Origin of the sequence: Micromonospora mirobrigensis (assembly GCF_900091555.1) — a bacterium.
Classification (GTDB): domain Bacteria; phylum Actinomycetota; class Actinomycetes; order Mycobacteriales; family Micromonosporaceae; genus Micromonospora; species Micromonospora mirobrigensis.
In genome coordinates this window covers 54,526-167,479 of record NZ_FMCX01000004.1, presented here as the reverse complement: position 1 = coordinate 167,479, position 112,954 = coordinate 54,526, and the positions used below count along the sequence as shown (strand labels likewise).

The 112,954-nt window shown below is 73.5% G+C and carries 109 protein-coding genes and 2 pseudogenes (2 of these 111 running past the window's edge); 65 read left to right on the top strand and 46 right to left on the bottom strand.

Going from position 1 to position 112,954, the window contains the following annotated elements:
* The 8 genes from GA0070564_RS15340 to GA0070564_RS15305 form a co-directional block, all read left to right on the top strand.
* Positions 1 to 109 carry the end of an ABC transporter ATP-binding protein gene (locus GA0070564_RS15340; protein ID WP_091609328.1) on the top strand. It extends 608 nt beyond the left edge of the window, so 109 of the gene's 717 nt are visible here — the last part of the coding sequence; its start codon lies beyond the left edge, outside the window; it ends in the stop codon at positions 107 to 109.
* Positions 110 to 134: 25 nt separating this feature from the next.
* Complete coding sequence (locus GA0070564_RS15335; RefSeq protein ID WP_091609327.1) at positions 135 to 1,013, top strand: branched-chain amino acid ABC transporter permease; 879 nt, start codon at positions 135 to 137, stop codon at positions 1,011 to 1,013.
* A complete protein-coding gene (locus tag GA0070564_RS15330; protein WP_091609326.1) occupies positions 1,010 to 2,149 on the top strand; it encodes a branched-chain amino acid ABC transporter permease in 1,140 nt (379 codons plus the stop codon). The genes GA0070564_RS15335 and GA0070564_RS15330 overlap by 4 nt, the downstream gene beginning before the upstream one ends.
* Positions 2,150 to 2,195: 46 nt before the next feature.
* Positions 2,196 to 3,470 (top strand): ABC transporter substrate-binding protein, encoded by a 1,275-nt coding sequence (locus GA0070564_RS15325; RefSeq protein WP_091609325.1) that lies wholly within the window; start codon positions 2,196 to 2,198, stop codon positions 3,468 to 3,470.
* A 92-nt stretch (positions 3,471 to 3,562) separates the two neighbouring features.
* Positions 3,563 to 4,189 (top strand): TetR/AcrR family transcriptional regulator, encoded by a 627-nt coding sequence (locus tag GA0070564_RS15320; RefSeq protein ID WP_091609324.1) that lies wholly within the window; start codon positions 3,563 to 3,565, stop codon positions 4,187 to 4,189.
* Between the two features lie 73 nt (positions 4,190 to 4,262).
* Positions 4,263 to 5,006, top strand: coding sequence for an SAM-dependent methyltransferase (locus tag GA0070564_RS15315; RefSeq protein WP_091609655.1), 744 nt, complete (start codon positions 4,263 to 4,265; stop codon positions 5,004 to 5,006).
* A gap of 102 nt (positions 5,007 to 5,108) precedes the next feature.
* On the top strand, positions 5,109 to 5,861 hold the full coding sequence (locus GA0070564_RS15310; protein WP_091609323.1) for a dienelactone hydrolase family protein: 753 nt from the start codon (positions 5,109 to 5,111) through the stop codon (positions 5,859 to 5,861).
* 40 nt (positions 5,862 to 5,901) lie between these two features.
* Positions 5,902 to 6,636 (top strand): YqjF family protein, encoded by a 735-nt coding sequence (locus tag GA0070564_RS15305; RefSeq protein WP_091609322.1) that lies wholly within the window; start codon positions 5,902 to 5,904, stop codon positions 6,634 to 6,636.
* 64 nt (positions 6,637 to 6,700) lie between these two features.
* Here the strand turns inward: GA0070564_RS15305 and GA0070564_RS15300 are convergent, their stop codons facing one another.
* A complete protein-coding gene (locus GA0070564_RS15300) occupies positions 6,701 to 7,624 on the bottom strand; it encodes a 5'-3' exonuclease (protein ID WP_091609321.1) in 924 nt (307 codons plus the stop codon).
* A 54-nt stretch (positions 7,625 to 7,678) separates the two neighbouring features.
* Positions 7,679 to 7,906, bottom strand: a complete 228-nt coding sequence (locus GA0070564_RS15295; protein WP_091609320.1) for a hypothetical protein — start codon at positions 7,904 to 7,906, stop codon at positions 7,679 to 7,681.
* 101 nt (positions 7,907 to 8,007) lie between these two features.
* Between GA0070564_RS15295 and GA0070564_RS15290 the strand changes: the two genes are divergently transcribed.
* Complete coding sequence (locus tag GA0070564_RS15290; protein ID WP_091609319.1) at positions 8,008 to 9,093, top strand: DUF4037 domain-containing protein; 1,086 nt, start codon at positions 8,008 to 8,010, stop codon at positions 9,091 to 9,093.
* Positions 9,094 to 9,184: 91 nt separating this feature from the next.
* Here the strand turns inward: GA0070564_RS15290 and GA0070564_RS15285 are convergent, their stop codons facing one another.
* Positions 9,185 to 9,961, bottom strand: a complete 777-nt coding sequence (locus GA0070564_RS15285) for an SDR family NAD(P)-dependent oxidoreductase (protein WP_091609654.1) — start codon at positions 9,959 to 9,961, stop codon at positions 9,185 to 9,187.
* A 101-nt stretch (positions 9,962 to 10,062) separates the two neighbouring features.
* Between GA0070564_RS15285 and GA0070564_RS15280 the strand changes: the two genes are divergently transcribed.
* Positions 10,063 to 10,923 carry a helix-turn-helix transcriptional regulator gene (locus GA0070564_RS15280; protein ID WP_091609318.1) on the top strand — a complete coding sequence of 287 codons (861 nt, stop codon included), beginning with the start codon at positions 10,063 to 10,065 and terminating at the stop codon, positions 10,921 to 10,923.
* A gap of 104 nt (positions 10,924 to 11,027) precedes the next feature.
* Here GA0070564_RS15280 and GA0070564_RS15275 read toward each other — a convergent pair whose 3' ends face one another.
* Both GA0070564_RS15275 and GA0070564_RS15270 read right to left on the bottom strand, forming a co-directional pair.
* Positions 11,028 to 11,381 (bottom strand): YciI family protein, encoded by a 354-nt coding sequence (locus tag GA0070564_RS15275; protein WP_091609317.1) that lies wholly within the window; start codon positions 11,379 to 11,381, stop codon positions 11,028 to 11,030.
* A gap of 4 nt (positions 11,382 to 11,385) precedes the next feature.
* The gene (locus tag GA0070564_RS15270) at positions 11,386 to 12,618 is read right to left on the bottom strand and encodes a MalY/PatB family protein (protein WP_091609316.1); all 1,233 of its coding nucleotides are present in this window, start codon (positions 12,616 to 12,618) and stop codon (positions 11,386 to 11,388) included.
* A gap of 307 nt (positions 12,619 to 12,925) precedes the next feature.
* On the opposite strand from GA0070564_RS15270, the gene GA0070564_RS15265 reads away from it, so the two are divergent.
* Entirely contained in the window at positions 12,926 to 13,246 is a 321-nt protein-coding gene (locus GA0070564_RS15265; protein ID WP_091609315.1) for a TraR/DksA family transcriptional regulator, read from the top strand.
* 50 nt (positions 13,247 to 13,296) lie between these two features.
* Here the strand turns inward: GA0070564_RS15265 and GA0070564_RS15260 are convergent, their stop codons facing one another.
* The 4 genes from GA0070564_RS15260 to GA0070564_RS15245 all read right to left on the bottom strand — a co-directional run bounded on the left by GA0070564_RS15260 (position 13,297) and on the right by GA0070564_RS15245 (position 20,113).
* Entirely contained in the window at positions 13,297 to 14,748 is a 1,452-nt protein-coding gene (locus GA0070564_RS15260; RefSeq protein ID WP_091609314.1) for a cellulase family glycosylhydrolase, read from the bottom strand.
* A 165-nt stretch (positions 14,749 to 14,913) separates the two neighbouring features.
* On the bottom strand, positions 14,914 to 16,347 hold the full coding sequence (locus tag GA0070564_RS15255; RefSeq protein WP_091609313.1) for an ATP-binding protein: 1,434 nt from the start codon (positions 16,345 to 16,347) through the stop codon (positions 14,914 to 14,916).
* Positions 16,344 to 18,011, bottom strand: a complete 1,668-nt coding sequence (locus GA0070564_RS15250; protein WP_245670016.1) for an NAD(P)/FAD-dependent oxidoreductase — start codon at positions 18,009 to 18,011, stop codon at positions 16,344 to 16,346. Before GA0070564_RS15250 ends, GA0070564_RS15255 begins: the two co-directional genes overlap by 4 nt.
* A gap of 68 nt (positions 18,012 to 18,079) precedes the next feature.
* Positions 18,080 to 20,113: a glycosyl hydrolase family 28-related protein gene (locus tag GA0070564_RS15245; protein WP_091609312.1), complete on the bottom strand. Its 2,034-nt coding sequence runs from the start codon at positions 20,111 to 20,113 to the stop codon at positions 18,080 to 18,082.
* Between the two features lie 232 nt (positions 20,114 to 20,345).
* Here GA0070564_RS15245 and GA0070564_RS15240 point away from each other — a divergent pair, with 232 nt between their 5' ends.
* From GA0070564_RS15240 to GA0070564_RS15190, 11 genes and pseudogenes are all read left to right on the top strand, one after another.
* On the top strand, positions 20,346 to 21,347 hold the full coding sequence (locus GA0070564_RS15240) for a LacI family DNA-binding transcriptional regulator (protein WP_091609311.1): 1,002 nt from the start codon (positions 20,346 to 20,348) through the stop codon (positions 21,345 to 21,347).
* A gap of 284 nt (positions 21,348 to 21,631) precedes the next feature.
* Positions 21,632 to 23,011 carry an ABC transporter substrate-binding protein gene (locus tag GA0070564_RS15235; protein WP_091609310.1) on the top strand — a complete coding sequence of 460 codons (1,380 nt, stop codon included), beginning with the start codon at positions 21,632 to 21,634 and terminating at the stop codon, positions 23,009 to 23,011.
* A gap of 81 nt (positions 23,012 to 23,092) precedes the next feature.
* The gene (locus GA0070564_RS15230) at positions 23,093 to 24,049 is read left to right on the top strand and encodes a carbohydrate ABC transporter permease (protein ID WP_091609309.1); all 957 of its coding nucleotides are present in this window, start codon (positions 23,093 to 23,095) and stop codon (positions 24,047 to 24,049) included.
* An 11-nt stretch (positions 24,050 to 24,060) separates the two neighbouring features.
* Complete coding sequence (locus tag GA0070564_RS15225; protein ID WP_091609308.1) at positions 24,061 to 24,948, top strand: carbohydrate ABC transporter permease; 888 nt, start codon at positions 24,061 to 24,063, stop codon at positions 24,946 to 24,948.
* A 28-nt stretch (positions 24,949 to 24,976) separates the two neighbouring features.
* A complete protein-coding gene (locus GA0070564_RS15220) occupies positions 24,977 to 26,602 on the top strand; it encodes a glycoside hydrolase family 13 protein (RefSeq protein WP_091609307.1) in 1,626 nt (541 codons plus the stop codon).
* A 119-nt stretch (positions 26,603 to 26,721) separates the two neighbouring features.
* Positions 26,722 to 29,610, top strand: coding sequence for a galactose-binding domain-containing protein (locus GA0070564_RS15215; protein ID WP_091609306.1), 2,889 nt, complete (start codon positions 26,722 to 26,724; stop codon positions 29,608 to 29,610).
* 91 nt (positions 29,611 to 29,701) lie between these two features.
* A pseudogene (locus GA0070564_RS15210) lies at positions 29,702 to 33,981 on the top strand (discoidin domain-containing protein).
* 243 nt (positions 33,982 to 34,224) lie between these two features.
* Positions 34,225 to 36,810, top strand: a complete 2,586-nt coding sequence (locus GA0070564_RS15205; RefSeq protein ID WP_091609305.1) for a discoidin domain-containing protein — start codon at positions 34,225 to 34,227, stop codon at positions 36,808 to 36,810.
* Between the two features lie 156 nt (positions 36,811 to 36,966).
* Positions 36,967 to 37,089 (top strand): 50S ribosomal protein L36, encoded by a 123-nt coding sequence (locus GA0070564_RS15200; protein ID WP_091609304.1) that lies wholly within the window; start codon positions 36,967 to 36,969, stop codon positions 37,087 to 37,089.
* A 159-nt stretch (positions 37,090 to 37,248) separates the two neighbouring features.
* On the top strand, positions 37,249 to 37,698 hold the full coding sequence (locus tag GA0070564_RS15195) for a DUF5709 domain-containing protein (protein ID WP_091609303.1): 450 nt from the start codon (positions 37,249 to 37,251) through the stop codon (positions 37,696 to 37,698).
* Between the two features lie 128 nt (positions 37,699 to 37,826).
* Positions 37,827 to 39,092 (top strand): ROK family protein, encoded by a 1,266-nt coding sequence (locus GA0070564_RS15190; RefSeq protein WP_091609302.1) that lies wholly within the window; start codon positions 37,827 to 37,829, stop codon positions 39,090 to 39,092.
* A 37-nt stretch (positions 39,093 to 39,129) separates the two neighbouring features.
* Here the strand turns inward: GA0070564_RS15190 and GA0070564_RS15185 are convergent, their stop codons facing one another.
* The 8 genes from GA0070564_RS15185 to GA0070564_RS15150 form a co-directional block, all read right to left on the bottom strand.
* Positions 39,130 to 41,010, bottom strand: a complete 1,881-nt coding sequence (locus tag GA0070564_RS15185) for a ricin-type beta-trefoil lectin domain protein (protein WP_218104928.1) — start codon at positions 41,008 to 41,010, stop codon at positions 39,130 to 39,132.
* 165 nt (positions 41,011 to 41,175) lie between these two features.
* Entirely contained in the window at positions 41,176 to 42,585 is a 1,410-nt protein-coding gene (locus tag GA0070564_RS15180) for a GH1 family beta-glucosidase (protein WP_091609300.1), read from the bottom strand.
* A 17-nt stretch (positions 42,586 to 42,602) separates the two neighbouring features.
* Positions 42,603 to 43,646: an ABC transporter ATP-binding protein gene (locus GA0070564_RS15175; protein ID WP_218104927.1), complete on the bottom strand. Its 1,044-nt coding sequence runs from the start codon at positions 43,644 to 43,646 to the stop codon at positions 42,603 to 42,605.
* A gap of 114 nt (positions 43,647 to 43,760) precedes the next feature.
* Positions 43,761 to 44,807, bottom strand: a complete 1,047-nt coding sequence (locus GA0070564_RS15170; protein WP_091609298.1) for an ABC transporter permease — start codon at positions 44,805 to 44,807, stop codon at positions 43,761 to 43,763.
* Between the two features lie 3 nt (positions 44,808 to 44,810).
* Positions 44,811 to 45,788 (bottom strand): ABC transporter permease, encoded by a 978-nt coding sequence (locus GA0070564_RS15165; RefSeq protein ID WP_091609297.1) that lies wholly within the window; start codon positions 45,786 to 45,788, stop codon positions 44,811 to 44,813.
* On the bottom strand, positions 45,785 to 46,948 hold the full coding sequence (locus tag GA0070564_RS15160; protein WP_091609296.1) for an ABC transporter ATP-binding protein: 1,164 nt from the start codon (positions 46,946 to 46,948) through the stop codon (positions 45,785 to 45,787). The genes GA0070564_RS15165 and GA0070564_RS15160 overlap by 4 nt, the downstream gene beginning before the upstream one ends.
* 73 nt (positions 46,949 to 47,021) lie before the next feature.
* Entirely contained in the window at positions 47,022 to 48,698 is a 1,677-nt protein-coding gene (locus GA0070564_RS15155) for an ABC transporter substrate-binding protein (protein ID WP_091609295.1), read from the bottom strand.
* Positions 48,699 to 48,808: 110 nt separating this feature from the next.
* Positions 48,809 to 49,810 (bottom strand): LacI family DNA-binding transcriptional regulator, encoded by a 1,002-nt coding sequence (locus GA0070564_RS15150; RefSeq protein WP_091609294.1) that lies wholly within the window; start codon positions 49,808 to 49,810, stop codon positions 48,809 to 48,811.
* A 341-nt stretch (positions 49,811 to 50,151) separates the two neighbouring features.
* On the opposite strand from GA0070564_RS15150, the gene GA0070564_RS15145 reads away from it, so the two are divergent.
* Genes GA0070564_RS15145 through GA0070564_RS15130 form a run of 4 tightly spaced genes read left to right on the top strand, consistent with a single transcriptional unit; the run spans position 50,152 to position 53,186 of the window.
* Positions 50,152 to 51,267, top strand: a complete 1,116-nt coding sequence (locus tag GA0070564_RS15145; RefSeq protein WP_091609293.1) for a M24 family metallopeptidase — start codon at positions 50,152 to 50,154, stop codon at positions 51,265 to 51,267.
* Positions 51,264 to 52,406 carry an acyl-CoA dehydrogenase family protein gene (locus GA0070564_RS15140; protein WP_091609292.1) on the top strand — a complete coding sequence of 381 codons (1,143 nt, stop codon included), beginning with the start codon at positions 51,264 to 51,266 and terminating at the stop codon, positions 52,404 to 52,406. Before GA0070564_RS15145 ends, GA0070564_RS15140 begins: the two co-directional genes overlap by 4 nt.
* Positions 52,407 to 52,427: 21 nt before the next feature.
* Positions 52,428 to 52,649: a DUF433 domain-containing protein gene (locus GA0070564_RS15135; RefSeq protein ID WP_091609291.1), complete on the top strand. Its 222-nt coding sequence runs from the start codon at positions 52,428 to 52,430 to the stop codon at positions 52,647 to 52,649.
* A 54-nt stretch (positions 52,650 to 52,703) separates the two neighbouring features.
* On the top strand, positions 52,704 to 53,186 hold the full coding sequence (locus GA0070564_RS15130) for an Lrp/AsnC family transcriptional regulator (RefSeq protein ID WP_091609290.1): 483 nt from the start codon (positions 52,704 to 52,706) through the stop codon (positions 53,184 to 53,186).
* A gap of 6 nt (positions 53,187 to 53,192) precedes the next feature.
* Here the strand turns inward: GA0070564_RS15130 and GA0070564_RS15125 are convergent, their stop codons facing one another.
* On the bottom strand, positions 53,193 to 53,759 hold the full coding sequence (locus GA0070564_RS15125; RefSeq protein ID WP_091609289.1) for a histidine phosphatase family protein: 567 nt from the start codon (positions 53,757 to 53,759) through the stop codon (positions 53,193 to 53,195).
* A gap of 180 nt (positions 53,760 to 53,939) precedes the next feature.
* Here GA0070564_RS15125 and GA0070564_RS15120 point away from each other — a divergent pair, with 180 nt between their 5' ends.
* The gene (locus tag GA0070564_RS15120; RefSeq protein ID WP_091609288.1) at positions 53,940 to 54,134 is read left to right on the top strand and encodes a CsbD family protein; all 195 of its coding nucleotides are present in this window, start codon (positions 53,940 to 53,942) and stop codon (positions 54,132 to 54,134) included.
* Positions 54,135 to 54,266: 132 nt separating this feature from the next.
* Positions 54,267 to 54,602 (top strand): YnfA family protein, encoded by a 336-nt coding sequence (locus GA0070564_RS15115; protein WP_091609287.1) that lies wholly within the window; start codon positions 54,267 to 54,269, stop codon positions 54,600 to 54,602.
* Between the two features lie 54 nt (positions 54,603 to 54,656).
* Here the strand turns inward: GA0070564_RS15115 and GA0070564_RS15110 are convergent, their stop codons facing one another.
* Positions 54,657 to 56,063: a KamA family radical SAM protein gene (locus GA0070564_RS15110; protein WP_091609286.1), complete on the bottom strand. Its 1,407-nt coding sequence runs from the start codon at positions 56,061 to 56,063 to the stop codon at positions 54,657 to 54,659.
* A gap of 145 nt (positions 56,064 to 56,208) precedes the next feature.
* On the opposite strand from GA0070564_RS15110, the gene kdd reads away from it, so the two are divergent.
* The 10 genes from kdd to GA0070564_RS15060 all read left to right on the top strand — a co-directional run bounded on the left by kdd (position 56,209) and on the right by GA0070564_RS15060 (position 66,715).
* On the top strand, positions 56,209 to 57,270 hold the full coding sequence (gene kdd, locus GA0070564_RS15105) for an L-erythro-3,5-diaminohexanoate dehydrogenase (protein WP_091609285.1): 1,062 nt from the start codon (positions 56,209 to 56,211) through the stop codon (positions 57,268 to 57,270).
* Between the two features lie 5 nt (positions 57,271 to 57,275).
* Positions 57,276 to 58,862, top strand: a complete 1,587-nt coding sequence (locus GA0070564_RS15100; RefSeq protein ID WP_091609284.1) for an amidohydrolase — start codon at positions 57,276 to 57,278, stop codon at positions 58,860 to 58,862.
* Between the two features lie 25 nt (positions 58,863 to 58,887).
* Positions 58,888 to 60,453, top strand: coding sequence for a lysine 5,6-aminomutase subunit alpha (gene kamD, locus GA0070564_RS15095; protein WP_091609283.1), 1,566 nt, complete (start codon positions 58,888 to 58,890; stop codon positions 60,451 to 60,453).
* Positions 60,450 to 61,247, top strand: a complete 798-nt coding sequence (kamE, locus tag GA0070564_RS15090; protein WP_091609282.1) for a lysine 5,6-aminomutase subunit beta — start codon at positions 60,450 to 60,452, stop codon at positions 61,245 to 61,247. The genes kamD and kamE overlap by 4 nt, the downstream gene beginning before the upstream one ends.
* On the top strand, positions 61,244 to 61,642 hold the full coding sequence (gene kal, locus GA0070564_RS15085; protein WP_091609281.1) for a 3-aminobutyryl-CoA ammonia lyase: 399 nt from the start codon (positions 61,244 to 61,246) through the stop codon (positions 61,640 to 61,642). Before kamE ends, kal begins: the two co-directional genes overlap by 4 nt.
* Positions 61,643 to 61,683: 41 nt before the next feature.
* Positions 61,684 to 63,021, top strand: a complete 1,338-nt coding sequence (locus tag GA0070564_RS15080) for a glutamate mutase L (RefSeq protein WP_091609280.1) — start codon at positions 61,684 to 61,686, stop codon at positions 63,019 to 63,021.
* A 439-nt stretch (positions 63,022 to 63,460) separates the two neighbouring features.
* Positions 63,461 to 63,694, top strand: a complete 234-nt coding sequence (locus GA0070564_RS29880) for a hypothetical protein (RefSeq protein ID WP_091609279.1) — start codon at positions 63,461 to 63,463, stop codon at positions 63,692 to 63,694.
* A 25-nt stretch (positions 63,695 to 63,719) separates the two neighbouring features.
* Complete coding sequence (lnt, locus tag GA0070564_RS15070) at positions 63,720 to 65,309, top strand: apolipoprotein N-acyltransferase (protein WP_245670079.1); 1,590 nt, start codon at positions 63,720 to 63,722, stop codon at positions 65,307 to 65,309.
* Between the two features lie 26 nt (positions 65,310 to 65,335).
* On the top strand, positions 65,336 to 66,148 hold the full coding sequence (locus tag GA0070564_RS15065) for a polyprenol monophosphomannose synthase (RefSeq protein WP_091609278.1): 813 nt from the start codon (positions 65,336 to 65,338) through the stop codon (positions 66,146 to 66,148).
* A gap of 51 nt (positions 66,149 to 66,199) precedes the next feature.
* On the top strand, positions 66,200 to 66,715 hold the full coding sequence (locus GA0070564_RS15060; RefSeq protein WP_091609277.1) for an FxsA family protein: 516 nt from the start codon (positions 66,200 to 66,202) through the stop codon (positions 66,713 to 66,715).
* 55 nt (positions 66,716 to 66,770) lie between these two features.
* On the opposite strand, the gene GA0070564_RS15055 is transcribed toward GA0070564_RS15060, so the two are convergent.
* Positions 66,771 to 67,112, bottom strand: coding sequence for an RNA polymerase-binding protein RbpA (locus tag GA0070564_RS15055; RefSeq protein WP_007460094.1), 342 nt, complete (start codon positions 67,110 to 67,112; stop codon positions 66,771 to 66,773).
* Positions 67,113 to 67,333: 221 nt separating this feature from the next.
* On the opposite strand from GA0070564_RS15055, the gene GA0070564_RS15050 reads away from it, so the two are divergent.
* Complete coding sequence (locus tag GA0070564_RS15050) at positions 67,334 to 68,815, top strand: peptide MFS transporter (protein ID WP_091609276.1); 1,482 nt, start codon at positions 67,334 to 67,336, stop codon at positions 68,813 to 68,815.
* 13 nt (positions 68,816 to 68,828) lie between these two features.
* On the opposite strand, the gene GA0070564_RS15045 is transcribed toward GA0070564_RS15050, so the two are convergent.
* The gene (locus GA0070564_RS15045) at positions 68,829 to 69,938 is read right to left on the bottom strand and encodes a hypothetical protein (RefSeq protein ID WP_091609275.1); all 1,110 of its coding nucleotides are present in this window, start codon (positions 69,936 to 69,938) and stop codon (positions 68,829 to 68,831) included.
* 35 nt (positions 69,939 to 69,973) lie between these two features.
* Positions 69,974 to 71,305 carry an MFS transporter gene (locus tag GA0070564_RS15040; RefSeq protein WP_091609274.1) on the bottom strand — a complete coding sequence of 444 codons (1,332 nt, stop codon included), beginning with the start codon at positions 71,303 to 71,305 and terminating at the stop codon, positions 69,974 to 69,976.
* A gap of 70 nt (positions 71,306 to 71,375) precedes the next feature.
* On the opposite strand from GA0070564_RS15040, the gene GA0070564_RS15035 reads away from it, so the two are divergent.
* The 5 genes from GA0070564_RS15035 to GA0070564_RS15015 all read left to right on the top strand — a co-directional run bounded on the left by GA0070564_RS15035 (position 71,376) and on the right by GA0070564_RS15015 (position 75,399).
* Complete coding sequence (locus GA0070564_RS15035) at positions 71,376 to 72,026, top strand: TetR/AcrR family transcriptional regulator (RefSeq protein WP_425412479.1); 651 nt, start codon at positions 71,376 to 71,378, stop codon at positions 72,024 to 72,026.
* Positions 72,027 to 72,087: 61 nt separating this feature from the next.
* Entirely contained in the window at positions 72,088 to 73,425 is a 1,338-nt protein-coding gene (locus tag GA0070564_RS15030; protein WP_091609650.1) for a flavin-containing monooxygenase, read from the top strand.
* Positions 73,422 to 74,258, top strand: coding sequence for an SDR family NAD(P)-dependent oxidoreductase (locus tag GA0070564_RS15025; RefSeq protein WP_091609273.1), 837 nt, complete (start codon positions 73,422 to 73,424; stop codon positions 74,256 to 74,258). The genes GA0070564_RS15030 and GA0070564_RS15025 overlap by 4 nt, the downstream gene beginning before the upstream one ends.
* Positions 74,259 to 74,267: 9 nt before the next feature.
* Complete coding sequence (locus tag GA0070564_RS15020) at positions 74,268 to 74,777, top strand: NUDIX hydrolase (RefSeq protein ID WP_091609272.1); 510 nt, start codon at positions 74,268 to 74,270, stop codon at positions 74,775 to 74,777.
* 67 nt (positions 74,778 to 74,844) lie between these two features.
* A complete protein-coding gene (locus tag GA0070564_RS15015; RefSeq protein ID WP_091609271.1) occupies positions 74,845 to 75,399 on the top strand; it encodes a GNAT family N-acetyltransferase in 555 nt (184 codons plus the stop codon).
* Here the strand turns inward: GA0070564_RS15015 and GA0070564_RS15010 are convergent.
* Together GA0070564_RS15010 and GA0070564_RS15005 are read right to left on the bottom strand one after the other, a co-directional pair.
* On the bottom strand, positions 75,386 to 76,111 hold the full coding sequence (locus tag GA0070564_RS15010) for a sulfite exporter TauE/SafE family protein (protein ID WP_091609270.1): 726 nt from the start codon (positions 76,109 to 76,111) through the stop codon (positions 75,386 to 75,388). The genes GA0070564_RS15015 and GA0070564_RS15010 overlap by 14 nt on opposite strands.
* Positions 76,108 to 76,518, bottom strand: coding sequence for a YkvA family protein (locus tag GA0070564_RS15005; protein WP_088971425.1), 411 nt, complete (start codon positions 76,516 to 76,518; stop codon positions 76,108 to 76,110). Before GA0070564_RS15005 ends, GA0070564_RS15010 begins: the two co-directional genes overlap by 4 nt.
* A 141-nt stretch (positions 76,519 to 76,659) precedes the next feature.
* Here GA0070564_RS15005 and GA0070564_RS15000 point away from each other — a divergent pair, with 141 nt between their 5' ends.
* On the top strand, positions 76,660 to 77,148 hold the full coding sequence (locus GA0070564_RS15000) for a DnaJ family domain-containing protein (protein WP_091609269.1): 489 nt from the start codon (positions 76,660 to 76,662) through the stop codon (positions 77,146 to 77,148).
* 7 nt (positions 77,149 to 77,155) lie between these two features.
* On the opposite strand, the gene GA0070564_RS14995 is transcribed toward GA0070564_RS15000, so the two are convergent.
* The 4 genes and pseudogenes from GA0070564_RS14995 to GA0070564_RS14980 all read right to left on the bottom strand — a co-directional run bounded on the left by GA0070564_RS14995 (position 77,156) and on the right by GA0070564_RS14980 (position 80,745).
* A complete protein-coding gene (locus tag GA0070564_RS14995; RefSeq protein WP_091609268.1) occupies positions 77,156 to 77,935 on the bottom strand; it encodes a class I SAM-dependent methyltransferase in 780 nt (259 codons plus the stop codon).
* A gap of 178 nt (positions 77,936 to 78,113) precedes the next feature.
* The gene (locus GA0070564_RS14990) at positions 78,114 to 78,584 is read right to left on the bottom strand and encodes an HNH endonuclease (protein ID WP_091609267.1); all 471 of its coding nucleotides are present in this window, start codon (positions 78,582 to 78,584) and stop codon (positions 78,114 to 78,116) included.
* Positions 78,585 to 78,817: 233 nt separating this feature from the next.
* Positions 78,818 to 79,234: pseudogene (locus GA0070564_RS30480) on the bottom strand (hypothetical protein); the annotation flags it as partial.
* Positions 79,235 to 79,269: 35 nt separating this feature from the next.
* The gene (locus GA0070564_RS14980; protein WP_245670013.1) at positions 79,270 to 80,745 is read right to left on the bottom strand and encodes a hypothetical protein; all 1,476 of its coding nucleotides are present in this window, start codon (positions 80,743 to 80,745) and stop codon (positions 79,270 to 79,272) included.
* Between the two features lie 115 nt (positions 80,746 to 80,860).
* Between GA0070564_RS14980 and GA0070564_RS14975 the strand changes: the two genes are divergently transcribed.
* Together GA0070564_RS14975 and GA0070564_RS14970 are read left to right on the top strand one after the other, a co-directional pair.
* Complete coding sequence (locus tag GA0070564_RS14975) at positions 80,861 to 81,889, top strand: aldo/keto reductase (protein ID WP_091609264.1); 1,029 nt, start codon at positions 80,861 to 80,863, stop codon at positions 81,887 to 81,889.
* Positions 81,890 to 82,050: 161 nt separating this feature from the next.
* Entirely contained in the window at positions 82,051 to 83,529 is a 1,479-nt protein-coding gene (locus tag GA0070564_RS14970) for a vWA domain-containing protein (protein WP_218104926.1), read from the top strand.
* 10 nt (positions 83,530 to 83,539) lie between these two features.
* Here the strand turns inward: GA0070564_RS14970 and GA0070564_RS14965 are convergent, their stop codons facing one another.
* On the bottom strand, positions 83,540 to 84,358 hold the full coding sequence (locus tag GA0070564_RS14965; protein WP_091609263.1) for a TIGR04222 domain-containing membrane protein: 819 nt from the start codon (positions 84,356 to 84,358) through the stop codon (positions 83,540 to 83,542).
* A 65-nt stretch (positions 84,359 to 84,423) separates the two neighbouring features.
* On the opposite strand from GA0070564_RS14965, the gene GA0070564_RS14960 reads away from it, so the two are divergent.
* Positions 84,424 to 84,825: a cupin domain-containing protein gene (locus GA0070564_RS14960; protein ID WP_091609262.1), complete on the top strand. Its 402-nt coding sequence runs from the start codon at positions 84,424 to 84,426 to the stop codon at positions 84,823 to 84,825.
* Here GA0070564_RS14960 and GA0070564_RS14955 read toward each other — a convergent pair.
* A complete protein-coding gene (locus tag GA0070564_RS14955) occupies positions 84,822 to 86,057 on the bottom strand; it encodes an MFS transporter (RefSeq protein ID WP_091609261.1) in 1,236 nt (411 codons plus the stop codon). The genes GA0070564_RS14960 and GA0070564_RS14955 overlap by 4 nt on opposite strands.
* A gap of 68 nt (positions 86,058 to 86,125) precedes the next feature.
* Between GA0070564_RS14955 and GA0070564_RS14950 the strand changes: the two genes are divergently transcribed.
* From GA0070564_RS14950 to GA0070564_RS14925, 6 genes are all read left to right on the top strand, one after another.
* Positions 86,126 to 86,623, top strand: a complete 498-nt coding sequence (locus tag GA0070564_RS14950; RefSeq protein WP_091609260.1) for a MarR family winged helix-turn-helix transcriptional regulator — start codon at positions 86,126 to 86,128, stop codon at positions 86,621 to 86,623.
* Positions 86,624 to 86,668: 45 nt separating this feature from the next.
* Positions 86,669 to 87,184, top strand: coding sequence for a GNAT family N-acetyltransferase (locus GA0070564_RS14945; RefSeq protein WP_091609259.1), 516 nt, complete (start codon positions 86,669 to 86,671; stop codon positions 87,182 to 87,184).
* Between the two features lie 84 nt (positions 87,185 to 87,268).
* Complete coding sequence (locus GA0070564_RS14940; protein WP_091609258.1) at positions 87,269 to 87,697, top strand: Hsp20/alpha crystallin family protein; 429 nt, start codon at positions 87,269 to 87,271, stop codon at positions 87,695 to 87,697.
* An 88-nt stretch (positions 87,698 to 87,785) separates the two neighbouring features.
* Complete coding sequence (locus GA0070564_RS14935) at positions 87,786 to 88,781, top strand: tyrosine-type recombinase/integrase (protein ID WP_091609257.1); 996 nt, start codon at positions 87,786 to 87,788, stop codon at positions 88,779 to 88,781.
* Positions 88,782 to 89,041: 260 nt separating this feature from the next.
* Positions 89,042 to 89,581 (top strand): DUF1062 domain-containing protein, encoded by a 540-nt coding sequence (locus tag GA0070564_RS14930; RefSeq protein ID WP_245670011.1) that lies wholly within the window; start codon positions 89,042 to 89,044, stop codon positions 89,579 to 89,581.
* A gap of 274 nt (positions 89,582 to 89,855) precedes the next feature.
* A complete protein-coding gene (locus tag GA0070564_RS14925) occupies positions 89,856 to 90,380 on the top strand; it encodes a DUF5956 family protein (protein WP_091609255.1) in 525 nt (174 codons plus the stop codon).
* 54 nt (positions 90,381 to 90,434) lie between these two features.
* On the opposite strand, the gene GA0070564_RS14920 is transcribed toward GA0070564_RS14925, so the two are convergent.
* From GA0070564_RS14920 to GA0070564_RS14910, 3 genes are all read right to left on the bottom strand, one after another.
* Entirely contained in the window at positions 90,435 to 91,058 is a 624-nt protein-coding gene (locus GA0070564_RS14920; protein ID WP_091609254.1) for a hypothetical protein, read from the bottom strand.
* A gap of 392 nt (positions 91,059 to 91,450) precedes the next feature.
* Positions 91,451 to 91,885 carry a hypothetical protein gene (locus tag GA0070564_RS14915; protein ID WP_091609253.1) on the bottom strand — a complete coding sequence of 145 codons (435 nt, stop codon included), beginning with the start codon at positions 91,883 to 91,885 and terminating at the stop codon, positions 91,451 to 91,453.
* Complete coding sequence (locus GA0070564_RS14910) at positions 91,882 to 92,604, bottom strand: recombinase family protein (protein WP_245670009.1); 723 nt, start codon at positions 92,602 to 92,604, stop codon at positions 91,882 to 91,884. Before GA0070564_RS14910 ends, GA0070564_RS14915 begins: the two co-directional genes overlap by 4 nt.
* 115 nt (positions 92,605 to 92,719) lie before the next feature.
* On the opposite strand from GA0070564_RS14910, the gene GA0070564_RS14905 reads away from it, so the two are divergent.
* The gene (locus GA0070564_RS14905; RefSeq protein WP_091609648.1) at positions 92,720 to 93,565 is read left to right on the top strand and encodes an LLM class flavin-dependent oxidoreductase; all 846 of its coding nucleotides are present in this window, start codon (positions 92,720 to 92,722) and stop codon (positions 93,563 to 93,565) included.
* A gap of 47 nt (positions 93,566 to 93,612) precedes the next feature.
* On the opposite strand, the gene GA0070564_RS14900 is transcribed toward GA0070564_RS14905, so the two are convergent.
* Positions 93,613 to 93,984: a VOC family protein gene (locus tag GA0070564_RS14900; protein ID WP_091609647.1), complete on the bottom strand. Its 372-nt coding sequence runs from the start codon at positions 93,982 to 93,984 to the stop codon at positions 93,613 to 93,615.
* Between the two features lie 8 nt (positions 93,985 to 93,992).
* A complete protein-coding gene (locus GA0070564_RS14895; RefSeq protein ID WP_091609252.1) occupies positions 93,993 to 94,721 on the bottom strand; it encodes a helix-turn-helix domain-containing protein in 729 nt (242 codons plus the stop codon).
* A gap of 229 nt (positions 94,722 to 94,950) precedes the next feature.
* On the opposite strand from GA0070564_RS14895, the gene GA0070564_RS14890 reads away from it, so the two are divergent.
* Both GA0070564_RS14890 and GA0070564_RS14885 read left to right on the top strand, forming a co-directional pair.
* Positions 94,951 to 95,616: a DUF4097 family beta strand repeat-containing protein gene (locus tag GA0070564_RS14890; RefSeq protein ID WP_091609646.1), complete on the top strand. Its 666-nt coding sequence runs from the start codon at positions 94,951 to 94,953 to the stop codon at positions 95,614 to 95,616.
* Between the two features lie 16 nt (positions 95,617 to 95,632).
* The gene (locus tag GA0070564_RS14885) at positions 95,633 to 96,442 is read left to right on the top strand and encodes an alpha/beta fold hydrolase (RefSeq protein ID WP_091609251.1); all 810 of its coding nucleotides are present in this window, start codon (positions 95,633 to 95,635) and stop codon (positions 96,440 to 96,442) included.
* 4 nt (positions 96,443 to 96,446) lie between these two features.
* Here the strand turns inward: GA0070564_RS14885 and GA0070564_RS14880 are convergent, their stop codons facing one another.
* Positions 96,447 to 98,153, bottom strand: coding sequence for an acyl-CoA dehydrogenase family protein (locus tag GA0070564_RS14880; protein ID WP_091609250.1), 1,707 nt, complete (start codon positions 98,151 to 98,153; stop codon positions 96,447 to 96,449).
* 110 nt (positions 98,154 to 98,263) lie between these two features.
* Here GA0070564_RS14880 and GA0070564_RS14875 point away from each other — a divergent pair, with 110 nt between their 5' ends.
* Entirely contained in the window at positions 98,264 to 98,722 is a 459-nt protein-coding gene (locus GA0070564_RS14875; protein ID WP_091609249.1) for an Rv0361 family membrane protein, read from the top strand.
* 3 nt (positions 98,723 to 98,725) lie between these two features.
* Here GA0070564_RS14875 and GA0070564_RS14870 read toward each other — a convergent pair whose 3' ends face one another.
* From GA0070564_RS14870 to GA0070564_RS14860, 3 genes are read right to left on the bottom strand one after another with little or no spacing between them, the layout of a single operon-like run.
* Positions 98,726 to 99,445, bottom strand: a complete 720-nt coding sequence (locus GA0070564_RS14870; RefSeq protein WP_091609248.1) for a thymidine kinase — start codon at positions 99,443 to 99,445, stop codon at positions 98,726 to 98,728.
* A 45-nt stretch (positions 99,446 to 99,490) separates the two neighbouring features.
* Positions 99,491 to 100,882 (bottom strand): MFS transporter, encoded by a 1,392-nt coding sequence (locus GA0070564_RS14865; RefSeq protein ID WP_091609247.1) that lies wholly within the window; start codon positions 100,880 to 100,882, stop codon positions 99,491 to 99,493.
* Between the two features lie 19 nt (positions 100,883 to 100,901).
* Complete coding sequence (locus GA0070564_RS14860) at positions 100,902 to 101,669, bottom strand: glycerophosphodiester phosphodiesterase family protein (RefSeq protein WP_091609246.1); 768 nt, start codon at positions 101,667 to 101,669, stop codon at positions 100,902 to 100,904.
* Positions 101,670 to 101,775: 106 nt separating this feature from the next.
* Between GA0070564_RS14860 and GA0070564_RS14855 the strand changes: the two genes are divergently transcribed.
* On the top strand, positions 101,776 to 102,213 hold the full coding sequence (locus GA0070564_RS14855) for a helix-turn-helix domain-containing protein (protein WP_091609245.1): 438 nt from the start codon (positions 101,776 to 101,778) through the stop codon (positions 102,211 to 102,213).
* The gene (locus GA0070564_RS14850) at positions 102,206 to 102,574 is read left to right on the top strand and encodes a DUF4180 domain-containing protein (RefSeq protein WP_091609244.1); all 369 of its coding nucleotides are present in this window, start codon (positions 102,206 to 102,208) and stop codon (positions 102,572 to 102,574) included. The genes GA0070564_RS14855 and GA0070564_RS14850 overlap by 8 nt, the downstream gene beginning before the upstream one ends.
* Here the strand turns inward: GA0070564_RS14850 and GA0070564_RS14845 are convergent.
* Positions 102,571 to 103,416, bottom strand: a complete 846-nt coding sequence (locus GA0070564_RS14845; RefSeq protein ID WP_091609243.1) for an SDR family NAD(P)-dependent oxidoreductase — start codon at positions 103,414 to 103,416, stop codon at positions 102,571 to 102,573. The two genes, GA0070564_RS14850 and GA0070564_RS14845, sit on opposite strands and share 4 nt — an antisense overlap.
* Before the next feature lie 83 nt (positions 103,417 to 103,499).
* Positions 103,500 to 104,276 (bottom strand): lysophospholipid acyltransferase family protein, encoded by a 777-nt coding sequence (locus GA0070564_RS14840; protein ID WP_091609242.1) that lies wholly within the window; start codon positions 104,274 to 104,276, stop codon positions 103,500 to 103,502.
* 175 nt (positions 104,277 to 104,451) lie between these two features.
* On the opposite strand from GA0070564_RS14840, the gene GA0070564_RS14835 reads away from it, so the two are divergent.
* Positions 104,452 to 105,864 (top strand): cytochrome ubiquinol oxidase subunit I, encoded by a 1,413-nt coding sequence (locus GA0070564_RS14835; RefSeq protein ID WP_218104945.1) that lies wholly within the window; start codon positions 104,452 to 104,454, stop codon positions 105,862 to 105,864.
* Between the two features lie 16 nt (positions 105,865 to 105,880).
* Positions 105,881 to 106,879 carry a cytochrome d ubiquinol oxidase subunit II gene (gene cydB / locus GA0070564_RS14830; RefSeq protein ID WP_091609240.1) on the top strand — a complete coding sequence of 333 codons (999 nt, stop codon included), beginning with the start codon at positions 105,881 to 105,883 and terminating at the stop codon, positions 106,877 to 106,879.
* Between the two features lie 66 nt (positions 106,880 to 106,945).
* Here the strand turns inward: cydB and GA0070564_RS14825 are convergent, their stop codons facing one another.
* The gene (locus GA0070564_RS14825; protein WP_091609239.1) at positions 106,946 to 107,383 is read right to left on the bottom strand and encodes a hypothetical protein; all 438 of its coding nucleotides are present in this window, start codon (positions 107,381 to 107,383) and stop codon (positions 106,946 to 106,948) included.
* A 93-nt stretch (positions 107,384 to 107,476) separates the two neighbouring features.
* Here GA0070564_RS14825 and GA0070564_RS14820 point away from each other — a divergent pair, with 93 nt between their 5' ends.
* Positions 107,477 to 107,908 carry a MarR family winged helix-turn-helix transcriptional regulator gene (locus tag GA0070564_RS14820; protein WP_091609238.1) on the top strand — a complete coding sequence of 144 codons (432 nt, stop codon included), beginning with the start codon at positions 107,477 to 107,479 and terminating at the stop codon, positions 107,906 to 107,908.
* Positions 107,909 to 107,948: 40 nt separating this feature from the next.
* Entirely contained in the window at positions 107,949 to 109,151 is a 1,203-nt protein-coding gene (locus tag GA0070564_RS14815; RefSeq protein ID WP_091609645.1) for a GNAT family N-acetyltransferase, read from the top strand.
* On the opposite strand, the gene GA0070564_RS14810 is transcribed toward GA0070564_RS14815, so the two are convergent.
* From GA0070564_RS14810 to GA0070564_RS30220, 4 genes are all read right to left on the bottom strand, one after another.
* Positions 109,142 to 109,987, bottom strand: a complete 846-nt coding sequence (locus GA0070564_RS14810; protein WP_091609644.1) for an alpha/beta fold hydrolase — start codon at positions 109,985 to 109,987, stop codon at positions 109,142 to 109,144. The two genes, GA0070564_RS14815 and GA0070564_RS14810, sit on opposite strands and share 10 nt — an antisense overlap.
* Before the next feature lie 60 nt (positions 109,988 to 110,047).
* Complete coding sequence (locus GA0070564_RS14805) at positions 110,048 to 110,731, bottom strand: hypothetical protein (protein ID WP_091609237.1); 684 nt, start codon at positions 110,729 to 110,731, stop codon at positions 110,048 to 110,050.
* Positions 110,732 to 110,798: 67 nt separating this feature from the next.
* Positions 110,799 to 111,254 carry a peroxiredoxin gene (locus GA0070564_RS14800; RefSeq protein WP_176730683.1) on the bottom strand — a complete coding sequence of 152 codons (456 nt, stop codon included), beginning with the start codon at positions 111,252 to 111,254 and terminating at the stop codon, positions 110,799 to 110,801.
* A gap of 75 nt (positions 111,255 to 111,329) precedes the next feature.
* On the bottom strand, positions 111,330 to 112,169 hold the full coding sequence (locus GA0070564_RS30220) for a patatin-like phospholipase family protein (RefSeq protein WP_091609643.1): 840 nt from the start codon (positions 112,167 to 112,169) through the stop codon (positions 111,330 to 111,332).
* A gap of 76 nt (positions 112,170 to 112,245) precedes the next feature.
* Between GA0070564_RS30220 and GA0070564_RS14790 the strand changes: the two genes are divergently transcribed.
* Positions 112,246 to 112,954, top strand: the 5' portion of a protein-coding gene (locus GA0070564_RS14790) for an SDR family oxidoreductase (protein ID WP_091609235.1). 20 nt of this gene lie beyond the right edge of the window; 709 of the gene's 729 nt are visible here — the first part of the coding sequence; it begins with the start codon at positions 112,246 to 112,248; its stop codon lies off the right edge, out of view.

Genomic DNA, 112,954 nt, shown 5'->3' with positions numbered 1-112,954 from the left:
CATCGCCGACCAGGGCGTGGTCATGTCCCTCGGCCGGGTCGTCATGGCGACCCCGGCGGCGCAACTGCGCGACGACGAGCAGCTCCGCCACGCCTACCTCGGATTCTGACCGCACTCGTAGGAAGGATCCGCCGTTGGACCGGTTCCTGTTCCTCACCTTAGACGGAGTGTCCACCGGCGCCGTCTACGCCGCGTTCGCCCTCGCCCTGGTGCTCATCTGGCGGGCGGCCCGCCTGGTCAACTTCGCCCAGGGCGCCATGGCGGTCGCGACGGCGTACGTCGGTTACGCCGTCGTCTCCGCCACCGGCTCCTACTGGCTGGGGCTCGGCGCGGCCGTGCTGGCCGGCCTGGCGCTCGGCGCGCTGGTCGAACGGGTGCTGATGCGTTTCGTCGGCCACGCCAACCCCCTGGGCGACGTGATCGTCGCCCTCGGGCTGGTGCTGCTGATCCAGGCGGTGCTCGGCATGGTCTTCGGCAACGAGTACCGGCCCACGGCGGTGCCGTTCGACACCGACGCGCTCACCGTCGGCGGGATCGCCGCCATGTCCCCGTACGACCTGTGGGTCCTCGGCGCCGTCGTGGTGGTCGTGGCGCTGCTGGCGCTGCTGTTCACCCGCACCTCGCTCGGGCTGCGGATGCGGGCGTCGGCCTTCGCGCCCGAGGTGTCCCGGCTGCTCGGCGTCCAGGTCTCCCGGATGCTCACGGTGGGCTGGGCGTTGGCCGCGGCGGTCGGCGCCCTCGCCGGCATGCTGGTCGTGCCCACCGGGCTGGGACTGCACCCGCACGCGATGGACCTGGTCTTCGTGATCGCCTTCACCGCCGCCGTGGTCGGTGGCCTGGACAGCCCGGCCGGGGCGGTGGTCGGCGGCCTGCTGGTCGGCCTGATCCTGTCGTACGTCACCGGCTACCTGGGCCCCGACACCACACCGCTGGCCGTCCTCGTCCTGCTGCTGGCGGTGCTGCTGGTCCGTCCCGGCGGCCTCTTCTCCGGCCCGAGAGCGAGACACGTGTGACCGCGACCCGACCCTCCGAGGTCCCCACCGAACGGCCACCCGCCGCGCCGTCGGCGCTGCGGCGGTTGCTACCCGGCGCGCCCGGCAGCGGCACGGTGGGCGGCTCGACGCTGCTGCGCCACCTGATCGTCGCCGTCCTCGCCGGCACGGCCGTGGTGCTGCTGACCAACCAGCTGCCGCCGTACCAGAACCTGCAGGTCGCCCGGGTCGGCGCGTTCCTCTGCGTCACCGCCGGCTACACCGTCCTGGTCGGGCTCAACGGTCAGCTCTCCCTGGGACACGGCGCGCTGATGGCGACCGGCGCGTACACCGTCGCGCTGGTCCAGCAGGCGCTGGCGGACCGGGCCGTGCAGGGCCGCTGGATCCTGCCGCTGTCGCTGCTGCTCGCCGCCGGGGTGACCGCGGCGGTCGGCCTGGCCATCGGGCTGGCCGCGGCGCGGCTGCGCGGGCCGTACCTGGCCGGCGTCACGCTCGCCGTCGCCACCCTGGTTCCGGCGATCACCACGATCTTCACCGACGTCTTCAACGGTGAGCAGGGGCTGCGCTTCCCGGCGGAGACGCCCCCGGCGTCGCTCGGGGCGTACTTCCAGCCGGAGCGCTGGCTGGCCTGGGTCGCGTTGCTCGCCGCGCTGGTGACCATGGTGCTGATGGCGAACCTGGTGCGCAGCCGGTTCGGCCGGTCGCTGCGCGCGGTCCGCGACGACGAGGTGGCCGCCCGGCTGGCCGGCATCCCGGTCGCCCGCACGCAGGTGCTCGCCTTCGTGGTGAGCGCCGCCTGCGCCGGCCTGGGCGGCGGGGTGTACGCGGTGCTGACCGGCACGGTCGCCCCCGGCAAGTTCGCCCTCGAGCTGTCGCTGTTCCTGCTGATGGCGATCGTGATCGGCGGCCTGGGCAGCCTCGCCGGCGCGGTCTGGGGAGCCGTCCTGCTGGTGGCGCTGCAGGACCTGCCCAGCCTGCTCACCGAAACCTTCACCCTCCCGTCGGGGCTGGCCCGACGGCTGGAGGGCAACCTCGCCCTGGCCGTGTTCGGCCTGACCCTCGTCGTCGTCATGCTGGCCGCCCCCGGCGGCCTGCAGGGCGCCGCCCGTGACCTGCTCGCCCGACTCGGAGCACGCCGGCGGCACCCGAGCCGCTGACCCACCCCGGTTCCACCGTTCGCACCCGTCGCACCGGAGGAGAACCATGCCACCCATCACCCGCCGCGCTCTCGCCGCCGCCACCACCAGCCTGCTGCTGCTGATCGGCGCGTCGGCGTGCGCCAACGACGAGCAGCAGGCGACCGAGAACGTCCCGGGCGTCACCGACACCGAGGTCCTGATCGGCACCCACCAGCCGCTCACCGGCCCCGCCGCCCCCGGCTACTCCCGGATCTCCGCCGCCACCAGGGCCTACTTCGAGCACGTCAACAGCAAGGGCGGGGTGAACGGCCGGAAGATCGTCTACAAGGTCATGGACGACGGCTACAACCCCGCCAACACCGACAACGTGGTCCGCAAGCTCGTCCTGCAGGACAAGGTCTTCGCGCTCCTCGGTGGGCTGGGCACCCCCACCCACACCAACGTGCTGGAATTCGTCAAGACCCAGAAGGTGCCCGACCTGTTCGTCTCCTCCGGCAGCCGCAACTGGAACCAGCCCGACACGTACCCGACCACCTTCGGTTGGCAGCCCGACTACACCGTCGAGGGCAAGATCCTCGCCACCTTCGTGAAGCAGGAGTTCCCGGGCCGCAAGGTGTGTCACTTCGGGCAGAACGACGACTTCGGCCGGGACAGCCTCGTCGGGGTGGAGAAGATCCTCGGACCGGTGGCGGCCAAGCAGACATACACCACCACCAATCAGCAGGTCGGCCCGGCGATCGGCGCGCTGAAGGCGGCCGGCTGCCAGGTGGTCGTCTCGGCGACCATCCCCGGCTTCACCGCGCTCGCCATGGGACAGGCCGCCGCCCAGGGGTTCAAGGCCCAGTGGGTGGTGTCCAACGTGGGCGCCGACTACACCACGCTGGCCAAGCAGCTCGGCGACAAGAAGGTGATCCTGGAGGGGCTTCTCGCCGACAACTACCTGCCGATGGCGGGCGACGCGGACAACCCGTGGATCCAGGAGTTCACCAGGATCCATCAGCGGTACAACGCCGCCAACCCGATCGACGGCAACGCCGTCTACGGCTACTCGATGGCGTACACCTTCGTGCAGGCGCTGCTGGCCGCCGGCAAGGACCTCACCCGGGAGAAGCTGGTGCGGGCCGTCGAGAAGGGCGGCTTCACCGGGCCCGGCCTGACCCCGTTCCGGTACGCCGACGGCGTCCACGCCGGCTACAGCGGCGTACGGATGACCAGGGTCGCCAACGGAGTGCAGGACTACTTCGGTCCGACCTGGACCACCGACGACGCCGACGGCGAGGTCAAGGAGTTCACCGAGGCGCCGAGCACCCCGCCGGCGGACGCCATCCCGACCACCTGATCCGACCATCGCCGGCCGACCGCCCCGCCGGGTCGGCCGGCGCCGGGGTCGCCACCGGGGCGTGGCGGCCCGGACCGACAGGGGACCGTCAGATGATCGACGTGGACGCCGACGTGCCGGCGCGGCGGGACGGGCGGGCGGCGCGGGCGCAGCGCAGCCGCGCCGCCATCGTCGAGGCGCACCTCGCGCTGATCGACGAGGGCGACCTCAAACCCACCGGGGAGCGCATCGCCGAGCGGGCCGGGGTGTCGCTGCGTACCCTCTGGGCCAACTTCAAGGACATGGAGAGCCTCTTCGCCGCCACCGGACGGCTCGTCGCCGAGCGGCAGCGGGCGCTGGCCCGGCCCACCGCGCCAGAGCTGCCGCTGTCCCGGCGGATCGCGGACTTCTGTGCCCAGCGCGCCCGGATGCTGGAGGCACTGGCGCCCTCGGCGCGCGCCTCCGCGCTCCGCGAGCCCTTCTCGCCCCAGCTGCGCCGCAACCGTGAGGCCGGCATCGGCCGGGTACGCGCCGAGATCGGGCAGGTGTTCGCCCCGGAACTGGCGTACGCGGGGCCGGGGCGCGAGCAGCTGCTCGACGCGTTGACCGTGGCGAGTACCTGGTCGGCGTGGTCGATGATGCGCGACGCGATGGGCCTCGACGTCGACGCCGCCCGGGCCACCCTGGCCCGGACCGTCGGCGCACTGCTGGTGGACGCGATCGCCGCCGGGCTGCGCTGACGGCGCGGCCCCCGGCCGGGGCACCCGGAAAATGGCCGGGCGGTGGGCCGCCGCGCTCGTGTTCACTGTGCTGATGGATCGTCAGCGGCTCAGCAGCATCGCCCACACCCACCACCCGATCGCGGCGCCGATCTTCGGGGTCAACGTCAACCGGCTGCTGCGCCGGGCGGACCGGCGACCCAACGCCCGGATCCTCGACCTCGGCTGCGGCGAGGCCGCCTGGGCCCTCCAGGCGCTCGCCCACTACCCCGACGGGCACGCCGACGGCGTCGACACCAGCCCGTACGCCCTGGAACGCGCCGCGGCGGCCGCCGCCGTACGCGGCCTCGCCGACCGGCTCACCCTGCACGAACGCGACGCCCGCTCCTACGTCCCGGACGGCGACCACGACCTGGTGATGTGCGTCGGGTCGACGCACGCGTTCGGCGGGTTCACCGAGACGCTGGAGCTGGCCGGCCGGCACGTCAACCCCGACGGCGTGCTGCTGGTCGGGGAGGGCTACTGGCAGGCGCCGCCCACGACCGCGGCGCTGGCCGGGCTGGACGCCAAACCGGAGGATTTCACCGACCTCGCCGGCCTGGTCGACTCAGCCGAGCGGGCCGGCTGGACGCCGATCTTCGCTCACCTCAGCACCGGCGCCGAGTGGGACGACTACGAGTGGTCGTGGGTGGGTTCGCTCACCGAGTGGGCGCTGGACAACCCCGGCCACCCCGACGCCGCCGGGGCGCTCGCCGCGGCCCGGGAGCACCGGGAGCAGTGGCTGCGCGGCTACCGCGACGTGCTCGGCTTCGCCACGCTGGTGCTGCGCCGCGGCTGACGGCCGGGCGGGCGGGCGACCCGTGCCCCGGGCCCCCGGGCGGCCGGAACCGGCCGGGGGTAGCGTGCCAGACGACGACGATCACGTGGGAGAGGCCGGCGCATGCAGACGACGACGGTGGACGTACCGACCGGCGACGGGGTCGCCGACGCCTACCTGGTGCGGCCGGACGGCGACGGGCCGTTCCCGGCGGTCCTGGTCTTCATGGACGCCTTCGGCCTGCGGCCCCGGATCGCCGAGATGGCGCAGCGGATCGCCGAGCGAGGCTACCTGGTCCTGGTGCCCAACCTGTTCCACCGGGCCGGCCGGGCCCCGCTGGTGGACCTGACCGGTTTGGGCGACCCCGCGCAGCGGGGCGAGATCTTCGGGCGGGTGATGCCGTTCGTCACCGCGCTGACGCCGGAGCTGGTGCGCGCCGACGGCGGGGCGTACCTGGACTTCCTGGCCGCCCGCGACGACGTCGTGGCCGGGCCGGTGGCCATGGTGGGCTACTGCATGGGTGGCACCAACGCGCTGCGGGTGACCGAGGCCCACCCGGACCGGGTGGCCGCGCTGGCCACCTTCCACGCCGGACGGGTGGTCACCGACTCCCCGGACAGCCCGCACCTGGGGGTCGGGTCGGTCCGCGCCGAGCTGTACCTGGCCCACGCCGACCAGGACGGGTCGATGACGCCCGAGCAGATCGCCACCCTGGAGAAGGCCCTCGACGCTGCCGGCGTGCGCTACCGCTCGGAGCTCTATCCCGGCGCCCACCACGGCTTCACCATGGCCGACACCCCGGTCCACGACGAGCGGGCCACCGACCGGCACTGGGCCGCCCTGTTCGACCTGCTGGACCGCACCTTCGGCGGCTGAGGCCCGGGTGCGGCGGCCGCGTCCGGCGCACGATGGTCAGGTGCATCCCGAACCGGTCGACTCCGCCCCCACCCAGGCGTTCCGCCGCGCCACCCTGCGGCAGCGCTGGGAGGACCTCACCTTCGTGCACTGGGCGGTGCCGCCCGAGGTGGTCGCGCCCCTGCTGCCGGCCGGCACCCGTCCGGACACCCTCGACGGGCTGACCTACGTCGGCCTGATCGGCTTCCGGATGGTCGGGCTGGGACTCGGCGTCGGCCCCGGTGTGCCGTACCTCGGCAGCTTCGCCGAGACCAACGTCCGGCTCTACTCGGTCGACGGCACCGGTCGGCGGGCGGTGGTGTTCCGTTCACTGGACGCGTCCCGGCTGGTCCCGGTGCTGGTCGCCCGGGCCACGCTGCGGCTGCCGTACCTCTGGTCGGCGATGCGGGTGCAGCGCGACGGCGACCGGTACGCCTACCGGTGCCGGCGCCGCTGGCCCGGACCGCGCGGCGCGACCAGCCGGCTGGCGGTGCGGGTCGGCGTGCCGATCGCCGAGCCGACGCCGCTGGAGCACTTCGTCACGGCCCGCTGGGGGCTGCACACCCGGGCGTACGGGCGCACCCTGCACCTGCCGAACTGGCATCCGCGCTGGCCGCTGCGTCGGGCCGAGCTGCTGGAGCTCGACGACGAGCTGGTCACCGCCGCCGGGCTGCCCGCGCCGGCCGGTGCGCCGGCCAGCGTGCTCTTCTCACCGGGCGTGCCGGTCCGGTTCGGCCCGCCGGTCACGCTGCGCTGACCCGGCGCCGGAGCGTCGCCCGCCCCGGGCCGGCGAGGCCAGCCCCCGGTCCCGCGCGACGAGGTCAGCCGCGGTCGGCGGCCAAGGCGTCGACCAGACGGCGGCAGGAACCGGCCAGGTTCCACCGCTGGGCCAGCGTGAGCAGCCGGTCCGGGTCGGCCGGAGCGGTCGGCAGCGCGGTGGGCAGCGCCGGCAGCGGCACGTCCAGCGCCACCCGCACCACCTTCGGCGCGACGGCCAGGTAGTCCCGGGCGGCGTCGAGCTTGCCGCGCAGCCCGGGTGCGAAGCCGGAGGCGGGGTCGTCCAGGGCGGTCAGGATGCCGTCGAGGTCGCCGTAGCGGTCGATCAGCCGGGCGGCGGTCTTCTCACCCACCCCCGGCACACCGGGCAGGCCGTCGCTCGGGTCGCCGCGCAGCGCCGCGAAGTCGGCGTACCGGTCGGCGGGGACGCCGTAGCGGGCGCGCACCGCGGCGTCGTCGCAGTCGTCCAGCTTGGCCACGCCCCGCCCGACGTAGAGCAGCCGGGTCGGGTGGGTGTCGTCGACCAGCTGGAACAGGTCCCGGTCGCCGGAGACCACCTCCACCGGGCCGGGCTGGGTGACCGACAGGGTGCCCAGCACGTCGTCGGCCTCGTAGCCGTCGGCGCCGACGGCGGTGATGCCGATCGCGTCGAGGACCTCCAGGATCACCGGCACCTGCGGGGAGAGGGTGTCCGGCACCACCTCGCCGCCCTCGGGCGCCACCCGGTGCGCCTTGTACGACGGGAGCAGCTCCACCCGCCACCGCGGCCGCCAGTCGTGGTCCAACGCGCAGACCATCCGGTCGGGCCGGCGGGTGCGGACCAGTTGGGCGAGCATGTCGAGGAAGCCGCGGACGGCGTTGACCGGCTGGCCGTCCTCGGTCCGGGCGGCGGACTCGGGCACGCCGAAGTAGGCCCGGAAGTAGAGGCTGGGGGAGTCGATCAGCAGGATCGGGGAGCGCTGTGCCACGCCGACAGCCTGGCACAGCGGTACGACGACGTGGGGGAGGGTCGGCCCGGCCGGTCAGCGCCGGTCGCGCCGGTACAGGGTCTCCCGTCGGGCGACGTACTGCAGGGCGTAGCTGGCCACCAGCAGGATCACCGCCAACGCCACCTCGACCCCGGCGACCGTGCCCCGGGCCACGGTGAGGCCCAGCGTGAGCAGCGCCAGGCCCAGCACGGCCAGGATGCCCGCGATCAGCAGCCGGCGACGGCGTACGCCGCCACGGCCGTCGCGCTGTCCGGTCGCCATCGTCGGTGCCCCTCCCGTCCTGCCGCCCACGCTATCGGCGGCGACCGACGCGCGGGCGATAACCGCTCGGTCCCCGGCGCACCGACGGGCAGACTGCACCGATGGTGTTCGTACCCGGACTGGTCCTCGCCCGGCGTTTCCACGACGAGGCGGTCGCCCCCCTGCTGGCCCGCCGCCTGCCCGGGCTCGACCACGCCGCCGGCCTGCTCGACGGCGGCTCCGAGCTGCTCGGCCTGGACACCGAGCGGTCCACCGACCACGACTGGGGCCCGCGGGTGCAGCTCTTCGTCGCCGACGCCACCGACGCCGCCCGGGTACGCGCGGTGCTGGACGCCGCGCTGCCGGCGGAGTTCCTCGGCTGGCCCACCCGGTTCGCCGGCGGTCCGAGCACCCGCCTGGGGGTGGCGGACCCGGGCGGCGACCGGCACGGGGTGACCGTGGACGACCTCGGCGGTTGGCTGCGTGGCCGGCTCGGCTTCGACCCGCGCGACGGCATGGGCGGCGTCGACTGGCTCTCGGTGCCCACCCAGCGGCTGTCCGAGCTGACCGGCGGCGCGGTCTTCGCCGACGGGCTGGGCGGGGCGCTCACCGCCGTCCGGGACCGGCTGGCCTGGTATCCGGACGACGTGTGGCGCCACGTGCTGGCCGCCGCCTGGACCCGGGTCGGGCAGGCCGAGCACCTGCCCGGGCGGTGCGCCGAGGTGGGCGACGAGCTGGGCAGCCGGGTGGTGACCGCCGGGCTGGCTCGCGACCTGATGCGGCTGGGTCTGCTGCTGCACCGCCGCTGGCCCCCGTACGACAAGTGGCTCGGCAGCGTCTTCACCCGCCTGCCGGACGCGGCGCCGGTGGTCGACGCGCTGGCCCGGGCGCTCGGGCCGGGCGGCTGGGCCGACCGGCAGGCCGGCCTGGCCCGTGCCCTGGAGGTCGTCGCCGGCTGGACGAACGGCACCGGCCTGGCCGCGCCGGTGGAGCCGACCACCCGGCCCTTCCACGACCGGCCGTTCCTGGTCCTCGGCGGCGACCGGTTCGCCGCCGCGCTGCGGGCCGCGATCGTCGACCCCGGCCTGCGGGACCGGCCGCTCGTCGGCGCCGTCGACCAGTTCGTGGACAACGTGGATGTGCTCACCCACCCGGACCGGGTCCGCCGGGTGGCGGCGGCGCTCGCGTGGACCGACCCGCCGGGGTGAGCGACCCGGGGAGACCCCGAGGGGAGGCGGTCCGCTCGGCGTCAGGTGCGTGTTCGACAGAAGCGCTGCCGTCGGCGGGCCCGGGCCGAACTCAACCGGGACGGGCTGCCGTGATACCTCCGTCGACAGCGATCTCCGCACCGTGGAGGTAACCGGCGCGCTCCGAGAGCAACCAGGCCACCGCGTCGGCGATCTCCTCGGGGGTTCCGGGGCGTCCGGCGGGCGTGCCGGCGGTCATCCGAGCGACGACGTCGCCGTCGGATGCGTTGATCGGGGTACGCGTCGCACCGGGGGAGACGGTGTTGACCCGCACACCACGGGGACCGAACTCCGCGGCCCAACTGCGGGCGAGTTGGATCTCGGCGGCCTTGGTCGCGGAGTACAGCCCGACGAAGGGGTGCCCGATGTGGGCCATCCAGGAACCGATGACGACGATCGCGCCGTGGCCGCGTTCGGCCATGACCGGGGCCAGTGCGGCGGTCAGGACGTGGGGGGCGCGGACGTTCACCGCGAGCGTGGCTTCCAGGTCGGTGTCGGTCAGACCCACCGTGTCGACGGCCGGGCACACGGCGGCGTTGTGGACCAGGGCGTCCAGTCGTCCGCCGGCGGCCTCGGTGGCGGCGCGGGCGAAATCCCGCAGCACCTGGGGTGGGCCGGCCAGGTCGGAGGGGACGAACACCGCGTTTCCGCCGCTGCCCTCGATGTCGGCGACGACGGCGCCGCCGCGGGTCTGGTCGCGGCCGGTGACGATCACGCGCCATCCCTGCGCGGCAAGGGTCCGGGCGGTGGCGGCGCCGATGCCGCTGGTGGAGCCGGTGACCAGGACAGTGCGGGGATGCGCGGCGGGAGTCTCGGTGGAAGGGGTCATGGTCTCCACCCCACCGCAGGTCCGCGGCCCGCACCAGGGCGTGTCGTGCCTGGTCACGTCACGACCAGGTTCGCGTCGGGGTCTGCTCCTACACTCGATGGGTGCCTACTGACCGTGCTGCCCTGGGGGCGTTCCTGCGGTCTCGGCGAGACCGTCTGACTCCCGCCCAGGCCGGCATCGAGGCATTCCCCGGCCCACGGCGGGTGCCGGGTCTGCGCAAGGAGGAACTCGCCGTGCTCGCCGGGTTGAGCCCGGACCACTACAGCCGCCTGGAGCAGGGACGCCAGCACACCGTCACCGACGAGGTGGTGCAGGCGCTGTCGCGGGCGCTGCAGTTGGACGAGATCGAACGCGCCCACCTGCGGGATCTGGCTGCCCCGACCGCGCACCGGCGGTGGGCCGGGCCGGCGGTCGCTCAACGGCCCGACCCGGGGATGCTGCGCCTGATGGGGGTGCTGAGCCACGTCCCGGTGCTGCTGCTGGGGCGCCGCTCGCAGGTGCTGGCCCGCAACGGGCTGCTCAGCGCGGTGCTGGGGCACCCGATGGAGCCAGGGTCGTCGTTCGCGCGTTGGCTGTTCCTGGACCCCGACGCGCGGACGCGGATCGTGAACTGGGCCGACTTCGCCGCCGCCGCGGTCGGGGCGCTGCGCTACGAGACGGGACGCCACCCCGACGATCGTCGACTCGTCGAGCTGGTGCGGGAACTGCGCCGCGACGATCCCGACGTCGCCCGGTGGTGGGACGACCAGAGGGTCACCTTCCGGACCTCGGTGACCAAGCACGTGGCCCACCCGACGGCCGGACCGCTCAGCTTCGGCATCGAGTCCGTCGTGGGGCCGCACGATCCTGAGCAACGTCTGGTCGTCTACACCGTCGAAACCGACTCGCCGACGGCGCGGGTGCTGCCCCTGCTGGCCAGTTGGACGGACGCGTCTCGGGAGTCGAGCAGAGCGACGAGGTGAACGAGCCACCGCAGGTGGTGGCGGAGGCAGGCAGGACAGGGCTGACGGCGCGGGCCGCGCGGAAGCGGCTGGACTCCGGCCTCACCGTGCCGCGTCTCGTCGCCTCAAGCGGCGCCCGCTGCGTCCTCCGGCCCGTCGAGCAGCGGCCAGACCTCCACCACGCCGTGGGCCACCGCGCACGGGGTCCGGGCGGCCATCGCCACCGCCGCCTCCAGGCTGTCGGCCTCGATCACCGCGAAGCCGGCCAGCGGCAGGGCGGAGGTCAGGAAGGCCCCCTCCCGGGTGTCGGTCCCGGCGGCGTCGTGGTTGCGGACCTGGACCGGGGTGCCGGCCAGGCCCATCCGTACGCCCGCGGCGCGCAGTTGGTCGTCGTGGGCGTGCGCGGCGTCCCGGACGGCCGGGTCGGTGCGGTCGTAGCCGTTCCGGTCGCCGTAGCCGATGGTGATGAAGGTGGGCACGGTGCTACTCCTTTGCCTGGTACGCGGCGGCGGCCTGACCCATCCGGATGACGGCCTCGGTGAGCAGGTCCGGTGAGGTGGCGAAGTTGAGCCGGACGAAGCCGGTGCCCCCGGTGCCGAAGACGTGCCCGGAGCTGAGGGCGACCCGTGCCCGGTCGAGGAACATCCGGGCCGGACCGGCGAGGTCGCTGGCCACGCCGGGCCCGTCGCCGTGGGCCTCGGTGGGCACGCCCAGCGCCGTGCAGTCCAGCCAGGCGAGGTAGGTCCCCTCGGGAGGGCGGTGACCGACGGCGGGCAGGTGGCGGGCCAGCAGCTCGGCCAGCAGCGTGCGGTTGGCGGCCAGGCCGTCGAGGAGCAGGTCGAGCCAGGGCTCCCCGGCGCGCAACGCGGCGGTGTGCGCGAGGATCCCCAGATGGCTGGGGCCGTGGCCGACCTCCTCGGGCATCCGGCGCAGGTCGGCCGCGGCGCGCGGCCCGGCGACCGCGAGCGCCGCCTTCAGGCCGGCGAGGTTCCACGCCTTCGATGCCGAGGCCAGCGCGAACGCGTTCTCCGCGCCGGCGACCGTGAGGTACGGGACGAAGCGCGCCCCGGGCAGCGCCAGCGGGGCGTGGATCTCGTCGGAGATCACCCGCAGGCCGTGCCGGTCGGCCAGCTCGGCGACCATCTCGAGTTCGTCGCGGCGGTGCACGACCCCGGTCGGGTTGTGCGGGTTGCACAGCAGGAACGCCGGCCGCCGACCGTGTGCCCGGGCCGCGCGGAAAGCCTCGTCCAGCGCGGCCGGGTCCAGCCGCAGGTCGGGGCCGAGCGGCGCCTCGATCACCCGCCGGCCGGCGTGGCTGACGAAGGCGTAGAAGGGTGGGTAGACGGGGGAGCAGACCACCACCGCGTCCCCCGGCCCGGTCACCAGCCGCAGCACCTCCACGACGCCCAGCATCACGTCGGGCACCAGCGCGGTGTGCTCGACCCGGAAATCGGTCCACCCCCAGCGCCGGGCGGCGAATTCACCCAGCGCCTCGGCGTACGCCGTGCCGTGCGGATAGCCGGTGTCGCCGAGGTCGATCGCGCGGCGCAGCGCCTCGGCCACCGGCGGCGCCAGCGGCACGTCCATCTCGGCGACCCAGAGGGGGAGCACGTCCTCGGGGTGCAGCCGCCACTTGACGCTGGTGCGTCGCCGCAGCTGCGCCGGCGAGAGCTGGGTGAGCGGGTTCTCCCCCGGTCGCGTGCTGGAGCCTCCCATGCCGCCACCCTAGGCGTACCCGGGCGTGGCCGCCCGTGGTGATGGCGCGGAGAACGTGGTTGGTTTCCCGGCCGGCGCGGCCTATGGTGGGCCGCATGTGTGCGGCCGGTCTGCGTCTGCCCGCCGCCGTCCGCACGGCGGCGGCGGTCCCGGCTGCCCAGCGCCACGCCGTTCCCGCGATCCGACCGGTCTGCCCGACCGCCACCGGCCGCGGTCCCCCGGAAGATCCGATCTTTCTCCGCAACGGCCGTCCAGGGCGAAGCTCACGCAGCTTCGGCCCTTTTTTGTTTTTCCGGGAGGAATCGAGATGGGCACCGACCTGCACCGCACCGAGCCGCAGTGGCTCATCCAGGCGCGCGAGACGTTGACCGGTGAGTTCGCGGCGCAGACCGCCCGGTTGACCGAGTTGACCGCCGACACCGGCGATCCGGGCGAGGCGCACACCCGCTCCGCGCTGATCGCCGCCACCCGGCAGAGCCTGGCGCAGATCACCGACGCGCTACGCCGGATGGCCGACGGCAGCTACGGCGACTGCCGGCGGTGCGCCGGGCGGATCCCGCCGGAGCGGCTGGAGATCCTGCCGCACGCGACCTTCTGCGTGCCCTGCCAGCAGCGGCAGAACGGCTGACCCGACCGGTCCCCGGCGGCGTCCGCCGCCGGGGACCGGTCGGTTCCCGGTCAGCTCGTGGGGAAGCTGTCCGGGGTGCGGATCCGGTCCCGCAGGAAGGTCCCGGACTGGGTGAGCACCGAGGTGCCGGCGTACGTGCCGCCGGCGCAGGTGCCCGGCCGGAACGCGGCGCTGCCCTCGGCCGCGTCCGAGTAGGTCCAGTTCGCGTAGCTGATCTTCAGCCGGTCCAGCAGGTCCAGCCAGGCGGTGCTGCTGGCGGTGTCCACCGCGCCGTCACCGGTGTAGGTGACGGTGCCGAACTCGGTGACGAAGAGCGGGAGCCGGGACGCGGCGCGCTGCACCTCGTTGCGGTAGGCGTCCTTGTGCGACGCGGCGTAGAAGTGGAACGTGTACATGATGTTGTCGGCGCGGACCGGGTTGTTGACGATCTCGTCGGAGTTGCCGCCGTCGGAGACGCCCAGCGAGGACCAGCCGCGGGTGCCGACGATGACCACCGCGTCCGGGTCGTTGGCGCGGATCACCGGGATGACCTGTTCGGCGTAGTTCTTGATGGTCGACCAGCTCACGCCGTTGGGCTCGTTGGCGATCTCGTAGATCACGTTCTTCTTGGCGGCGTTGCGGGCGGCGACCGAGGCGAAGAAGGTCTTGGCCCGGTCCAGGTTGTACGTCGGGTCGCCGGGGGTCAGCGTGTGGAAGTCGATCAGGGCGTACATGCCCCGGGCCTCGGCCTTGTCGACCAGGGCGTTGACCTGGTTGGTGAAGCCGGTCGGGTTGGTCTCGTAGCCCTGTTCCTGCACGTACATGGCGATCCGCAGCAGGTCGGCCCGCCAGTCGTTGGCGAGGGCGTCCAGCGAGGCGTCGTTGTAGCACTGGGCGAACCACTGCAGGCCGTGGGTGCTCATCCCGCGCAGCTGGATCGGGCGGCCGTACTGGTTGCAGAGGTTCACCCCGCAGACCCGCAGCTGGCCGTTGATCGCCACGGGCGTGCTGCCGGTGGGCGGCGGCGGGGTGCTCGGTGACGAGGTCGGGGTGGGCGTGGGGGTGGTCGGCGTCGGGCTCGGTGAGCCGGTCGTGGTGCCGCCGGTGCAGGTCACCCCGTTGAGGGTGAACGTGGTCGGCTTCGGGTTGGCGCCGGTCCAGCTGCCGTTGAAGCCGATGGTGGTGCTCGCGCCGGTGCCCAGCGTCCCGTTGTAGTCGAGGTTGCGGGCGGTGACGGCGGTCCCGCTCTGCTGGTAGGTCGCCGACCAGCCCTGGGAGACCCGCTGGCCTGCGTCGGGGAAGGCGAAGCCGAGGGTCCACCCGGTGACCGGGTCGCCGAGGTTGCTGATGGTGACGGTGGCGGTGAATCCGCCCTGCCAGTCGCTGGTGGTGTAGGTGACGGCGCAGCCGGTGGCGGCCGAGGCCTGCACGGCCGGCAGGGCCACGGTCGCGCCGAGGGTCAGCGCGCCGACGGCGGCGGCCGCGAGGACGGTGCGCCGGGACGGGCGGGGGACAGGTGTCATCGGGATCGGTCCCTATCTCTGCTGCTGCTGGTGGTGGTGGCGTGACGGCCCGGCCGGAGGCCGAACTCGCCCGGAGAGTTCGGTGCCGGCGGGGCATCGCGGGAGCGCTCCCACGGGCAGCGTAGATCGGTCGTCGTCTCCGTGCAACACCATCGGCGGGGCGGCTCAGCCCGCCGGCGGCGCCTCCGCGGTCAGCGGCAGCAGCACCCGGAACACCGTCGCGCCGGGGGCCGACTCCACCCGGATGTCGCCGTGGTGCTTGTGCACCACGATCCGGTACGAGATGTCCAACCCCAGCCCGGTCCCGGAACCCACCGGCTTGGTGGTGAAGAACGGCTCGAAGATCCGCGGGCGGATCTCCGGCGGGATCCCCGGCCCGGTGTCGGCCACCTCCACCACCAGGTGGTCGTCGCTGCGCGAGGTACGCACGGTCAGCACCCCGCGCTCGCCCATCGCGGACAGCGCGTTGTCGATCAGGTTCGTCCAGACCTGGTTCAGCTCGGCGGCGTACGCCGGCACCGGCGGCAGGCTCCGGTCGTACTCGCGGACCAGCTCGACCCCCGCGGGCTTGCGCGCCTTGAGCATCACCAGGGTGGCGTCGAGCAGGTCGTGCACGTCGACGACCTGGAACGGCGCCCGGTCGAGCTGGGAGTACTGCTTGGCCGCGCCGACCAGCTTGGCGACCCGACCCACCGCGTCGTCGATCTCGCGCATCAGCAGCTCGGTGTCGACGGTGTAGACCAGCCAGCGCACCGCCGCCTCCAGGTCCGCCGGGCCCACCGCCGGCTCGACCTTGGCCAGCCAGTCGGCGTCCAGGCCCCCGCCGACCAGGATCGGCGCCAGGTCCCACCCCTCGCGTACGCCGTGCTCGTCGAGCCAGTCGGTCACCGCGTCCTCGGCGTCGGCGGCGGCCATCGGGGAGAGCCGGGGCGCCTTCGCCACCCGGGCCACCGCCTCCTCCTGCAACTCCACCAGCCGGTGCAGCGCCCGCCCGTCGAGGCGGCCGTCGGCGACCAGGGCGAGCTTGTGCCGCATCCCGGCGACCCGGTCGCGCAGCACCGAGGTGGCCCGCACGGCCGCCGCGGCCGGGTTGTTCAGCTCATGGGTGAGACCCGCGGACAGCGCGCCCAGCGCCAGCAGCCGTTCCCGCTCCCCGATGATGGTCTGCGAGTCCCGCATGCCGACGAACAGCCCCTCGAGCAGGTGCATGGCCATCGGGAACCAGGTCCGCACGGCGTGCGCGAAGTCCTCGGCGGGCAGGACGAACAGGTCCGCGTCGGTCACCGCCCGCATCGAGTTGCGGTAGATCTGCGGCTGCTGCTCGTCCAGGTACGCCTGGGTCGCACCGCCGTACACCCCGCGCTGGTCGGTGCGGCTGATCTCGACGTCGTCGTCGCGGACCCGCCGGTGCAGCGCCACCGTGCCTGCCAGCAGCACGAAGAAGCAGGTCGCCGGCTCGCCCTCGCCGTAGACCAGGGTGCCGGCGGCGCGCCGCTCGACCCGGCCCTGCTCGGCCAGCCAGCGCAGCTGCTCGTCGTCGAGCGACTCGAACAGGAACAGCCCGCGCAGTTCGGCCGCGGTAAACGATCCGGTGGTCACTGGGCCTCCAGGTAGCGGTGCACGAGGGAGACGGCCATCGCGCCCTCGCCGACGGCCGAGGCGACCCGCTTGACCGACTGGGCGCGTACGTCGCCGGCGGCGAAGACGCCGGGCAGGCTGGTCTCCAGGTGGTACGGGTCGCGCGGCAGCGACCAGCCGGCCGGGCGCCGGCCGTCGGCGAGCAGGTCCGGCCCGGTGACGATGAAGCCCTTGCGGTCGCGCACCAGCACCCCGTCCAGCCAGTCGGTACGCGGCTCGGCGCCGATGAAGATGAACAGCCAGGACGTGTCGACCGTGCGGGTGGCGCCGGTGCGCCCGTCGCAGAGGGTCAGCCGGCGCAGGTGGTCGTCGCCCTGGGCGCCGACCACGGTGGTGTGCGGGTGCACGGTGACGGTGTCGATCCGGTCCAGCTGGTCGATCAGGTAGCGGGACATCGAGGCGGTCAGGTCGGCGCCCCGGATCAGCAGGTGCACCCGCGAGGCGTACCGGGAGAAGTGCACCGCGGCCTGGCCGGCGGAGTTGGCCCCGCCGACGATGTAGACCTCCTGTTGCACGCAGCTGGGCGCCTCGGTGGCGGTGCTGCCGTAGAAGACCCCCCGCCCGGTGAGGTCGGAGAGCCCCGGCGCGTCCAGCAGCCGGTACGACACCCCGGTGGCCAGCACCACGGTGTGCGCGGCGATCTCGCTGCCGTCGTCGAAGCGCAGCACCCGGGCCGACCCGGCGTCGCCGAGCCCGACCACCTCGCGGGTGCTCAGCAGCTCCGCCCCGAACTTGGTGGCCTGCCGCCGGGCCCGGTCGGTGAGCTGTGCCCCGGACACCCCGTCGGGGAAGCCGAGGTAGTTCTCGATCCGGCTGCTCTGCCCGGCCTGCCCGCCGGTGGCCCGGCGCTCCACCAGCACGGTGCGCAGCCCCTCGGAGGCGCCGTAGACCGCCGAGCCGAGGCCGGCCGGCCCGCCGCCGACCACCACCAGGTCGTAGAAGTCGGTCGCCGGCACCACGGCCAGCCCGGCGAGGGTGGCCAGCTCCGCCTGGCTCGGCTGCACCATCGCCTTGCCCTCGGCGGTGACCACCAGGGGCAGCTCCGCCTCGGTCGCCCCGGCTGCGTCGAGCAGCCGGGCGCCCTCGGGCTCGTCGGCCAGCAGCCAGCGGTAGGGCACCAGGTTGCGGGCCAGGAAGTCGCGCACCTTGAACGAGGGCGCCGACCAGCGGTGGCCGACCACCCGGATCTCGGTGAGCGCGGCGTCCGGGCTGGCCGACCAGGCGTCCAGCAGCTGGTCGAGGACCGGATAGAGCTTCTCCTCCGGCGGGTGCCACGGCTTGAGCAGGTAGTGGTCCAGGTCGACCACGTTGATCGCCTCGATGGCGGCGTCGGTGTCCGCGTACGCGGTCAGCAGCACCCGGCGCGCGGCGGGGAAGATGTCCATCGCGGCCTCGAGGAACTCGATGCCGGTCATCTCCGGCATCCGGTGGTCGGCGACCAGCAGCGCCACCTGCTCGCCGCGGAGCTTCACCTCGCGCAGCGCGTCGAGGGCCTCCGGCCCGGAGGCGGCGCGGACCACGCGGTAGCGGTCGCCGTAGCGGCGGCGCACGTCGCGGGCCACCGCCCGGGACACCGCCGGGTCGTCGTCGACGGTCAGGATCACCGGGTTCGCCATGGCGCCCATGTAATCACCCCGACCGCGCCGGCCGCACCTGCCGCTGCCCCGCGCCGGCCACCGGCGCGGGAAGCCGGTCACCAGGGGGTCGGTGCCGGCGGTGCAACCACCGGTGGCCGGTCGTCGCAGGTGATCGTGTTCGGCAGCAGCCACGGGGCGAGCCATCCGCCGTCGTTGCCGCCCAGGTCGGTCAGGCCGAACTCCGACCCGGCCGGGGTGAAGTGGAACGAGCCGCAGTTGTTGACCCCCACCGCGCCGACGTTGCGGGCGTCGACGTCGGCGAAGGAGGCCGAACCCGCGGCCCGGGCGCTGACCACCGAGGTGCCGGTGCCGTCGATGCGGACGTCCCGGAAGTGCACGCCGGTGATCCGCACCCGGTCCTTCACCGGCCAGTCGCTGACCAGCATGATCGCGTTGTAGGTGTTGTCCAGGAAATGGTCCCCGACCACCTGGATGTCCGCGTCGATGTCGCGGTCCAGCGCGTAGAACCAGATCGCACCCAGGCCGATGTTCCAGTTCAGCTCGTACGTCCCGGCCCGGACGGTGGTGTTGTCGGTGATCCCCAGCCGTCCGGTGAACGGCTCGGCGCCGAACCGGGAGCCGACGTGGATGGCGCTGCCCTCGCGGACCGGGTCGGCGACCAGATTGTGCGACACCGTGTTGTCGGTGCCGCCGTAGACGGCGATGCCGTTGGCCAGGACGGGGGACTGCACGGTGTTGTGGTCGAACGTGTTGCGGGCGTTCCCGGTCCGCTCCGACCACATGGCGAGGCCGTCGTCGCCGGTGTTGCGCACGAAGGTGTGCGACACGGTCGAGTCGGTGACGCCGGTGTGGAAGTTGAGCCCGTCGGCGATCTGGTCGGCGATCACCGTGTTGCTGACCCGCAGGCCGGTCATCGGTCCGTCGAACCACATGCCGACCTTCGTGTGGTGCAGGTAGAGCCCGTCGACGGTGGAGTGGTCGAGCGCCCCGCCGACGCCGTTGACCTGGTCGGTGTCGATCCGCTCGCGGACGTCGCCCTCGACGGCGAAGCCGGACAGGTGCACGTTGTCGCTGCCGCCGTCGGCGGCGTCCCGGCCGTAGAAGCCGACCCCGGTGTGCCGCGAGCCGTCCGGGGCCGGTGTTTCCAGCGTGACCTCCCGGCCCTTGACCACGGTGTACCAGCTGCCGGCCCCGGCGATCGTCACGTCGTCCACGGTGATGTGCCGGTTCACCTGGTACGTGCCCGGCGGCAGGTAGAGCGTGCGGTCCACCCGGCGGGCGTACGCGACGGCCCGGTCGAACGCGGCGGAGGACTCCCGGCGGCCGGTGGGGTCGGCGCCGAAGGCCAGCACGTCGACGGTGCGGGGCGGCACGCGGGGCGGGGCGACGAGGTGCGCGTCCAGCAGGTCGATCACGGTCCAGGCGGCGGCGCTGCCGACGGGGGCGGTCAGCCGGACGACCTCGCCGGCGCGGTGGGTGCGGCCCAGCAGCATCCGCTGCTCGTCGTAGAAGTGGTGCGGCCGGAACGGCCTGCCGACCACCGGTGCAGGCGTGGTGGCAGCGGGGACGCACGAGCACTCGGTGATCCACCAGTCGGGGTGCAGCAGCCCGGCGTCGGGGTCGTTGCTGAACGGGTACTGGTTGTAGAGCCACGCGTACCTCGAGGTGAGGGTCATGGTCCGGGCCGGCCCGTGCCCGACCGTGACGCGCAGCGGCGCGGTGATCCCACCGCCGCCCGGCGCGTCGGGAATGCTGTACCGGACGGTGAGCGCGTTGGTGGCCCGCGGCAGGGTGAACTCGACGTACTGGCCGGGGGACAGGCGCACCGCGCCCCGTCCGGACGCCTCACCGGCGAGGGTGTACGCGGCGCGGTCCGGGCCGATCACCGTCCCGGTCGTCCGCGCGTTCTCCGCCTCCTGCTCGACGAAGTCCACGGCGGCGCCTCGGCCGGCGACCAGCGCCGGGTCGAGCCCTGCCCGGGTGACCACGGGGGCCGCGCCGGCGCGGCCGGCGGCCAGGGCTGTGCCGCCCGCCGGTACGGCGAGCGCGACGGCGACGGCCGCCGCCACGATCCTGGCGATCAGCACGGCCGGGCGACGGTCCGCCCCGCCCGCCACGCTCCGCTGCATCGGACCACCCACTTTCACGAGGGGACGGGGGGCGACGGTGATGGCGCCGGCCGTAGGGTGCACCATGTTATTCCCAGTGTCTGTCAATATTCAAGCAGTGCTTTGCCTGAATCTTGCGGGCGCGCTTCCGGCTCGCCGCCACGCCGGGGACTCGGAGTGCCGGCCCGGACCCGGCCGGAAGGACGCCGACCCCTGTTCATTTCTTGCAAGAAATCGACGTACGATTGCCGTCGTGACGAAACGCCTGACCGAGGTGGCCCGCAAGGCGGGCGTCAGCGAGGCCACCGTGAGCCGGGTGCTCAACGGGCGCGGGGGCGTGTCCGAGGCGACCCGTACCGCGGTGCTGACGGCGCTCGACGTGCTCGGCTACGAGCGGCCGACCAAGCTGCGCGGCGAGCGGGCCCGGCTGGTCGGCCTCGTCCTGCCCGAACTGCAGAACCCGATCTTCCCGGCGCTCGCCGAGGTGGTGACCGGATCGCTCGCGCAGCGCGGCTTCACGCCGGCGCTCTGTGCCCGCACGATCGGCGGCATCTCCGAGGCGGACTACGTCGAGATGCTCCTCGACCACCAGGTCTCTGGCGTGATCTTCGCGGGTGGGTCGTACGCCCTGGCCGACGCCACCCACGAGCACTACCGCCGACTGACCGACCGGGGCCTGCCCGTGGTGCTCGTCAACGCCGGCGTCGACGAGCTGGGCTTCCCCCGGGTCTCCACCGACGACGCGGTGGCCGTCGAGCAGGCGTACGGACATCTGCGGTCGCTCGGGCACGAGCGGATCGGCGTGGTGCTCGGCCCCGAGGGGCACGTCCCGTCCCGCCGCAAGCTGGCCGCGATGATCCGGGCCGCGGGCTGGGCCGACGACACCACGTACGTGCAGCGCTCCAGCTTCTCGATGGAGGGGGCGCGGGTGGCGGCGACCAAGCTGATCGAGCGGGGCGTCACCGGGATCATCTGCGCCAGCGACGTGTTGGCGCTGGGCTCCATCCGGGCGGCGCGGCGCCTCGGCTGCGCGGTGCCGGCCGACGTGTCGGTGGTGGGCTTCGACGACTCCGCGTTCATGACCTGCACCGACCCGCCGTTGACCACGGTGCGGCAGCCCATCGAGACGATGGGGCAGGCCGCGGTGGATCTCCTGGTCACCCAGATCGAGGGGGCCGGCGTGCTGCGCGACGAGCTGCTGTTCGAGCCCGAGCTGGTGGTGCGCGGCTCCACCGCCCCCGCCCGCCACCGCTGACCGGCTGACCCGCTGACCCGCTGACCTGAGAAGACGCTCCGGCCGTCGACCGCTCCCCGCGGTCGGCGGCCGTTTCGTCGTTGACTCCCACCCTGCCCACCGCCGGCCGGCGCCATCTGCCGCTGCAAAGTCGCTTTCTTTCATAATTTCATTCGAACCTTGCTCTCATCAGTCGCCCTCGCTACAGTGACTCCACTCACACGCCGGCCGGCGGCCGAGCGGTGACGATCACGGCATATCAAGCGAAGGCCATGGATACCACCGTTCCCCGAAGGGATGGACAGATGTCCGTACCGCAGTACCGGAAGGCTGCGGCCATAGCGCTCGTGGCCGGCCTGGGGCTCAGCCTGGCGGCGTGCTCCACGAAGAGCGACGGCGAGGCGAAGGACGCCGGCGGCAAGGTCACCATCACGGTCGACTGCCAGCCGGTCGGCGCCCAGAAGGAGCTGTTGAAGAACTGGAACGACGACGTCGCCGAGTTCCAGCGGCAGAACCCGGACATCGTCGTCAAGAGCGTCAGCGTCGGCGAGCAGTGCAACAACCCCCCGGACTTCACCGCCCGCCTCGCCGGCGGCACCGTGACCGACGTCTTCTACGGCTACATGACCGACGTCCAGCAGGTGCTCGACTCCGGCCAGGCGATGGACATCACCCCGTACGCCAACAAGGACACCATCCCCACCTGGGACAGCGTCGACCCCGCACTCAAGGAGGTCTTCACCGACGGCGGCAAGCTCTACGCCATTCCGGTGAAGAACTACTCGATGGGCCTGGTCTACAACAAGGTCCTGTTCCAGCGGGCCGGGCTCGACGTGAACAACCCGCCGAAGACCTGGGCCGACGTCCGGGCCGCCGCCAAGAAGATCTCCGCCCTCGGCAACGGCATCGCCGGCTACTCCGAGTACAGCGCCGGCAACACCGGCGGCTGGCACTTCACCTCCCTGCTCTACTCGCAGGGCGGTCAGGTGCTCACCCCGGACGGCAAGAAGGCCGACTTCAACAACGCCATGGGTAGGCAGGTCCTGCAGAACCTCAAGGACATGCGGTACGGCGACAACAGCATGGGCTCCCGTCAGCTGCTCCAGTGGGGTGACCTGCTGACGAACGCCGGCGCCGGCAGGGTCGGCATGTTCATCGGCGCGCCGGACAGCACCCAGGCGATCGTCAGTCAGTTCCAGGGCAAGTTCCAGGACTGGGCGATGAGCCCGCTGCCCGGCCAGGACGGCCCGGCGAAGGGGACGCTCGGTGGCGGCGAGGGTTACTTCTTCAAGAAGGGCCTCACGCCCGAGCAGGTCAAGGCCGGCCTGAAGTGGATCGCGTACCAGAAGCTGACCCCGGGCAAGGGCCAGTTCGACTACGTCCGGGCCAAGCCGCAGAACTACCCGGTGGGTCTGCCCCAGCCGCTGCTCTTCGCGGGCGGCAGCGACGCGCAGAAGCAGGAACTCGAACTGCGCAAGGCGAACGCGAACGTCGACACCGCCAACTTCACGCTCTTCGAGGCGACCCCGGTGCCGATCAAGGGCGAGCCGCGCAACGCGCAGGCGATCTACGCGGTGCTCGACGCCGCGATGTCGGGTGTGCTGACCAACCCGAACGCGAACATCGACGCGCTGCTCAGGACCGCCGAGCAGAAGGTCAACCAGCTCCTCGCCGCCGAGAGCTGATCCGCAGGTGTGGGGGTCGGCCCGCCGGCCCCCACATCCCGCGCCGCACCGTCCGCGTCACCGACTCACCCAGGAGTTGCCTTGGCGATCACCACCGTCCCGGAGACGTCCAGGAAACCGGGGCGCCCACCGTCGCCGTACTCGGCGAGGTCGCAGCGAACCAGCCTCGGCCGCAAGGTACGGGACAACCTCACCGGCCACGCGTTCCTGATCGGGGCGGTGCTCTGCTTCGTCGTCTTCTCCTGGTACCCGATGATCCGCGGCATCGTGATGAGCTTCCAGCGCACCCGGCGCGGCGAGACCACCTGGGTGGGCTGGGACAACTACTGGCGCATCATCGCCGACCCGAGCTTCTGGCCGGCCTGGCGGAACACGTTCTACTTCACCGTGCTCGCGCTCGTCCTCGGGTACGCGGTGCCGTTCTTCGTGGCGGTGCTGCTCAACGAGTTCCGCCACGCCAAGGGGTACCTGCGGATCCTGGTCTACCTGCCGGTGATGCTGCCGCCGGCCTCCGCGCTGTACCTGTTCAAGTTCTACGCGTACGACCCCAGCGAGGCGGGACTGTTCAACGCGATCCTCAAGGCGCTGCACCTGCCCACCTCGCAGTGGATGCAGTCGCCGCAGATGACGATGCCGGCGATGGTGATCGCGTCGACCTGGATGAACATGGGCGGCGCGGTGCTGATCTACCTGGCGTCGCTGCAGAACATCCCCGGCGAGCTGTACGAGGCCGCCGAGCTGGACGGCGCCGGGATCTGGCGGCGGATCGTCCACGTCACGATCCCGCAGACCCGGCTGATCCTCGCGCTCCTGGCGATGCTGCAGATCGTCGCCACCATGCAGCTCTTCATCGAGCCCCTGATCCTCGCCAACGGTGCGGGCGCGGAGGACTCCGCGACCTCGGTGGCCTACCTCATCTACCAGCACGGGTTCTTCCAGAACGACCTCAACGGCGCCGCCGCCCTGGGCGTGATCATGCTCGTGGTGCTGGCCGGCTTCTCCGCCGGTTACGTGCGGCTGACTGCGAAACAGGACTAGGACGGCGAGGAATGGCACAGGATTCCGGAACCCGGACCCTCATCTCCCAGGCCCAGATCAGCCGGGGCCGCGGTCGGGTCATCTACTGGACGCTGCTGGTCGTCGTCGTGGTGGGGTTCACGCTCGCCTTCCTCGGGCCGCTCTACTGGATGGTCACCGGTGCGCTCAAGTCCGGCCAGGAGATCGCGCAGACCCCACCCACGCTGTTTCCGAAGGATCCGCGGCCGCAGAACTACGTCGACGCGTGGAACAACCTCGCCCTCGCCAAGCTGCTGTTCAACACGTTCTACTACGCGACCGGCGCGGTGCTGTTCCAACTCGTCCTCGACGCGGCGGCCGCGTACTCGTTGTCGAAGCTTCGACCGATCTTCGGCAACGTGATCCTCGGCCTGATGCTCGCCACCCTGATGATCCCGGCGATGGTGCTCATCGTTCCGCAGTACGTGACCGTGCTCGACCTGCCGATCCTGCACCTCAATCTGCTCGACTCGCCGTTCGCCATCTGGCTGCCGATGGTCGCGAACGCGTTCAACATCTTCCTGCTGAAGCGGTTCTTCGACTCGATCCCCGAGGAGTTGATGGCGGCGGCCCTCATGGACGGGGCGTCGTCGCTGCGCACGCTCTGGTCGATCATCCTGCCGCTGTCGCGCCCGATCCTCGGCGTGGTCTCGATCTTCGCCGTGACGGCGGTCTGGAAGGACTTCCTCTGGCCGAAGCTGGTCATGCCCTCGCCCGAGACCCGGACGGTCAGCGTCGGCATCTACACCTTCGCCGGTGGCACCCCGATGAACGTGGTGATCGCCGCCTCGGTGATCGCCGCCCTCCCGACCGTCGTCATCTTCCTGATCTTCCAACGGAACATCATGTCGGGTCTGACCACGGGCAGCATCAAGGGATAGCCCGTTCCAATGCAGAAAGCAGGTGCTCATGTCCACACCAGACAGACGTCCGTGGTGGCGTGGGGCGGTTATCTACCAGGTCTATCCCCGTAGCTTCGCCGACGCGGACGGCGACGGCGTCGGCGACCTCGCCGGCATCCGGTCCCGGCTCCACCACCTGTCCGAGCTGGGCGTCGACGCCATCTGGTTCAGCCCCTGGTACCCGTCCCCGATGGCCGACGCCGGCTACGACGTGGCCGACCACCGCGACATCGACCCGGTCTTCGGCACCCTGGCCGAGGCCGAGGCGCTGATCGGCGAGGCGCACGAGCTGGGCATCCGGATCATCGTCGACGTGGTGCCGAACCACTGCTCCGATGCCCACCCCTGGTTCCGGGCGGCCCTCGCCGGCGGGCCGGACGCGCCCGAGCGGGAGCTGTTCTGGTTCCGCCCCGGGCGGGGTCCGGACGGCGACCAGCGGCCCACCGACTGGGTGGGCGAGTTCGGCGGCCCCACCTGGACCCGGACGATCGACCCGGACGGCACCCCCGGCGACTGGTACCTGCACCTGTTCGCCCCCGAGCAGCCGGACTTCAACTGGGACCACCTGAGGGTGCGGGCCGAGTTCGAGGACATCCTGCGGTTCTGGTTCGACCGCGGGGTCGACGGCATCCGCATCGACTCGGCCGGGCTGCTGGTCAAGGACGGCACCCTGCCCGAGACCCGGCCGGACCGGCCGCACCCCTTCCGCGATCTCGACGGGGTGCACGAGATCTATCGGAGTTGGCGGCGGGTCGCCGACTCCTACCCGGGTGACCGGGCCCTGATCGGCGAGGTGTGGCTGCCGGACCGACAGCGGTTCGCCAACTACCTGCGCCCCGACGAGCTGCACGCGGCCTTCAACTTCGACTTCCTCGGCTGCGCCTGGGACGCCTCGGCGCTGCGCGAGAGCATCGACGGGACACTGAGCGCCCACGCGCCGGTCGGCGCGCCCGCCACCTGGGTGCTCTCCAACCACGACGTCACCCGGCACGTCACCCGCTACGGCCGGGCGGACACCCGGTTCAGCTTCGCGGCCAAGCGCGAGGGGATCCCCACCGACCTGGAACTGGGCACCCGCCGGGCCCGGGCCGCCGCGCTGCTGTCCCTGTCGCTGCCCGGCGCCGCGTACGTCTACCAGGGGGACGAGCTGGGGCTCTGGGAGGTCGAGGACATCCCGTACGAGCTGCGCCAGGACCCGATGTGGGAACGGTCCGGCCGGGTCGACCCCGGCCGGGACGGCTGTCGGGTGCCGTTGCCCTGGGCCGGTGACACCCCGCCGTTCGGGTTCAGCCCCGACGGCGCGGCGGCCGAACCCTGGTTGCCGCAGCCGGCCGACTGGAAGGACCGCACGGCCCGCGCCCAGACCGGCGACCCGCACTCGATGCTGGAGCTCTACCGGGCGGCCATCGCGATCCGCCGGTCCGAGTCCGCGCTCGGCGACGGCGGGCTCACCTGGCTGCCCGCCCCGGATCAGGTGCTCGCCTTCGCCCGCGATTCCGGCTTCACCTGCCTGGTCAACCTCTCCGCGGTCGCCGTGCCGCTGCCCGCGCACGAGCGGGTGCTGCTGTCCAGCGGACCGCTCGACGACGACCGGCTGCCGTCGGACACCGCGGTCTGGCTGCGCACCCGCTGACCCGTCCCCGGCGCCGGCGGCCCGTCCCGGCCGCCGGCGCCGCCCGAGCAGGGAGGAGGAACGGCAACACCGCACCGCACGGGGGACCTGGCCATCCGACGAATGGGAGCACACCCCTCATGGCCGACCACAGCACCCCGCACCACCCGCGCCGTCGCCGGTTCCGCGCGGGGCTGGCCGCCCTCGCCGGCACCGCGCTGGCCGCCACCTCCGTCACCGTCCTGGCGCTCACCACCACCGCCACGCCGGCCCGGGCGGCCGGGCTGTCCCCGTTCGACATCCCGGGCCGCGGCGCCACCGTGCCCTTCGTCGAGCAGGAGGCGGAGAACGCCGCCCACACCGGCACCCGGATCGGCCCCGACCGTCGCTACGGCACCCTCCCGTCGGAGGCCTCCGGCCGGGAGGCGGTCACCCTCGACGCCGTCGGCGAGTACGTCGAGTTCACCCTCACCGCGCCCGCCGACGCGGTGACCTTCCGGTACAGCCTGCCGGACAACGCCGCCGGCACCGGCCGGGACGCCACCATCGACCTGCGCGCCGACGGCGCCCTGGTCAAGGCGGTCCCGGTCACCTCTCGGTACGGCTGGTACTACGGCGGTTACCCGTTCAACAACAACCCCGGCGACACCAACCCGCACCACTTCTACGACGAGACCCGCACCCGCCTCGGCACGACCTACCCGGCCGGCACGAAGATCCGCCTCCAGGTCTCCTCGACCGCGCAGTCGCCCACGTTCACCATCGACCTGGCCGACTTCGAGCTGGTCGGCGGTCAGATCGCCAAGCCCGCCGGCGTGCTGGACGTGGTCACCGACTTCGGCGCCGACCCGACGGGCGCCACCGACTCGACGGCGAGGTTCCAGGCCGCCGTGGACGCCGGCAGGGCGCAGGGCAGGGCGGTATGGATTCCCGCCGGTACCTTCACCCTCTGGGACCACGTGGTCGTCGACGGGGTGACCCTGCGCGGCGCCGGGCCCTGGTACTCGGTGCTCGGCGGCCGGCACCCCACCGACCGCAGGCGGGCCGCCGGCATCTACGGCAAGTACGTGCCCGGCGGCGGCTACGGCGGCGAGATCCGGCCGCACGAGGCCGGCGGGCCCAGCCGCAACGTCACCCTGCGGGACTTCGCCATCATCGGCGACATTCGCGAGCGGGTGGACGAGGACCAGGTCAACGCCCTGGGCGGGGCGATGTCGAACTCGGTGGTGGACAACCTCTGGTTGCAGCACACCAAGGTCGGCGCCTGGATGGACGGCCCGATGGACAACCTCACCATCCGCAACAGCCGGATCCTCGACCAGACCGCCGACGGGGTGAACTTCCACTGGGGCGTCACCAACTCCACGGTGACCAACACCTTCGTCCGCAACACCGGCGACGACGGCCTGGCGATGTGGGCGCAGAGCGTGCCGAACGTCAACAACGCCTTCACCTTCAACACCGTCGGCGTCACCGTCCTGGCCAACAACCTGGTCACCTACGGCGGCCGGGACATCCGGATCACCGACAACGTCACCGCCGACTCGGTCACCAACGGCGGCGGCATCCACGTGGCGAACCGCTATCCCGGGGTGAACGGCCCCACGGCGGTCGCCGGCACCATCACCGTGGCCCGCAACACCCTGATCCGCAACGGCAACTCCGACTACAACTGGCGCTTCGGCGTCGGGGCGATCTGGTTCTCGGCGCTCAACGAACCGATCCAGGGCGCCACCGTCAACGTCACCGACACCGACATCCTGGACAGCTCCTACGCCGCGCTGCACTGGATCGAGGGGCAGACCAGCGGCATCAACCTGACAAACGTGCGCATCGACGGCGCGGGCACCTTCGCGCTCCAGGTGCAGGCGCCCAGCCAGGTCAGCTTCACAGGCGTCCGGGCCAGCGGCGTCGCCCAGGCGAACCCCATGTACAACTGCGTCGGCAGCGGCTTCCAGATCACCCAGGGCGCCGGCAACTCCGGCTGGTACTCGGCGAGCCCGTACTGCGGTCCGTGGCCGGAGCCGCAGTGGGGCAACGGCCCGTCCACCCCGCCCACCCCGACCCCGACCCCCAGTCCGACGCCCAGCCCGACCCCGACGCCCAGCCCGACCCCGACCACCCCGCCGCCGTCCGGCGGCAACCTCGCCCTCGGCCGGCCGGCCACCGCGTCCAGCAGCACCCAGACGTACGCGGCGGGCAACGCGGTGGACGGCAACGCCGGCACCTACTGGGAGAGTGCCAACAACGCGTTCCCGCAGACGTTGACCGTGGACCTCGGGGCGGCGCGCACCGTCGACCGGGTGGTGGTGAAGCTGCCGGCGGGCTGGGAGCGGCGTACCCAGACGCTGTCCGTGCTCGGCTCCACCGACGGGTCGACCTGGACCACGCTCAAGGCGTCGGCCGGCTACACCTTCGACCCGGCCACCGGCAACGCCGTGACGATCCCGCTCACCGCGGGGGAGCGGCGGCACCTCCGGCTCAGCGTCACCGGCAACACCGGCTGGCCGGCCGGGCAGGCCGCCGAGTTCGAGGTGTACGGCGGCACCACGACCACCACGCCGCCGCCGACCACCACCCCGCCGACCACCACCACGCCGCCGCCGCCGAGCGGCAACCTGGCCGCCGGGCGGCCGGTCACCGAGACCAGCCACGCCGACGTGTACGGCGCGGCCAACACGGTCGACGGCAACGCCGGCAGCTACTGGGAGAGCGCCAACAACGCCTTCCCGCAGTCGCTCACCGTGGACCTGGGCGCGACGTACCCGGTGTCCCGGGTCGTGCTGAAGCTGCCGCCGTCCGCGGCGTGGCAGACCCGGACCCAGACCCTGTCGGTGCTCGGCTCCACCGACGGGTCGACCTGGACCACGCTGAAGGCGTCGGCCGGCTACACCTTCGACCCGGCCACCGGCAACACCGCCACCATCACCTTCCCGTCCGCCGCCCACCGGCACCTGCGGCTGACATTCACCGGCAACACCGGCTGGCCCGCCGGCCAGCTCGGCGAGTTCGAGGTGTACGCCGGCTGACCGCCCCGGGGTCCCCGCGGCGCCGCGGGGACCCCGCCCCACCCCCACCACACCACCTCTCCACGTCCCCGGAAGAAGGTGTCCCTCCACCATGTCCAGATTCCGTACCCTGGTCGGGGTGCTCGCCGCGGTCGCGCTGGCCGTCACGGCCCCGCCCCCGTCCCCGGCCGCCGCGGCCGGCGGTCCGAACCTCGCGCTCGGCCGCACCGCCAGCGCCAGCAGCGTCAACGGCCCGTACGCGGCCGGCAACCTCACCGACGGCAACGCCGGCAGCTACTGGGAGAGCGCCGGCAGCACCTTCCCCCAGTGGGCCCAGGTCGACCTCGGGTCCGCCCGGTCGGTCGACCAGGTCGTGCTGAAGCTCCCCACCGGCTGGGAGTCGCGCACCGAGACCCTGTCGGTGCAGGGCAGCACCGACGGCAGCGGCTTCACCACCCTGCTCGCCCCGGCCGGACGCGCGTTCGGCCCGGCCACCGGCAACACGGTCGCGCTGAGCTTCCCGGCCGCCAGCGCCCGGTACGTCCGGATCACCGTCACCGCCAACACCGGCTGGACCGCCGCGCAGCTCGCCGAGCTGGAGGTGTACGGCGCGGCGGCCTCGTCGACCAACCTGGCCGCCGGCCGGACCATGGCGGAGAGCAGCCACTCCGACGTCTACGGCGCCGGCAACGCCAACGACGGCAACCCGGCCACCTACTGGGAGAGCGCCAACAACGCCTTCCCGCAGTGGATCCGGGTCGACCTCGGCGCCGCCGTGGCGGTCGACAGGGTGGTGCTCAAGCTGCCCACCGGTTGGCCGGCGCGCACCCAGACGCTGACCGTGCAGGGCAGCACCGACGGATCCACCTTCACCGCGCTCGTCGCCGCCGCCGGGTACGCGTTCGACCCCGCCGGCGGCAACACGGTCACCGTCACCGTCGGCACGACCACCACCCGGTACCTGCGGCTGCTGTTCACCGCGAACACCGGCTGGCCCGCCGGCCAGCTCGCCGAGTTGGAGGTCTACGGCCCGGCCACCGGCGACACCCAGCCGCCGAGCGCCCCCGGCAACCTGGCCCTCACCGAGCCCGCCACCGACCAGGTCCGGCTCACCTGGACGGCGTCTGCCGACAACGTGGGCGTCACCGGCTACGACGTCTACGCCAACGGCACGCTGCGCACCAGCGTCAGCGGGTCGACCCTCACGTACACCGACACCCAGCCGGCCGGGACGACCGTCTCCTACCACGTGCGGGCCCGCGACGCGGCCGGCAACCAGTCGGCCAACAGCACCACCGTCACCCGCACCGGCAACACCGGGGACACCACGGCGCCGACCGCGCCGGGCAGTCTGGCGTACACCCAGCCGGCGGCCGGGCAGATCCGGCTGACCTGGACGGCGTCGACCGACAACGTGGGCGTCACCGGCTACGACGTCTACGCCGACGACGCGCTGCGCGGCAGCGTCAGCGGCTCGACCCTGACCTGGACCGACAGCCAGCCGGACGGCGCCACCGTCTCCTACCACGTCCGGGCCCGGGACGCCGCCGGGAACGTCTCGGCGACCTCCAACACGGTCACCCGCACCGGCAGCACCCCGACCGGCAGCAACCTGGCCGCCGGCAAGCCGATCACCGCCTCCTCGGTGGTGCACGTGTTCAACGCCGCCAACGCCGACGACGGCGACGTGAGCACCTACTGGGAGGGCGCGCCGGGGGCGTACCCGAGCACGCTGACCGTCGCGCTGGGGGCCAACGCCCGCATCAGCGCGATAGTGGTCAAGCTGAACCCGGATCCGGTCTGGGGGCCGCGCACGCAGACCTTCCAGGTGCTCGGCCGGGAGCAGTCCGCCTCCGGCTTCACCAGCCTGGTCGGCTCGACGACGTACTCGTTCAGCCCGGCCAGCAGCAACACGGTGACCATCCCGGTCAGCGCCACCGCCGCGGACGTGCGGCTGCAGTTCACCGCCAACTCGGGGTCGTCCAACGGGCAGGTCGCCGAGTTCCAGGTGATCGGCACCCCGGCGCCGAACCCGGACCTCACCGTCACCGCCCTGTCCGCGGCGCCGTCCGCGCCGGTGGAGACCGACCCGGTCACCCTCTCCGCCACCGTCCGCAACGCCGGCACCGCGCCGGCCGCCGCCTCCGTGGTCACGTTCTCCCTGGGTACGACGAAGGTCGGCACCGCGGCCGTCGGCGCGCTCGCGGCCGGCGCCTCGGCGACCGTCACCCTCGCCGTCGGCGCCCGCAACGCCGGCAGCTACCAGGTGACCGCCACGGCCGACGAGGCGAACACGGTGACCGAGCAGAACGAGTCGAACAACAGCCGGACCACCGCGCTGACGGTCGGCGCGGTGCCCAGCTCCGACCTGGTCGCCGGGGCGGTGAGCTGGTCACCCGGCACGCCGAGCGCCGGCGCCCCGGTCAGCTTCTCGGTGTCGATCCGCAACCAGGGCACGGTCGCCTCGGCCGCCGGGGCACACGGCATCACCCTCACCGTGCTCAGCGACACCGGCTCGGTGGTGCGCACCCTCACCGGCTCGTACAGCGGCACCCTGGCGGCCGGGGCGACCAGCCCGCCGGTCGGCCTGGGCACCTGGACGGCGGCGAACGGGCGGTACACCGTGCGGGTGGCGCTCGCCGCCGACGCCAACGAGCTGCCGGTCAGGCAGCAGAACAACACCAGCGACCGGCCGCTCTTCGTCGGCCGGGGCGCGAACGTCCCCTACGACACGTACGAGGCCGAGGACGGCCGGGTCGGCGGCGGCGCGCAGGTGATCGGGCCGAACCGGACCATCGGCGACCTGGCCGGCGAGGCGTCCGACCGCCGGGCGGTCACCCTGAACACCACCGGCGCGTACGTCGAGTGGACCACCCGGGCCGCCACCAACACCCTGGTCACCCGCTTCTCCATTCCGGACGCCCCGGGCGGCGGCGGGATCGACGCGACGGTGAACGTCTACGTCGACGGGGTGCTGCACAAGCCGATCAACCTGACCTCGAGGCACAGCTGGCTCTACGGGGCCGAGGCGGGCCCGAGTGACTCGCCGGGCGCCGGCGCTCCCCGCCACCTGTACGACGAGGCCAACGTGATGCTGAGCTCGACCGTCCCGGCCGGCGCCACCATCCGGCTCCAGAAGGATCCGGCCAACACCACCACGTACGCGATCGACTTCGTCGACACCGAGCTGGTGTCGCCGCGGGCCAACCCGGACCCGGCCCGCTACAGGGTGCCGAACGGCTTCAGCCACGCCGACGTGCAGAACGCGCTGGACGCCGTCCGGATGGACCCCACGGGCAGCCTGGTCGGCGTCTACCTGCCGCCGGGCACCTACGACACCGCCCAGAAGTTCCAGGTGTACGGCAAGCCGGTGACGGTGGTCGGCGCGGGCATGTGGTTCACCCGCTTCCAGACGCCCACCAACCAGCAGAACACCGACGCCGGTTTCCGGGTGGAGTCCTCGGCGAGCGGGTCGACCTTCGCCCACCTGGCGTTCTTCGGCAACTACACCAACCGGATCGACGGTCCGGGCAAGGTGTGGGGCGAGCTGAAGGACGTCGACAACCTGACCCTGGACAGCGTCTGGGTGGAGCACACCGTCTGCGCGTACTGGGGGTGAGCGTCAGTGGGCTGACCATCCGGGACAGCCGGTTCCGGGACACCTTCGCCGACGGGGTGAACATGACGAACGGCAGCACGAACAACCTGGTCACCAACTCGGAGGGCCGGTCCAACGGCGACGACGCGTTCGCCCTGTTCTCCGCCACCGACCAGGGTGCGGCGACCGGCAACCACGGCAACGTGTTCGAGAACCTGACCGCGACGTTGACCTGGCGGGCGGCGGGGCTGGCCGTGTACGGCGGATACGACAACGTCTTCCGCAACCTGTACATCGCCGACATGCTGACCTACTCGGGGATCACCATCAGCTCGTTGGACTTCGGCTACCCCTTCGTCGGGTTCGGCGCCAGCCCGCCGACGCAGTTCCAGAACATCTCGCTGGTCCGGGCGGGCGGCCACTTCTGGGGGGCGCAGACCTTCCCGGCGATCTGGCTCTTCTCCGCCTCGAAGGAGTTCCGCGGCATCCGGGTCTCCGACGTGGACATCGTCGATCCGACGTATTCGGGGATCATGTTCCAGACCAGGTACACCGGCGGCCAGCCGGAGAACCCGGTCACCGACACGGTGTTCACCAACGTGTCGATCTCCGGGGCGAGGCGCAGCGGTGACGCCTTCGACGCCAGGTCGGGCTTCGCCGTGTGGGCCAACGAGCTGCCCGAGCCGGGCCAGGGCCCGGCCGTCGGCTCGGCCACCTTCACCAACCTGCGGCTGACCGACAACGACCAGGACATCCGCAACACCACCGGCACGTTCACCGTCGTCCGCAACTGATCCGGCGGTCGGCCGCCGCCGGGAGGCATCCCGGCGGCGGCTCCGTCGTGTCCCGCCTCCGGGATGGAGCACAGCAGCTCATCCATTAACTTCCAGACTTTTCATAAGGTGCGAAATAAGTCTCCGGACACCGCTCTATTCATTGACACCGTTCGCTGCGAGATGAAACCTCCTCACTGGGTCCGGCTCGCCGCGACACCGCGGCAACCCGTCCACCACCGCCACCCCACCCCGGAGAGGTCCATGTCGCCGCTGCCCCGCACCGCCAGACCACCCCACCGCCCCGCCCGCCGGCTGCTCGCCGCCGCCGTCACCGCGCTGCTCGCCACCGCCGCGCTGGTCGCCGGCCCGTCCGGAGCCGCCGCCGCCGGCACCCTGCTGTCGCAGGGCAGACCCACCACCGCGTCGTCGAGCGAGAACGCCGGTACCGCCGCCGGCTACGCCACCGACGGCAACCCCGGCACCCGCTGGTCCAGCGCCTTCGGCGACCCGCAGTGGCTCCAGGTCGACCTCGGCGCCACCGCCACCGTCAGCCAGGTCACCCTCAGTTGGGAGGCGGCGTACGCGCGGGCGTACCAGATCCAGACCTCGACCGACGGCGCCAGCTGGACCACGGTGTACGCCACCACCACCGGCGACGGCGGCACCGACGACCTCACCGTGACCGGCACCGGCCGCTACGTGCGGGTCTACGGCACGGCCCGGGCCACCGCCTACGGCTACTCGCTCTGGGAGTTCCAGGTCTACGGGACCACCGGGACCGGCACCGGCTGCGGCGCCACCAACGCCGCCCAGGGCCGGCCGGCCACCGCCTCCTCGGTCGAGAACGCCGGCACCCCCGCCGCCGCCGCCGTCGACGGCAACCCCGGCACCCGCTGGTCCAGCGCCGCGAGCGACCCGCAGTGGCTGCGCGTCGACCTGGGCGGCAGCCAGAGCATCTGCCGGGTCACCCTGACCTGGGAGGCGGCGTACGCGCGGGCGTACCAGATCCAGACCTCCACCGACGGCGCCAGCTGGACCACGGTGTACGCCACCACCACCGGCGACGGCGGCACCGACGCCGTCACCGTCTCCGGCACCGGCCGCTACCTGCGGGTGTACGGCACCGTCCGGGCCACCGCCTACGGCTACTCGCTCTGGGAGCTGGCGGTGAACACCACCGGCGGCGCCACCATCCCCGGCGGTGGGTCGCTCGGCCCGAACGTGCTCACCTTCGACCCGTCGATGTCCGGCGCCACCATCCAGAGCCAGCTCGACACCGTCTTCCGCACCCAGGAGGCCAACCAGTTCGGCACCCAGCGGTACGCGCTGCTGTTCAAGCCGGGCGACTACTCCGGCATCAACGCCCAGATCGGCTTCTACACCTCGATCATGGGCCTGGGCCGGAACCCCGGCGACGTCCGCATCCACGGTGACGTCACCGTCGACGCCGGCTGGTTCAACGGCAACGCCACCCAGAACTTCTGGCGCTCCGCGTCGAACATGCAGGTCTTCCCCTCCGCCGGGTTCACCCGCTGGGCGGTCTCCCAGGCCGCGCCGTTCCGCCGGATGGACATCCAGGGCGACCTCAACCTGGCCCCCGCCGGCTACGGCTGGGCCAGCGGCGGCTACATCGCCGACTCCCGGGTCACCGGCATCGTCCAGCCCTACTCGCAGCAGCAGTGGTACACCCGGGACAGCAACGTCGGCGGCTACCAGAACGCCGTCTGGAACGTGACGAACTCGGGCGTGGTCGGCGCGCCCGCGACCAGCTTCCCGAACCCGCCGTACACCACCCTGGCCCGCACCCCGGTCAGCCGGGACGTGCCCTACCTCTACCTGGACGCGGCTGGCGGCTACAACGTCTTCGTCCCGTCGACCCGGACCAACGCCTCCGGCGCCTCCTGGCTGGGCGGGTCGACGCCGGGCACGTCCCTGCCGCTGAGCCAGTTCTACGTCGCCCACCCCGGCGACTCGGCCGCCACCATCAACGCGGCCCTGGCCCAGGGCCTGAACCTGCTGCTCACCCCCGGCGTCTACGACGTCACCGAGACCATCACCGTCAACCGGCCCGGCACGGTGGTGCTCGGCATCGGCTTCCCCACGCTGATCCCGCAGAACGGGGTGACCGCGATGTCCGTCGCCGACGTCGACGGGGTCCGCCTCGCCGGGATGCTCCTCGACGCCGGCCCGATCAACTCCCCGGTGCTGCTGCGGGTCGGGACGGCCGGCGCGACGGCGAGCCACGCCGCCGACCCCACCTCGATCCAGGACGTCTTCTTCCGCATCGGCGGCGCGGGCGCCGGCAAGGCCACCACCAGCCTGGTCGTCAACAGCAACGACACCCTGATCGACCACATCTGGGCCTGGCGGGCCGACCACGGCGCCGGCGTCGGCTGGACGGTCAACACCGCCGACACCGGGCTGGTCGTCAACGGCGCCAACGTCACCGCCCTGGGGCTGTTCGTCGAGCACTACCAGAAGTACGAGGTGGTCTGGAACGGAGAGAACGGCCGGATCGTCTTCTTCCAGAACGAACTGCCGTACGACCCACCGAACGCCGCTGCCTGGACGAACGGGTCGATCGTCGGCTACGCGGCGGTCAAGGTGGCCAGTGGGGTGAGCACCTTCGAGGGCTGGGGGATGGGCAGCTACTGCTATTTCAACGTCGACCCGACGATCGCCGCGTACCACTCCTTCGAGGCGCCGGTCACCCCCGGTGTCCGCTTCCACGACCTGTTGACCGTCTCCCTCGGCGGCAACGGCTCGATCACCCACGTCGTCAACGACACCGGCGCCGCCGCGCAGGGCACCGCCACGGTGCCGGTGAACCTGGTCAGCTACCCGTGACCGGTACCCGCCGGCGCCGCCCGCGCGCCGGCCGGGAATGAATCCACGGGCCAGGTTGTCTCAGCAGCCGGACCGGATCCGCGCCGGCCACCCGGGGCAGCGCATGGGCCTGCCCCCGCCGGGTAGCCGACCACCGGTCGAGGAAGGAGATCCGACATGAAGGTGCGAAGCTCGTTGCGCAGCCTGACCCGCAAGGCGAACTCGATCGTGGTGCGCCGCCGGGGCAAGCTCTACGTGATCAACAAGGCCGACCGGCGGCAGAAGGCCCGGCAGGGCTGAATCGCCGACGGCGGGCGCGGACCGTCCGGTCCGCGCCCGCCGTCCCGTCCGCCCGGTTCACCCGACGGGAAGCGACCGGGCGGCACCGTGGTTGACCTGGGCGCACCGGCATGTCATCGGGCCCCCCGCCCGTCGCCTGAGAGCACCGAGAGGCCAGCCATGAGCACCGACAGCTTCCAGCAGTACGACGACGTGGAGGACGACGGCGTCCTCGACGCCTCCGACACCCTCGACGACGGCGTCGGCGACCCGCTGGACACCGGCATCGCCGCGAGCGACCGCTGGTCCGGCGCCGACCGGTTCGGCACCACCGCCGCGGAGGAGCGCGCCGGGGAGTCCCTCGAACAGCTGCTCGCCGAGGAGGAGCCGGACGTCACCGGCGACGACCCGGACGCCTACGGCGACGAGGACGAGCTGACCCCGCGCGGCTACGAGCGGGACCCGCGCGCCGGCCGGCTGGTCGACAGCGACGAGGGCTTCGGCGAGGACGACGAGCCGGACTCGGTGGGCCGCGACGTGGGCGTCGACGCCGGTGGCGCCAGCGCCGAGGAGGCCGCCGTGCACGTCGTCGACGGTCCGGACGACCGGTCCGACACCCCGCTCTGGTGACCCGCCGGCGACCGCCGCGCCGCCCGGTGCGGCGGTTGCCGCACGGCGCCGGTTCGCGGCTTTGTCCATCGCGTTAACCTGGCCCGGAAACGGGTCGCCGAGGGCACGGCGGAAAGAGGTGGGCGGAGATGGACGCCAGACGTACCACCGTGCGGGACATGCGCCGCGCCAACCGCTCGCTGCTGCTCACCCGGATCTGGCTGGACGGCCCGCTCAGCCGGCACGAGCTGGGCCAGAGCACCGCGCTGAGCCTGGCCAGCGTGAGCAACCTGGTAGGCGAGATGATCGCCGAGGGGATCGTGGAGGAGGCCGGCTCGGTGGACTCCGACGGCGGCCGGCCCCGCGTGCTGCTGCGGGTGGCGCCGGGCTACGGCTACCTGGTCGGCGCCGACGTCGGGGAGACCCGGGTCCAGGTGGAGCTCTTCGACCTGGCGATGACCGCCCTGGCCAAGGCCGAGTACCCGATCGCCGCCGCCGAGCCGGACCCGCAGCGGGTCGCCGAGCACCTGCTGCACGGGCTGACCGCCGTCGTCGAGCAGGCCGGGATCGACCCCGGCGCCGTGCTCGGCTTCGGCGTCGCCGTCTCCGGCACGGTGGAGCGGACCGCGGACGCCGTCGTGCACGCCCAGACGCTGGGCTGGGAGGGGGTGCCGCTCGGCGCGATGCTGCGCTCCGGCACCGACATCCCGGTGCACCTGGACAACGGCGCGAAGACCCTCGGCCAGGCGGAGATGTGGTTCGGGGCCGGCCGGGGCTCCCGGCACGCGGTCATCGCCCTGGTCGGCTCCGGGATCGGGGCCAGCGTGGTCGCCGACGGGGTGGGCTATCGGGGCGCGCACAGCAGCGCCGGCGAGTGGGGCCACACCACGATCGTGTACGGCGGTCGCCGTTGCCGCTGCGGCAATCTCGGCTGCCTCGAGGCGTACGTCGGGGCCGAGGGGGTTCTGGACCGGTTCCGGCTGGCCAACCGGGGTCGGCCGGTGGCCGGTGGCGACGAGGAGAGCGCCTTCTCAGAGCTGCTGCGGTCGTCGAGCCGGACGGCGGCGAAGGTGCTCGACGAGACGGTCGGCTACCTGGGCGCGGGCGTGGCGACGCTGGTCAACCTCTTCAACCCCGAGCGGGTGGTGCTCGGCGGGTGGGCCGGCCTCGCGCTGGGGGAGCGGTACCTGCCGCAGATCCGGGCGGCGACGGCCCGGCACGCGCTGCGCCAGCCGTACGCGCAGACCTCCATCGAGCTGTGCCAGCTCGGACCGGACGCGGTCGCGATGGGCGCGGCCACCCTGCCGATGGCCCGGCTGCTGCGCGACGGCGGCGTGCCCCGCGTCCCGGGCGTCGCCCGCGAGACCGCGACGCCGCCGCGACAGGCGCGCCGCCCGCGCTCGCGCACCCGCTGAGGGCCGGCGGCGGCTCCGCCGCCGGCCCGGACCCGCATCAGCTCGGCAGGTTCCACTTCTGGTTGGCGCCGCCGGTGCAGGACCAGATCTGCACCCTGGTGCCGTTGGCGGAGGTGTTGCCGGTGACGTCGAGGCACTTGTTCGCCTGCGGGTTCACCAGGTCCCGGCCGGCGGTCCAGGTCCACTGCTGGGCGGGGCTGCCGTTGCACGTCCACAGCTGCACCCGGGTGCCGTTCGCGGTGCCCCCGCCGGCGACGTCGAGGCACTTGCCCAGCGAGCGCAGCGTGCCGTCCCCGGGGCGCGTCCACTGCTGGTTCGGCCCGCCGAAGCAGGTCCAGATCTGCGCCGGGGTGCCGTCGGCGGTGCTGCTGTCGGTGACGTCGAGGCAGGCGCCGCCGAGACCGGTGACCGTGCCCGTCGGTGCGCTGCCGCCGCCGGACTGGCTGCCGGACCAGGTGAAGGTGGCGGTGGTGCGCGCCGGCAGGGTGTAGGCGAAGGACTGGCCGCCCCAGACCACCTTGACCGACTGGGCGGAGGTGCCACCGTTGTGGGCGATGAGCGCCTTGGACCCGTCGGGGTTGCGCCAGGCGACGTTCTGCACGGTGTCGTCGGCGGTGGAGTCGATCCGGTACGCCCCGGGCCTGACGAACCTGGTCAGGTGCCCGGTGGTGTAGTACTCGATCGTGTAGTCGACCTGCCCGGCGCGCGCGCCGCCCTCCTGGACGGTGATCAGCCCGGTGCAGGTGCCGCAGCCGCCGTTGTGCGGGCCGCCGTACTGGTTGACCGCGAGGCTCCACTTGACCACGCTCCGGCTCCAGTTCCGGGCGTAGCTCACGATGTCGGCCATGTCCTCGTTGTGCTGGTTGCCGATCCAGGTCCCGCCCGAGTGTTCGGTGCTGAACTGCGGCACCGCCGGGTACTGGCCGTGGACCTGGTTGCCGACGGCGGGGTCGCCGTAGTACCCGTGCCAGGCGATGCCGCCGAAGAGCGGGTCGGTGCGCACGGCGCTGTCGGCGAGCAGCCCGGCCCCGATGGTGCCGTAGTCGCCGTAGTTCCAGTCGTGCACCAGCACCCTGGTGCTGATCCCGGCGGCCCGCAACGCCGGGTAGACGAAGTTCTTCGTCAGTTCCACCAGGCCGGAGGAGTTCCAGCTCATCCCCGGGTAGTCCATGGCGGTGGGGTTACCGGACTGGCAGCAGTTCGGCTCGTTCTGCACCGAGAGGTAGTCGACGGTGACGCCGCGGGCCGCGTACGCCTGGATGGTCCTGACGAGGTACTGGGCGTAGGTGGCGTAGTACTCGTACCTGAGCCAGCCCATCTGGTCCATCCGGCCGTTGTCCTTCATCCAGCCGGGGGCGCTCCACGGCACCACCATCACCCGCAGCCCCGGGTTGAGCCCCCGGGCCTGGGCGGTGAGCAGTTCGACGTTGGTGTCGTAGCCGTTGGTGCCGAAGTCGCCGAGGTCGCAGCAGGTGTCGTCGAGGGAGACGTTGCCGGGCCGGGACAGGTCGGAGGCGCCGATCGGGTTGCGGACGAACGACAGGCCGATGCCGTCGGTGGGGCTGAACAGCTTGCGCATCACCTCGTCGCGGGTGGTGGCGCTGACCGGCCCGCCGCGCAGCAGGTACGCGGTGGTGTCGGTGATCGACGCGCCGGCGCCCTCGAACTGCTGGTAGCGGGTGTTCTCGTCGACGGTGATGGTGTGCGTGGCGGCGGCGCTGCCGGCGGCGAAACTCAGCGGGGTCTGCGGTTGCAGGCCCCAGGTGACGGTTCGGCCGCCGGCGTCGGAGGTGGTGGTGAGCCAGACGTCGACCGTCTCCCCGGCGGCGCGCGCCGCCGTGGGCGGGGCGAGGGCCAGGGTGCCGGCGGTGAGGCAGAGCGCGAGGACGGCGCGGGTGGTGGGGGGTGCGGGACGCACGGGTGCTCCCTTCGGGTCGATCCATCAAATCGATGGTGATGACTGAGGGAACCCTGTTAATCGACTTGTGTCAAGACATGAATAAAGGGAGTCCAGACCTCGTGAAGGGCAGCGCGAGGCGGTCGCGCGGGTGGTCCCCGCACGACCGCCCCCAGGGTGCAGGGATCAGGCCCGGCCGCGTACCCGCCGGATCGTGTCGCGGTACCACAGCGCGCTGCGCTTCGGGGTGCGCCGCTGGGTGTCGTAGTCGACCCGGACGATGCCGAACCGCTTCTCGTAGCCGTACGCCCACTCGAAGTTGTCCAGCAGCGACCAGGCGAAGTAGCCGCGCACGTCCGCCCCGGCCAGCCGGGCCCGGGCCACCGCCCGCAGGTGCTCGGTCAGGTACGCCACCCGGTCGTCGTCGGCCACGAAGCCGTCGGCGTCCGCCTTGTCGTCGAACGCGGCGCCGTTCTCGGTGATCACCAGCGGCACCCCCGGGTAGTCACGGCCGAGCCGGACCAGCAGGTCGGTGAAGGACTCCGGGACGATCTCCCAGTCCATCGCCGTGCGGGGCAGGTCCCGGCGGACCACCCGCCGCACCGGCGCGCCGTCGGCGTCGCGTTCCCGGCCCTGCTCGTCGACGCCGGAGAGCAGCTGCCCGAAGTAGAAGTTCACCCCGAGCACGTCGATCGGGGCGGCGATGATCGCAAGGTCGCCGTCCTCGACCGGGATCCGCACCCCCTGCGCGGCCAGATCGGCGACCACGTCCTGCGGATAGCGGCCGTGGATCAGCGGGTCCAGGTAGAGCCGGTTGCCCAGCCCGTCGGCGGCCCGGGCGGCGTCCCGGTCGGCCGGGCTGTCGGTGGCCGGGTCGGCGGTGGCCAGGTTGACGGTGATGCCCACCTCGATCGGCCGGCCGGCCGCCGCCCGCAGCCGCGGCACCGCCAGCCCGTGGCCGAGCAGCAGGTGGTGCGCGGCGGCGATCCCGTCGCCCAGGTCCCGCCGGCCCGGGGCGTGCAACCCCTCGACGTACCCGAGCATCGCCGAGCACCACGGCTCGTTCAGCGTGGTCCAGGTGTCCACCCGGTCGCCCAGCGCGCCGAAGACCAGCTCGGCGTAGTCGGCGAACCGGTACGCGGTGTCCCGGGCCGGCCAGCCGCCGGCGTCCTCCAGCTCCTGCGGCAGGTCCCAGTGGTAGAGCGTGACCCACGGGTCGATCCCGCGGCCCAGCAGCTCGTCGACGAGCCGGTCGTAGAAGGCCAGCCCGGCCGGGTTCGCCGGCCCGCGCCCGCCCGGCTGCACCCGAGGCCAGGCCACCGAGAAGCGGTAGGTGTCCAGTCCCAGGTCGGCGACGAGCCGCACGTCGTCCGGCATCCGGTGGTAGTGGTCGCAGGCCACGTCGCCGGTGTCGCCGCCCGCCACCGCGCCGGGCACCCGGCAGAAGGTGTCCCAGATCGACGGGGTCCGGCCGTCCTCGGCCACCGCGCCCTCGATCTGGTACGACGAGGTCGCCACCCCCCACCGGAAGCCGGGCGGCAGGGTGTCGATCGGGTCGGCCTGCCCGACGGCGGGGCTGGTGCGGTCGCTGTCCATGCGGGTTCTCCTCGCGGTCACGGGTGGTCGGTCGGCTCGGCGGTCGGGATGGGACGTCCGGGCGCCGTCGCGCCGGCCGGATGCAGCCAGCACGCCACGGCGCGGCGCGGATCGTCGTCGGCGGGCGGCCCGAGCGGCGGCAGCTCCCCGGCGCAGGGCGCGAAGGCCCGCGGGCAGCGGGGGTGGAACGCGCAGCCGGTGGGCATGGCCCGCAGATCCGGCGGCGAGCCCGGGATGCCGGTCAGCTCCCGGCGCGGCCCGTGCAGTGCCGGGAAGGAGTGCAGCAGCCCGTCGGTGTACGGGTGCAGGGCCCGCCCGTACAGCTGCGCCGCGGGCGCCTCCTCCACGATCCGGCCGCCGTACATGATGGCGATCCGGTCGGAGAACTCGACCAGCAGCGACAGGTCATGGGTGATGAACAGCACCGCGAAGCCCAGCTTCCGCCGCAGCTCGGCGAGCTGCCCGAGGATCTGCCGCTGCATCACCACGTCCAGCGCGGTGGTGGGCTCGTCCATGATGACCACCTGCGGCTCCAACGCCAGCGCCATGGCGATCATCACCCGTTGTCGCATGCCGCCGGAGAGCTGGTGCGGATAGCTGTCCAGCCGGTCGGCGGAGATGCCGACCAGCCGCAGCAGGTCCCGGGCGCGGGCCCGCCGGCCGGCCCGGGTGCTGTCCGGCTCGTGCGCCCGGATCACGTCGTGCAGCTGGGTGGAGACCTTGTGCACCGGGTTGAGCGAGTTCATCGCGCCCTGGAACACGATCGACGTCTCCGCCCAGCGGTACGCCCGCAGCTGCGCCGGGGTCAGCGCCAGCACGTCGACCGGGGGGCCGTCGGTGCGGTGGTGCAGGACCTGCCCGCCGGCGACCACGCCGGGCGGGGGGAGCAGCCGGGTCAGCCCGTACGCCAGGGTGGACTTGCCGCTGCCGCTCTCCCCGGCCAGCCCGAGCACCTCGCCCCGGTGCAGGGTCAGGTCGACGTCGTGGACGGCGCGTACCGCCTGGTCGCCGAGGCCGTAGTCGACGCGCAGGCCGCGGATCTCCAGCACCGGGTCCCTCACCTGAGCCCCCCTTCGTTCGCGACTGCGGGGCTCCGCTTCGCTGCGCTCCTCGCGCTCACCTGAGCCCTCCTTCATTCGCGACTGCGGGGCTCCGCTGCGCTGCGCTCCTCGCGCTCACGGCCTGCCGTCCTCTCCGGTCGCGCCGTCGCGCGGCGCCGGCACGGCGGTCTCCGCCAGGACGGGGGTGAAGCCGACCCGCATCCGGACGGTGCGCCCGTCGGCGGTGCGGATCCGGGACCGCCCGCCGGTGCGCAGCCGGGGGCTGACGAACTCGTCGATGCCGAAGTTGACCAGCGCGAGGGCGGTGCCGAGCAGCGCGATGGCCAGCCCGGCCGGCACGAACCACCACCAGGCCCCCTGGGCGAGGGCCTGCTGGCCCTGGGCCCAGAACAGGATGGTGCCCCAGTTCCAGGAGGAGACCGACGAGATGCCGATGAAGGCCAGGGTGATCTCCGACATCACCGCGAAGATCACGGTGCCGACGAAGCCCGAGGCGATGATCGCGGTCAGGTTCGGCAGGATCTCGAAGCCGATGACCCGCCAGGTCCGCTCGCCGGTGGCCCGGGCCGCCTCGACGTAGTCCCGGCGGCGCAGCGACAGCGTCTGCGCGCGCAGGACCCGGGCGCCCCACGCCCAGGCCGTGCAGCCGATGATGAGGGCGACCAGCAGGTCGCTGGCCTGCTCCACGACCGACGTGACGATGATGATCAGCGGCAGCGCGGGGATGACCAGGAAGACGTTGGACACCGCCGAGAGCCCCTCGTCGGCGGCGCCGCCGAGGTAGCCGGCCGTCACCCCGACCAGGATGGACAGGAGCGTGGCCAGCACACCGGCGATCAGGCCCACGACCATGACGCTGCGGGCGCCGACCAGGATCTGGCTGAGGATGTCCTGGCCGAGGTGGGTGGTGCCGAACCAGTGCCGGCCCGAGGGCGGCTGGAGGACGTCGCCGCTGCGCGCGTCCGGGTCGTACGGCGCCACCCACGGCCCGATGACCGCGAGCAGTCCGTAGCCGGCCAGGACGACCAGTCCGGTGGTGGCCTTGGCGTTGGCCAGGTACCGCAGCCGGCGTCGTTTCGCCCGGGTGGGCGCGGCCGACGGTGGGGCCATCGCCCCCTGGCCGGGGATGACCTGGTCGAGGCTCGACGGGGAGATCGTCATCGCTCAGCTCTTTCGGGTACGCGGGTCGAGGAGCAGGTACGCGACGTCGGCGAGCAGGTTCGCCACCAGCACGGAGACCGTGATGATCAGGAAGATCCCCTGCATCAGCGGGTAGTCCTTGTAGCCGACCGCCTGGAACAGTTGGTAGCCGAGGCCCGGGTAGGAGAAGACGATCTCCACCAGCAGCGTGCCGCCGACGATGAACCCGAGCGACAGGGCGAAGCCCGAGACGTTGGGCAGCAGCGCGTTGCGCGCGGCGTAGCCGAGGGCCACCCGGCGCTCCGACAGCCCCTTGGCGTGGGCGACGGTGATGTAGTCCTCCGACGAGACGGTGACCATCATGTTGCGCATGCTGAGGATCCAGCCGCTCATCGAGGAGACCAGGATGGTGGCGGCGGGCAGGACGCTGTGCCGCACGGCGCTCGGCACGAAGTACTGGTCGAAGGCCGGCACCAGCCCCGGCTCGTAGCCGCCGGAGGAGGGGAAGAAGCTGCCCGGGCCGGTGAACACGGCGATGGCGACGAGACCCAGCCAGAAGTACGGGATGGACGACAGGAACGTCGTGGCCGGCAGCAGCGCGTCGACCCACGAGCCGCGCCGCCAGCCGGCGCCGACGCCGAGCGCGGTGCCGAGCAGGAAGCTGACGACGGTGGTGACGCCGACCAGGCCGACCGTCCACGGCAGGCTGTCGCCGATCACCGTCGACACCGGGGTCGGGAAGAAGGTGAACGACAGCCCGAGGTCGCCGTGCAGGATCTGGCGCCAGTAGTCGACGTACTGCTCCCACATGTTCTGGTCGCGGTCCAGGCCGAACAGCACGCGCAGCGACGCGATGGCGTCGGCGCTGATCCGGCCCTGGTTGCGGGAGATGAGGGACTGGACCGGGTCGCCCGGCACCAGCCGGGGGATCAGGAAGTTGAGGGTGATCGCCGCCCAGGCGGTGAACAGGTAGAAGGCCGTGCGTTGCAGCAGGAACCTCATCGCGCCTCCTCCCGGGGCCCGGTGTCGGCCCGCCCGGCGAAGGCGGGCGGGGGCGGCACCGTCGGGTCGGCGTCGGGGGCGGCCGAGCCGGGCGGGTCGGCGGCGACGGTGGCCGGGTCGTAGAGCCAGCACGCCGTCCAGTGACCGGGCCGGTCCCCGACGGTCAGCCGCGGCGGCGCGTCGGCGACGCAGCGTCGCATGGCGTGCGGGCAGCGGGGGTGGAACCGGCAGCCGGCCGGTGGGCTGATCAGGCTCGGCGGTTCGCCGCCGCCGCGGTCGGCGCGGGCGGCGTCGGCGCCGCTGAGGGCGCCGGTGATCCGCTCGGGGTCCGGCGCGGAATCGGTCAGCAGCCGGGTGTACGGATGGGCCGGGTTCTGGGTGACGGTCTCGCTGTCGCCGCCCTCGACCATCCGGCCGGCGTACATCACGATCGTCTCGTCGGCGAAGTAGCGGGCCGAGGCGATGTCGTGGGTGATGTAGAGGATGGCCAGGTCGAGCCGGTCCTTGAGGTCCTGCAACAGGTTGAGCACGCCGAGGCGGATCGAGACGTCGAGCATCGAGACCGGCTCGTCGGCGAGGAGCACCTCCGGGTCGGCGCCGAGCGCCCGGGCGATCGCCACCCGCTGCCGCTGGCCCCCGGAGAGCTCGTGCGGGAACGCGTCCAGGTAGCGCTCGGGTGGGGTGAGGCTGACCCGGGTCAGCAGGTCGGCCAGTGCCCGCTCCAGCTCCTCGGCGCCGCGCCCGGCGGTGCCGTGGATCCGCAGCGGTCGGGTGAGGTGGTAGCGGACGGTGTGCACCGGGTTCAGCGAGGCGAACGGGTCCTGGAGGATCAGCTGGACCCGGCGCACGTACGACCGGAAGCGCCGGCCGCCGCGGACCCGGGTCGACGTGCCGTGCAGGCGGATGTCGCCGGCGGTGCGCGGGTGGAGCTGGGCCAGCAGCCGGGCCACCGTGGACTTGCCGGAGCCGGACTCCCCGACCAGCGCCGTCACCCGGCCCCGGCGCAGCGCGAACGACACGTCGTCGACGGCGTGGACCACCGCCGGGGTCCGGGAGAAGAGGTCGCGCAGCCGCCCACGGACGGGGAAGTGCTTGGTCAGGCCGACGGCCTCCAGCACCACCTCACCGGCCGGCGCCGCCCCGCTCTCGCTCAACGTCATGCTGGTTCCTGTCTGCGCGTGGGGTGCGCCTCCCCGGCCGGCCCCGAGCCGGCCGGGGAGACGCCGGGCGGGGTCAGCTGCCGGCGGGCTCGAGGTGCAGGACCACGTCCAGCGCGTTGGGCTGGGTGGGCTGGAGGGCGCCGTACGGGTTGGCGTCGTCCGGCCAGCCGGTCCAGTTCTTCGTGCTGTACGCGCCGCCGATGTTGTCCGCGCCGACCGGGATCATCGGCAGCTGGTCGACGAAGATCTTCTGGAGCGTGTTCATCGCCGTCGTGCGGGCCGCCTCGTCGGTGGCGTTGGCGTAGGCGACCAGCGCGGCGGTCGCCTCCTTGTTGTCGAACCGGCCGAAGTTGCCGGCGGGTGAGGCGGTGCCGACCGGCTTGAGCTGCCGGCCGTCCATGATCGTCCGGTAGATGTCGTACGGGGTGGCGCCGCCCTCGGTCCACCGGAAGGTGCCCTCGAAGTTGCCCTGCTCCACGTTGCGGAACCAGGCGTCCTGGTTGGCCTTGTCGACGGTCGCCGCGATACCGATCTTGGACAGTCCGTCCTTCACGATCTCCAGGCTGGTCTGGTAGTCCGACCAGCCGGCCGGGTCGGTCAGCTTGATCGTGACCGGCTTGCCCGTCCGGTCCTTGAGGGTGGTGCCGTCGAGCTTGTAGCCGGCACCGGTGAGCAGCGCCTTGGCGCCCTCGACGTCGACCTTGTGCTCCTGGCCCTTGAAGTCGGGCGCGACGAACGGGTCGCCCGCCGGGCTGGGCAGCCCGGTCACGCTCTTCACCAGCGGGTGGAAGTATCCGGCCTCGGCCGTGGTGAAGATGTCCGCCCGGTCGATGACCATGTTCATCGCGCGGCGCAGGGTCGGGTCGTCGAACGGCTTGCGCGTCGTGTTGAGGTAGAGGCCGTGGATGCCGAGGATCGCCGGCGCCCACACCTTGTGGTGCTCCTGGTCCTTGGCGACGAAGACGGTCTGGTAGTTGGGGATGAAGACGAAGCTCCACTCCGACTCGCCGTTGGCCAGCGCGGTGGTCTGCGCGCTGTTGTCGGTGTACGACGTGTAGCGCAGCTCCTTGACCTTCGGCGGGTCCTGCCAGTAGCCGCTGTCGCGCACGGTCAGCGTGGTGGTGGCCGGGGTGAACGACTTGAGCGTGTACGGGCCGCTGCCGACCGGCTGCTTGACCGGGTCGGTGGTCGGGTCGCCGATCTTCTCCCAGAGGTGCTTCGGCACGATCGGCACCCGCCACAGCACCTTCTGCTGGTTGACGAACTGCGGGCTGGACATGGTGATGGTGACCTCGTTGCCGCTGGCCGTCGCGCCGGTGTACGGCACACCCTGGTCGTTGAGGGCCGGGTACCTCTTCACCAGGTTGTAGGTGAACGCGACGTCGTCGGCCGTCACCTTCTGCCCGTCGGACCAGGTGGCGTCGTCGCGGACGGTGACCTTGACCGAGGTGTAGTCGGTGGACCACTCGGCCTTGGTGGCCAGCCACGGCTTGAACGCCTCGGCCGGCTTGACCGGGTTCCACATCATCAGCGGCTCGTAGATCTGCCAGCGGTAGCCCAGCGAGGCGGCGGCCGAGGTGGTGAGGAACGGGTTGTTGTTCTCGGCCTGCGGGCCGTTGGGCATGCCGATGTTGAGCACCGTGGCGGCCGCGCCGTTCTTCTTGCCGGCGTTCGGGCTGTCGCCACACGCGACGACCCCGGTGGCCAGGGCGCCGGCCAGCGCGACGGCGAGGAACTGCCTTCTTCTCATGGAGGTCTCCCTCGGTGGTCCCGCGTTCGTGGGGCGGGATGTGGTGGATGGAGGGTGTGCGGTGCCACCACCGCCCGGCGGTGCGGGTGGTGGGTCGAGCGGTGCGGGGGTCAGGTGGCCCCGGTCGAGGCGCGGACGGTGAGGCTGGTGGGGATGACGGTCGGCGGGTCGGGCAGGGGGCTGCCTGCGAGGTGGCCGACCAGGGCTCGGGCCGCGGCCGCCCCCATCTCGCGCAGCGGCTGGCGTACCGAGGTCAGGGGCGGGTGGGTGTGCCCGGCCAGGGGCAGGTCGTCGAAGCCGACGACGGCGACGTCCGCCGGGACGCGCCGGCCGGCGTCGCGCAGCGCCTGGAGGGCGCCGGCGGCCGAGAGGTCGTTGTGCGCGAAGACCGCGTCGAAGTCGACCCGGTCGGTGAGCAGCCGGCGCACGGCGGCGCGCCCGCACTCGAAGGTGAAGTCACCCTCGACCAGGCGGTCGGGTGCGACGGGCAGGCCCGCCTCGGCGTACGCCTCGGCGAAGCCGGCGGTGCGTTCCCGGGTGCAGCCGAAGCGGCGCGGCCCGGTGACGACCAGGGGACGCCGTCGTCCCCGGTGCAGCAGGTGGACCGCCGCGGTGCGGGCGCCGGCCTCGTTGGTGGTGCGCACCGACGGGAAGCCCGGCTGGTGGCCCCGGTCGTCGACCAGGACCACCGGCAGGCCCCGGCGGTGCAGTTCGGTGATGTAGTCCAGGGTGCCCTCGGGCTCCACCACCAGCAGCCCGTCGAAGGATCTCGCCGAGACCTGGGAGGCGAACCGCCGCATCGACTCGTCGCCCCGGTTGCAGGTGAACAGCAGCAGCCCGTACGCCTCGGACTCGACGACGTCGACCGCGCCCTGGAGCACCTCGCCCATCCAGGGCCAGGTGAGCGCGGGCACCAGCATGCCGACCACCCGGGTGCGTCCCCGGGCGAGGTTGACCGCCCGGGCGTTGGGGACGTAGCCGAGGTCGGTGATGACGGCCCGCACCCGGTCGGCGGTGCGCCGGTCCACCTCGCCCTTGCCGTTGAGCACCCGGGAGACGGTCGTCTTGCTCACCCCCGCCCGGGTGGCGACGTCGGCGATGGTGATCGACACGGGACACTCCCGTCGCAGGCTCGGTGGGGGTGGGGCGGAACCGGTTGCGGTAGCGGTTCCGGTGGCAGTCAATCGAAGTGGCGCCGGTCCCGTCAATAACGACGACGTAACGAAACATGGCTAAATTCAAGATCTTAAAGAAGCCTCCGGCGTGCGCGTACTGCTCCGCCTCGGTGGCCGGTCCGGCGGCATGGGCGCTGACCTGCGTCGATTCGATGTGGGTGGTGGCGACCCCGGCGGGTTGACGGGAAAGACCCATCTTCCTAGGACGCCCTACGGGTGGTGCCGCTCGGCGCACCCGCGACTCCCACGCGGGCCCAAACGACCGTTAAGCTGACCGGGTGGGAACCGACGAGCTGTATCCCGCCGACCGGCTGGCCGCCGCGCGGCGCGCCACCGCCGTGGTCGGCCTGGACGCGCTGTTGCTCACCCCCGGCTCGGACCTGCGCTATCTGACCGGCTATGACGCGCACGCCGGTGAGCGGTTGACCTGCCTGGTGCTGCCCGCCGAGGGCGAGGCCACGCTGATCGTCCCCACCCTGGAGCGCCCGGCCGCCGAGGCGTCCCCGGCGCCGGCCACCGGCGTCCGGATCGTCGACCACGGCGACGGCAGCGACCCGTACCCGCTGCTCGTGGCCGCCCTGGGCGGTCCGGTCGGCGCGGTCGGGCTGGCCGACCGGATGTGGGCCGAGCAGGTGCTGGCCCTCCGCGCCGCGCTGCCCGGCGCCGACCAGCGGCTCGCCTCCGAGGTGCTACGGGAGCTGCGGATCCGCAAGTCACCGGCCGAGGTGGCCGCGCTGGCGGAGGCGGGCGCGGCGATCGACGCGGTGCACGAGCGGATGGGGGAGTGGCTGCGCCCCGGCCGCACCGAGGCCGAGGTGGCCACCGACATCGCCGCGGCGATCCGGGCCGCCGGGCACGTGAGCGTCGACTTCGTCATCGTCGCCGCCGGCCCCAACGGCGCCAGCCCGCACCACGGCACCTCCGACCGGCCGATCGGGGCCGGCGAGCCGGTGGTGGTGGACATCGGCGGCACGATGGCCTCCGGCTACCGCTCCGACTGCACCCGCACCTACGTCGCCGGCGGCCCGCCGCCGGTCGAGTTCGTCGACTACTACGCGGTGCTGCACGAGGCGCAGCGCGCCGCGGTGGCCGCCGTCGCTCCCGGGATCACCGCCGAGGCGCTCGACGCGGTCGGCCGGGACGTCATCGCCGCCGCCGGCTACGGCGACGCCTTCCTGCACCGCAGCGGGCACGGCATCGGGCTCGACGGCCACGAGGAGCCCTACGTGGTGGCCGGCAACCCGCGGCCGATCGAGGCCGGCATGGCGTTCTCCATCGAACCCGGCATCTACCTGGCGGGCCGGCACGGCGCCCGCATCGAGGACATCGTCGTCTGCACCCCGGACGGCGTGGCACGGCTCAACACCACCCCCACGGAGCTCATCGCGCTATGAACGTCGACCGCATCCTCCCCACCGACGAGGCCCACGACCTGCTGGACCTCGCCACCGAACTCGCCGACCGGGAACTCGCCGGACGGGCCGCCGAGTTCGAGCAGCGCGCCGAGTTCCCGCGGGAGGTGCTGCGCACCCTCGGCCGGGCCGGCCTGCTCGGCCTGCCGTACGCCGAGGAGCACGGCGGCGCCGCCCAGCCGTACGAGGTGTACCTCCAGGTGCTGGAGATCCTGGCCAGCCGCTGGCTGGCGGTGGCCGAGGCGGTCAGCGTGCACACCCTGTCCTGCTACCCGGTGGCCCAGTTCGGCACCGTCGCGCAGCGCAAGTTGCTGCCCGACATGATCGGTGGCGAACTGCTCGGCGCGTACTGCCTCTCCGAGCCGCAGGGCGGCTCCGACGCGGCGGCGCTGACCACGAAGGCCGTCCGGGACGGCGACGACTACGTGGTCTCCGGCACCAAGGCGTGGATCACCCACGCCCGGGTCGCCGACTTCTACAACATCTTCTGCCGCACCGGCGGGCCCGGCGCGAGGGGCATCTCCTGCCTGCTCGCCGACCGGAACACCCCGGGCATCGCACCGCAGGCCGCGGAGCGGACCATGGGCCTGCACGCCTCCCCGGTGGCGCAGATCGCCTTCGACGAGGCCCGGGTGCCCGCCGACCGGCTGATCGGTGGCGAGGGGATGGGCTTCACCATCGCCATGTCCGCCCTGGACTCCGGCCGTCTCGGCATCGCCGCCTGCGCGGTCGGTCTGGCCCAGGCCGCCCTGGACTACGCCGTCGGCTACGCCCGGGAGCGGCAGCAGTTCGGCCGGTCCATCATCGACTTCCAGGGGCTCGGCTTCGGCCTGGCAGACGCGGCGACCCAGATCTCCGCCGCCCGCGCCCTGGTGCTGGCCGCCGCCCGGCTGCGCGACGCCGGCCGGCCGTACTCGATCGAGGCGGCCAAGGCGAAGCTCTTCGCCACCGACGTGGCGATGCGGGTGACCACCGACGCGGTGCAGGTCCTCGGCGGCGCCGGTTACGTGGCCGACCACCCGGTGGAGCGGTACATGCGCGAGGCGAAGGTGCTCCAGATCGTGGAGGGCACCAACCAGATCCAGCGGCTGGTCATCTCCCGCGCCCTCGCCAAGGGCTGAGCCGGTCCGTAACCTGGGCCGGTGACGTTCCCGAGGATCACCATCGACCCCGAGGTCATGGGCGGCGCGCCCTGTGTCCGGCAGTCCCGGATCCCGGTGGCGACGCTGCTGGCGATGCTGGCCGAGGGCATGACGGTCACCGACATCCTCACCGACCTGCCTTTCCTCGACGAGGCCGACATGGCCGAGGTGTTGAACTTCGCGGCCGACGCGGTGCGTGACCGCACGGCCCGCCCGGCGTGACGTCGGGGCGGGCCGTCGTCGCACCGCGGCGCGTTTACCGGTAGGTTGCTCGCCGTGGAGGAGATCGACCGGGCCATCGTCGCCGCGCTCACCGGGGACGGCCGGCTGTCGTACACCGACCTGGCCGAGAAGGTGGGGCTGTCGGTGTCCGCCGTGCACCAGCGGGTCCGCCGGCTGGAGCAGCGCGGGGTGATCCGGGGGTACGCGGCACGCGTCTCCTTCGAGGCGCTGGACCTGCCGTTGACGGCGTTCGTGGCGATCCGCCCGTTCGACCCGTCGCAGCCGGACGACGCGCCGGAGCGGCTGGCCCACCTGCCGGAGATCGACTCGTGTTACTCGGTGGCGGGGGAGGACTTCTACCTGCTGCTGGTGCGGGTCGCCGGCCCGGCCGACCTGGAGCGGGTGTTGCAGGAGATCCGGACGGCGGCGAACGTCACCACGCGGACGACGGTGGTGCTCTCCACGCCGTACGAGCACCGGGCGCCGAAGATCGGCTCCGAGCCGCCGGCTCGGCTGCGTCCCCGCGACGGCGGCTGAGCGAGGTCAGCCGCCGTTCCAGCGCAGGATGACCGGGCGGCCGTGCTCGTGGCCGAGGACGGAGACGGTGGCGGTGTCCAGGCGCAGCTTGCCGCCGCCGGCGGGCGGCAGGCCGATCCACCGGGCGCCGAGCACCCGCAGGCTGTGCCCGTGGCCGACCAGGGCGACGCTGCCGCGGTCCAGCAGGGGAGTGACCCGGGCCAGCAGCCGGTCGACCCGGGCGCCGATCTGCTCCGGTGTCTCCCCGCCGGGGCCGCCGTCGGCCCAGATGTTCCAGCCGGGGTGGTCGGCCTGGATGTCGTCGCTGGTGCGGCCCTCGTAGTCGCCGTAGTTCCACTCGGCCAGGTCCTCGTCGACCGCGTCGACGGTGAGGCCGGCGAGCTGGGCGGTGCGCAGGGCCCGCTGGCGGGGGCTGGACAGGACCCGGGCGAAGTGGCGGCCCACCAGCACGCCGCCGAGGGCGCGGGCCTGTCGCTCGCCGTCGGGGGTCAGCGGCAGGTCGGTGTATGAGGTGTGCCGGTGGCTGGCACTCCAGGTCGTCTCGCCATGGCGTACCAGCACGATCTCACTCACCCGCCCAGTTAACCACCGGTCCGTGGTTCGGGCCGGGTGAGCGTCCGCTTCACCCGCCACCCCTGGTCACCTATCTTCCTAGGATGCCCTACGCGAGGTGCCGACCGGCACCCGGTTTGCAGTCGATGGCACGGGGCAACCGACGGAGAACCGCACCCGATCGAAGGTCGAGGAGGCGAGATGAGCTTCACCGAGAAGGCGAAGAGCAAGGCCGAGGAGTTGAGCGGCGCCGCCAAGGAACGGCTCGGCGACATGACCGACAACGAGCGGATGCGCGCCGAGGGGGCCAGCCAGCAGAGCACGGCCAAGGCGCGGCAGGCCGGCGAGCACGTCAAGGACGCCGGTCGCGACGTCCGGAGCTCGTTCGAGAAGTGACCCCGGGCCCACGCGGGGGCTGCCGGATCTTCCGGCGGCCCCCGTCGTCGTGCCGTCTCCGCCTCGCCGACGGGTGGGGGTCGAGGTGACGGGGGCGGGTGGGGCGCCGCGGATGGCCGTTAGGGTCGCGGCGTGACGGTGCTGCGTTCCCTGGTGTTGTTCGTGCTGGCCGCGCTGGCGGAGATCGGCGGTGCCTGGCTGGTCTGGCAGGGCTGGCGGGAGCAGCGGGGCCTGTGGTGGGTGGCGGCCGGGGTGTTGGCGTTGGGTGCGTACGGGTTCGTCGCCACGTTGCAGCCGGATGCGAACTTCGGGCGGATCCTGGCGGCGTACGGGGGTGTGTTCGTGGCGGGGTCGCTGGTGTGGGGGATGGTGGTGGACGGGTTCCGCCCGGACCGCTGGGACCTGACCGGTGCGGTGATCTGCCTGGTCGGGGTGGCGGTGATCATGTACGCACCGCGGGGTGCCTGAGACGCGGCAGCGCCCCGCGACACGGGTCGCGGGGCGCCGGCGGGTGGTGCGGGGTCAGTCGTCGCGGTGGGCGGCCCACCAGGACTGGCCGGCCTCGGGCAGGGTGTCGATCGGGTCGTAGTAGGCGTAGCGCTTGTTGAGCGCTTCGAGGTCGGCGGACTCGATCGAGGTGCGGTAGTTCTTCGTCCAGTAGGAGATGCCGCGTTCGCGGTCGTACTCGGTGAGCATGTGCACCCAGCGCTTGCCGACGAAGGGGACGTCGCAGACGATGCGCGGGGTGGCGTAGCCGGGCAGGTAGCCCATGATGTCGTGCTGGAGCTGCTGGGCGTGCCAGACCGGGACCCGCCAGTGCTCGGCGTTGGGGATCATGTCGCACATGTAGAAGTAGTACGGCAGGATGCCGGCTTCGCCTTGGAGGGCGAAGCAGAGGTCGAGCAGGTCCTCGCTGGTGGCGTTGACGCCGCGCATGAGGACGCCCTGGTTGCGCACGTCGCGGACGCCGACGTCGAGGGCGGTCTGGGCGGCCTTGGCGACCAGCGGGGTGATCGACTGGGCGTGGTTGACGTGGGTGTGGATGGCGAGGTTGACGCCGCGGCGGGCGGCGGTGCGGGCGACTCGCTCCAGGCCTTCGACGACGTCGCTCTGGAGCCAGTGCTGGGGCAGGCCCATGAGGGCCTTGGTGGCGAGCCGGATGTCGCGAACGGTCTCCAGTTCGAGCAGCCGCATCAGGTACGACTCGAGGTTGCGCCACGGCACGTTGGCCACGTCACCGCCGGAGACGACGACGTCGCGTACGCCGGGGTGGGCCTTGAGGTAGGCGATGTGGGCGTCGTAGCGGTCGACGGGCTTGAGGGTGAGCTTGAGCTTGTCGACGGCGGGGGTGGAGTTGCCGACCAGGTCCATCCGGGTGCAGTGGCCGCAGTACTGCGGGCAGGTGGAGAGCAGTTCGGCGAGGACCTTGGTGGGGTAGCGGTGGGTGAGGCCTTCGGCGACCCACATGTCGTGCTCGTGGAGGCTGTCGCGGCTGGCGTAGGGGTGTGAGGGCCAGTCGGTGCGCCGGTCGGAGGCGACGGGGATCATGTAGCGCCGGATGGGGTCGGCGAGGAACGCCTCGGTGGTCATCGGCGCGAACGGCACCATCGTGTTGATCATTTGTGGCGGCACCAGCATGGACATGGTGGCCAGGGCCTTCTGGTCGGCCTCGAGGTCGGCGTAGAAGGTCTCGTCGACGGTGTCGCCGAGGACGGTGCGCAGCTGCTTGATGTTCTTGACGCAGTTGACGCGCTGCCACTGGGCGTTCTCCCACTGTTCGCGGGTGACGTGGCGCCAGCCGGGGAAGCGGGTCCAGTCGGGTTCGACCAGGGGGCTGCGTCGGTATTCGTAGGGCTGCCCTGCGGTCGGTACGGCGACCGGGGCGTGACGGGGCCCCGGGATGGTGTCAACCGGTTGGGTCTGGGTCACGGCCCCTCCTCGGATGGTGGCTCGGTTTTGATCAACGGTTCCGAAGGCTACTGGAAAATATCCGGTGAAGAAATTAGTCTGCCGTAAGTTTTCCCGCGATGCGAGCCCTGAGCAGGGCATCGGGCGGCAACAGGGGGAGGTCGGCGTGACGTCACCGGTGGGTCTGCACCGCGTCGTGGAACCGGCGGGGGTGCTGCCGCAGGCGGCCTGGCGGCTGGACGCCCGGCCCGAGATCGCCCCGAACGAGGTGCGCATCCGGGTTCAGCGGCTCAACCTGGACGCGGCGAGCTTCCGGCAGCTGTCGGAGAAGCACGGCGGGGACGGGGAGAAGGTCCGCGCCGAGGTGCTGGACATCGTCGCCACCCGCGGCAAGATGCAGAACCCGGTGACCGGCTCCGGCGGCATGCTGATCGGCACCGTGGAGGAGGCCGGCCGGCGTTCGCCGCTGGGCCTGCGGGCCGGTGACCGGGTGGCGACGCTGGTGTCGCTGACCCTGACGCCGCTGACCATCCTCGACGGGCTGGCCCGCTGGGACGGGCGCAGCGAGCAGGTGCCGTGCGACGGGTACGCGATCCTGTTCGCCCGCTCCATCGCCGCGGTGCTCCCCGACGACCTGCACCCGGAGCTGTCCCTGGCGGTGCTGGACGTGTGCGGGGCGCCGGCGTTGACCGCGCGGGTGGTGGCCGAGCAGGTGGCGCGGCGGCAGCGTGAGGGGGATCCCCGGCCGGTGGGCGTGGCCGTGATCGGTGGGGCCGGCAAGAGCGGGTCGCTGTCGCTGGCGGCGGCGCGGCGGGCGGGCGCGGGTCGTACCGTCGGGGTGGTGCCGGTGGTCGCGGAGCGCGACGCGCTGGCGGGCGTGGGTCTGGCCGACGCGGTGGCGTTGGCCGACGCCCGGGATCCGGTGGCGTTGTCGACGGCGGTGACCACCGCGTTGGGTGCGCCTGCGGACGTCACGGTGGTCTGCGTGGACGTGCCGGGTTGTGAGCACGGCGCGGTGCTGGCGACCGCCGACGGCGGCACGGTGATCTTCTTCTCGATGGCGACGAGCTTCGCGGCGGCGGCGTTGGGCGCGGAGGGCCTGGCGGCGGACGTGACGATGCTGGTGGGCAACGGGTACGTGCCGGGGCACGCGGAGCTGGCGTTGCAGTTGTTGCGGGCCGAGCCCGGGGTCCGTGCGTTGTTCACCGCCCGCCTGGCGGCAGACTGAATCCCATGACGAACCCCTCGACGACGCGCCCCTCAACGTTGTACCGCGGTGGCGTGCTGCACTGTCCGGCGGAGCCGAGCGCGACGGCGCTGCTGGTGCGCGACGGCCGGATCGCCTGGTTGGGCGTCGACGCGGACGCGCCGGCCGCCGACCGGGTGGTGGAGCTCGACGGTGCGCTGGTGACCCCGGCGTTCGTGGACGCGCACGTGCACGCCACGGACACCGGCCTGGCCCTGTCGGGGCTGGACCTGTCGTCGGTGCGTTCGGCGGGGGAGCTGCTGGACGCCGTCGCCTCGTTCGCGGGTGGGCTGCCGGCGGACGCGGTGGTGCTGGGGCACGGGTGGGACGAGTCGAACTGGGCGGACGCCACGCTGCCGGACGCGGACGGGGTGGACCGGGCGGCGGGTGGCCGGCGGGTGTACCTGTCGCAGGCGTCGATCCATTCGGCGTTGGTGTCGCGGGCGTTGCTGGCGGCGTGTCCGGACGCGGCGGCGGCGCCGGGTTTCGACGTGTCGGGGTGGCTGCGGCGCGACGCGCACCATGTGGTGCGGGCGGCGGCGCAGGGTTCGGTGACGCGGGCGCAGCGGGTGGCGGCGCAGCGGGTGGCCCTGGCGCACGCGGCGTCGTTGGGGATCGGGGCGGTGCACGAGTGCGGTGGTCCGGAGATCTCCGACGAGGAGGACTTCACCGGGCTGCTGGGCATCTCCGGGCAGGGGCTGCCGGAGGTGTACGGCTACTGGGGTGAGCTGGGTGGCGCGGCGCGGGCCCGGGAGCTGGGTGCGGTGGGCGCCGGGGGTGACCTGTTCGCCGACGGGGCGTTGGGGTCGCGGACGGCGCACGTGTCGGCGGCGTACCTGGACGGTGAGCCTGGCGGCTGCGGGCACGGGTACGTGAGCGCGGAGCAGGTGCGCGAGCATCTGCTGGACTGCGCGGCGCACGGCGTGCAGGGTGGTTTCCACGCCATCGGCGACGCGGCGATCTCCACGGTGCTGGAGGGTTTCGCGGGGGCGGCGGCGCGGCTGGGCACGGATCGGCTGCGGGCGGCGCGGCACCGGATCGAGCACGCGGAGATCATGAGCAAGCGGTTGATCGCCGGGTTCGTGGAGTACGGGATCGTGGCGTCGATGCAGCCGGCGTTCGACCGGTTGTGGGGTGGCGCGGGCCGGATGTACGAGTCGCGGTTGGGTCTGGACCGGTCGTTGGAGTCGAATCCGATGGGTGCGATGCACTCGGTCGGGGTGGCGTTGGCGTTCGGGTCGGATTCGCCGGTGACGCCGTTGGATCCGTGGGGTTCGGTGCGGGCGGCGGCGGCGCACCACAACCCGGTGCAGCGGATGAGTGTGCGGGCGGCGTTCGCGGCGCACACCCGTGGCGGGTGGCGGGCGGTGCACCTGGACAACGAGGGTGTGATCGCGTTGGGCGCGCCGGCGACGTTCGCGGTGTGGTCGACGCCGGCGGGGGTGGAGCGGGGGCTGCCGGTGTTGCAGGCCGAGGATCCGGAGGCGCGGGGCGCGGACGATGCGACGCCGCTGCCGGTGTGCCGGGCGACGGTGCTGCGCGGTGACGTGATCTATCAGGAGGGGTCCGCGTGAGCGGGCTGCCAGAGGAAGGTTCTTCGTGACAGGGAAGCTTGACCTGGATCCGGTGCTGGTGGCCCGGGCGCGGGAGTTGGCGCGGCGCGCCGGGCAGCCGGTGGTGGATCTGGCGCGCAGCCACACCACGGTGTCGGTGGAGCGGGCGGTGCTGCGGCTGGCCGGGGTGTCCGGTGCGGATCCGGACGGCATTCCGTGGGTGAACCGTCTCGTCGACGCGGTGGTCGCCGACGTCGGGTTGGGGCACGGGGTGGCGGCGCCGGTGTTCGACGCGATGGCCCGGGAGGGTCTGACCGATGTGACGTTGCTGGCGCAGAAGGCGGCGGCCGGGTCGGTGCGGTTCGCGGTGCCGGCGGGCAGGGCGGCCACCGCGGCCCGCCGGGCGGCCCGTAAGTCGGTGTCCGCCGGCATCCGGCAGGTGGACCGGCGGCGGGTCGAGCGGGACCGCCTCGTCAAGCGGTACGGGGATCCGAAGCAGCGGCCGTGGATCTACCTGATCGTGGCCACGGGCGACATCTACGAGGACATTCCGCAGGCGCAGGCGGCGGCGCGGGCCGGGGCGGACGTGATCGCGGTGATCCGGTCGACGGGGCAGTCGCTGTTGGACTACGTGCCGGAGGGGGCGACCCGGGAGGGGTTCGCCGGCACGTACGCCACGCAGGAGAACTTCCGGCTGATGCGGGCGGCGTTGGACACGTCGTCGAAGGAGCTGGGCCGGTACGTGCGGCTGACGAACTACGCGTCGGGGCTGTGCATGCCGGAGATGGCGACCCTCGCCGGCCTGGAGCGGCTCGACATGATGCTCAACGACTCGATGTACGGGATCCTGTTCCGGGACATCAACCCGATCCGCACGTTCGTGGACCAGCGGTTCTCCCGGCAGGTGCACGCCCGGGCGGGGATCATCATCAACACCGGTGAGGACAACTACCTGACCACCGCCGACGCGGTGGACGAGGCGCACACGGTGACGGTGTCGCAGCTGCTCAACGAGTACTTCGCGCACGAGGCGGGGTTGGCGGACTGGCAGTTGGGGCTGGGGCACGCGTTCGAGATCAACCCGGAGGTGCCGGAGTCGTTCCGGTTGGAGTTGGCGCACGCGCTGCTGGCCCGGGAGTTGTTCCCCGACGCGCCGTTGAAGTGGATGCCGCCGACGAAGCACATGACCGGGGACGTGTTCCGGGGGAACCTGCTCGACGGGTTCTTCAACCTGGTGGGCACCATGACCGGGCAGGGGATCCTGCTGGTGGGGATGATGACCGAGGCGGTGGTGACGCCGTGGTTGTCGGACCGGGACATCGCCCTGCAGAACGTCCGCTATGTGCTGGGCGCGGCCGGTGGGTTGCACGAGGACTTCGTGCCGGCGCCGGGCGGGTTCATCCAGCAGCGCGCCAACCGGGTTCTCGGTGAGGCGCTGGACCTGTTGGAGCGCATCGGTGACCAGTCGCTGCTGTCGGCGATCGCCGAGGGCACGTTCGGGATCATGAAGCGGCCCGCGGACCGGGGCAAGGGTCTTTCCGGGGTGGCGCGGCACGAGGCCGACTACTTCAACCCGGCGTCGGATCTGCTGGAGGAGGGGGCGACCCGATGAGCAGCGAGGAGCGCAGCGCCTTGCACGGTCACCCGGTGGGGCCGGGCGACAAGCGGGTCGTGCGGCCGTACGGCGACACCAGCGGCGACGGGATGGTGCAGATCAGTTTCACCCTGCCGGTGCCGCACACGAAGCGGGCCGAGGGCGCGGCGGTGCAGCTGGCGAACAAGATGGGCATGGACCCGGCGATGCTGGTGCACGCCAAGCCGATCGGTGACGGGTTCACCTTCTTCGTCGTCTACGGGCGGGTCAACCACCTGGTGGACATGGCCGAGGTGCACGTGGTGGAGCGGGACTATCCGCTGCTGGGCGCCAAGGAGGTCAACGCGGTGGTGAAGCAGAGGTTGCGGCGCAAGCTGTCGGTGGTGGGGGCGTGCATCGGCACCGACGCGCACACCGTGGGCATCGACGCGATCCTCAACGTCAAGGGCATCGCGGGGGAGAAGGGCCTGGAGTACTACCGGGAGTTGAAGGTCACCAACCTGGGTGCGCAGGTCAGCGTGCCGGAGCTGGTGGAGGCCGCCCGGTTGGAGCGCGCGGACGCGGTGCTGGTGTCGCAGGTGGTGACGCAGCGCGACGCGCACCTGCACAACACCCGGGAGATGTCGGCGGCGTTCCGGGAGGCGATGCCGGCGGGCAGGCGGCCGTTGCTGATCGTCGGCGGGCCGCGGTTCGACGAGACGATGACCGCCGAGTTGGGCGTGGACCGGATCTTCGGCCGGGGCACCACCCCCGGTGAGGTGGCGTCGTACCTGGTCCACGCGTTGATCACGAGCAGGAAGCAGAAGGCATGAGTGAGCTGGACCCCCGGGTCGGCCTGACGGTCACCCACCGCCGGTACGTGCCGTACTCCCACGCCCACTACGCGGGGAACCTGGTCGACGGGGCGTACGCGTTGGGGTTGTTCGGGGACGTCGCCACGGAGGTGTGCATCCGCACCGACGGGGACGAGGGGTTGTTCGCCTCCTACTCCGACGTGCAGTTCCGCAACGCGATGAAGGCCGGTGACGTGCTGGAGGTGACGGCGACGGTGACCCGGGTGGGTACCCGCAGCCGGGGCATCGACTTCGAGGCGCGGGTGGTGTGCCGGGGTCGCCCGGACCGGGGCGAGTCGGCCGCGGAGGTCCTCGACACCCCGATCGTGGCGGTCACGGCGACCGGCACCGTGGTCGTACCCGCTGCGGCGTGAGCGCTGCGAGCCCCGCGGCCGGGAACGAGAAACGGACGGGCGTGAGCGTCGCGGTCTGCGCCGACGTCGGGTCGACGTACACGAAGGTCGCGGTGGTGGACCTGGACGGCGGCCGGCTGGTGGCGGCGGCGTCGGCGCCGACGACGGTCGGCACGGACGTGCTGCACGGCTTGGACGCGGCGGTGGCGGCGGCCACCGCCGGTCTCGACGCCGGCGGGGCGCCCTGGTACGTGTGCTCGTCGGCCGGTGGTGGGTTGCGGCTGGCCGTGGTCGGCTACGAGCCCCTCGTCACGGCGCAGGCGGGCCGGCGGGTGGGCCTGTCGGCGGGGGCGAACGTGGTGCACGTGGCCGCCGGGCGCCTCGGGGCGGCGGAGCTCGCCGCGTTGCGGGCGGCCCGCCCGGACGTGGTGTTGCTGGTCGGTGGCACCGACGGCGGTGACGCCGAGGTGCTCACCCACAACGCGACCCGGTTGGCGAAGGCCCGCTGGCGGGTGCCGGTGGTCCTCGCCGGAAACGCCGACGCCCGCGACGAGCTGTCGGCGTTGCTGGCGGCGGCGAAGGTGCCGGTGACGGCGGCGGAGAACGTGCTGCCCCGCATCGGGGTCCTCGCCCCGGCGTCGGCGCGCGCGGCGATCCGGGAGGTGTTCCTGCGGCACGTCATCGGCGGTAAGCGGCTGTCGCGGGGTGGCCGGTTCGCCGGGCTGGTGCGGGCCGCCACCCCCGACGCGGTGCTGACCGGGGTGGAGGTGCTGGCCGACACGGTCGGCGGTGACCTGGTGGTGGTGGACGTCGGTGGCGCCACCACCGACGTGTACTCGGTGCTCACCCCCGACGAGCGGGACACCGGCCCGGGCCGGGAGGTCGCCGGGACGCTGTGGCGGGCCCGCACCGTGGAGGGTGACCTGGGCATGCGGTGGTCCGCGCCGGGGGTGGTCCGCGCCGCGGTCGAGGAACGCCTGCTGGACCCGGGGCAGGCCGCCGACCTGGCCGCCGCCGCGGCGGGCCGCGCCGCCGACCCGGGGTTCCTGCCCGGCGGCGACGTCGAGCGGGCCGCCGACCGGCGGATCGCGGCCCTCGCGGCGACGGTGGCGGTGCGCCGGCACGCCCGGGGTGGGGCCACCGGTGAGCGGGGCGGGCGGGACCTGCGCGACGTGCGGCTGCTGGTGGGCTCCGGTGGGGTGCTGCGGCACGCCGACCCGGCCGACGCCGGTCAGGTCCTCGCCGCGGTGCTCACCGACTTCGCCGGCGGGTGGCCGGTGCCGCGCGACGCCCGCCCGGTCGTCGACGTCGACTACGTGCTGGCCGCGGCGGGGCTGCTGGCCGGCGAGCATCCCGACGCGGCGCGCGGGCTGCTGCGCCACCACCTCGGCACGCATTGAGACGCGCCGACGCGACACGCCGTGGTCAAACACACGACTGGCCAGGGGTGGGTTGACAGGATCGGGGGGTCGGCACGTACCGTCTTTTAGTCCTACCACGGGAAGCGGCTGTTGTTCGCTTCGTCCTCTCGCCCGCTGGCCGAGTGACGCGATGCACCGGTGCGACATGGTGCGTTCGTCGCGGCGGCCAGGTCCAGCGGGCGGGGGTCGGCGGGGCGGCGCGAACCGGTCGCGGTTACCGGTGTACGGGCAGGGTGAGGTGCACGGCCAGTAGACAACGGCCAGGCGGGGGCAGCCAGTCCACCGTCGGGTCGGTCCGAAGGTCGACGTGCCGCATTCTCGCCCCACCGGCCGGGGAGGGCCTGGGAGCATCGGGGCGCGGCGGAGGCCGCGCCCCGATTTCGTCCCGGGGGTGCCGTCAGGACAGGCGTGCCCGCACGTGCAGCCGTTCCCTCTGCGGCCCGAACAGGCTCAGCACCTCCGCCGGCCGCGGATCGGGGGCACCGCCACCGTCCTGGTCGCCCACGACCGCATCCACCCGGCCGCCGTCGACCGGGTCGCGCAGGTCCACGACGGCCGGCTCCGGGTGCCCGCGCCGGCCGCCGCGGCACCGCCCCGGTGCACCCGGCACGTACACCGGCTGCGCCGGGTGCAGGTAGCCTTCGGCGCGTGATCGTGGTGAGGTGCCGGTGACGACCATCGACCGGGAGCAGGCCCCGACCCCCGCCGAGGTGACCGCCGACGCGTCCGGGCGGCCCCTGCCGCTGCGCGCCGCCGTGCCCCTCGCGGTGGCGGCCGGGCTGGCGATGCTGGCCGCGTTCCCCCCGTACGGGGTGTGGCCGCTGGCGCCGGTCGGGGTGGCGATGCTGGGCGCCGCCGCGCACCGGCGGCGGATGCGGGCCGGCGCGGGGCTGGGCTTCCTGGCCGGGGTGGCGCTGTTCGCGCCGATGCTGGAGTGGACCAACCTGCACACCGGCTACCTGCCGTGGCTGCTGTTGTCCCTGTTGCAGGCGGGCTATCTGGCGCTGCTGGGGGCGGCGACGGCGTGGGTGTCGCCGCTGGCCGACCGGTGGCGCACCGCCTGGCCGGTGCTGACCGGGCTGCTCTGGGTCGGCCAGGAGGCGCTGCGCGACCGTACCCCCTTCGGCGGGTTCCCGTGGGGTCGGCTGGCGTTCAGCCAGGACGGCTCGCCGCTGCTGCCGCTGGCCGCCCTCGGCGGCGCCCCGCTGGTCACCTTCGCGGTGGCGCTGCTCGGTGGGCTGCTGCTCACCCTCGCCTGGCGGCCCTGGCGCGGCCCGCGTCCGGCTCGGGCGTGGCGGCCGGTGGCCGCCACCGTCGCCGCGGTGCTCGCCGTGGCCGCCGCCGGGCTGCTGGTCCCCACCGGGGTACGCGGCGGCGGTGACCAGGTCACCGTGGCGATCGTGCAGGGCAACGTGCCCCGGCTGGGTCTGGACTTCAACGCCCAACGCCAGGCGGTGCTCAACAACCACGTCGACGCCACCCTCACCCTCGCCGGGCAGGTCGCCGCGGGGGCGCAGCGCCGCCCCGACCTGGTGGTGTGGCCGGAGAACTCCAGCGACATCGACCCGCTGCGCAACCCCGGCGCGGGGGCGCGGATCAGTGAGGCCGCCGACGCGATCGGCGCCCCGATCCTGGTCGGCGCGGTGCTCCTCGGCCCCGGCGCCGGGCAGGTCCGCAACGCCGGCCTGCTGTGGCGTCCCGGCACCGGCCCCGACCTGGAGCAGCTGTACACCAAGCGGCACCCGGTGCCGTTCGCCGAGTACGTGCCGCTGCGCGACATCGCCCGTCGGGTCAGCGCCGAGGTCGACCGGGTGCGCTCCGACTTCGTGCCCGGCACCACTCCCGGGGTGCTGCGTACCGGGCCGGCGGTGCTGGGCGACGTGATCTGCTTCGAGGTGGCCTACGACGGCATCGTCCGGGACACCGTGACCGGTGGGGCGCAGCTGCTGGTGGTGCAGACCAACAACGCCACCTTCGACGCCGCCGAGGCCCGCCAGCAGCTGGCGATGGTCCGGTTGCGGGCCGTCGAGCACGGTCGCGCCGCGTTGATGGCCTCCACGGTCGGGGTGTCCGGGTTCGTTACCCCCGACGGTCGGGTATCCGGGGAAACCGGGTTCAACACCGCCGAGGTGGTGGTCCGGCAGATGCGCCTCGGTGACGGGCGTACCCCGGCCACCACGGTCGGGGTGTGGCCGGAGGTGGCCCTGTCGGCGCTCACGGTCGCCGCGCTGCTGGGCGCGGCCGGGCTGCGCCGCCGGCGCGGATAGTCCGCCGGCGGCCCGGGGCCGAGTGGATGCGGAGGTCAGGCGTGAGCGGGGAGATCCACGGGGGAGCACCGGCGGCCGGGTATCCGGGCGTGGGGCGGGTGCTGGTGGTCATCCCCACCTACAACGAGGCCGCCAACGTAGCGGACATCGTGGCCCGGGTCCGGCGGGCCGCCCCGGCGGTGGAGCTCCTCGTCGCCGACGACAACAGCCCCGACGGCACCGGCGTCATCGCCGACGCGCTCGCCGGCACCGACCCGGCGGTGCACGTGCTGCACCGGGAGGGCAAGCAGGGCCTGGGGGCGGCGTACCTGGCCGGGTTCGCGTGGGCGCGCCAGCGCGGATACGACGCGGTGGTGGAGATGGACGCCGACGGCTCGCACGCCCCGGAGGACCTGCCGGCGCTGCTGGCCGCCGCCCGCGACGCCGACGTGGTGATCGGCTCCCGGTGGACCCGGGGCGCGCGGGTGGTGAACTGGCCGCTGCGGCGGCTGCTGCTGTCGCGCTGCGGCAACCTGTACGCGCGGCTGGCGCTGGGCATGCCGGTCAGCGACGCCACCGGCGGCTACCGGGTGTACCGCACGGCCGCGCTGGAGGCCCTCGACCTGGCGTCGGTCTGCTCGCAGGGCTACTCGTTCCAGGTGGAGCTGTCCCGGCTGGCGCACCGGGCTGGGGTGCGGATCGTGGAGGTGCCGATCACCTTCGCCGAGCGGGAACACGGGGACAGCAAGATGAGCCCGCTGATCGTGGTCGAGGCGCTGTGGCGGATCACCGGGTGGGCGGTGCAGGACCGGCGTGCGGCGTGGCGGCGGGCCGGGCGGGCGCGGGCCCGGTGGCCGTGAGCGGCGCCGTGTCATGCTGGAGGTCAGCGGTCGTACGGCAGATGGGGTGACATGCGTCGAGGACTGAGGTACGTGCCGCCGGCCATGCTGCTGGCGCTGATCCTGGAGCTGGCGGTGTTCGTGGCGGTCGGCCGGGGCATCGGTTTCGGCTCGGCGGTGCTGCTGGTGTTCGCCGCGTCGCTGCTGGGCCTGGTGCTGCTGCGCCGCGAGGGGATGCGCGCCTGGCGCCGGTTCCGGGCCGCCGCGCAGGCCGGTCAGCGGCCGGGGCCGCAGGTGACCGACGGGCTGGTGGGGCTGCTCGGCGCGCTGCTGCTGGCCGCGCCCGGGCTGGTCAGCGGGGTGGTGGGTCTGCTGCTGCTGGTGCCGCCGCTGCGGCGGGTCGCCGGCGCCGGGGTGCGCCGGGTCGCGGAGCGGCGGGTGTCGCCGATGGTGGCCGGTGACCTGTTCGGCCCGCGGAAGGTGCGGGTGCGGCAGGGGGATCCGCAGCCGGCTCGCACGCCGGCCGGTCAACCGGTCACCGACCCCGCTGCGGCCATCGAGGGTGAGATCGTCGAACCGCGCCCATGAGGACGCGCAACGCCCCCGGGAGGTGGAACCTCCCGGGGGCGTCGTCGTTCGGCGGTCAGGCGCGGCCGCGGCGGGTGCGGACCTCCTGCAGCCGCTCGGCGAGGATGTCCTCCAGCTCGGCGATGGAGCGGCGCTCGAGCAGCATGTCCCAGTGGGTGCGCGGCGGCTTGGCCTTCTTCTGCTCCGGCTCGTTGCCGTCGACCAGCCGGGCGACGCTGCCGTCGAACTTGCACTCCCAGGTCGTGGGGACCTCGGCGTCGACGGCGAACGGCACCTCGAACTGGTGGCCCTTGGCGCACAGGTACTCGCGGGTCTGGCGCGGCGCGAGCTCCGTGTTCCGGTCGGATTCGTAGCTGACCGCGCCCAGCCGGCTTCCGCGCAGCATCCGCTCGCCCATGATCGACTTCCCCTCGTTCGTGGTGCTGGTCTTCTCGTGTAACGGCACATCTGAGGCGGGCCATTCCCGCCCGGCGGCGGGTGTCGACGCCGACGGGCCCCTGCAAGGGTAGCCGGCCACGCCGGTCGCCCGGCGGGGTCGTCCCCGGCCGGGCTGAAACGGTGGAGTGTTCTGCCTGCTACCGGGAAGGTTAGCCGCCACACACCCACGGGAGGTGCCGAGTGGCCAGTGACACGCCGGTCGACAGCCGACCGCCGGGCGGGCGGACCTTCTTCGGCCATCCCCGGGCCCTGGCGACGCTGTTCCTCACCGAGATGTGGGAGCGGTTCAGCTTCTACGGCATGCGGGCCATCCTGGTGCTGTACCTGACCGCGGCCAGCGCCGACGCCGGCCTGGGCCTGCGCGAGTCCACCGCCAACGCCGTCTACGGCACGTACAACGCGATGGTGTACCTGATGGCGCTGCCCGGCGGCTGGGTCGCCGACCGGCTGATCGGCGCGCGCCGCAGCGTGCTGTGGGGCGGCATCGTGATCGCCGCCGGGCACTACGTGATGGCCATCCCCACCGGCTGGAGCGTCTTCGCCGGCATGACGCTGATCGTGCTCGGCACCGGGCTGCTCAAACCGAACATCTCCACCATGGTCGGCGACCTGTACGACCGGGACTCCCCACGCCGCGACGCCGGCTTCTCGATCTTCTACATGGGCATCAACCTGGGAGCGTTCATCGCCCCACTGATCTGCGGCTTCCTCGGCGAGAGGATCAACTGGCACCTGGGGTTCGCCGCCGCCGCCGTCGGCATGACCTTCGGCGTGATCCAGTACGTCCTGGGCGCACGCAACCTCGGCGACGCCGGCGCCCGCCCCGCCGACCCGCTGCTCGGCGCCGACCGGCGACGGGCCCTGCGCCGCCTCGGCATCGGCGTGGCGGTCCTGGCGCTGGTGCTGCTCGCCCTGGGCCTGGCCGGCCTGTTCACCGTCAACAGCGTGGTCAACCTGCTCACCATCGCCACCGTGGTCATCACCATCGGCTACTTCGCCCGGATCATCACCGACCGGGAGATCAGCGCCACCGAGCGTCTCCGGGTGAAGGCGTACCTGTGGCTGTTCGTCTTCGCCGCCGCGTTCTGGCTGATCTACGACCAGGCCGGGTCGGTGCTGAACATCTTCGCCGCCGACCGCACCGACCGCGACGTGTTCGGCTTCACCTTCCCCGCCTCCTGGCTCCAGTCGGTCAACCCGATCCTGATCATCATCGGGGCGCCGCTGGCCGCCGCGCTCTGGGTCAAGCTGGGCCACCGGGTCTCCACCCCGGCCAAGTTCGCCGTCGGCCTGATCCTCAACGGCCTGTCGTTCGTGCTGATGGCCGCCGCCGCCCGGGCCGCCGTCGGCGGCGACCTGGTGTCCCCGTGGTGGCTGGTGGCCGTCTACGCCATCCAGGTCGCCGGCGAGTTGGCGCTGAGCCCGGTGGGCCTCTCCGCCACCACCCGACTCGCCCCGGTCAAGTACGCCAGCCAGATGCTGGGCCTGTGGTTCCTCGCCACCGCCGTCGGCGACGCCATCGGTGGTCAGGTCGCCCGACTCGCCGAGACCTGGCCCGAACCGACGTACTTCCTCACCTTCGGCCTGGCCTCGGTGGTGCTCGGGGTGGCGGCCGTGGCGGCCAGCCGGCACATCCGCCGGATGATGGTCGGCATCCACTGACCGGCCGCCGCCGTCAGTCCGGGCGACCCAGCCGGGCCAACGCGGCGGCCAGGTCGCTGACCTGGTCGGCGAGCTGCACGGCCCGCCGCCGGGCGGCGTCCCGGTCGTCCTCCGCGGCCCGCAACCGCACCTCCAGCTCCGCCAGCCGGGCCCGGGCGGCCGCGTCGGCCTGCCGGGCCGCGGCCAACTCCGCGGCGAGCGCGTCACGCTGCCCGACCGCCGCGGCCGCGTCCTCCCGGGCCCGGGCGGACACCGCCGCCAGCTCCTCGCCGGCCGCCTGCGTGGCGGCCCGCGCCTGGTCACGGTCCCGGGTTGCCTCACCGGCCGACGCCTCGGCCCGCCGGGCCCGCTCCGCCGCGGCGTCGGCGTCGGTACGCGCCCGCACGCCGTCCTGCACGGCCCGCTCGGCGCGGGTCAGCGCCTCGGCGGCCGCGGCGGTGGCCCGCTGCGCGTCGGCCCGCGCCGCGTCCCGCTCCACGGTCGCGTCGACGGCGCGCTGCCGCTGCTCGTCCCGCTCGGCGCGCAACGTGCGCAGCTCGTGGCGGGCCGCGTCCCGGTCCCGTTCGGCCTGGATCCGCAGCGCCGCCGCGGCGCCCGCCTCGCCTCGCGCCTCGTCGCGCTCGGCGGTCGCCCGCTCGGCGAGCCGGCCGGCGTCGGCCGCCCGGGCGTCGGCCTCGGCGGCCCGCGCCACCGCGGCGTCCCGGCCGGCGGTCGCGGCCAGCGCCTCCTGCCGGGCGCGGGCGGCCTGCGCGGTCGCCGTCTCCGCCTCCGCGCGGGCCTCGTCCCGGTCGGTGTGGGCCTGCGCGACCTGGGCGGCGGTCTCGGCGCGCAGCTGCGCCAGCTGGCGTTCCACCCCGGTCGGGGACAGCTCGGCGTGCAGGGCCTCGGTCAACGTCTGCACGATCTGGTCCAGCCGGTCCACCGCCTCCCAGGTGCGGGCCACCTGACCGGGCAGACCGGGGGCGCTGCGGTGGCGCATCCGCACGTTGCGGGAGGCCCGCTGGCAGGCGCCGTCGTTGTCCCGGCAGTACCGGAACGGCCGGCCGGCGCCGACGCGCTGCGGCACCTCGCGTCCGCAGTGGGCACAGGGGCGGGTCTCGGTGGCGGTGGGCTCGGCGTCCATCGAGGCGGAAGTCTAGTGCCGCCGGCCGACGGTGCTCACCGCGCGGCGCGGGCCGCCGGGTCGAGGGTGTAACGGCGTTGCACCAGCAGCGCCACCAGCATGGCCGCCGCCGGGAGCAGCCCGAAGCCCCACCGGATCGCGGTGAGGGCCGCGTCCGGCTGGGACACGCTCTGACCCGCGGTGGATGCCACGAAACCGCCGGTGGCCAGGCAGAGCGCGTACGCCCACGGGCCCAGTGCCGCGCCGAGGGCCTCGGTGGCCGTCCACAGCCCGGTGTAGGTGCCGGCCGCGCCGGTGCCGGCCCGGATCACGTCCGGAACCATCGCGAACGGCAGCAGTTGCATGCCGGCGAAGGCGACACCGAGTACGGCCACCGCCGCCACCAGCACCGGCAGGCCGGCCGGACGGCCCACGGCGAGCACCAGCGAGCCGACCGCGAACGCTCCCTGAGCGGTCAGCAGCGCCCGCTGCTTGCCGACCCGGCGGGCCACCGCCAGCCATGCCGGGGTGACCAGCAGGGCGGGGGCGACGAACGCCGCCACCAGGACGGTGGTCAGCCCGGGACGGCCCAGTTCGTACCGCGCGTAGTAGGGCACCCCGGCCAGCACCAGGTGGGTGGTGGACGACATCGCCAGGTAGGCGGCGAGCAGCGGGCGGAACTGCCGGTCCCGCAGGGTTGCGGTGAGGGCCCGCCACCCGCCGTCGGGTACGGCGACTGCAGTCACGGCACCGCGCCGCAGCCGGGTGATGCCGGCGACCCCGACCAGCATGGCGGCCAGCATCCCGACGCCCAGCAGCACACCCATCCGCCGGTACCCGTCGCGGGTGGCCGCGTCCCCACCGGCCAGCACCGGCGCCAGCAGCCCCGAGGCCAGGATGCCGAGGGTCAGCACCACCATCCGGAAGGCCATCAGCCGGGTCCGCTCGTGGTAGCCGATCCGCAGGTCGGCCGGGGTGGCCAGGTACGGGACCTGGTAGGCGGCGAAGAGCAGGTTGCCGGCGACGAAGGCGACCGCCACCCAGCCGGCGGCCGCCGCGCCGGTGAGCCCGCCCGGCGCGGCGAAGAGCGCGGCGAAGGTGACAGGCAGGGCGCAGCCGAGCAGCAGCAGCAGCCGGCGGTCACCGCGGCGGGCCTGCTCGACGTCGCAGCGGTGCCCGATCCACGGGTGCAGCAGCACGTCGGCGACCTTCGGCAGCAGCAGCGCCAGGCCGGCCAGCCACGGGGTCACGGCCAGCACGTCGGTGAGGAAGTACAGCAGCAGCAGGCCCGGGACGGTCACCCAGATCCCCATGCCGAGCGACCCGGCGGCGAAGCCGACCAGCGGTCCACGGGGCAGGATGTCCCGCTGCGGATCTGGCCCGGTCATCGCCGCCTCCTCCTGGGCTTCCCGCCCGCCAATCCAACGAATGCTGGATTGTAGGGGCACAATGGCGTCCATGACCATGCCTCGACGACGTCCGGGCCGGCCTCGCCGCGACGAGACCCGCGACACCCGGGAGGTGGTGCTGGCCGCGGCGACCGCGCTGTTCGCCGGCCGTGGCTTCGACGCCGTCACGCTGCGGGAGGTCGCCGCGGCCGCCGGGGTCGACGTGGCCACGGTCGCCCACCACACGGGTACGAAGGCGGAACTCTACGACGCCTGCTTCGCGCGGGTGTTCGCCGCCGAGCGGCATGCTCTGGAGGCGGCGGCCGGCCGGGCCCGGGCGGCCCTGGACGCCGGCCCGACCGCGGCGCTGACGGCGCTGCACGGCCTGGTCGACGTGTTCGTGGACTTCCTGGAGGACCGGCCGGAGACCACGGCGCTGTGGCTGCGCCGCTGGTTGGAACCGCAGCGGCACGCCGAACTCGACCAGCGGTACGCCGCGCCGCTGTACCGCCTGGTGGCCGAGCTGTTGGACGCCGCCGCGGCCACCGGCGCGCTGGTCGAGCCCACCCCGTACGTGACGGTGCGCAGCCTGGTCTGGGCGGTGCACGGGCACGTGGTGGCGCTCGCCGCCGGTGACGGCTCGCGGGCCCGCCAGCGGCGGGAGTTCCGCGCCTTCGTGCACCGCCTCCTCGACGGGCTCTACGGAGCACCCGGGGCTTGACGCGCCGACCGACGGCGGCCCATTATCCTACAGTCGTTGGATTATGGGCAGGGGAGTGGTGATGGGCGGACAGCCGGCGGTGGCGGTGATCGGCGCGGGTGCGGCCGGCCTGGCCACCCTCAAGGCCCTCGCCGACGCCGGGGTTCCGGCGGTGTGCTTCGAGGCGGCCGACACCGTCGGCGGCCTGTGGGTGTACGGCGCCACCGGCTCGCCGGCGTACCGGACCCTGCACCTGAACACCAGCCGGGGGCGCACCGAGTTCGCCGACCATCCGATGCCGGCGCACTGGCCCGACTATCCCGACCACACCCGGGTCGCCGGCTGGCTCGGCGACTACGCCGACCGGTTCGGTCTGCGCGAGACGATCCGGCTGCGACACACCGTCGACCGGGTCGCCCGGGCCGGGGACCGCTGGACGGTGCACGCCACCGGCCCCGACGGGCCCGTCGAGGTCACCGTCGCCGCGGTGGTCGTCGCCAACGGCCACAACCGGGTGCCGAAGCCCCCCGCCGACGTGCCCGGCGAGTGCGCCGCCGAGCAGCTGCACAGCCACGCCTACCGCGGCCCCGAGCAGCTCACCGGGCGGCGGGTGCTGGTCGTCGGCGGCGGGAACTCCGCCATGGACATCGCCGTCGACTCCTCGTACGCGGCCAGCCGTACCCTGCTGTCGCTGCGCCGCGGCGTCTGGGTCGTGCCCAAGTACCTGCTCGGTCGCCCGTCGGACACCCTCAACGGCGCCCTGGCCCGGCGGCTGCCGTGGCGCCTGCGCCAACGCGTCAGCCAGCGGATGCTCACCACCACCGTCGGCGCGCCCACCCGCTACGGGCTGCCCGCCCCCGCCCACGGGTTCCTCCAGGACCACCCGACGCTCTCCGACGGGCTGCTGACCCGGCTGACCCACGGCGAGATCGAAGCCCGCACCGGCATCGCCCGCTTCGACGGCCACCGGGTCACCTTCACCGACGGCCGCACCGACGAGGTCGACCTGGTGCTCTGGTGCACCGGCTACCGGGTGGAGCTGCCGTTCCTGGACCCGCGGTTGCTCGGCGGCGACCCGGAGACCCTGCCGCTGTACCGGCACGTGTTTCACCCCGACCTGCCCGGGTTGACGTTCGTCGGGCTGATGCAGTCCACCGGCGCGGCGTTTCCCCTGGTGGAGGCGCAGGCCCGGCTGGTCGCCGCGCACCTCGCCGGCCGGTACGCGTTGCCCGACCCGGCCGCCCAGCACGCCGACATCCGGGCGGAGCTGCGCGCCGCCACCGCCCGCTGGGGACAGCGGCGCCCGGCGATGCGGGTGGACTTCGACGCCTACCTCGCCCAGCTGGGCCGGGAACTGACCGGGGGTACCCGCCGGGCGGCCCGGGGTCGCGGCGTGAACTTCCCGGCGGTGTCGTCGTGACCCGGCGCCGCGCCGACCTGTCCGGTCGGCGAATCATCGTCACCGGCGCGCAGGGCACCTTCGGACGACAGCTCTGCGCCGCGCTGCTCGCCGCCGGTGCCCGGGTCGTCGGCCTGGACCGGCACCCCGGCACCGCCGCCGCAGCGCCGGTGATCGGCTGCGACCTGACCGACCCGGCCGCCGTCGAACCCGCCGTCCGCGCCGCCGTGGACCGGCTCGGCGGACTGGACCTGCTGGTCAACAACGCCGGCGTGGGCGGGCCCGCCCCGGCCGAGCTGCCCCCCGGCGAGGTGGTCCGCCAGCAGCTGGAGGTGAACCTGCTCGGCGCTTGGCGGGCCACCGCCGCGGCCCTGCCCGACCTGGTCGCCGCCCGCGGCCGGGTGGTCTTCGTGGCCAGCCGGATGGCGGTGCTGCCGCTGCCCCTGGCCGCCGCGTACGGGGTGAGCAAGCGGGCCCTGGTCGCCTACGCCGACGCGCTGCGCCACGAGGTCGGCAGCCACGTCGGGGTCAGCGTCGTCTACCCGAGCATGGTCGCCTCCCCGATCCACGACAGCACCGCCGACGCCGGACTGTCGCTGCAGGGCGTGTCCCGCCTGGAACCCGTCGAGGGGGTGGTCGCCGCCGTCGTGCACGCGGCGACCGCCCGACGGGCACCCCGGGACGTGGCCACCACCCGGCGGGGACGGCTGGAGCTGGCCCTGGCCCGGCACGCGCCGGCGCTGGCCGACCGGGTGGTGCGCCGTACCGTCAACGCCCGGATCGCCGCCGGCTACCTGGACGCGGCGCCCCTGGCGGCGGGCATGGTACGGCGACACCGCGACCGCGCCGGCTAGCATCCGTCGATGACCATCTCCCCGTACATCGCCCGACTGCGGGCCCACATCGGGCACGACCTGCTCCTACTCCCCGGCGTCAGCGCCGTGGTCCGCGACGACGCCGGCCGGGTGCTGCTGGCCCGCCGCGGCGACAACGGCCGCTGGTCGATCCCGGCCGGCCTGATCGACCCCGGGGAGCAGCCCGCCGACGCGGTGCTGCGCGAGGTCCTGGAGGAGACCGGCGTGCACGTCGAGATCGAGCGGGTCGGTGGGGTCGCCACCCACCCCGTCGTCTACCCCAACGGGGACGCCTGCGAATACCTCAACGTGTGGTTCCGCTGCCGGCCCGTCGGCGGCGCCCCGACCGCCGACGGCGACGAGTCCCTCGAGGTCGGCTGGTTCGCCCCGGACGCCCTGCCCGAGCTGGACGACTGGTCCCGGCTGCGGATCGACACCACCGTCGCGCCCGACACCGCCACCTGGCATGCCGCGCCGGGGGAGAAGCACCCCGCGCTGGGGCAGCCCGACGCCCTGTAGAACCGGCACCCCCGGCATGGCGGATCGGGGGCTGCGCCCGGCGCCGGTCACCGGGCACACTGCACAGATGTCCGTGACCCTGCGGGTCGCCGGCGCCGCGTCCGGCCCCGAGCTCGAGCTGCGCTGCTGGCGCCTCGACGACGTACCCGCGCTGCTCGACGCGCACCGCGATCCCGGGCTGCGCTCCCGGGCGCGCCAGCCGTTGACCACGCCCGCCGAGGCGCGGCGCTGGATCGACGGCAACCGGCAGGCCTGGGCGGCCGGCCGCAGCTTCAGCTTCGCCGTCTGTCAGCCGGAGGCCGGGGGACACCGGTTGGTCGCCTGCGTGGTGTTGAAGAACGTGCTGCCCGGCCGGCCGCACGCCGAGGTCGGGTACTGGACCGCCGCCGCGGCCCGCGGCCGGGGTGTCGCGCCACGCGCGCTGACCGCAGTCACCGACTGGGCGTTCACCCGGTTCGCCGCCACCGGCCTGTCCCACCTGGAGCTGCTGCACCAGGTCGACAACCCGGCCTCCTGCCGGGTCGCCGAGAAGACCGGGTACGACTTCGTCGAGGTGCTGCCGGCCCGCCCACCGTTCCCACTCGACGGGCACCGGCACGTGCGCCGGTTCAGCCCCCGGTGAGCAGCAGCACCCCGGCCACGACCAGCCCCACCTCGACCAGCGTCACGAAGACCCGGTCGCTGATCCGCGCCACCACCCGCCGGCCCAACGCGGCACCGAGCACCGTCGCCGGCGTCAACGCGGCCCCCAACGCCAGCACCCGGCCGTCGAGCAGCCCACCGGCGGCGTAACCGGCGGTCTTGGCCAGGTGCAGGGTCACCGCGGCCGCCGCCTCGGTGCCCACGTACGCGGCGCCGGTCAACCCGTAACCGAGGAAGAACGGCGCCGTCAGCGGTCCCACCGAGCCCAGCAGCGCCGACCCCAGGCCGGAGGCAGCGCCCACCGCGACGAACGCACCCGCCCGGGTACGCGGCGCACGCGGCCGCCACCGCCGCCACGCCACCACCGCCAGCAGGAACACCCCGAGCAGCCGACGTAGCCCGGCCAGCGGGGCGTGCGCCAGCAGCAGCGCCCCGGCCACCGCCAGCGGCACCGCCCCGAGGGCGAACCGGGCGACCAGCGGCCCGTGCAGCTCGCGCCGGTTCACCCACACCCGGGCGCCGTTGCTGGACAGCTGGGCCAGGGTGAGCACCGGCACCGCCACCCGCAGACCGAACAGCGCGGTGAACACCGGCAGCAGCAGCACCCCGCCGCCGAAACCGGTCACCGCCGACAGCAGCGACAACGCACACGCCGCCACCGCGGCCAGCAGCAGCGCCTCGACCCCGCTCACCCGGCGGGCGTCGGCTCACCGGCCGGGCCGAGCAGCCGCAGCAACAGCCGGGGCTCGCCCGGCCAGGCGGCCAGCAGCACCTCCCGGGGCACCTGCCGGCCGGCGTAGCGCAGCGCCAGGGCGACCACCACGATGTCGTCGAGCGGTCCGATCACCGGCAGGAACTCCGGGATCAGGTCGATCGGGCTGGCCAGCCAGATCCCGGCGAACACGATCGCCACCTTGGCCTTGCGGGGCACCCGGGGGTCGGCGCGCAGCCGCCGTACGGTGGTCAGGCAGTCCGGGATGAACGCCGCCAGGTCACGCAGGATGCCCGGCGGCAGCCGCCTGGCCAGCAGCACCAACAGCGCCCAGCTGGCCAGCAGGCAGGCCACCGCCACCGCCAGGCCGATCAGCCAGTCCCGCACCCGCGCCTCCTCCGCAACCCGCTCTGCCGGCAATGTACGCCCCGGACCGCCGTTGCGCCCGGTCGCGGGGAATGCCGGGTGCCCGGTGAACGCTGCACCCTTTCCGGAGGCCCGGATACGGTGGATCGCGGAGGTGGCGGCGTGATCGACGGGTGGGAAGCGGCGGTCGAGGCGAAGATCCGCGAGGCGCAGGCGCGCGGCGAGTTCGACAACCTGCCCGGCATGGGCAAACCGATCCCCGGCCACAACGACCCGTACGACGAGTCGTGGTGGATCAAGAGTTTCCTGGAGCGCGAGCAGCTCCCCGGTGACCTGCTGCTGCCCACCCCGTTGCAGCTGCGCCGGCGCATCGAGCAGCTCCCCGACGAGGTGCGGGACCTGCCGACCGAGCAGTCCGTGCGGGCGTTCGTGGCCGACCTCAACCGGCAGGTGGTCGAGTGGCTGCGTACCCCGACCGGGCCCCGGGTGGTGGTCCGGCCGGTCGGCGTGGAGGCGGTGCTGGCCGGCTGGCGTGCCGACCGGGAGCGGCGCGCGGCTCAGCGGGTCGCCACCGCGGGCGTCGCCGAGACGGTGCCGCCGGCGCCGGCGAGGCCTCTGCGGAGGTGGCGGCTGCCCTGGCGTCGGCGCTGAGCGCCGTTCACCGGGGGCGGACCCGCAGCACGCAGGTCAGCATCGGCAGCGTGAACTCGCCGTCCGCGGTCTGCGGGGTGTCTGCCAGGAAGGCGCGGATCCGGTGGAGCTCGGCCTGGCGTTGCCGCTGCGGCATCACCAGCATCCCGGCCCGGGTGGCGAGGGTCGCCACGAGCGTGTCGGCGGTGCGGCGCTGACCGTGCGGGAACTCGGCCTGTTCGGGCGAGTCGAACCGGGCGGCGCCGCCGTCGCGGGGCAGGTGCGCGCCGGCGGTCTCGATCCGCCAGCTTTCCGGGGTGTCGCGGGGGCCGATGGCGGCGCTGCCGGCGACCCGGGCCAGCTCGGCGACCCAGCCGACCCGGTCGTCCAGGGTGTTCCAGAGTCCGGCGAGGACGCCGCCGGGAGCCAGCACCCGGGCGATCTCCGGGCCGGCGACGGTCATGTCGAACCAGTGCATGGCGTTGCCGGCCAGCACGGCGTCGACGCTGCCGTCGGGTAGCGGGATCGCCTCGGCGCCGCCCTGGTACGCGGCGACGTCCGGCAGCGAACGCCGCAGCTCGGTCAGCATCGCCGCGTCCGGTTCCACCGCGGTGACGTCGGCGTCCAGCGCGGTCAGCGTCCCGGTGAGCTTCCCCGTGCCCGCCCCCAGGTCGAGCACCCGTCGACCGGGTGCGCCTTCGAGCGCCCACCGCACCGCGTCGACCGCGTAGTCCGGTCGGTGCGTGTCGTATGCCGTGGCCGCCGTCCCGAACGCCGATGCGTGCCGCTCCCGCTCATTGCGTTCCACCCGATCACCGTAGCGACGCGCCCATCCCACCGCTGGCCCGAATAAATAGATAGCCAGTAACAGTAATCCAATAAATAGACGGGACAAACCGGACGTAACGGCGGTACATCATAATGACAGTTCTTTGTCGTAAGGGATTACGTTGGTGCAAACGGGGTGGGCCGCCCGCCCTGACGGCTCAGTCGATCGCGGAACGCCCGTACTCGGCCCGAGCCCGGGCCACCTCGGCGGACTGGCGGTCCCGCCACCGTTTCTGCGCCTGCCGGTTGCACTCCCGGCACACCCGGCGGTACGCGCCGGTGCCCGGGTCGATCTCCCGGTCGTGGCCGTTGCGGCACTGCGGCGCCCGGGTGCGGTTGCGGCAGGTGTCGGCCCGGGCGACCTGGTGCAGGTGGGCCGGCTCGATGCAGTCGGGCGTACCGCAGCGGTGCCCGACATCGAGATCGGGGTCGTAGCCGCCGACGAACACCACGTAGGCGGCGATGTGCGCCCAGGCCCGGCCGGCGACCTTCTGCGGTACGCCCCGCCGGCCGCCGTAGCCGTGCACGATCAGGCAGCCGTCGTCGCGGCGCACCGAACGCTCCAGCAGGTACGACCGCAGGCTGTCCTGCGTGAAGTGGCGTGACAGGCCCCGGATCTGCGACAACACGTCGCACACCCTAGGGGCGCACGCTGCCGCCGCCTCGGGTGGCGTACCCCCGGGGCGGCGCGGCGGTCGCCTCAGCGTTGCGTGCGGTCGTCGATCTCGGTGTCGGACTCGCCGGGTCGCGCGCCGATCGCCTCCTCGGCGGCGAGCCCACCGGTGCTCTCGTCACCCAGGGTGAGGCTGCTGCGCGGCAGGCCCGCCAGGTCGGCCGGGTCCCGCACCTCGCCCTGGACGCCGCGGGCGCCGCGGCTGCGGTCGTCGATGCGGGACTCCCCGGGTCGGGCGCCGATCGCCTCCTCGGCGGCCATGCCGCCGGTGCTCTCGTCGCCGAGGGTCAGGCTGCTGCGCGGCAACCCGGCCAGGTGGGCGGGATCCCGGGTGGGCTGGTCCGGCCAGCCGGTCTGGGCGCCCACGCCACCGGCGGACTCGCGGCGTCCGGCGCCGCGGGCGTGATACATCCCGGCGTCGGTGCCCGGATCACCGGGATCGGCGATGCTGGTGTCGACCGGCCGGCCGTCCGGTTCGGCCAGACCGGCCCGCCGCAGCATGTCGACCAGTTCGTCGTGCGGCATGCGCTCGGTGTCCGGTATACCGGCCCCGCGCGCGATGGACTGCAGGGTCATCAGGTCCTGGTCTGCGAAGGTCTCGGCCATGGAAATGCCTTCCCGAGCGCCAAGACAAGGAAACCTCAGGCCCGGGCGCCGCCCAGGCCGAGCAGCACCGCCAGGCCGAGGGCGCTGCGCGGGGCGTACGGGATGCGCCACAGGCCGCCGTGGGCGGCGGCGTACGCCTCGTCCTGCCACGGGTGTGGTTGCGCCGGGCCACCTCCGGTGCGCAGGTCGTGCACGAGCAGCGCGGCCATCAGGGTGTTGCTGGTGGCCGGTTCGAACACCTCGACGCCGAAGCGGTGCGCCCCGGCGTACGCGGCCGCGAGGGCCCGGTTGCGCAGCACCGACCGGGTACGCGTGGGCGGCGCCACGCTGAACGACACCGTCGCCCCGTTGTCGCGGGCCACCGCCGCCCGCCACCGTTGCAGGCGTTTGGCCAGGGCGTAGTTCGGGCCCTGCTGGGGGACGAGGCTGTCGTTGACGCCGGGGTCGGCGCCGGGCGGGTAGTTGCGGTGCAGCAGCCGGCCGCCGGAGAGCACCCGCAGCGAACGGCGGGCCAGGCCACGGGCCGCGTAGCCGTGTTCGGCGTGGGCGACGGCCTCGCCGGGGACGGCGTACACGTCGGTGGGGGTGGCCAGGAAGGCCAGCGCGACGTCGGGGCGTTCCCCGGTCAACGCGACGGTCAGGGCGTCCACGGCGGTGGCGACCCGCACGTTGGTGGCGCCGTCCGCGTAGACGTAGTTGCCGAGCACCAGGCGCCCGTCGACGCCGCGCAGCCAGGCGGTGGCCTGCGGGAGGCGGTGCAGCAGGTCCGCGCCGGCGCCCTGGGCGAGGGCCGCGTCGTCGCCGGCGGTGCCGGGGCGTACCGGCAGGTGCAGCCGTCCGCCGTGGCGGCGGGCGGTGCGCAGCACCCGGCGCCAGATCTCCGGGCGGGGCAGGTCGACGGCGACCACGTCGCCGCCCCAGCGCAGCACCGACGGCAGGGGGCCCATCTCGGCGCCGGCGCCGAGCACCACGATCCGCTGGTCGCGCAGGTCCAGCCAATCGGGGTTGGCCAGGACCGCGCGGACCGCCTCGGCGCAGGTCGGCTCGACCACGCCGGCGTCCACCCAGGCGTCGAGGCGGCGGCGCAGGTCGTCGCCGCGCAGCCGCTGCCCCCGGTACGGCAGGGAGAACTCCCGCTCCACGTCGCCGCCCCCGGTGACGGTGGCGGTGGCCAGTGGTTCGCCGTCGGGCAGGTCGCACGCCTGGCCCAGCGGCACCTCCGCGCCGCCGTCGGGCCGGTAGCGCATCCGGGTGTGCAGGGCGGTCAGGCCGTCGCGGGCCACGCTCAGCGCCGCCTCGCGGGAGAGCAGGCCGGCCTCGACCAGCCGGCGGAAGTGGCCGAGGTAGCCGTGCCGCCAGTCGGTCTCGTGTTCGGCGGCGCGGGCGCCCACCGGGTCGACGGCGCGCAGCGCGTCGGCCACCACCAACCGGCCCAGCGCGCTGGTGCTGCGCGTACCGCGGATCTCGGGGAACACCACCCCGGTCGGGCCCTGCACGTTCGCCGTCGTCACGGGCCCCACTCTGCCGCATCGCCCGGTGGGGCGCAGCGGGGGCGGTCTGCGCTGCGGGCCGTGGCCGGCGGTGGCAGGATCGGCGGGTCACCGGCGACGACCTGGGAGGAAGCCCATGCGATACCGCACCCTCGGCGGCACCGGCACGGTGGTGTCGACCCTGGCCCTGGGGACGATGACCTTCGGCGCGGAAACCGACGAGGCCGGCAGCTTCGCCCAGCTGGACCGGTACGTCGAGGCCGGCGGCACCTTCGTCGACACGGCCGACGTCTACTCCACCGGGGTGTCCGAGGAGATCGTCGGCCGGTGGCTGCGCCGCCACCCGGAGCTGCGCGACCAGCTGGTGATCGCCACCAAGGGCCGGTTCCCGATGGGCCCGGGGGCCAACGACGCCGGACTGTCCCGGGTGCACCTGACCCGCGCCCTGGACGCCAGCCTGCGCCGCCTCGGCGTGGAGTACGTCGACCTGTACCAGGCGCACGCCTGGGATCCGTTGACGCCGCTGCCGGAGACGCTGCGCTTCTTCGACGACGCGGTGCGGGCGGGGAAGATCCGCTACGCCGGGGTCAGCAACTTCACCGGTTGGCAGTTGCAGAAGGCCGCCCTGCTCACCGACCATCTGGGGCTGACCCCGATCGTGACCCTGCAACCGCAGTACAACCTGCTGGTGCGGGAGATCGAGTTCGAGATCGTGCCGGTGTGCGAGAACGAGGACATCGGCATCCTGCCCTGGTCGCCGCTGGGTGGGGGCTGGTTGACCGGCAAGTACCGGCGCGACACCCCGCCGACCGGCGCCACCCGCCTCGGTGAGGACCCGGAGCGTGGCGTCGAGGCGTACGCGGGGCGCAACGCGCAGGAGCGCACCTGGCGGGTGGTCGACGCGGTGCGCGAGGTGGCGCAGCGGCGCGCGGTGTCCATGTCGGCGGTGGCGTTGGCCTGGCTGGCGGACCGGCCGGCGGTGACCTCGGTGATCCTGGGCGCCCGCACCACCGACCAGTTGGACGACAACCTGACCGCGGCGGACCTGCGGCTGGACGCCGAGGACACCCGGCTGCTGGACGAGGCAAGCGCCCCGCCGGTCGCCGACTACCCGTACGGCGAGGCGGGGGTGCGCCAGCGCGGCCGGGAGCTGCCGGCGGGCTGAGGGCCGGCGGCTTCGGTAACGCGCCGCCCACGAAACGGTAACGACGTTCACGCTTGGGTCTCGACTCGGCCACGGCGGGAGCCGTCGGCGCGCCGGGGCGCGTCCAATGACCATGCCGGGACCCGTTCGGGTCGCCCACCCCTCGCCCTCGCGGAGGAAGCATGGTCCACAGACGACGGATGGCGCTGCTGTCGGGGGTGCTGCTGGCCGCCATGTCGGTCACCGCCTGCTCCGCGGGTGGCCCCACCGGGCGCGGCAGCAACGCGGATCGGCCGGCGCCGGCGCCGTACCGGGAGGAGGGTGCGGCCGTCGGCGACGGCGACACGCAGACGCGGCAGGACGCGCGGTCCACCTTCGGGGTCGACGTGGACACCGCGTCGTACGGCTACACCCGCCGGTTGGTGCGCGACGGCCGGTTGCCGCGGCCCGCTGAGGTACGGCCCGAGGAGTTCGTCAACTCGTTCCGGCAGGACTACCCGGAGCCGGCCGGCGACGGGTTCGCCATCCACACCGACGGCGCCCGGCTGCCCCGCGACGCCGAGGCTGGCGGACAGACCCGGTTGCTGCGGGTCGGCCTGCAGACCCGGTCGGAGGATGCGCGCACCCGCCCGGACGCCGCGCTGACCTTCGTCGTCGACGTGTCCGGGTCGATGGACGAGCCGGGCCGGCTGGACCTGGTGAAGGACGCGCTGCACACCCTGGTGGACCAGCTGCGGCCGACCGACTCGATCGCGATCGTCGAGTTCAGCGACGAGGCGCGGGTGGTCCGCGAGATGACCCGGGTCTCCGACTCCGGCGCGCTGCACGACGCGGTGGACGCGCTGCACACCCGGTCCAGCACCAACCTGGAGGCCGGGCTGACGCTGGGCTACCGGGTGGCGCGGGACGGGTTCCGGGCCGGCGGCACCAACCGGGTGATCGTGCTCTCCGACGGGCTGGCGAACGTGGGCAGCACCGACGCGGAGCCGATCCTGCGCCGGGTACGCGCCGAGGCGGAGAAGCAGATCGCGATGCTGGGCGTGGGCGTCGGCAGTGAGTACGGCGACGAGCTGATGGAGCAGCTGGCCGACCGGGGCGACGGGTTCGCCGTGTACGTCAGCGATCCCGGGCAGGCCCGCAAGGTGTTCGTCGAGCAGCTGCCGGCGACGTTGGCCGTGCGGGCGTTGGACGCGAAGGTGCAGGTGACGTTCGAGAAGGACACCGTGCGTTCGTACCGGCTGGTGGGCTACGACAACCGGGCGGTCGCCGACGAGGACTTCCGCGACGACCGGGTCGACGGCGGCGAGGTGGGCCCGGGGCACAGCGTGACCGCGCTGTACGAGGTGCGGCTGGCCGACGGGGTGCAGGCGTCGGCGCGGGCCGCCCGGGTGCAGGTGCGGTGGGCGGATCCGCGCAGCCGGGAGCCGGCCGAGACGTACGCGTCGGTGAGCGTCGCCGACCTGGACCGGGACTTCACCGAGGCGTCGGCGCGGTTGCGGACCTGCTACGCGGCGGCCTGGTTCGCGCAGGCGCTGCGCCAGGACCGGCCGGCGCACCTGGACGAGCTGGCGACGATCGCCGACCGGGCGGCGGCGGAGACCGACGACGGGGACGTGCGGGACCTGGGCAGGGTGATCCGCGCGGCCGACGAGCTGCGCTGACGGCGGCCGGTCAGCGCCGGGCGAGCTTCGGCGGGGTGGTGGGGCGGGTGCGCTCGGGGTCGACGCCGATCTGCACGGCGAAGCGTGGGTCGATGGCGAGCAGCGGGCGAGGCCCGAACACCGCGGCGGCGGCGAGCAACTCGTCGGTGCCGCGTCCGGCGTAGGTGGGGCGCAGTTCGGGGTTGAGTTCGGCGAGGGACCGCCGTCGCCGGCGCAGCAGCCGGCGGGCCGCGGCGCCGGTCTCGGGCACCTCGCACAGCCACCAGCCGCCGAGCGCGGTGGCCAGGCAGCACAGCAGCAGGCCGGCCACCGACGCCGGGGTGCCGGCGTCGCGGTGCTCGACGGCGCTGTCGACCAGCCGGGTCACGCCGACGGCGGCGACGGCGAACAGCGGCACGGTGGCCAGCGCGACGCGGCGTCGCTGGGCGGGGGTGAGCAGCCAGCCGTCGCGGACCAGGCGGCCGACGAGCCGGCGCAGGGCCCGGCCGACGGTGGGGTCGGCGAGCACGGCGGCCCAGGTCTGCGGCCGGCGTAGCGCGGCGTGCAGGGCGCGCACCAGCTGCGCGGAGCGCGGTGGTGGGGGACCGTCGACCGACATGGTGGCCAGTCCGCCGAGGTGGACCACGCCGGCGCGGCGCAGGGCGGCCACGCCGACCTGGCAGGCCAGGCCCGCCCGGTCGGTCAGGTACGCCAGTTCGACGGTGTCCGGTTCCGCGCCCCGGACGCGCCGGCCGGTCGCCGCGCGTACCGCCAGGGCGACGGCGAGCGCCCCGGCGACGGCGGCGAGGTAGTCGAGGAGGAAGAGCGGTCCGCTGACACCCCAGAGCATGGGAACCAGTATGGCCGGGCCGATCGGGGGCGCCGGGCGTGGGCGCGATGCGTGACGATGGGTACATGAGCCCTGAGCCGATCGAACTGGCCGCCGCCCTGGGGCGCTTCGACCAGTTGTGGAGTCCGCGCGTCGTCACCACGGTCAACGACTACGACGTGCGGATCGCGAAGGTGGCCGGTGAGCACGTGTGGCACGCCCACGACGACACCGACGAGTTCTTCCTGGTCCTCGACGGGGAGCTGCGGATCGCGTTGCGCGTCGGCGCGGACGGTGGGCAGCGGGAGGTGGTGCTGCCCACCGGCGCGGTGTTCGTGGTGCCGCGTGGGGTGGAGCATCGGCCGTCCGCCCCGGGCGGGGCGTCGATCCTGATGTTCGAACCGTCGGGTACGTCGAGTGTCGGCGACCGTCACGAGGCGGTGCCCGAGCACGTCGACGCCACCACCGGGCATCCCCTGGCGCCCTAGCGGGTCGCGGCCGCGGGCTGCGGGGCGGCGTCGGCCGGGGCGGTGGTCCAGGTCACTCGTCGTACGCCGGGGACGGCCGCGGTGCCGGCGCAGAACAGGGCGACCAGCGCCGCTGCCACGAACAGCGGGGCGGACGTCCCCCAGGCCCGGGCGGCGAGCGGGGCGAGGGCGTAGCCGACGGGCATCGCGGCCAGCGACACCAGCCAGTCGTAGGAGCTGACCCGGGCCAGCGCGTGGGCAGGGATCCGGTCCTGCACGACGGTCTCCCAGACCGGGTTGAGGAAGCCGAGGGCGGCCAGCGCCAGGCCGTAGGCGGGGATCACGAGCACCGCGGGCGCGGTGAGGCCGAGCAGGAGCAGCGGCGCCGCGTACCCGGCCAGGGCCAGGTTGCCGACCAGGACCGGGCGGGTGGGGCGGGCGCGGGTGGCCAGCAGCGAGCCGGCCAGCAGGCCCACCCCGCCGACCTGCTGCATGAGCACCCAGACCCCTTCGCCGCCGAGGCGTTGCACGGCGACCACCGGGCCGACGACGAGCAGCACGGCGGCGGCGCCGTTCCAGACGCCGTGGGCGATCAGGCTGGACCAGTACCAGTCGCGGGTGCGCACCTCCTGCCAGCCGGACGCCAGGTCGGCGCGCAGCGATCGCTTGGGCACCGGGACGTGGCGTACCCGGATGGCGGTCAGCAGGGCGGCGCTGACGGCGAAGGTGGCGGCGTCCAGGACGAAGGCCCAGCCGGGGCCGACGGTCCAGATCAGCAGGCCGGCCAGGGCGGGGCCGGCGAGCCGGCTGGCGTTGGCGGTGGCGCCCATCAGCGCGTTGGCGCGTTGCCGGTGGGCGGGCTCGACGGTCCCGGCGACCAGCGGTGACGCGGTGGGCATGGCGAACGCGGAGGCGGCGCCGCCGATGGCGGAGGCGACCGCGAGGTGGGTCAGGGCGGGGCTGCCGCCGAGCAGTTCCAGGCCGACGGCGAGTTGGGCGGCGCCGCGGACCAGGTCGGTGACGATGGCGACCTTGCGGGCGGGGAAGCGGTCGGCGATCACGCCCCCGAGGGGGAGCAGCAGCAGCTTGGGCACCATCGCGCAGCTCAGCACGAGGGCCAGCGCGCCGGCGGAGCCGGTGACGCGCAGCACGGCCAGGGCCAGGGCGACCGGCACGACGGCGTCGCCGACGGCGGAGGCCGTACGGCCGATGAAGAGCAGGCGGAAGGCGGGCAGCCGCAGGGGGTGGGTCATCGCCAGAATGTAGTTCGACGTCGAACCTTTCGTCAACGAATATTTCGTTGTCGACGTACACTGGTGGGGTGAGTGACCGCGACCGCACCGACGCCCATGTCGCCCGCTGGCTGCCCGTCCTGCCGGAGCTGGACCCCGACGTGGAGGGCGCGGTGGTCCGGATGCTCTACCTGACCCGCCACCTGCGGGCCGTCAAGGAGCGGGTGCTGGCCGACCACGACCTGCCGGCCCACGAGTACGACACCCTGCACACCCTGGCCGGACGCGGCGGCCGGGCCGCCCCCTCGGAGCTCGCCGACGACCTGCGGATGGCACCCGCCTCGGTGACCGCGCGGGTCGACGCGCTGCTGCGGCGCGGCTACGTGCGCCGCATCCCCTCCACCGTCGACCGCCGCCGGGTCGACGTGGAGCTCACCGACGCCGGGTGGGCGGCCTGGCACGCTGCGATGGAGGTGCAGGGCGACGAGGAGCACCGCCTCCTCGAGGTCCTCGACCCGGCCGAACGCCGGCAGCTGGCCGACCTGCTGCGCCGGGTCATGCTCGTCGCCGAGCGCCCCGACGCCTGAGGCCGTGGCCGGAAACCCCGTTGACCGGGCGTCGAGGATCGGAGCGTGACGACCTCGACGTGGACGCTGCGCAGCGCCCAACCCGACGACCCCGACGCCGCGGCCCTGCTGTGGCGCTACTACGACGAGATCGTGGGCCGTTGGTACCGGCGACCCGCCCGGCGGCGGGAGGTGGCCGAGGCGATGAGCGCCTTTCCCAGCGACGATCTGGCCCCGCCGACCGGTGTGCTGCTGGTGGCGGACCGGGGCGGTACGCCGGCCGGCTGCGCGGGGCTGCGGTGGCGGCCCGGGTGGGCGGAGCTGACCCGGGTCTTCGTCGACCCGGCGCACCGCGGGAGTGGTGGCGGGGCGGCGCTGCTGGCCGAGGTCGAGCGGCGGGCCGCCGCGGCGGGGGCCACCCGGATCCGGCTGGACACCCGCTCGGACCTGGTCGAGGCCCGCGCGCTGTACGCCCGGCACGGGTACGCCGAGATCCCGGCGTTCAACGACGGTCCGTACGCGCAGCACTGGTTCGAGAAGCCGCTGACGGGCGCCCTTGACGAGACCTGCCCGGCGCGCTAAATAGAGAAGAGGAAGTTGAGTCCCATCGGCTCAACTCGCGGCCCACGAGACCTTCGGCACCTGGAGAACCGAGGAGACACACCGATGTTGATGCGTACCGGCCCGTTCCGCGAGATCGACCGCCTCGCCGAGCAGCTGTTCAGCACCGCCACCCGCCCGGCCGTCATGCACCTGGACGCCTACCGGGACGGGGACTGGTTCTACGCCGCGTTCGACCTGCCCGGCGTCGACCCGGACAGCATCGACTGCACCGTCGAGCGCAACGTGCTGACCGTCCGCGCGCAGCGCCGGCGGCCCACCGGCGACACGGTGGAGCTGGTCGCCGCCGAGCGGCCGATGGGCACCTTCAGCCGCCAGCTGTTCCTCGGCGACACCCTGGACACCGACCGGCTGGAGGCCGGCTACGACAACGGGGTGCTCACCCTGCGCATCCCGATCGCCGAGCGGGCCAAGCCCCGGCGGATCAGCGTCACGGCCGCCAACGGCAACGGGCGCCGGGAGATCAACGCCTGAGCCCGGGCGCGCCCGGGCGTCCGTGGTGACGCGGTCGCCCGGGCGCGCCTGCTCCGCAATTCCCGGCGGGGCTGAGAGTCTTTCTCACATGCGAAGCGACGCCCCGGTGCTGCCCCGCTCGTCGGCCCCACCCGCCCTGGCCGGCGGGCCGGTGGACTTCACCGAGGCCTGGCTGCGCAACCGGCGCCTGTCCGAGCACACCCGCGACGCCTACCGGCGCGACATCGCCACCTGGCTGACCTGGTGCGCCGGGCGGGGTCTCGACCCACTGCGGGCGAACTTCCTCGACGTCAACTCCTACGCCCGCGACCTGGAGGCCACCCGCGCCGTCCGCAGTGGCCGCCCGCTGACCCCGGCCACCGTCGCCCGCCGGCTGTCGGCCCTGTCCAGCTGGTACGACTTCCTGCTCCGGCTGCGGGCGGTCGACGCCAACCCGGTGGCCGGCGCCGACCGGCCGCGGATCGACCGGGACCACTCGGCGACCATCGGGCTCACCCCGGACGAGGTGGACGCGCTGCTCGCCGCCGCCGAGGCGGACACCGGCCCGACCGCCGCCCGCAACCGGGCCGCCATCGCGCTCCTGGCCGACCTGGGACTGCGGGTGGGGGAGCTGATCTCGCTGGACCTGACCGACCTGGGCGCCGAGCGGGGCCACCGCAGCGTGCGGTTCGTCGGCAAGGGCGGCCGGCCCCGCCGGCGGGCGCTCACCCCGGGTACGGCGTACGCCGTCGACGCGTACCTGACCGCGCGGGCCGCCGCGGAGGGCGTACCGGTGGCCCGGTTGACCGGTCCGCTGCTGGTCACCGCCAGCGGCGCCCGGCTGGACCGACACTCGGTGTTCCGGCTGGTGCGCCGGCTGGCCCGGGAGGCCGGCATCGCGGCGTGGGCGAAGTTGTCACCGCACTCGCTCCGGCACGCCTTCGCCACCACCGCCCGTGCCGAGGGGGTGCCGCTGGAGGACGTGCAGGACGCCATGGGCCACGCCGACCCCCGGACCACCCGCCGCTACGACCGGGACCGGCACAACCTGGACCGGGACCCGGCGTACGTGATCTGGGCGGCCCGCGCCCGTCGGCGCGGCTGAAAACCCTTTGAGGGGTCCGCGTCGCGTTGCGTAGGTTGCCCCTGACCCCGTCGAGTGAGGACAGAGGAAACCCCGGATGACCCCGCCTGCTCGCCAGATCTGACCCTTCTCCGCGCTCACCCGTGACCGACGGTCCCGTCGGTCACGCCGGGCTGCCCTCGCGCGCCCGGTCCACGGCGTTTCGAGGCCGCGCGTGATCGGCCTCGGGTCAGGTCTACCGAGATCAGGTCTGCAACCTCATGTCCTCACAACCTCATACCGTGCTGCGCTGGTTCGTCCGCCGGACCAGGCTGCCCCTGCTGACCCTGCCCTGCCTGGACTGCCCGTCGGAGTCGGCCACCACCGGCCGGGGCAGGTTTCGCGTCAACGCCAACCGCAAGCTGCTGGACGTGTGGCTGCTGGTCCGCTGCGTGTCCTGCGATCGGACGCGCAAGCTCACCGTCCACGAGCGGACCCCGGTCGGCGCCTTCGAGCCGGCCGAGCTGCGCGGCTACCGGGTAAACGATCCGGCCCTCGTGGCGGCCCGGTTGCTGGACCCGGCGCTGGCCCGGCGTTGCCACTTCACCCTGGACTGGACCGACGCCTGGCGGCTGGACACCCATCCGGTGCCGCTGGACCAGGGGTGGCCGGTGCGGGTGGAGGTCGTCCTCGACGATCCGGTGCCGGTCCGCCCGGACCGGATCGTCGCCCACGGGCTCGGCCTCACCCGGCCGCAGGTGCGGCGCCGGGTGAAGTCCGACCGGCCGCTGGGCCGCCCCACGGTCAGCGGTTTCACCTTCACCCTGCTGGCCGAGGGCTAGGCAGAGGTGGCCGCGGCGGGGTGCCGGATCCCGCCGTGGCCACCTCCGCCGCGGTACGGCCGTTGAGGAGCATCGGAACGAAAAGTCACGCTAAGCCGGGCGGGTGATCCCAGGTGAGGCGCCAGACGGATCATGCGGTGAACGCCGCGGCGCGGGCCCGGCCGGCAGCGCGAAGCTCGGGCCGCTCAGGGATGTGGTTGTAGAGCGTGGCCGACGGGTCCCGAGCTGCCTCAACAGCCGCGCCGCCCGGCGCGCGTGGTCGTACAGTGCGGGGGTGGACATCACCTACGACTGGGGCCTGGACCAGCTCCCGGATCCGGCCGCCGCCCGGGCCGGTGAGGTGGACGCGGACGGGCTCACTCCGGAGCAGCTGCCGGAGGTGCGGGAGCTGACCGCGCGGGGCTGGCAGCTGGCGTCGGACGCGCCCATGTTGGTCTTCTTGCCGGCGGTGTGGCCTCGGGAACTGCGCACGTGGGTGCCGGACCGGGCGACCCGTTACGAGTGGTGGTACGAGCAGGACCCGAAGACCCGCCAGGTGATCCGCGAGCAGACGGTCCGCTCCAGCTGGGAGTCGCGAAACGAGGTCGAGAACGACAACGACGCCCTGCTCGCGGAGGCGGGAGTCACCGGCCGGCCGCGGGCCCGGCTGTGGCTGCTGAAGCCCCCGCCTGGGTTCGCGTCGGTCGATGACTTTCTCGCCGAGCTCGGCCGCCGTGCTGATGCCGCCGGCATCGACGGCGCGTGCAGCGCACCCTACGTGCGGTTCACCGCCGAGCTGCTGGCCGAGCTGACCAAATGAGGAGGCGGTGGCCGCCCGGCGCTGTGCCGGACGGCCACCGATGGTGGGAACTCCTCAGGCCCAGGGGACCTGGTAGTAGCGGCAGTAGGGGCTCGCGTTGCAGCGGTCCCAGCGGCCGGTGTGGATGGTCGGGGCGTAGAACAGCGGCGAGTAGCCGTAGGCGAAGAACGACCCGTAGTTGTCGTCGTGGTAGCGGCCGCTGCCGGTCGTCTTCTGGGAGTTCTGGTAGTAGGTGGTGGTGCTGGGCTTGTCGCTGCGCCAGCTGGCGGAGTTGACGTTGCCGAAGTAGAACGGGTTCTGCCCGCAGTAGCCGTCCGGGCCGGTGACGTTGGTCCGGCAGTTGTTGGTGAACGACTGGGGCTCGATCTGCGGTCCGTAGTCCCAGATGAGGGTGTTGCGCCAGCGGGCGTACTGGCCGTTGAACGCCTGCCGGACGATGAAGTCGAACGCGCCGATCACTCCGGCGGCGTTGCCGTACGGGGCGTTGCCCTTGACCTCGGCGATGTACTCCCCGCCGACCGGCCGCCCGCACACCGACCCGGACTCGCACCAGCTGTCGTAGTCGTCGGCGGCGATGCCCACCCGGTCGGCGACCGGCGCGGTCTGCTGGAAGTCGTCGGCCACGACGGTGGTGCTCGGCTTGCCGTTCGCACCGGTGGTGGTCAGTGCCCCTCCCATGCACGTCCAAGCCGCCGGGCGCTGCGCCTTGGCCTGCGCCACGCAGGCCTGCAACCCGGTCCCGGCCGGGCCGGGCCGGTCAGGCCCTTCCACGTCGGCGCGGCGGTCGCCGCGCCGGGCAGGACCGCCGCGATCGACACGACGGCCAGCCCGGCGGCGAGTAGTGCTCTGGTGATCCTCATGAGACCTCCCCTAAGGCTCCTCGGTACAACCAGACACCGCACCGTAACCATCGGCGACGATCCACAACAAGGATCGATAGCGGCAGATCCTGCAACTTCCACCACCGGCGACCGAGCGGGTCGTCGCGCCGACATATGACGATCCGTCGGTCACGCCGGCACCCGGCTGGGACCAGGTGTTTCGCTCCCGCCGTGAACAGACACCCGTCGTTACATCGCTTGTCGGGAATGCCGGCCGGGCCCGGCCTGCCGCGTCACGCACCAGGGGCAGACCACCAGGACCGCTGCGGCCGGGACGGCGAAGGCCTCGCTGCACGCCCGGCGTCGGCGCCGCAGACCGAACCGCCGGAACCGGTGGCCGGCGCAGATGACCGTGGTGTCGGCGGGCAGTTCGTCGCCGACGGTGCGGCGCTGCGCGTGCTCGCACGCCTCGCACACAGCCTCGGGCGGAGAGCCGATGACCGCTCCGTCGCTGATGTCCATGACCTTCTGCACCCGGGTGTGCGCGGTGACCTGCCCGCAGCCGTCGCAGGCGAGGTAGAGCACGGGCAGCGGTTGCGGACCGGCGCGCAGTTCGCGCCACAGCGCCACGGCCAGGTCCCAGGCGAGCCGCCAACCGGCCGGCTCTGCCTGACCCGTGGTCACGGCCGGGCCGGCTGCTGGTTGAGCAGGGCGTCGTACGGGTGCAGCGCGGGCGCGGGTCGGGTGTCAGCCGGCAGGGCGGCGATCTGCGCGGCCAGGCGATCCCGGGCCAGCTGCGGCGGAACGAGTTCGGGCAGCGCCTTGTACAGGGTGCTGCGGGAGATGCCGAGCAGCTTCGCGATCGACGACAGTGACCGGTCCGGCTCCACCAGGAGCTGCATCGCGTAGGCGGCCTTTTCCGGGGTCATCGCCGGTGGCCGGCCGAGGCGTTGGCCTCGGGCGCGGGCGGCGGCCAGGCCCTCGTTGGTGTTGGCCACGATGATCGTGCGGATGAACTCGGCCAGGGCGGCGAAGACGTGGAAGACGAACATGCCCCCGGCGGTGGTGGTGTCCAGCTTCTCGTGCAGGGACTGGAACCCGACACCGTGGCGCTTGAGCCGGCCCACGATGGTGATGAGGTCTTCCAGGGAGCGGCCGAGCCGGTCCAGGGACACGACGGTGAGCGCGTCGCCGGGGCGCAGGTACTCGAACGCGTCGTGCAGGCCGGGCCGGTCGGCGTTCTTGCCGGAGGCCTTGTCATGGCGTTCAGGGTGACCGGAAAACCCTCGCTGCCTTGTTGGACACGCCGAGATTTCCGGACAGGTTTTACGAACGGCCCCGACCGCGTCAAAGCCCCGTGTTCGATCTTGTACGGGAAACGTTCGATTGACAGACAGGATCAACTACTTTCCGGCCAACCGGCACCCGTCAAGATCATCGTTAGCGCGACTTTCCCGAACGTTGGTCCTCAAGCGCCGGTACGGCCGGGTGTCGGCCCCCCGCCGTACCGTGCTGCCGATGAGACACGGACTGGAGATCTCCTGCGGCGGAGCCGGCGTGACCGCGACGCTCCTGACCGAGCTGGGGGAGCTGGCCGAGCGGGCCGGCTGGGACGGGGTGTTCTTCGAGGACTACCTCGTCTACTACGAGGGCGTCGACCCGCCGACCTTCGACCCGTGGCTGCTGCTGGCCACGATCGCCGCCCGCACCAGCCGGATCCGGCTCGGCACCACGGTCACCGGGCTGCCCCGACGCCGCCCGGCGAAACTGGCCCGGGAGGCGCTCACCCTCGATCACCTCTCCGCCGGTCGGGCCACCGTCGCGGTCGGCGTGGGTGACGCGAACGATCCCGGATGGGCGCCGCTCGGGGAGACCACCGACCTGAAGACCCGGGCGGCGATGCTCGACGAGGGCCTGGACGTGCTGCTCGGCCTGCTGGCCGGCGAGCGGCTGCACCATCGGGGAGCGCACTACCGGGCCGACGGGGTGATGCTGCGGCCGGCCGCCGTGCAGGCGCACCGGGTGCCGGTCTGGGTAGGCGGCAGCACCCAGGCCAAGGCGGTGCTGCGCCGCGCCGCGCGCGCCGACGGCATCGTCCCCTACAAGCTGACCGACACCGCCGACTGGGCCGACCTCACCCCGGACGAGGTGCACGACCTGGTCACGACGCTGCCGGCGGCCCGCGCCGACGGCGAGCCGTTCGACGTGGCGGTCGGCGGTCGGCGCCGCCGACCGGACGAGCGCGCCGAGCGGGCCTACCTGCGCCAGATCGAGCAGGCCGGGGCGACCTGGTGGCTGGAGTTCGTCAAGTCCGGTGACCCGGCCGCGATGCGGGCAGCGATCGAGCGGGGCCCGCTGCGCTGAACGCCGGGGCGGGCCGGCACGCCACCGGCGCGCCGACCCGGCCGTCGTCAGCCCTGCGGGCGGGGGCAGATGCAGAACGGCTGACCGATCGGGTCGAGGAGCACCACCCAGCGGTCGCCGCCGGGCTGGTGCTCCGGCCGGCTCGCCCCGGCCGCCACGAACCGCTTCTGCGCCTCGGCCAGGTCGTCGACGTAGAGGTCGAGGTGGTAGCGCTTGGCGCCGCCCTCGTCGGGCCAGGCCGGTGGCCGGTAGTCGGGGACCAGCCCGAAGCCGATCGACGTGCCGTCCTTGGCGATCATCGCGTACTCGGCCTGGCTGTGGGTGACCTCCCAACCCAGGGCGTCGGCGTAGAAGGCGGCGTGGGCGGCCGGGTCGGAGCTGTCCAGGTTGACCATGATGAGGTCGGCGGGTGCGGTCATGGCGGCCATCATGGCCGGGGGGCCTGACAGTTCTGCCCGGTCGGGGTGCGCAGGACCTCGCGGGCCTGTTCGGCGGCGCGGACGATGCTCTCGCTGATGAAATCGAGGAAGCGGGCGATGTTCTCCAGCCGGGCGGCGGCCGGGGTGTCCGGGCCGAGGACGGCGACGCCCTGGCGGGCGGTCGCGACGAGCTGGTCGTTGGCCCGGGCGCTGGCGATCGTCGCCTGGTAGAAGAGCTCGTCGTCGACGAAGTAGCGGTCGCGGCGGCGCTCGTCGCGTTCCCGGCGGACGAGGCTCTGACCTTCCAGGAAGCCGATCGCCTTGGAGACCGACGCCGGGCTGACCTCGAGGCGTTGCGCGAGGCCGGCCGCGGTGAGGCTGCCCGCATCGGTGGTGAAGAGGCAGGTCAGCACCCGGGCCGTCATCTTGGGCAGGCCGGAGGCCATCAGGACGGTGGTCAGGGTCTCCTCGTACTCGGCCAGGGCCTCGGCGTCGCGCCCCTGCGGACTTGTGGTCGGTCGGGCCGCCGTGGGCCGGCGCCGGTGTGCCCGGCGCTCGGTGGCCCGGTGGGCGAGGTCGGCGCGGTAGGCGGTGGGACCGCCGTTGCGCATCACCTCCCGGGTGACCGTCGAGGTCGGACGGTCGAGGCGTCGGGCGATCCCGGCGTAGGAGAGGCCGTCGGCCAGTCCCAGCGCGATCTGCTGGCGTTCCTGCTGGCTGAGCCTGCCTCCCGGCATCGCGGTCTCCCCACTCGCGTCGTTCCCTGTGCCGCCGACCATAGCGTTCATCGCTTCCCATTGCAACGAGCACACCAGGTCGCGTTGCGTTGAACCGTGAGCCGTTGCAACGATTGGAGCTCTCTGAGCTGTTTAAACGCGATCTGGATGCAACAACGTTGTTGCCATTAGATGGAAAGCTACGTAGCTTTTCCGCTATCAGAAACGTCACCGAGCCGCGGAGAGCATGATGCAGACGTTCACCACCCCCACCCCGGTCACCGCCGTGCTGGCCATCCCCGCCGGGCGGATCCAGGTCATCGCCGCCGACCGCGCCGACACCACCGTCGAGGTGCTGCCGGCCGACCCGACCCGCGACGGCGACGTGCGGGCCGCCGACGGCACCGACGTCACCTGCACCGACGGGGTCCTACGCATCCACACCCGCGCACCGCGCAACCGGCTGCTCGGCCCGTCCGGATCGGTGCAGGTCACCGTGCAACTGCCGGCCGGCTCCCACGTCGAGGCCGAGGCCGCCGGCGTCGAGGTGCGCGGCGTCGGCCGCCTCGGCGACCTCACCGTCGACGGCGCGTACCGCCGGATCAAGGTCGACGAGGCCGGACAGGTCCGCCTCACCGCGCTCGACGGCGACGTCGAGGTCGGCCGGCTCACCGGCCCGGCGCGAATCAGCACCGCCCGCGGCGACATCCGGATCGGCGCGGCGGTGGCCGGCACCGTCGAGCTGCGCACCGGGGCCGGCGACATCACGGTCGCCGCCGCGGCCGGCGTATCGGCCGCCCTCGACGCCGGCACCGGTCACGGCCGGGTCAGCAACTCCCTGCGCAACGACGGTGCCACCACCCTCGACATCCACGCCACCACCGGCCAGGGCGACATCACCGCCCGCAGCCTGTAGCAGAAGGAGCAGCAGCATGACGACGAAGAGCACGTCCCCGGCCGCGTGGAGCGGCATGGTGCCGGTCGAGGACACCGCCCTCGCGGTCACCGACACCGGCGGTACGGGCATTCCGGTGGTCTACCTCAACGGCCAGTTCGCCACCCAGGGGTACTGGCGGCACGTCATCGCCGACCTGGGCGGCGGATGGCGGCACATCACCTACGACGAGCGGGCCCGCGGCAGGTCACGCCGCTCGGCCGACTACTCCTTCGCCGCGGCCGTGCGCGACGTCGACGCCGTCCTCGCCGCCCGGGACGTGCCACGGGCGGTGCTGGTGGGCTGGTCGTACGGGGCGCTCGTCGCGGCTCACCGGGCCAACCGCAACCCGGAGCGCACGATCGGCGCGGTGCTGGTCGACGGGGCGTTCCCGTACGACTGGCTCGACGAGGCGATGGAGCGCCGGATCCGCACGCTGTTCCGGCGGATGAGCTGGTTCCTGCCGCTGCTGCGCCCCACCGGCCTGGCGCCCAGGATGACCGCGGCGCAGCAGGCGGAGAGCAACATCGAGGTGGGCGTCATCTCCCGGGAGCGGGAGCTGGGTCCGGTGCTGGACGCCATCACCGTGCCCGTGCGGTACGTGGTCGCCTCGGGGACGTCGTTCGGCAGCCGTGGCGACGAGCAGGAGCGCATCCGCACCAGCCTCGACGGGGTGACCGCCCGCAACCCGAACATCGTGGTGAGCGCCAAGGTGTCCAGCAACCACGGCGCGCTGCTGAAGAAGGACTTCCCGGCGATCACCGCGGCCGTACGGGAGGTCGCCGCCCTCGACGGCGAGCGGCCGTGAGCGGTCAGCAGAGCAGCTCCAGGTGCCGGTGGGCGTCGGCGGCGACGTCGCAGTGGCGCAGCCACCGGCGGGCCCAGAGCCGGGCCGCCACCGCGGCCTGCTCGTCGCCCCAGGCGGCGTGCTCCACCAGCAGCGCGGCGGTCAGGGCGTACGCCAGGCGCAGTGCCAGCCCCCGCGCGCCGGCCACCACCGGGGCGGCGGTCGGGTCGGCGGTGACCCGACCGACGGTCTCGCGCAGCTCGCCGGTGACGGTGGCGAGGGTGTCGGCCAGCGCCGGGTCGATCGGCGCGGCCAGGTCGGTCGCGGTGGCCAGCCGGGCCAGCAGCGGCGTCCCGGCGTCCTCCCGGCTGATCGCCCGCAGCACGTCCAGGGCGAGGACGTTGGTGGTGCCCTCCCAGATCGGCAGCACCTGCGCGTCGCGCAGCAGCCGGGGCACGCCGGTGTCCTCGACGTAGCCGGCCCCGCCGAACGCCTCCACGTACTCGCTGGCCGAGGCGACGGCGAGGCGGCCGGTGGCCAGCTTGGCCAGCGGGGCGACCACCCGCAGCTCGGCGGCGGCGGCCGGGTCGGCGTCGACCTCCACCCGGCCGAGCAGCGCGAAGGCGTGCCCGGCGAGAACGAACGCGCCGGCCGCGTCGACGGCGAGGGTGCCCAGGGTGGCCCGGTGCAGCGGATTGTCGGCCAGCCGGCCCCCGGCCACCTGCCGGACGTCGGCGTACGCGCGGGCGTGGGCCAGGCCGCGGCGCATCCCGGACGCGGCGGCGTTGGCGTTGTGCACCCGGGTCACCACCACCAGGGTCATCGCCCGGACCAGGCCGGGCACGTGCGGGTCACCCAGCGGCAGCGCGTACGCGTCGTGCAGGCCGATCTCGGCGGTGGGCAGCGCCCGGGTGCCGAGCTTGTCCTTGAGCCGGTGCACGCTGACCCCGGGGGCGGGGAAGTCACCGGGCAGGGTGGCGCCGGCCAGAGGCGAGTCGGCGGCGTAGCGGGGCACCAGGAACGGGGCGAGCACCCGGCTGCCCCGGCCGGCGCCGTCGGGGCGGGCCAGGGCCACCGCCATCGGCGCGTCGGCGGCCGAACAGAACCACTTCTCCCCGGTCAGCCGCCACGACCCGTCGGCGGTCGGCCGGGCCACCGCACCGGAACGCGACAGGTCGGAGCCGCCGGTCGACTCGGTCATCCACTGCCCGCTGACCACGGCGGTGTCCGGGTCGGTGGCGGTCAGCCGGGGCAGCCAGGCGGCGCGGACCGCGCTGTCGATCTCGGGGCGGCTGAGCAGCGCGGCGGCGCCGTCGGCCATCGCCACCGGGCAGGAGAAGGTGGCCGACTCGGGGGCGTAGAGGTGCAGCAGGGCGTGCTGGACGACCCGGGCGGCGGCCCCCCAGGTGTCGCGAGCGTGCTCCAGCCAGGGCAGCGCGACCACGGCGTGCCGGGCGGCGGCGGCCCGCTGGGCCTGCCAGCCGGCCGGGGTGTCGATCCGGTCGATCCTGGCCCCCCACGGGTCGTAGCGGCGCAGGGTGGGCGGGTGCGCCTCGGCGTCGGCGTGCGCGGCGCGCAGCGGCCCGGTGACGTCGGCGGCCAGGTCGGCCAGCCGGCCCTTCGCGGCGGCGTGCCCGGTCGGGCCGAGCTGCCGCTCCAGCCAGGAGCGCAGCAGCGCGTCACCGGTGTACGGGTCGTCGGGGGGTGGCGCCGGCTGCACGAAACGGGACATCGGTGGGCTCCTCGCGGGCGGGTTGGGCCGACCGTAGACGATCCGGTGCCCGCGGCGACAGGGCCGACTTCCTGCGCGGCGGGGCGCCCGTTGCCTACGGTCTACAGGTGATGGGCACGCAGCAGCGGTGGAGCAGGCCGGCCCGGCGGTCCCGGCCGGTCCGCTCCGGCCTGCTGCTGGGCGGGTTGGGGCTGGGCACCTGCCTGATCGGGGTGGCCGGGCTGGCCGCCTGGAACGTGCAGGTGGTGATGCAGGCCGGCGGGCCGGTGCGGGAGACCGCCGACGGGTTCCTGCAACAGGTCGCCGCCGGCGACACCGACCGGGCGTACGGGAAGCTGTGCGCCGACGCCCGCTCCCGGTGGAGTCAGGTCGGCTTCGACAGTTGGGTGCGGACCCCGCCGCGGGTCAGCGGCTACGAGATCACCGACGTGTCGATCTCGACGCTGCGGGGGCGGCCCCGGGCCACGGTCTCGGTGCGGTTGACCCGCGACGGTGGCGCCGGCGAGGAGCGCAAGTTGCCGGTGGTGCAGGAGGACGGGAAGTGGCGGGTGTGCGGTGACCCGTTCTGAGGCTCAGCAGCGCGGGCCGAGGTCGCCGGCGCGGTAGTGGCGGCGGCAGAGCACCTGGTAGCGCACGTCGGCGGTGTCGACGGTGTCGCCGATGACCACCTGGGCGCCCTCGCGGACCACCCGGTCGTCGACGACCCGGGCGTTGAGCAGCCCTTCCCGGCCGCACCAGCAGAGCACCTCGACCTGGATGCGGGCCACCGAGTCGGCCAACTCGAACAGTCGCCGGGCGGCGGGGAACAGGCAGGAGCGGAAGTCGGTGGCCAGGCCGAAGGCGTAGACGTCGACGTCGTAGTTGTCGACCAGGTCGGCCATCTGCTCGACGTGTTCCAGGTTGTAGAAGGACGCCTCGTCGCAGATCAGGTAGTCCACGCGTACCCCCTCGGCCCAGGCGTCGCGGACCAGGTCGCGCAGGTCGAGGGAGTCGGTGACCTCGATGGCGGTGTGGGCCAGGCCGATGCGGGTGGTGACCTGCGGGCCCAGCGACCGGTCGATGCGGGTGGTGACCAGTCCGCGGCGGCCCTGCCGGGCGTGGTTGTGGTTCATCTGCAACGCCATGGTGGACTTGCCGCAGTCCATCGGGCCCCAGAAGAACTTCAGCGCGGCGGCGTGCAGCGGCCGTCCGTCGACGCCCCGCGCGGCGGCGCAGCCGGTGGCGGTGGGGTCGTCCGGCCCGGGCAGGGGCCGGGCCAGGCAGATCGGGGCGGCAGCGGCGTCGTCGGTCACGTCGGGGCAGCCTAGCCCATCGGTCGCGGCCGATCGGTCAGGTGTTTACAGCACCCGGGGTGGGGTGTTGCCGGCGGCGAGGATGGCCCGGCGGATCGGCACGGCGGCCAGCAGGGCGAAGCCGAGGACGAAGAAGATCAGCAGGGAGACCAGGCCCACCCGGTAGGAGGAGGTGAGCTGGAACACCAGGCCGAAGGCGAGCGGCCCGAGCCAGCTGGTGCCCTTGTCGCTGATCTCGTAGAAGCCGTAGTACTCGCCCTCCTTGCCGGCGGGGATGAGCTGGCTGAACAGCGATCGGCTCAGTGCCTGGCTGCCGCCGAGGACCAGGCCGATGCAGCCGCCGAGGATCATGAACGGCACCGGCGCCTCGGCGGGCAGCCGGAACGCGGCGATGATCACACCGGTCCAGAGGACCAGGGACAGCAGCACCGTCTTCCAGGCGCCGATGCGCCGCGCGAGGGCGCCGAGGGCGAGCGCGCCGCCGAAGGCCAGGAACTGCACCAGCAGGATCGTCACGATCAGGGTGCCCTGCTCCAGGCGTAGCTCCTCGGTGCCGTACTGGCTGGCCAGGGTGATGACGGTCTGGATGCCGTCGTTGTAGACCAGGAACGCCAGCAGGAAGAACAGGGTCAGCGGGTACGCCTTGATCTCGCGCAGGGTGCGGCCGAGTTGCCGGAAGCCGTCGGTGAGCAGGTTGCCGCCGCCTTGCTGCGCCTCGGCGGTGGGGTGTTCGCGCAGCCAGCGCAGCGGCAGCAGGGTGAACGCCGCCCACCACACCCCGGCCGACACGATGGACCAGCGGGCCAGGTCCAGGGTGCGCTGCAGGTTGCCCTCCTCGGACAGCATGGACACGGCGACCAGGTTCAGCGCGAGCAGCAGCCCGCCGCCGAGGTAGCCGATGGCCCAGCCGCGGCTGGAGATCGCGTCGCGTTCGTCGGGGCCGCCGAGCTGCGGCAGGAACGAGTTGTAGACCACCACGGCGGCGCCGAAGGAGATGTTGGCGACCAGGAACAGCGCCCCGCCGAGCAGGTACCGCTCGCCGGTGACGAAGGCGAAGGCGATGGTGGCGCCGGCGCCGGTGAACGCGGCGGCGGCCAGCAGCCGCTTCTTGTGCGCCGACCGGTCGGCGACCGCGCCGACCACGGGCAGCACGAAGACGGTGAGGAACACCGACAGCGAGATCAGGTACGGGTAGTAGGAGCCGGCGGCCACCCGGATGCCCAGCGGGTGCACCACCCCGTCGCAGCTGTCCGCGCCCAGTTCGCAGCCGGCGGCGAGTTCGGTGACGGTGGTCAGGAACGGTCCGAGGAAGACCGTGATGACGGTGGTCTGGAACGCCGAGTTGGCCCAGTCGTAGAGGTACCAGCCGCGCCGCTCGCGGGGCGTGCTCGCCGGCCTCGGTGCGTCGGCGAGGTCGGGGGCGACCGTCTCGGCCATCTTCGGTCCTCGGGGAGGTTCAGGCGGCCCAGTGGCCGCGGCTGCGGTAGACGTCGCGCAGCATGCCGACGTGATCGGTCATGATGCCATCCACACCGAGATCAAGTAAGTGGTGCATCTGGTCGGGTTCGTCGATCGTCCAGACGTGCACGTGCAGGCCGAGGCGGTGGGCGTGGTCGAGGAACCGGCGGTCCACCACCTTGATCCGCCCGTACCGGACGGGAACCTGGGCGGCGACCACGGACGGGGGCAGCCGCAGTGGCCGGCCGTGCAGGGAGGCCAACCGGAGCCGGGCCACTGCGCGCATGCCCAGGCCGGTGGCGACCCTGCCCTGGGTGAGGGCGCGGAGGCGGGCGAGGCGGGCGTCGCTGAACGAGGCGAGCAGCACCCGTTCGCCGGCGCCGGTGCGGCGGACGGTGTCGACGGTGGGTGCGACGCCGCCGTCTGCCTTGACGTCGATGTTGAACCGGACCTGCGGCCAGGCGTCGAGGACCTCGTCGAGGCGGGGCACGACGGCGGCGCCGCCGACGCGTACCGAGGCCAGGTCGGCCCAGCGCAGGTCGGCGATGCGCCCGGCTTCGCCGGTGACCCGGCGCAGGGTGGCGTCGTGGAAGACCACCGCCACGCCGTCGGCGGTGCCGTGGACGTCGGTCTCGACGTACCGGTAGCCCATGCCGATGGCGCGGGCGAACGCGGCGGCGGTGTTCTCGTCGCCGTCGGCGGCGCCGCCGCGGTGGGCGAAGGCCAGCGGCGCGGGGCCGTCGAGGTAGCCGCTGCGGGTCAGCACGCGAGGCAGTATGCCGGGCGGGGATGACGACCAGGTGACCGGGCGGCGATCTTCTTATGCCAACAGCATTCCCTATACTTCCCTTTAACAACTATATTGGCGGGCGATGAGTGACGATGTGTACTCCGTGGAGCAGGTGGCGGCGCGGCTCGACCTGCATCCGCGCACCGTGCGCGGCTACATCCGCGCCGGACGGCTGCGCGCCACCCGGATCGGCAAGCAGTACCGGATCACCCGGGCCGACCTGGACGCCTTGACCGGCCGCCCGGCTCCGGCACGGCCCCGGTCGGTGGAGGTGTCGAGCATCGTGCAGGTCGACGCCGTGGACCGGGTGACCGCCGACCGGCTGGGCACCCTGCTGCTGGCCGCGGCGAACACCGGCGCCGACCCGGGCCGGCCGCTGCGCGTGCAGGTGGTGCACGAGCCGGAACGCGACCGGATGCGGCTGGTGGTGCTCGGCGACCCGGCCGCCACCGCCGACCTGCTGCGGCTGCTCGACGCCCTGCTCACCGACGTGCTCGCCGAGGGGGCTAAGGATGCCTGACCAGATACGTGAGATCGCCGGGACGCCGGTGCTGGTGTGCGACCCGGCCGGCCCGCCGTTGGCCACCGAGGCCGACGCGCTGGACCTGATCGGTGCGGCGTTCGCCGGCGCCGAGGTGGTGGCCGTCCCCGCCGGCCGACTCGACCCGACGTTCTTCTCCCTGGGCACCCGCTTCGCCGGGGAGGTCATGCAGAAGTTCGTCAACTACCGGCTGCGGCTGGCCGTCGTCGGGGACATCTCCGCGCACCTGGCGGCGAGTTCCGCGCTGCGGGCGCTGGTGCACGAGTCGAACCGGGCCGGCCACGTGTGGTTCGTGGCCGACCTCGACGCCCTCGACGAGCGGCTGCGCGCCCGGGGCTAGCTCACCCAGGTGGCGGTCATCCCGGTGACGGCGCTGCCGTCCAGGTCGGCCAGTTTCACCCCGACGAACCGGCGGGCGCCCTCGGAGGTCTGCACCCGAAACGGCGGGGTGTCTCGTCCGGCGACCACGTCGACCACCACCGCGGCGGCCTCGGCCGGGGACTGGGCGGCGGCGAACGACGAGGCGGCGGTGTCCAGGTACGCCCGCAGCGCCGGCCCGTACGCCCCGGCGTCGGCGACGGCTGCGTCGCGGTCCAGGCCGATGTTGGCGACGAACTCGCTGGCCACCGCGCCCGGCTCGACCACGGTCACGCTCACCCCGAGGGTGGCGGCGAGCGGGGCGAGGGATTCCAGGTAGCCCTCGACGGCGAACTTCGCCGCGCAGTACGCCTCGTTGAACGGCTGCCCGACGATCCCGCCGACGCTGGTCACCGCGACGAGCCGGCCCCTCGCCGCGCGCAGGTGCGCCAGGGTGGCCCGGCTGACGTGCAGCACCCCGAAGAAGTTCGTCTCCATCACCCGGCGTACGTCCTCGACGCGGTCGAGTTCCAGGGTGCCGACGTGCCCGGCGCCGGCGTTGTTGACCACCGCGTCGATCCGCCCGTACGCGTCGATGACGTCGGTGACGCAGGCGGCCACCGACGCCTGGTCGGCGACGTCGAGCCGGCGTACGTCGATCAGGTCGGTGACCTCGGCGGCGTCGGCGGCGGCGCGCAGCGCGTCGGCGCGTCCCAGGTCGCGCATGGTGGCCACGGTGCGCCACCCGGCGCGGGCGCAGCCCAGGGCGATCTCCAGTCCGATGCCGGTGGAGGTGCCGGTGATCAGCACCGTCTGCTCGCTCATGCCTGTCCCGCCTTCTCGTCGGTGTCCTACCCGGCAGGGTCTCACCGTGGGCGGACGTCGGCAGCGGAATCGCCCGCGTGAGGTCAGTCCGGCGGGCGGCGGCGGTGCGCGCGGCTGGTGTCGACCGGGCGGCCGGGGTCGACGTGTCGGGGCCGGTCCGGTTCGTCGGGGCGCAGCGGCGCCAGGGTGTCGGTGATGGCGTCGATGATCCGGTCGGTGCCGCGCCGGGCGGTGCCCGGGGCGCCGGGCGGCAGGTCGTGCAGGTCCAGCGGTTCACCGAAGCGCACCCGGACCACCGGGCGGCGCAGCAGGGACCGGGCGATGCCGCGCAGCGCGCCCTTGGGGGCGCGGTAGGGCAGGATCTCGTGGGACCCCCACTGGGCGACGGGGATCACGGGGGCGCCGCAGGCCAGGGCGAGGCGGGCGGCGCCGGTCTTGCCGCGTTCGGGCCACATCCCGGGGTCCAGGCCGATGCGACCCTCGGGGTAGACCAGGATCACCGATCCGGCGGCGGCCGCCGAGGCGGCGTCGTCGAGGGCGCGGTGCACGGCGGCGGTGCCCCGGTCGACGCGCAGGTGCCCGGCGCGGCGCATCAGCGACCCGATCACCGGAGCGCGGAACAGGCCGCCGGTGGCCATGATCCGGGGGGCGACGCCGCGGGTGGCGCAGGCGGCGGCCAGCACCACCGGGTCGAACGGGCTGATGTGGTTGGCGGCCAGGATCAGCGGGCCGCGGCGCAGCCGTTCGGGCACGTCGCCGCTGACCTCGAGGCGGGCCAGGGCCGCCACGGCGGCGCGGGCGAGCAGGAGGGCGGCTCGCCAGATCAGCGGTGGCCGCCACGGGTGCGGGGTGGTCGTCACCGCGCCGATGGTCGCATGCCGTCGGGTGGGCCGGTGACCCGATCCCGGGCCGGTCGGCGGAGGTGATCAGGGTCATTGGTCCCGGGTGGGTAGGGGACCCCGGCCCCTGCCGAAATCTCTACGACGCGCAGTAGTATTTACTACGTCTCGTAGTATGCAGAGCTGGGGGTTCCAGGTGGACGCGTTGGACGTCGCCCGCTGGCAGTTCGGTGTCACCACCGTCTACCACTTCCTTTTCGTGCCGCTGACCATCGGCCTGTCGGTGCTGGTGGCGATCCTCCAGACGCTGTGGCACCGCACCGGCAACGAGCGCTACCTCAAGCTGACGAAGTTCTACGGCAAGCTCTTCTTGATCAACTTCGCGATGGGCGTGGTGACCGGCATCGTGCAGGAGTTCCAGTTCGGCATGAACTGGTCGGACTACTCCCGCTTCGTCGGCGACATCTTCGGTGCCCCCCTGGCGATCGAGGCCCTGGTGGCCTTCTTCCTGGAGTCGACCTTCATCGGCCTGTGGATCTTCGGCTGGGACCGGCTGCCCAAGCGGGTCCACCTGGCCAGCATCTGGGCCGCCGCGATCGGCACCAACCTGTCGGCGTACTTCATCCTCGCCGCGAACTCGTTCATGCAGAACCCGGTCGGGTTCCGGATCAACCCCGACAGCGGCCGGGCCGAGCTGACCGACTTCGTCGCCGTGCTCACCAACAAGGTTGCCCTGATCACCTTCCCGCACACCCTGGCCGGGTCGTTCCTGGTCGCCGGGTCGCTGGTGCTCACCGTCGGGCTGTGGCACGTGATGCGCAACCGCGACAGCACCGACACCGGCGCCTACCGGTTCGCCACGAAGTTCGGCGCCTGGACGGTCATGGTCGCCACCACGGCGGTACTGATCACCGGCGACATCCAGGGCAAGATCATGACCCAGGTGCAGCCGATGAAGATGGCCGCCGCCGAGGGCCTCTACACCACCGAGAGCCCCGCCTCGTTCTCCGTGCTGACCATCGGCAGCCTCGACGGCAGCCGCGAGGTGTTCGCCCTGAAGATCCCCTACCTGCTGTCCTACCTAGGCACCGGCGACCCGAACGGCACCGTGCACGGCATCAACGACCTGCAGGCCCAGTACGCCAGCCAGTACGGCCCCGGCAGCTACACCCCGATCATCCCGGTCACCTACTGGAGCTTCCGGATGATGATCGGCTTCGGGCTGGCCGCCGCCGCGATCGCCCTGCTGGTGCTCTGGAGCCAGCGCAAGGGCCGCACCCCCACCAGCCGGTGGCTGCTGCGCGCCGGCCTGGTCCTGCCCGTGCTGCCGCTGCTGGCCAACTCCTTCGGCTGGATCTTCACCGAGATGGGCCGCCAGCCGTGGATCGTCTTCGGCGAGATGCTCACCCGTAACGGGGTGTCGCGCAGTGTGTCCCTGACCGAGGTGCTCACCTCCTTCACCGCCTTCACGCTGATCTACGCCACTCTCGCGGTAATCGAGTTCAAGCTGCTGGTCCGGTACGCCCGCGCCGGCGTACCCGACCTCACCCCGGCGCCGGTCGACGACGACACCGACGACGCCGAGCGCCCGCTCGCCTTCGCCTACTGAAACCCCGGAGCCTCCCGTGGAACTGACCACCATCTGGTTTCTCCTCGTCGCCGTGCTGTTCACCGGCTACTTCATCCTCGAGGGCTTCGACTTCGGCGTCGGCATGCTGCTGCCGGTACTCGGCCGCGACGACCGGCAACGCCGCGTCCTGATCAACACCATCGGCCCGGTCTGGGACGGCAACGAGGTCTGGCTGATCACCGCCGGCGGCGCCATGTTCGCCGCCTTCCCCGAGTGGTACGCCACCCTCTTCTCCGGCTTCTACCTGCCGCTGCTGCTGATCCTGCTCGCGCTGATCGTCCGCGGCGTGGCCTTCGAGTACCGCCACAAGCGGCCCGAGGCCTCCTGGAAGCGCCGCTGGGACACCGCGATCTTCGTCGGCTCGCTGGTCCCGGCGATCCTGTGGGGCGTCGCGTTCGCCAACATCCTGCGCGGCGTGCCACTTGACGCCGACCACGAGTACGTCGGCGGCCTGGTGGACCTGCTCAACCCGTACGCCCTGCTCGGCGGGGTGACCACCGCGGCGCTGTTCCTCACCCACGGCGCGGTGTTCATCGCCCTGAAGACCACCGGCGACATCCGCGAGCGCGCCGGCGCCCTGGCCGTCAAGCTCGGTGTCGGCACCGCCGTGGTGGCGGTGGTCTTCCTGGCCTGGACGCTGAGCATCCGCTCCAGCGCCGCCGCCGTCGTGCTCGCCGTCGGCGCGGCGCTGGCCCTGGTCGCCGGTCTGGCCGCCGCCCGGGTACGCCGGGAGGGCTGGGCGTTCACCGGCACCGCCGTGGCGATCGCCCTGGCCGTGGCCACCCTGTTCGCCGCGCTGTTTCCCAACGTGCTGCCGTCCAGCCTGGACGCCGCGGGCACGCTGACCGCCACCAACGCCTCGTCCACCCCCTACACCTTGAAGATCATGACCTGGGTGGCCGTGGTGTTCACCCCGATCGTGCTCGCCTACCAAGGTTGGACCTACTGGGTGTTCCGCCGCCGGATCGGGGTACAGAACATCCCGCAACACTGATGACGCGCGTGGGGGCGAGGGGAAGCGGGGCCGGGGCGAGGGGGTCGCACCGGCCCCGCTGGGCGCCTACCGGCCGGCGTCGGCCAGTTCCGCGTCGGCGCGCCGCCGCACCAGGTCCACCACCCGGCCGGCGACGGCCAGGTCCGGCGCCGGGATGTCCGCGTACAGGCGGGTGGTGATGGTGGCGACGGCCGCGCGGACCCGTTCGTGGACGGCGCGCCCGGGTCCGGTGAGCGCCAGCCCGGGCCCGCCGGTGAGCAGTCCGGCGGCCAGCAGTTCCTCGACGGTTACCGCCACGAGCGGTTCCTCGGCCTTGAGGGCGGCGGTCATCGCGGCCACGAGGGCGGCCCGCCGCACCGCGCCGCCCTCGGCGGCGACGAGGTTCAGGGCGACCGACTGGGCAAACGAGATCCCGATCGCGGCCAGTTCGCGGTCGAGCACGGCCCGGGTGGCGTGGTGGGCTTGGCCGAGCACCTGGCCGGTGAGCGGGGGAGCGGTGGACATGGTGGCCCCTTTCCGTTGGTAGAGCCAACGTTGGCGCGGGCAACGTATCAGGGATCGTGGGTTGCGCCAACGATTTCTGGTAGCGTCCCCCGCATGGGACCCGCCGCGCTGCGCACCGCCCCCAGCTGGCTGATCAACCAGGTCGCCACGCACGCCGGCCGGCTCGTCCACGACGGCTTCGCCGCCCACGGCGCCCGCGGCTACCACTACCGGCTGCTCGCCGCCCTGCACGAACACGGCCCCGCCAGCCAGGCCGACCTCGGCCGCCGCTGCGGCATCGACCGCAGCGACGTCGTCGCCGCCCTCAACGAACTCGCCGCCCGCGACCTGGTCCGCCGCACCCCCGACCCGGACGACCGGCGCCGCAACGTGGTCACCCTCACCGAACCCGGCCGCCGCGAACTCGACCGCCTCACCACCACCCTCGACCAGATCCAGGACACCCTGCTCGCCCCGCTGACCCCGGCCGACCGCACCGAACTCACCCGCCTGCTCACCGCCCTGCTCGACCACCACCGACAGTGAGAAAAACGCCGTGCCACCACCGCACCACCGCGTCTACGGTGTGCCGGTGCCTCTCACCGTCCGTGAACTCACCCCCGACGAGCTGACCGACGCCTGGCAGCTGGGCCGGCTCGCCTTCGGCTCCGAGCCGCAGCCATCCGCCCACGCCACCGCACCGGTGCCCGGCATGACCCGCTACGGGGCCTTCGACGGCGACGGCCAGCTCGTCGGCAAGGCCGTCGACCTGCACCACGACCAGTGGTGGCACGGCCGCCGCGTACCCGCCGCCGACGTCGCCGGGGTCGCCGTGGCACCCGAGGCCCGCGGCCGGGGAGTGGCCCGCGCCCTGCTCACCACCCTGCTGCGCGGCGCACACGAACGCGGCGCCGCGATCAGCGCCCTCTACCCGACCGTCGCCGCCCCCTACCGGTCCTGCGGCTGGGAGGTCACCGGCGCGCTACGCGTACTCGACCTGCCCACCCTGGCCCTGCCCCGGCACCGGCCCGCCGCCCACCTCACCGTCCGCCCCGGCGGCCCCACCGACCTGCCCGCCGTCACCGCCCTCTACACCGAGGTCGTCGCCCACCGCGCCGGCCCACTCACCCGCGACGGCGCCCTGTACGAGCACTTCGCCGCCGCCCGACCCGCCGACGAACTCGGCCACGACGGGCTCACCCTGGTCGAACACGACGGCCGGCTCGTCGGCTACGCCAGCTACGACCGGGGCCGCGGCTACCACTCCGACGCCGTGCTCACCCTCGGCGACGTGCTCGCCACCACCGCCGACGCCGCCCGGGAACTCGTCGGCGTGCTGCGCGGCTGGGCCAGCGTCACCCCCACCCTGCGGATCTGCCCCCTGCCCGGCGACGCCGTCACCGCCCAACTGCCCCTGGACGCCGCCCGCGACCACACCCGCGACATCTTCATGCACCGCGCGGTCGACATCACCGCCGCCCTGACCACCCGCGGCTGGCCCGCCCACGTACGCGGCACCGTCGACTTCACCCTCGACGACGACCTCGCCCCCTGGAACACCGGCGCCTGGCACCTCGACGTCGCCGACGGCGAAGCCCAACTCACCACCGCCACCACCGAACCGGCGCTGCGGCTCACCCCGCGCGGCTTCGCCCTGCTCCACGCCGGCGCCGCCGACGCCCGCTCCGTCGCCCAGGCCGGCCTGCTGCACCACCCGCCCGGCCACGACCCCCGAGCCCTGGACCTGCTCACCACCGGCGGCCCCGCCCAACTCCTCGACTACTTCTGACCCAGGAAAGCCTCCACCGCCGCCGCGAACCCCGCCGGGTCGTCCAGCCACGGAAAGTGCCCCGCCCCCGCCTGCACCACCAGCCGGGCATCCGGGAACAGCGCCGCGTACCCGGCCAGCGCCGGGGGAGGGGAGTTCACATCCACCTGCCCGGCCAGCACCAGCACCGGCCGGCCGAACGCCGCCAACGCCGCCCGCGTACCCGCCGGGTCGAACGCGCCGTCGGCCAGGAAGTACGGCACCGCCGCGTTGTTGCGCTGCCCGTCCTCCGCCGCCGCGAACGCCCGGGCCCGATCGTCCCACCGCCCGTACCAGAACGGGGTGACCAGGTCCCGGGCGTCCGGCGGCGGATCACCGGCCAGCATCGCCGTCAACGCCGCGTACGCCGGCGAGAACCACGGCTCGCCGGCCCGCAGCGCCGCCGTGGCCAGCCGCACCTGCGGATCCACCTCGATGCCGACGCCGAACACGCTCGGCGTGACCAGCACCAACCGGTCCACCCGGCCCGGATGCCGCTGCACGTACCGCACCGCGACGTTCCCGCCCGCCGAATGCCCCAGCAGATCCACCCGCTCCACACCCAACTCCGCGCGCAACGCCTCCACGTCGTCGACCAACCGGTCACACCGGTACGACCCCGGATCCACCGGCACCGCCGAGTCACCGGTGCCCCGCAGGTCCAACCGCACCAGCCGCCGGTGAGCGCTCAACCCACCCAGATCACCCAGATACACCGACGCCTGCAACGGCCCACCCGGCACACACACCAACACCCGCCCGGCACCGGACTCGTGGTAGGCCAAACCGGTCCCGTCGAACGCGCTGAACATCGGCATGGCGGCCACCCTGACAGCCACCCCACCCCACCGCAACGGAAAATCAGCCGCCCACCCCGGTCAGTGCGCCTCGCGCAGCTCCGCCAACCGGGCCTCGATCTCCGCCAGCTCCGCGCGCAGCTTCTGCGCCTGCTGCTCCGCCTCGGCCCGCTCGGCGGACAGGATCTGCTCCACCGCCTCGCGCACCCCGGCCACATCCACCAGCGCCACCATCTTCAACGCCTCCGCCGGCTTCACCACGTACGGCTTCGCCAAAGCCTTCGCGCCCTGCTGCGCCGCCACCGTCCACTCGCCGTCGGCGTACGCCAACGTCACCGTCAACCCCGCCGGACCCTTCGGCTTCGCCGACTTCACCGCCCGCCGCGGCGCCGGCCGCTGCTCCTGCTGCTCCACGCTCGGCTCCTCCCGCCGCGGCGCCGGCACCCGCGGCCGGTCCAACACGAACTCCGGCTCCACCACCGGCTCCGCCGGCACCTCGGGCTCCGGCTTCGGCTCTGCCGGCTTACGCCCCGCCCCCCGCGGCGCGATCGCCACATCCGCGGCGGAGAACGGCAACTCGTCGCGACCGAACCGCACCACCACGAACTCGTCGGAGCCGGCCGGGTCGGTCAACTCCACCACCTGCCCCACCTGACCGGCGATCTGACCCGCCGAGGCGGTGAACACCACCCTCGGCTTCCGGCCGGCCGCCACCGCCTCCCGGAGGGCACGTACGTCGTCATCGGACAAACCCTGGCCCGCCATCACAGCCCTCTTCCGTACACGTGTCTGATACCTGCCTTGATACCAGCCGGCACCGACAGGCCGAAGATCAACCCCCGAGGGCCCGCAACGCCCGATCCGCGTGCTCGTTCATGCTCACCTCCGAGTGGATCACCTCGACGATCCGCCGATCCGACCCGATCACGAACGTCATCCGCTTCGTGCTCAACGGCCCCAACGGCAACCGCCGCCGCACCCCCAACCGCTGCGCCACCGCCCCGTCCGGATCCGACAACAACGGATAGTCGAAACCATGCCGGCGGGAGAACTCCGCCTGCCGCTCCGGCGCATCCCGGCTGATCCCCACCCGCTGCGCACCCACCGCCGCGAACTCCGCCGCCAGATCCCGGAAATGACACGACTCCGCCGTGCACCCCTTCGTCATCGCCGCCGGATAGAAGAACAACACCACCGGCCCCTTCGCACAGAACTCCGACAACCGCCGCGGCGTACCCGTCTCGTCCCGCAACTCGAAGTCCTCGACCAGATCACCGACACCCGCCACGCCCGACCACCTCCACACACTCCACACCGACGCCGCGCAGCGTACGCGCCCCCGCTGAACCGGCACTGACACCCGTCAACCCCACACCGCCGCCACCGCCGCGCACACCGCACCCGCCTGCGCGAACCCCGCCCGCGCCGCACCCGCCCGCCGCCCCTGATCCAGCACGTTACGACCGATCGCCGCCCGCGCCGCCCGATCCGGGCGCACCACCACCACCCGCGCACCCGCCGCCCGCAACCCCGCCACCTGCGCCGACAACCTCGGCATCGGCCCGAACGACGACGACGCCGGCGCCACCACGACCACCCGATCCGCACCCGCCGCCAGATCCGCGTTCACCAACGACCGCACCCCACCGTCGACGTACCGCCGCCCACCGATCGTCACCGGCGGCCACACCCCCGGCACCGCACAACTCGCCCCCACCGCATCCACCAACGACACCCCACTGCCGGCGTCGAAGACCACGAACTCACCCGAGACCGCCTCCACCGCCGTCACCGACAACCGACCCGCCGGCCACCCCGACCCCGGCAACCGGGCCGCGATCACCGCCCGCCGCACCTCCTCCGGCTCCGTCCGCGCCGCCAACGCCAACGCCCCGATCCGCGCCCGCGCCCGCCGCTCGTCCCGCGTCCACGACCCCGCCCACACCAACCGCGCCACCTGCGCCACCCCGAACCGGGCACTCACCTCACCCGAGGTCGAACCACCGACCCGCTCCGCGTCGTACCACCGCGACACCGGCTCACCCGAACGCAGCTGCGCACCCACCACCGACCCCGCCGACGTGCCCACCACCACATCCGCCGCGTCCAGCGACACCCCCCGCTGCGCCAACCCGGCGATCAACCCCCACTCCCAGGCCACCCCGGTCACCCCGCCGCCACCCAGCACCAACGCCCGCGTCACATCGACCACCTCTCCCGCCGTCACCGTGCCCGAAACGGTAGCGTCACCACCGAACATCGCACGGGGGAGAGGTCCATTGAGCTCGGTCACCGTCATCACCGGCGCCAGCCGCGGCATCGGCGCCGCCACCGCCCGCCGACTCGCCCACGCCGGCCACGACCTCGTCCTCGGCTACCGCACCGACCACGCCGCCGCGGCCACCGTCCTGGCCGACGTGCACGCCGCCGGCCGCCGCGCCGTCACCATCGCCGCCGACACCACCGACCCCGACCACGTCACCCGGCTCTTCACCGCCGCCGACGACCTCGGCCCGCTCACCGGCCTGGTCAACAACGCCGGCGTCACCAGCCCGATCGGCCCGTTCACCGACCTCACCCACACCGACCTGCGCCGCGTCGTCGACGTCAACCTCATCGGGTACGTCCTCTGCGCCCAACACGCCGCCCGCCGGATGACCACCGGCGCCGCCATCGTCAACATCTCCTCCGCCGCCGCCACCCTCGGCAGCCCGGGGGAGTACATCCACTACGCCGCCGTCAAGGCCGCCACCGACACGCTGACCCTCGGCCTGGCCAAGGAACTCGCCCCCCGCGGCATCCGCGTCAACGCCGTCGCCCCCGGCATCGTCCGCACCGACATCCACGCCACCTCCGGCGTGCCCGACCGCGCCGACTCCGCCGCCGGCCGCATCCCGCTGGGCCGCGCCGGCGAACCCGACGAGGTCGCCGCCGCCATCGCCTGGCTCCTCGGCCCGGACGCCTCGTACACCACCGGCACCGTGCTCC

Bases quoted from the DNA above. Each gene is read 5' to 3' on its own strand.
- GA0070564_RS14805 (WP_091609237.1), bottom strand. From the start codon at position 110,731: ATGGCGGGCCAGGGTTTGTCCGATGACGACGTACGTGCCCTCCGGGAG.
- GA0070564_RS15290 (WP_091609319.1), top strand. From the start codon at position 8,008: ATGGTGTTCGTACCCGGACTGGTCCTCGCCCGGCGTTTCCACGACGAG.
- GA0070564_RS15190 (WP_091609302.1), top strand. From the start codon at position 37,827: ATGGACGCCAGACGTACCACCGTGCGGGACATGCGCCGCGCCAACCGC.
- GA0070564_RS15285 (WP_091609654.1), bottom strand. From the start codon at position 9,961: ATGACCCCTTCCACCGAGACTCCCGCCGCGCATCCCCGCACTGTCCTG.
- GA0070564_RS15100 (WP_091609284.1), top strand. From the start codon at position 57,276: ATGACGAACCCCTCGACGACGCGCCCCTCAACGTTGTACCGCGGTGGC.
- GA0070564_RS15325 (WP_091609325.1), top strand. From the start codon at position 2,196: ATGCCACCCATCACCCGCCGCGCTCTCGCCGCCGCCACCACCAGCCTG.
- GA0070564_RS15165 (WP_091609297.1), bottom strand. From the start codon at position 45,788: ATGAGGTTCCTGCTGCAACGCACGGCCTTCTACCTGTTCACCGCCTGG.
- GA0070564_RS15055 (WP_007460094.1), bottom strand. From the start codon at position 67,112: ATGGGCGAGCGGATGCTGCGCGGAAGCCGGCTGGGCGCGGTCAGCTAC.
- GA0070564_RS15245 (WP_091609312.1), bottom strand. From the start codon at position 20,113: ATGCAGCGGAGCGTGGCGGGCGGGGCGGACCGTCGCCCGGCCGTGCTG.
- GA0070564_RS15270 (WP_091609316.1), bottom strand. From the start codon at position 12,618: ATGGGAGGCTCCAGCACGCGACCGGGGGAGAACCCGCTCACCCAGCTC.
- GA0070564_RS15220 (WP_091609307.1), top strand. From the start codon at position 24,977: ATGTCCACACCAGACAGACGTCCGTGGTGGCGTGGGGCGGTTATCTAC.
- GA0070564_RS15040 (WP_091609274.1), bottom strand. From the start codon at position 71,305: ATGACCGGGCCAGATCCGCAGCGGGACATCCTGCCCCGTGGACCGCTG.
- GA0070564_RS15235 (WP_091609310.1), top strand. From the start codon at position 21,632: ATGTCCGTACCGCAGTACCGGAAGGCTGCGGCCATAGCGCTCGTGGCC.
- GA0070564_RS14845 (WP_091609243.1), bottom strand. From the start codon at position 103,416: ATGAGCGAGCAGACGGTGCTGATCACCGGCACCTCCACCGGCATCGGA.
- GA0070564_RS15065 (WP_091609278.1), top strand. From the start codon at position 65,336: ATGCGGAGGTCAGGCGTGAGCGGGGAGATCCACGGGGGAGCACCGGCG.
- GA0070564_RS15015 (WP_091609271.1), top strand. From the start codon at position 74,845: ATGTCCGTGACCCTGCGGGTCGCCGGCGCCGCGTCCGGCCCCGAGCTC.
- GA0070564_RS14935 (WP_091609257.1), top strand. From the start codon at position 87,786: ATGCGAAGCGACGCCCCGGTGCTGCCCCGCTCGTCGGCCCCACCCGCC.
- GA0070564_RS15320 (WP_091609324.1), top strand. From the start codon at position 3,563: ATGATCGACGTGGACGCCGACGTGCCGGCGCGGCGGGACGGGCGGGCG.
- GA0070564_RS14900 (WP_091609647.1), bottom strand. From the start codon at position 93,984: ATGACCGCACCCGCCGACCTCATCATGGTCAACCTGGACAGCTCCGAC.
- GA0070564_RS15315 (WP_091609655.1), top strand. From the start codon at position 4,263: ATGGATCGTCAGCGGCTCAGCAGCATCGCCCACACCCACCACCCGATC.
- GA0070564_RS14810 (WP_091609644.1), bottom strand. From the start codon at position 109,987: ATGCCGATGTTCAGCGCGTTCGACGGGACCGGTTTGGCCTACCACGAG.
- GA0070564_RS14920 (WP_091609254.1), bottom strand. From the start codon at position 91,058: ATGGGAGGGGCACTGACCACCACCGGTGCGAACGGCAAGCCGAGCACC.
- GA0070564_RS14865 (WP_091609247.1), bottom strand. From the start codon at position 100,882: ATGGCCGAGACGGTCGCCCCCGACCTCGCCGACGCACCGAGGCCGGCG.
- GA0070564_RS14975 (WP_091609264.1), top strand. From the start codon at position 80,861: ATGCGATACCGCACCCTCGGCGGCACCGGCACGGTGGTGTCGACCCTG.
- GA0070564_RS15195 (WP_091609303.1), top strand. From the start codon at position 37,249: ATGAGCACCGACAGCTTCCAGCAGTACGACGACGTGGAGGACGACGGC.
- GA0070564_RS14895 (WP_091609252.1), bottom strand. From the start codon at position 94,721: ATGCCGGGAGGCAGGCTCAGCCAGCAGGAACGCCAGCAGATCGCGCTG.
- GA0070564_RS14890 (WP_091609646.1), top strand. From the start codon at position 94,951: ATGCAGACGTTCACCACCCCCACCCCGGTCACCGCCGTGCTGGCCATC.
- GA0070564_RS14880 (WP_091609250.1), bottom strand. From the start codon at position 98,153: ATGTCCCGTTTCGTGCAGCCGGCGCCACCCCCCGACGACCCGTACACC.
- GA0070564_RS15020 (WP_091609272.1), top strand. From the start codon at position 74,268: ATGACCATCTCCCCGTACATCGCCCGACTGCGGGCCCACATCGGGCAC.
- GA0070564_RS14850 (WP_091609244.1), top strand. From the start codon at position 102,206: ATGCCTGACCAGATACGTGAGATCGCCGGGACGCCGGTGCTGGTGTGC.
- kamE (WP_091609282.1), top strand. From the start codon at position 60,450: ATGAGCAGCGAGGAGCGCAGCGCCTTGCACGGTCACCCGGTGGGGCCG.
- GA0070564_RS15030 (WP_091609650.1), top strand. From the start codon at position 72,088: ATGGGCGGACAGCCGGCGGTGGCGGTGATCGGCGCGGGTGCGGCCGGC.
- GA0070564_RS14960 (WP_091609262.1), top strand. From the start codon at position 84,424: ATGAGCCCTGAGCCGATCGAACTGGCCGCCGCCCTGGGGCGCTTCGAC.
- GA0070564_RS15045 (WP_091609275.1), bottom strand. From the start codon at position 69,938: ATGGACGCCGAGCCCACCGCCACCGAGACCCGCCCCTGTGCCCACTGC.
- GA0070564_RS14940 (WP_091609258.1), top strand. From the start codon at position 87,269: ATGTTGATGCGTACCGGCCCGTTCCGCGAGATCGACCGCCTCGCCGAG.
- GA0070564_RS14825 (WP_091609239.1), bottom strand. From the start codon at position 107,383: ATGTCCACCGCTCCCCCGCTCACCGGCCAGGTGCTCGGCCAAGCCCAC.
- GA0070564_RS15170 (WP_091609298.1), bottom strand. From the start codon at position 44,807: ATGACGATCTCCCCGTCGAGCCTCGACCAGGTCATCCCCGGCCAGGGG.
- GA0070564_RS15225 (WP_091609308.1), top strand. From the start codon at position 24,061: ATGGCACAGGATTCCGGAACCCGGACCCTCATCTCCCAGGCCCAGATC.
- GA0070564_RS14855 (WP_091609245.1), top strand. From the start codon at position 101,776: ATGAGTGACGATGTGTACTCCGTGGAGCAGGTGGCGGCGCGGCTCGAC.
- GA0070564_RS14875 (WP_091609249.1), top strand. From the start codon at position 98,264: ATGGGCACGCAGCAGCGGTGGAGCAGGCCGGCCCGGCGGTCCCGGCCG.
- kal (WP_091609281.1), top strand. From the start codon at position 61,244: ATGAGTGAGCTGGACCCCCGGGTCGGCCTGACGGTCACCCACCGCCGG.
- GA0070564_RS14970 (WP_218104926.1), top strand. From the start codon at position 82,051: ATGGTCCACAGACGACGGATGGCGCTGCTGTCGGGGGTGCTGCTGGCC.
- GA0070564_RS15250 (WP_245670016.1), bottom strand. From the start codon at position 18,011: ATGGGCGCCATGGCGAACCCGGTGATCCTGACCGTCGACGACGACCCG.
- GA0070564_RS15155 (WP_091609295.1), bottom strand. From the start codon at position 48,698: ATGAGAAGAAGGCAGTTCCTCGCCGTCGCGCTGGCCGGCGCCCTGGCC.
- GA0070564_RS15200 (WP_091609304.1), top strand. From the start codon at position 36,967: ATGAAGGTGCGAAGCTCGTTGCGCAGCCTGACCCGCAAGGCGAACTCG.
- GA0070564_RS15160 (WP_091609296.1), bottom strand. From the start codon at position 46,948: ATGACGTTGAGCGAGAGCGGGGCGGCGCCGGCCGGTGAGGTGGTGCTG.
- GA0070564_RS15265 (WP_091609315.1), top strand. From the start codon at position 12,926: ATGGGCACCGACCTGCACCGCACCGAGCCGCAGTGGCTCATCCAGGCG.
- GA0070564_RS14965 (WP_091609263.1), bottom strand. From the start codon at position 84,358: ATGCTCTGGGGTGTCAGCGGACCGCTCTTCCTCCTCGACTACCTCGCC.
- GA0070564_RS15060 (WP_091609277.1), top strand. From the start codon at position 66,200: ATGCGTCGAGGACTGAGGTACGTGCCGCCGGCCATGCTGCTGGCGCTG.
- GA0070564_RS14905 (WP_091609648.1), top strand. From the start codon at position 92,720: ATGAGACACGGACTGGAGATCTCCTGCGGCGGAGCCGGCGTGACCGCG.
- GA0070564_RS15310 (WP_091609323.1), top strand. From the start codon at position 5,109: ATGCAGACGACGACGGTGGACGTACCGACCGGCGACGGGGTCGCCGAC.
- GA0070564_RS14820 (WP_091609238.1), top strand. From the start codon at position 107,477: ATGGGACCCGCCGCGCTGCGCACCGCCCCCAGCTGGCTGATCAACCAG.
- GA0070564_RS14885 (WP_091609251.1), top strand. From the start codon at position 95,633: ATGACGACGAAGAGCACGTCCCCGGCCGCGTGGAGCGGCATGGTGCCG.
- GA0070564_RS15140 (WP_091609292.1), top strand. From the start codon at position 51,264: ATGAACGTCGACCGCATCCTCCCCACCGACGAGGCCCACGACCTGCTG.
- GA0070564_RS15180 (WP_091609300.1), bottom strand. From the start codon at position 42,585: ATGGACAGCGACCGCACCAGCCCCGCCGTCGGGCAGGCCGACCCGATC.
- GA0070564_RS15295 (WP_091609320.1), bottom strand. From the start codon at position 7,906: ATGGCGACCGGACAGCGCGACGGCCGTGGCGGCGTACGCCGTCGCCGG.
- GA0070564_RS15205 (WP_091609305.1), top strand. From the start codon at position 34,225: ATGTCGCCGCTGCCCCGCACCGCCAGACCACCCCACCGCCCCGCCCGC.
- GA0070564_RS15035 (WP_425412479.1), top strand. From the start codon at position 71,376: ATGACCATGCCTCGACGACGTCCGGGCCGGCCTCGCCGCGACGAGACC.
- GA0070564_RS15215 (WP_091609306.1), top strand. From the start codon at position 26,722: ATGGCCGACCACAGCACCCCGCACCACCCGCGCCGTCGCCGGTTCCGC.
- GA0070564_RS15120 (WP_091609288.1), top strand. From the start codon at position 53,940: ATGAGCTTCACCGAGAAGGCGAAGAGCAAGGCCGAGGAGTTGAGCGGC.
- GA0070564_RS15260 (WP_091609314.1), bottom strand. From the start codon at position 14,748: ATGACACCTGTCCCCCGCCCGTCCCGGCGCACCGTCCTCGCGGCCGCC.
- GA0070564_RS14955 (WP_091609261.1), bottom strand. From the start codon at position 86,057: ATGACCCACCCCCTGCGGCTGCCCGCCTTCCGCCTGCTCTTCATCGGC.